At 44.4% G+C, this 115,343-nt stretch carries 103 protein-coding genes and 1 pseudogene (2 of these 104 only partly in view); 85 read left to right on the top strand and 19 right to left on the bottom strand.

The features are described 5' to 3' along the window. The 3 genes from GJB61_RS06855 to GJB61_RS06845 form a co-directional block, all read left to right on the top strand. A protein-coding gene (locus tag GJB61_RS06855) for a CheR family methyltransferase (protein ID WP_154117712.1) crosses the window boundary here: on the top strand, nucleotides 1-280 show its 3' portion. The gene continues 2,921 nt to the left of window position 1, outside the view; the window shows 280 of its 3,201 coding nt (coding positions 2,922-3,201); its start codon lies beyond the left edge, outside the window; its stop codon occupies nucleotides 278-280. Nucleotides 281-321: 41 nt separating this feature from the next. Then, complete coding sequence (locus GJB61_RS06850; protein WP_154117711.1) at nucleotides 322-1,221, top strand: hypothetical protein; 900 nt, start codon at nucleotides 322-324, stop codon at nucleotides 1,219-1,221. 113 nt (nucleotides 1,222-1,334) lie between these two features. Beyond that, nucleotides 1,335-2,642, top strand: coding sequence for an APC family permease (locus GJB61_RS06845; protein ID WP_154117710.1), 1,308 nt, complete (start codon nucleotides 1,335-1,337; stop codon nucleotides 2,640-2,642). A gap of 63 nt (nucleotides 2,643-2,705) precedes the next feature. Here the strand turns inward: GJB61_RS06845 and GJB61_RS06840 are convergent, their stop codons facing one another. Next, entirely contained in the window at nucleotides 2,706-3,674 is a 969-nt protein-coding gene (locus GJB61_RS06840; protein ID WP_154117709.1) for a helix-turn-helix domain-containing protein, read from the bottom strand. 85 nt (nucleotides 3,675-3,759) lie between these two features. On the opposite strand from GJB61_RS06840, the gene GJB61_RS06835 reads away from it, so the two are divergent. Next, a complete protein-coding gene (locus GJB61_RS06835) occupies nucleotides 3,760-4,158 on the top strand; it encodes a response regulator (protein ID WP_154117708.1) in 399 nt (132 codons plus the stop codon). Nucleotides 4,159-4,277: 119 nt separating this feature from the next. On the opposite strand, the gene GJB61_RS06830 is transcribed toward GJB61_RS06835, so the two are convergent. Then, nucleotides 4,278-7,442, bottom strand: coding sequence for a discoidin domain-containing protein (locus tag GJB61_RS06830; RefSeq protein ID WP_154117707.1), 3,165 nt, complete (start codon nucleotides 7,440-7,442; stop codon nucleotides 4,278-4,280). 396 nt (nucleotides 7,443-7,838) lie between these two features. Here GJB61_RS06830 and GJB61_RS06825 point away from each other — a divergent pair, with 396 nt between their 5' ends. Beyond that, nucleotides 7,839-8,507 carry a hypothetical protein gene (locus tag GJB61_RS06825; protein WP_154117706.1) on the top strand — a complete coding sequence of 223 codons (669 nt, stop codon included), beginning with the start codon at nucleotides 7,839-7,841 and terminating at the stop codon, nucleotides 8,505-8,507. Nucleotides 8,508-8,664: 157 nt separating this feature from the next. Here the strand turns inward: GJB61_RS06825 and GJB61_RS06820 are convergent, their stop codons facing one another. Continuing rightward, entirely contained in the window at nucleotides 8,665-8,898 is a 234-nt protein-coding gene (locus tag GJB61_RS06820; protein ID WP_154117705.1) for a ferredoxin, read from the bottom strand. Nucleotides 8,899-9,254: 356 nt separating this feature from the next. On the opposite strand from GJB61_RS06820, the gene GJB61_RS06815 reads away from it, so the two are divergent. The 15 genes from GJB61_RS06815 to GJB61_RS06745 all read left to right on the top strand — a co-directional run bounded on the left by GJB61_RS06815 (nucleotide 9,255) and on the right by GJB61_RS06745 (nucleotide 27,162). Further along, the gene (locus GJB61_RS06815) at nucleotides 9,255-10,301 is read left to right on the top strand and encodes an aromatic ring-hydroxylating oxygenase subunit alpha (RefSeq protein WP_154117704.1); all 1,047 of its coding nucleotides are present in this window, start codon (nucleotides 9,255-9,257) and stop codon (nucleotides 10,299-10,301) included. 276 nt (nucleotides 10,302-10,577) lie between these two features. Then, nucleotides 10,578-11,945 carry a NosD domain-containing protein gene (locus GJB61_RS06810; protein ID WP_229521513.1) on the top strand — a complete coding sequence of 456 codons (1,368 nt, stop codon included), beginning with the start codon at nucleotides 10,578-10,580 and terminating at the stop codon, nucleotides 11,943-11,945. Continuing rightward, complete coding sequence (locus tag GJB61_RS06805) at nucleotides 11,942-12,520, top strand: nitrous oxide reductase accessory protein NosL (RefSeq protein WP_154117703.1); 579 nt, start codon at nucleotides 11,942-11,944, stop codon at nucleotides 12,518-12,520. The genes GJB61_RS06810 and GJB61_RS06805 overlap by 4 nt, the downstream gene beginning before the upstream one ends. Before the next feature lie 24 nt (nucleotides 12,521-12,544). Further along, nucleotides 12,545-13,366 carry an ABC transporter permease gene (locus tag GJB61_RS06800; RefSeq protein WP_154117702.1) on the top strand — a complete coding sequence of 274 codons (822 nt, stop codon included), beginning with the start codon at nucleotides 12,545-12,547 and terminating at the stop codon, nucleotides 13,364-13,366. Next, nucleotides 13,359-14,078 carry an ABC transporter ATP-binding protein gene (locus GJB61_RS06795; protein ID WP_338115691.1) on the top strand — a complete coding sequence of 240 codons (720 nt, stop codon included), beginning with the start codon at nucleotides 13,359-13,361 and terminating at the stop codon, nucleotides 14,076-14,078. Before GJB61_RS06800 ends, GJB61_RS06795 begins: the two co-directional genes overlap by 8 nt. Beyond that, nucleotides 14,075-14,626 carry a TlpA family protein disulfide reductase gene (locus GJB61_RS06790; protein WP_154117700.1) on the top strand — a complete coding sequence of 184 codons (552 nt, stop codon included), beginning with the start codon at nucleotides 14,075-14,077 and terminating at the stop codon, nucleotides 14,624-14,626. Before GJB61_RS06795 ends, GJB61_RS06790 begins: the two co-directional genes overlap by 4 nt. Further along, nucleotides 14,627-15,151, top strand: a complete 525-nt coding sequence (locus GJB61_RS06785) for a dihydrofolate reductase family protein (protein WP_338115690.1) — start codon at nucleotides 14,627-14,629, stop codon at nucleotides 15,149-15,151. Next, nucleotides 15,148-16,152 carry a leucine-rich repeat domain-containing protein gene (locus tag GJB61_RS06780; RefSeq protein WP_154117699.1) on the top strand — a complete coding sequence of 335 codons (1,005 nt, stop codon included), beginning with the start codon at nucleotides 15,148-15,150 and terminating at the stop codon, nucleotides 16,150-16,152. Before GJB61_RS06785 ends, GJB61_RS06780 begins: the two co-directional genes overlap by 4 nt. Before the next feature lie 337 nt (nucleotides 16,153-16,489). After that, nucleotides 16,490-17,803, top strand: coding sequence for an extracellular solute-binding protein (locus GJB61_RS06775; protein WP_154117698.1), 1,314 nt, complete (start codon nucleotides 16,490-16,492; stop codon nucleotides 17,801-17,803). 71 nt (nucleotides 17,804-17,874) lie between these two features. Next, the gene (locus GJB61_RS06770; protein ID WP_154117697.1) at nucleotides 17,875-18,750 is read left to right on the top strand and encodes a carbohydrate ABC transporter permease; all 876 of its coding nucleotides are present in this window, start codon (nucleotides 17,875-17,877) and stop codon (nucleotides 18,748-18,750) included. Between the two features lie 20 nt (nucleotides 18,751-18,770). Beyond that, nucleotides 18,771-19,598 carry a carbohydrate ABC transporter permease gene (locus GJB61_RS06765; RefSeq protein ID WP_154117696.1) on the top strand — a complete coding sequence of 276 codons (828 nt, stop codon included), beginning with the start codon at nucleotides 18,771-18,773 and terminating at the stop codon, nucleotides 19,596-19,598. Nucleotides 19,599-19,655: 57 nt separating this feature from the next. Further along, nucleotides 19,656-21,428: a sensor histidine kinase gene (locus GJB61_RS06760; RefSeq protein ID WP_154117695.1), complete on the top strand. Its 1,773-nt coding sequence runs from the start codon at nucleotides 19,656-19,658 to the stop codon at nucleotides 21,426-21,428. Nucleotide 21,429: 1 nt separating this feature from the next. Continuing rightward, the gene (locus GJB61_RS06755) at nucleotides 21,430-22,995 is read left to right on the top strand and encodes a helix-turn-helix domain-containing protein (RefSeq protein WP_154117694.1); all 1,566 of its coding nucleotides are present in this window, start codon (nucleotides 21,430-21,432) and stop codon (nucleotides 22,993-22,995) included. Between the two features lie 12 nt (nucleotides 22,996-23,007). Continuing rightward, the gene (locus GJB61_RS06750) at nucleotides 23,008-25,512 is read left to right on the top strand and encodes a beta-mannosidase (RefSeq protein ID WP_154117693.1); all 2,505 of its coding nucleotides are present in this window, start codon (nucleotides 23,008-23,010) and stop codon (nucleotides 25,510-25,512) included. A 537-nt stretch (nucleotides 25,513-26,049) separates the two neighbouring features. Then, nucleotides 26,050-27,162, top strand: a complete 1,113-nt coding sequence (locus GJB61_RS06745) for a citrate synthase/methylcitrate synthase (protein ID WP_154117692.1) — start codon at nucleotides 26,050-26,052, stop codon at nucleotides 27,160-27,162. A 97-nt stretch (nucleotides 27,163-27,259) separates the two neighbouring features. Here GJB61_RS06745 and GJB61_RS06740 read toward each other — a convergent pair whose 3' ends face one another. Next, complete coding sequence (locus GJB61_RS06740; protein WP_154117691.1) at nucleotides 27,260-28,606, bottom strand: glycoside hydrolase family 30 protein; 1,347 nt, start codon at nucleotides 28,604-28,606, stop codon at nucleotides 27,260-27,262. A 133-nt stretch (nucleotides 28,607-28,739) separates the two neighbouring features. Here GJB61_RS06740 and GJB61_RS06735 point away from each other — a divergent pair, with 133 nt between their 5' ends. Beyond that, nucleotides 28,740-29,534, top strand: coding sequence for an AraC family transcriptional regulator (locus GJB61_RS06735; protein WP_154117690.1), 795 nt, complete (start codon nucleotides 28,740-28,742; stop codon nucleotides 29,532-29,534). A gap of 54 nt (nucleotides 29,535-29,588) precedes the next feature. Here GJB61_RS06735 and GJB61_RS06730 read toward each other — a convergent pair whose 3' ends face one another. From GJB61_RS06730 to GJB61_RS31120, 4 genes are all read right to left on the bottom strand, one after another. Continuing rightward, a complete protein-coding gene (locus tag GJB61_RS06730; RefSeq protein WP_229521512.1) occupies nucleotides 29,589-30,356 on the bottom strand; it encodes an SGNH/GDSL hydrolase family protein in 768 nt (255 codons plus the stop codon). Between the two features lie 109 nt (nucleotides 30,357-30,465). Then, nucleotides 30,466-31,503: a glycosyltransferase family 4 protein gene (locus tag GJB61_RS06725; RefSeq protein ID WP_154117689.1), complete on the bottom strand. Its 1,038-nt coding sequence runs from the start codon at nucleotides 31,501-31,503 to the stop codon at nucleotides 30,466-30,468. A gap of 155 nt (nucleotides 31,504-31,658) precedes the next feature. Then, nucleotides 31,659-32,444, bottom strand: a complete 786-nt coding sequence (locus GJB61_RS06720) for a sugar phosphate isomerase/epimerase family protein (RefSeq protein ID WP_154117688.1) — start codon at nucleotides 32,442-32,444, stop codon at nucleotides 31,659-31,661. After that, nucleotides 32,413-32,619 carry a response regulator gene (locus tag GJB61_RS31120; protein ID WP_195724257.1) on the bottom strand — a complete coding sequence of 69 codons (207 nt, stop codon included), beginning with the start codon at nucleotides 32,617-32,619 and terminating at the stop codon, nucleotides 32,413-32,415. Before GJB61_RS31120 ends, GJB61_RS06720 begins: the two co-directional genes overlap by 32 nt. Here GJB61_RS31120 and GJB61_RS32675 point away from each other — a divergent pair. After that, on the top strand, nucleotides 32,618-32,917 hold the full coding sequence (locus tag GJB61_RS32675; RefSeq protein ID WP_476703951.1) for a CcdC protein domain-containing protein: 300 nt from the start codon (nucleotides 32,618-32,620) through the stop codon (nucleotides 32,915-32,917). The genes GJB61_RS31120 and GJB61_RS32675 overlap by 2 nt on opposite strands. A 19-nt stretch (nucleotides 32,918-32,936) precedes the next feature. On the opposite strand, the gene GJB61_RS06710 is transcribed toward GJB61_RS32675, so the two are convergent. Next, the gene (locus GJB61_RS06710; protein ID WP_229521511.1) at nucleotides 32,937-34,145 is read right to left on the bottom strand and encodes a chromate transporter; all 1,209 of its coding nucleotides are present in this window, start codon (nucleotides 34,143-34,145) and stop codon (nucleotides 32,937-32,939) included. A gap of 249 nt (nucleotides 34,146-34,394) precedes the next feature. Between GJB61_RS06710 and GJB61_RS06705 the strand changes: the two genes are divergently transcribed. Beyond that, nucleotides 34,395-34,772, top strand: coding sequence for a YkvA family protein (locus tag GJB61_RS06705; protein WP_154117687.1), 378 nt, complete (start codon nucleotides 34,395-34,397; stop codon nucleotides 34,770-34,772). Between the two features lie 15 nt (nucleotides 34,773-34,787). Here the strand turns inward: GJB61_RS06705 and GJB61_RS06700 are convergent. Further along, nucleotides 34,788-35,119, bottom strand: a pseudogene (locus tag GJB61_RS06700) (winged helix-turn-helix transcriptional regulator). A 110-nt stretch (nucleotides 35,120-35,229) separates the two neighbouring features. Here GJB61_RS06700 and GJB61_RS06695 point away from each other — a divergent pair. From GJB61_RS06695 to GJB61_RS06635, 13 genes are all read left to right on the top strand, one after another. Further along, the gene (locus GJB61_RS06695) at nucleotides 35,230-35,904 is read left to right on the top strand and encodes an NAD(P)H-dependent oxidoreductase (RefSeq protein ID WP_154117685.1); all 675 of its coding nucleotides are present in this window, start codon (nucleotides 35,230-35,232) and stop codon (nucleotides 35,902-35,904) included. Between the two features lie 153 nt (nucleotides 35,905-36,057). Next, a complete protein-coding gene (locus GJB61_RS06690) occupies nucleotides 36,058-36,459 on the top strand; it encodes a CidA/LrgA family protein (protein WP_154117684.1) in 402 nt (133 codons plus the stop codon). Further along, nucleotides 36,459-37,145: an LrgB family protein gene (locus GJB61_RS06685; protein WP_154117683.1), complete on the top strand. Its 687-nt coding sequence runs from the start codon at nucleotides 36,459-36,461 to the stop codon at nucleotides 37,143-37,145. The genes GJB61_RS06690 and GJB61_RS06685 overlap by 1 nt, the downstream gene beginning before the upstream one ends. 86 nt (nucleotides 37,146-37,231) lie before the next feature. Next, complete coding sequence (locus GJB61_RS06680) at nucleotides 37,232-37,747, top strand: hypothetical protein (protein ID WP_154117682.1); 516 nt, start codon at nucleotides 37,232-37,234, stop codon at nucleotides 37,745-37,747. Between the two features lie 102 nt (nucleotides 37,748-37,849). Then, on the top strand, nucleotides 37,850-38,029 hold the full coding sequence (locus GJB61_RS06675; protein ID WP_154117681.1) for a hypothetical protein: 180 nt from the start codon (nucleotides 37,850-37,852) through the stop codon (nucleotides 38,027-38,029). Between the two features lie 157 nt (nucleotides 38,030-38,186). Further along, nucleotides 38,187-38,369 carry a hypothetical protein gene (locus GJB61_RS06670; protein ID WP_154117680.1) on the top strand — a complete coding sequence of 61 codons (183 nt, stop codon included), beginning with the start codon at nucleotides 38,187-38,189 and terminating at the stop codon, nucleotides 38,367-38,369. 92 nt (nucleotides 38,370-38,461) lie between these two features. After that, complete coding sequence (locus tag GJB61_RS06665; protein ID WP_154118152.1) at nucleotides 38,462-39,334, top strand: GNAT family N-acetyltransferase; 873 nt, start codon at nucleotides 38,462-38,464, stop codon at nucleotides 39,332-39,334. 149 nt (nucleotides 39,335-39,483) lie between these two features. Beyond that, complete coding sequence (locus GJB61_RS06660; protein WP_229521509.1) at nucleotides 39,484-40,053, top strand: putative ABC transporter permease; 570 nt, start codon at nucleotides 39,484-39,486, stop codon at nucleotides 40,051-40,053. Nucleotides 40,054-40,529: 476 nt separating this feature from the next. After that, nucleotides 40,530-41,003 (top strand): NUDIX domain-containing protein, encoded by a 474-nt coding sequence (locus GJB61_RS06655; RefSeq protein ID WP_154117679.1) that lies wholly within the window; start codon nucleotides 40,530-40,532, stop codon nucleotides 41,001-41,003. Continuing rightward, nucleotides 40,996-41,574, top strand: coding sequence for a histidine phosphatase family protein (locus GJB61_RS06650; protein WP_229521508.1), 579 nt, complete (start codon nucleotides 40,996-40,998; stop codon nucleotides 41,572-41,574). The genes GJB61_RS06655 and GJB61_RS06650 overlap by 8 nt, the downstream gene beginning before the upstream one ends. Further along, nucleotides 41,534-42,013, top strand: a complete 480-nt coding sequence (locus tag GJB61_RS06645; protein ID WP_154117678.1) for a hypothetical protein — start codon at nucleotides 41,534-41,536, stop codon at nucleotides 42,011-42,013. Before GJB61_RS06650 ends, GJB61_RS06645 begins: the two co-directional genes overlap by 41 nt. Before the next feature lie 14 nt (nucleotides 42,014-42,027). After that, nucleotides 42,028-42,444, top strand: coding sequence for a ribosomal maturation YjgA family protein (locus tag GJB61_RS06640; protein WP_154117677.1), 417 nt, complete (start codon nucleotides 42,028-42,030; stop codon nucleotides 42,442-42,444). 162 nt (nucleotides 42,445-42,606) lie between these two features. Then, entirely contained in the window at nucleotides 42,607-43,398 is a 792-nt protein-coding gene (locus GJB61_RS06635) for a lipid II flippase Amj family protein (RefSeq protein ID WP_154118149.1), read from the top strand. Between the two features lie 26 nt (nucleotides 43,399-43,424). Here GJB61_RS06635 and GJB61_RS06630 read toward each other — a convergent pair whose 3' ends face one another. Continuing rightward, nucleotides 43,425-44,237 (bottom strand): hypothetical protein, encoded by an 813-nt coding sequence (locus tag GJB61_RS06630; RefSeq protein WP_154117676.1) that lies wholly within the window; start codon nucleotides 44,235-44,237, stop codon nucleotides 43,425-43,427. A 260-nt stretch (nucleotides 44,238-44,497) separates the two neighbouring features. Between GJB61_RS06630 and GJB61_RS06625 the strand changes: the two genes are divergently transcribed. Genes GJB61_RS06625 through lepB form a run of 3 tightly spaced genes read left to right on the top strand, consistent with a single transcriptional unit; the run spans nucleotide 44,498 to nucleotide 46,354 of the window. Further along, a complete protein-coding gene (locus tag GJB61_RS06625) occupies nucleotides 44,498-45,355 on the top strand; it encodes an SDR family oxidoreductase (protein ID WP_154117675.1) in 858 nt (285 codons plus the stop codon). Nucleotides 45,356-45,407: 52 nt separating this feature from the next. After that, a complete protein-coding gene (locus GJB61_RS06620) occupies nucleotides 45,408-45,809 on the top strand; it encodes a DUF4265 domain-containing protein (RefSeq protein WP_154117674.1) in 402 nt (133 codons plus the stop codon). 47 nt (nucleotides 45,810-45,856) lie between these two features. Further along, a complete protein-coding gene (lepB, locus tag GJB61_RS06615; protein WP_154117673.1) occupies nucleotides 45,857-46,354 on the top strand; it encodes a signal peptidase I in 498 nt (165 codons plus the stop codon). A gap of 6 nt (nucleotides 46,355-46,360) precedes the next feature. Here lepB and GJB61_RS06610 read toward each other — a convergent pair whose 3' ends face one another. Further along, nucleotides 46,361-46,666, bottom strand: coding sequence for a Dabb family protein (locus GJB61_RS06610; protein WP_154117672.1), 306 nt, complete (start codon nucleotides 46,664-46,666; stop codon nucleotides 46,361-46,363). A gap of 173 nt (nucleotides 46,667-46,839) precedes the next feature. Between GJB61_RS06610 and GJB61_RS06605 the strand changes: the two genes are divergently transcribed. The 7 genes from GJB61_RS06605 to GJB61_RS06575 all read left to right on the top strand — a co-directional run bounded on the left by GJB61_RS06605 (nucleotide 46,840) and on the right by GJB61_RS06575 (nucleotide 56,651). Further along, nucleotides 46,840-47,211 (top strand): hypothetical protein, encoded by a 372-nt coding sequence (locus tag GJB61_RS06605; RefSeq protein ID WP_229521507.1) that lies wholly within the window; start codon nucleotides 46,840-46,842, stop codon nucleotides 47,209-47,211. A 156-nt stretch (nucleotides 47,212-47,367) separates the two neighbouring features. After that, on the top strand, nucleotides 47,368-48,402 hold the full coding sequence (locus tag GJB61_RS06600) for an HD-GYP domain-containing protein (protein ID WP_154117670.1): 1,035 nt from the start codon (nucleotides 47,368-47,370) through the stop codon (nucleotides 48,400-48,402). Between the two features lie 159 nt (nucleotides 48,403-48,561). Next, nucleotides 48,562-49,305 (top strand): GTP pyrophosphokinase, encoded by a 744-nt coding sequence (locus tag GJB61_RS06595; RefSeq protein WP_154117669.1) that lies wholly within the window; start codon nucleotides 48,562-48,564, stop codon nucleotides 49,303-49,305. Nucleotides 49,306-49,341: 36 nt separating this feature from the next. Next, nucleotides 49,342-50,973 carry a glycoside hydrolase family 9 protein gene (locus tag GJB61_RS06590; RefSeq protein ID WP_154117668.1) on the top strand — a complete coding sequence of 544 codons (1,632 nt, stop codon included), beginning with the start codon at nucleotides 49,342-49,344 and terminating at the stop codon, nucleotides 50,971-50,973. A gap of 279 nt (nucleotides 50,974-51,252) precedes the next feature. Then, nucleotides 51,253-54,888 (top strand): S-layer homology domain-containing protein, encoded by a 3,636-nt coding sequence (locus GJB61_RS06585; protein ID WP_154117667.1) that lies wholly within the window; start codon nucleotides 51,253-51,255, stop codon nucleotides 54,886-54,888. A gap of 432 nt (nucleotides 54,889-55,320) precedes the next feature. Next, complete coding sequence (locus GJB61_RS06580; RefSeq protein ID WP_154117666.1) at nucleotides 55,321-56,115, top strand: SDR family NAD(P)-dependent oxidoreductase; 795 nt, start codon at nucleotides 55,321-55,323, stop codon at nucleotides 56,113-56,115. Nucleotides 56,116-56,126: 11 nt separating this feature from the next. Further along, nucleotides 56,127-56,651, top strand: coding sequence for a YfiT family bacillithiol transferase (locus tag GJB61_RS06575; protein WP_154117665.1), 525 nt, complete (start codon nucleotides 56,127-56,129; stop codon nucleotides 56,649-56,651). 1 nt (nucleotide 56,652) lies between these two features. Here GJB61_RS06575 and GJB61_RS06570 read toward each other — a convergent pair whose 3' ends face one another. Together GJB61_RS06570 and GJB61_RS06565 are read right to left on the bottom strand one after the other, a co-directional pair. Continuing rightward, nucleotides 56,653-56,922: an excalibur calcium-binding domain-containing protein gene (locus GJB61_RS06570; RefSeq protein ID WP_154117664.1), complete on the bottom strand. Its 270-nt coding sequence runs from the start codon at nucleotides 56,920-56,922 to the stop codon at nucleotides 56,653-56,655. A 150-nt stretch (nucleotides 56,923-57,072) separates the two neighbouring features. Beyond that, nucleotides 57,073-57,927: an alpha/beta fold hydrolase gene (locus GJB61_RS06565; protein ID WP_154117663.1), complete on the bottom strand. Its 855-nt coding sequence runs from the start codon at nucleotides 57,925-57,927 to the stop codon at nucleotides 57,073-57,075. A 693-nt stretch (nucleotides 57,928-58,620) separates the two neighbouring features. Between GJB61_RS06565 and GJB61_RS06560 the strand changes: the two genes are divergently transcribed. Then, complete coding sequence (locus GJB61_RS06560; RefSeq protein WP_154117662.1) at nucleotides 58,621-60,210, top strand: sensor domain-containing diguanylate cyclase; 1,590 nt, start codon at nucleotides 58,621-58,623, stop codon at nucleotides 60,208-60,210. 124 nt (nucleotides 60,211-60,334) lie between these two features. Further along, nucleotides 60,335-61,057, top strand: a complete 723-nt coding sequence (locus GJB61_RS06555; RefSeq protein WP_154117661.1) for a cupin domain-containing protein — start codon at nucleotides 60,335-60,337, stop codon at nucleotides 61,055-61,057. Between the two features lie 58 nt (nucleotides 61,058-61,115). Here GJB61_RS06555 and GJB61_RS06550 read toward each other — a convergent pair whose 3' ends face one another. Then, nucleotides 61,116-62,111, bottom strand: a complete 996-nt coding sequence (locus GJB61_RS06550) for an acrylyl-CoA reductase family protein (RefSeq protein ID WP_154117660.1) — start codon at nucleotides 62,109-62,111, stop codon at nucleotides 61,116-61,118. A gap of 123 nt (nucleotides 62,112-62,234) precedes the next feature. Here GJB61_RS06550 and GJB61_RS06545 point away from each other — a divergent pair, with 123 nt between their 5' ends. From GJB61_RS06545 to GJB61_RS06525, 5 genes are all read left to right on the top strand, one after another. Further along, nucleotides 62,235-62,831: a TetR/AcrR family transcriptional regulator gene (locus tag GJB61_RS06545; RefSeq protein WP_154117659.1), complete on the top strand. Its 597-nt coding sequence runs from the start codon at nucleotides 62,235-62,237 to the stop codon at nucleotides 62,829-62,831. 1 nt (nucleotide 62,832) lies between these two features. Continuing rightward, entirely contained in the window at nucleotides 62,833-64,098 is a 1,266-nt protein-coding gene (locus GJB61_RS06540; protein ID WP_154117658.1) for an XAC2610-related protein, read from the top strand. A 73-nt stretch (nucleotides 64,099-64,171) separates the two neighbouring features. Next, nucleotides 64,172-64,801: a DUF6518 family protein gene (locus GJB61_RS06535; RefSeq protein WP_154117657.1), complete on the top strand. Its 630-nt coding sequence runs from the start codon at nucleotides 64,172-64,174 to the stop codon at nucleotides 64,799-64,801. 43 nt (nucleotides 64,802-64,844) lie between these two features. Beyond that, on the top strand, nucleotides 64,845-65,384 hold the full coding sequence (locus tag GJB61_RS06530) for a GNAT family N-acetyltransferase (protein ID WP_154117656.1): 540 nt from the start codon (nucleotides 64,845-64,847) through the stop codon (nucleotides 65,382-65,384). A gap of 344 nt (nucleotides 65,385-65,728) precedes the next feature. Then, a complete protein-coding gene (locus GJB61_RS06525) occupies nucleotides 65,729-68,227 on the top strand; it encodes a DEAD/DEAH box helicase family protein (protein ID WP_154117655.1) in 2,499 nt (832 codons plus the stop codon). On the opposite strand, the gene GJB61_RS06520 is transcribed toward GJB61_RS06525, so the two are convergent. Both GJB61_RS06520 and GJB61_RS06515 read right to left on the bottom strand, forming a co-directional pair. Then, the gene (locus tag GJB61_RS06520; protein ID WP_154117654.1) at nucleotides 68,222-69,292 is read right to left on the bottom strand and encodes a D-alanine--D-alanine ligase family protein; all 1,071 of its coding nucleotides are present in this window, start codon (nucleotides 69,290-69,292) and stop codon (nucleotides 68,222-68,224) included. The two genes, GJB61_RS06525 and GJB61_RS06520, sit on opposite strands and share 6 nt — an antisense overlap. 27 nt (nucleotides 69,293-69,319) lie before the next feature. Continuing rightward, a complete protein-coding gene (locus GJB61_RS06515; RefSeq protein ID WP_154117653.1) occupies nucleotides 69,320-70,300 on the bottom strand; it encodes a tyrosine-type recombinase/integrase in 981 nt (326 codons plus the stop codon). 142 nt (nucleotides 70,301-70,442) lie between these two features. Here GJB61_RS06515 and GJB61_RS06510 point away from each other — a divergent pair, with 142 nt between their 5' ends. From GJB61_RS06510 to GJB61_RS06495, 4 genes are all read left to right on the top strand, one after another. Further along, nucleotides 70,443-71,861, top strand: coding sequence for an NAD-dependent malic enzyme (locus GJB61_RS06510; protein ID WP_154117652.1), 1,419 nt, complete (start codon nucleotides 70,443-70,445; stop codon nucleotides 71,859-71,861). 174 nt (nucleotides 71,862-72,035) lie between these two features. Next, nucleotides 72,036-72,476: a hypothetical protein gene (locus tag GJB61_RS06505; RefSeq protein ID WP_154117651.1), complete on the top strand. Its 441-nt coding sequence runs from the start codon at nucleotides 72,036-72,038 to the stop codon at nucleotides 72,474-72,476. 22 nt (nucleotides 72,477-72,498) lie between these two features. Continuing rightward, nucleotides 72,499-73,071, top strand: a complete 573-nt coding sequence (locus GJB61_RS06500; RefSeq protein WP_154117650.1) for a histidine phosphatase family protein — start codon at nucleotides 72,499-72,501, stop codon at nucleotides 73,069-73,071. After that, nucleotides 73,072-73,515 (top strand): GNAT family N-acetyltransferase, encoded by a 444-nt coding sequence (locus tag GJB61_RS06495; RefSeq protein WP_154117649.1) that lies wholly within the window; start codon nucleotides 73,072-73,074, stop codon nucleotides 73,513-73,515. Between the two features lie 100 nt (nucleotides 73,516-73,615). On the opposite strand, the gene GJB61_RS06490 is transcribed toward GJB61_RS06495, so the two are convergent. After that, the gene (locus GJB61_RS06490; RefSeq protein WP_154117648.1) at nucleotides 73,616-74,443 is read right to left on the bottom strand and encodes an IclR family transcriptional regulator; all 828 of its coding nucleotides are present in this window, start codon (nucleotides 74,441-74,443) and stop codon (nucleotides 73,616-73,618) included. Between the two features lie 358 nt (nucleotides 74,444-74,801). On the opposite strand from GJB61_RS06490, the gene GJB61_RS06485 reads away from it, so the two are divergent. The 18 genes from GJB61_RS06485 (at nucleotide 74,802) to GJB61_RS06400 (ending at nucleotide 99,917) form a co-directional block, all read left to right on the top strand. Beyond that, nucleotides 74,802-76,133, top strand: coding sequence for an ABC transporter substrate-binding protein (locus tag GJB61_RS06485; RefSeq protein ID WP_154117647.1), 1,332 nt, complete (start codon nucleotides 74,802-74,804; stop codon nucleotides 76,131-76,133). A gap of 115 nt (nucleotides 76,134-76,248) precedes the next feature. Then, complete coding sequence (locus GJB61_RS06480; RefSeq protein WP_154117646.1) at nucleotides 76,249-77,133, top strand: carbohydrate ABC transporter permease; 885 nt, start codon at nucleotides 76,249-76,251, stop codon at nucleotides 77,131-77,133. Next, a complete protein-coding gene (locus tag GJB61_RS06475; RefSeq protein ID WP_154117645.1) occupies nucleotides 77,130-77,960 on the top strand; it encodes a carbohydrate ABC transporter permease in 831 nt (276 codons plus the stop codon). The genes GJB61_RS06480 and GJB61_RS06475 overlap by 4 nt, the downstream gene beginning before the upstream one ends. Before the next feature lie 20 nt (nucleotides 77,961-77,980). Then, on the top strand, nucleotides 77,981-78,646 hold the full coding sequence (locus tag GJB61_RS06470; RefSeq protein ID WP_154117644.1) for an RraA family protein: 666 nt from the start codon (nucleotides 77,981-77,983) through the stop codon (nucleotides 78,644-78,646). Next, on the top strand, nucleotides 78,646-79,659 hold the full coding sequence (locus tag GJB61_RS06465) for a zinc-dependent alcohol dehydrogenase (RefSeq protein ID WP_154117643.1): 1,014 nt from the start codon (nucleotides 78,646-78,648) through the stop codon (nucleotides 79,657-79,659). The genes GJB61_RS06470 and GJB61_RS06465 overlap by 1 nt, the downstream gene beginning before the upstream one ends. A gap of 41 nt (nucleotides 79,660-79,700) precedes the next feature. After that, entirely contained in the window at nucleotides 79,701-80,444 is a 744-nt protein-coding gene (locus tag GJB61_RS06460; protein ID WP_229521557.1) for a PIG-L deacetylase family protein, read from the top strand. A 2-nt stretch (nucleotides 80,445-80,446) separates the two neighbouring features. Next, on the top strand, nucleotides 80,447-81,607 hold the full coding sequence (locus GJB61_RS06455) for a mandelate racemase/muconate lactonizing enzyme family protein (RefSeq protein WP_154117641.1): 1,161 nt from the start codon (nucleotides 80,447-80,449) through the stop codon (nucleotides 81,605-81,607). Continuing rightward, complete coding sequence (locus GJB61_RS06450) at nucleotides 81,604-82,446, top strand: amidohydrolase family protein (RefSeq protein WP_154117640.1); 843 nt, start codon at nucleotides 81,604-81,606, stop codon at nucleotides 82,444-82,446. Before GJB61_RS06455 ends, GJB61_RS06450 begins: the two co-directional genes overlap by 4 nt. Nucleotides 82,447-82,464: 18 nt before the next feature. Beyond that, complete coding sequence (locus tag GJB61_RS06445; protein WP_154117639.1) at nucleotides 82,465-85,128, top strand: DUF4082 domain-containing protein; 2,664 nt, start codon at nucleotides 82,465-82,467, stop codon at nucleotides 85,126-85,128. Nucleotides 85,129-85,580: 452 nt separating this feature from the next. Next, nucleotides 85,581-87,134 (top strand): response regulator, encoded by a 1,554-nt coding sequence (locus GJB61_RS06440; RefSeq protein ID WP_338115689.1) that lies wholly within the window; start codon nucleotides 85,581-85,583, stop codon nucleotides 87,132-87,134. Between the two features lie 9 nt (nucleotides 87,135-87,143). Continuing rightward, nucleotides 87,144-88,925, top strand: a complete 1,782-nt coding sequence (locus GJB61_RS06435; protein ID WP_154117638.1) for a cache domain-containing sensor histidine kinase — start codon at nucleotides 87,144-87,146, stop codon at nucleotides 88,923-88,925. A gap of 174 nt (nucleotides 88,926-89,099) precedes the next feature. Next, entirely contained in the window at nucleotides 89,100-90,401 is a 1,302-nt protein-coding gene (locus GJB61_RS06430) for an ABC transporter substrate-binding protein (protein WP_154117637.1), read from the top strand. Between the two features lie 86 nt (nucleotides 90,402-90,487). Next, on the top strand, nucleotides 90,488-91,384 hold the full coding sequence (locus tag GJB61_RS06425; RefSeq protein WP_338115688.1) for a carbohydrate ABC transporter permease: 897 nt from the start codon (nucleotides 90,488-90,490) through the stop codon (nucleotides 91,382-91,384). Continuing rightward, nucleotides 91,377-92,201 (top strand): carbohydrate ABC transporter permease, encoded by an 825-nt coding sequence (locus GJB61_RS06420; RefSeq protein WP_154117636.1) that lies wholly within the window; start codon nucleotides 91,377-91,379, stop codon nucleotides 92,199-92,201. The genes GJB61_RS06425 and GJB61_RS06420 overlap by 8 nt, the downstream gene beginning before the upstream one ends. A 388-nt stretch (nucleotides 92,202-92,589) precedes the next feature. Beyond that, nucleotides 92,590-95,655, top strand: a complete 3,066-nt coding sequence (gene lacZ / locus GJB61_RS06415) for a beta-galactosidase, LacZ type (RefSeq protein ID WP_338115687.1) — start codon at nucleotides 92,590-92,592, stop codon at nucleotides 95,653-95,655. Between the two features lie 250 nt (nucleotides 95,656-95,905). Beyond that, a complete protein-coding gene (locus tag GJB61_RS06410) occupies nucleotides 95,906-97,483 on the top strand; it encodes a DUF342 domain-containing protein (RefSeq protein WP_154117634.1) in 1,578 nt (525 codons plus the stop codon). A 15-nt stretch (nucleotides 97,484-97,498) separates the two neighbouring features. Further along, nucleotides 97,499-99,361, top strand: coding sequence for a GAF domain-containing protein (locus tag GJB61_RS06405; protein WP_154117633.1), 1,863 nt, complete (start codon nucleotides 97,499-97,501; stop codon nucleotides 99,359-99,361). 64 nt (nucleotides 99,362-99,425) lie between these two features. Next, nucleotides 99,426-99,917 carry a DinB family protein gene (locus tag GJB61_RS06400; RefSeq protein ID WP_154117632.1) on the top strand — a complete coding sequence of 164 codons (492 nt, stop codon included), beginning with the start codon at nucleotides 99,426-99,428 and terminating at the stop codon, nucleotides 99,915-99,917. On the opposite strand, the gene GJB61_RS06395 is transcribed toward GJB61_RS06400, so the two are convergent. After that, nucleotides 99,912-101,591 (bottom strand): ABC transporter substrate-binding protein, encoded by a 1,680-nt coding sequence (locus GJB61_RS06395; protein WP_154117631.1) that lies wholly within the window; start codon nucleotides 101,589-101,591, stop codon nucleotides 99,912-99,914. The two genes, GJB61_RS06400 and GJB61_RS06395, sit on opposite strands and share 6 nt — an antisense overlap. 112 nt (nucleotides 101,592-101,703) lie before the next feature. Between GJB61_RS06395 and GJB61_RS06390 the strand changes: the two genes are divergently transcribed. The 10 genes from GJB61_RS06390 to GJB61_RS06345 all read left to right on the top strand — a co-directional run. Continuing rightward, nucleotides 101,704-103,197: a DUF4153 domain-containing protein gene (locus GJB61_RS06390; RefSeq protein WP_154117630.1), complete on the top strand. Its 1,494-nt coding sequence runs from the start codon at nucleotides 101,704-101,706 to the stop codon at nucleotides 103,195-103,197. A 21-nt stretch (nucleotides 103,198-103,218) separates the two neighbouring features. Further along, the gene (locus tag GJB61_RS06385) at nucleotides 103,219-104,130 is read left to right on the top strand and encodes a copper amine oxidase N-terminal domain-containing protein (protein ID WP_154117629.1); all 912 of its coding nucleotides are present in this window, start codon (nucleotides 103,219-103,221) and stop codon (nucleotides 104,128-104,130) included. Between the two features lie 217 nt (nucleotides 104,131-104,347). Then, nucleotides 104,348-105,046: a Crp/Fnr family transcriptional regulator gene (locus GJB61_RS06380; protein WP_195724254.1), complete on the top strand. Its 699-nt coding sequence runs from the start codon at nucleotides 104,348-104,350 to the stop codon at nucleotides 105,044-105,046. A 13-nt stretch (nucleotides 105,047-105,059) separates the two neighbouring features. Then, a complete protein-coding gene (locus GJB61_RS06375; protein WP_154117627.1) occupies nucleotides 105,060-105,488 on the top strand; it encodes a DMT family transporter in 429 nt (142 codons plus the stop codon). A gap of 60 nt (nucleotides 105,489-105,548) precedes the next feature. Next, entirely contained in the window at nucleotides 105,549-107,471 is a 1,923-nt protein-coding gene (locus tag GJB61_RS06370; protein ID WP_154117626.1) for a BglG family transcription antiterminator, read from the top strand. 133 nt (nucleotides 107,472-107,604) lie between these two features. Then, nucleotides 107,605-109,047 (top strand): fructose-specific PTS transporter subunit EIIC, encoded by a 1,443-nt coding sequence (locus GJB61_RS06365; RefSeq protein WP_154117625.1) that lies wholly within the window; start codon nucleotides 107,605-107,607, stop codon nucleotides 109,045-109,047. A gap of 38 nt (nucleotides 109,048-109,085) precedes the next feature. Beyond that, nucleotides 109,086-109,544 (top strand): fructose PTS transporter subunit IIA, encoded by a 459-nt coding sequence (locus GJB61_RS32345; RefSeq protein ID WP_154117624.1) that lies wholly within the window; start codon nucleotides 109,086-109,088, stop codon nucleotides 109,542-109,544. A gap of 232 nt (nucleotides 109,545-109,776) precedes the next feature. Further along, nucleotides 109,777-111,468: a methyl-accepting chemotaxis protein gene (locus GJB61_RS06355; RefSeq protein WP_195724253.1), complete on the top strand. Its 1,692-nt coding sequence runs from the start codon at nucleotides 109,777-109,779 to the stop codon at nucleotides 111,466-111,468. A 94-nt stretch (nucleotides 111,469-111,562) separates the two neighbouring features. Next, nucleotides 111,563-112,306, top strand: a complete 744-nt coding sequence (locus GJB61_RS06350) for an HAD family hydrolase (protein ID WP_154117622.1) — start codon at nucleotides 111,563-111,565, stop codon at nucleotides 112,304-112,306. Nucleotides 112,307-112,770: 464 nt separating this feature from the next. Next, nucleotides 112,771-115,343, top strand: the 5' portion of a protein-coding gene (locus tag GJB61_RS06345; RefSeq protein WP_154117621.1) for a galactose-binding domain-containing protein. It continues 1,309 nt past the right edge of the window; 2,573 of the gene's 3,882 nt are visible here — the first part of the coding sequence; its start codon is at nucleotides 112,771-112,773; its stop codon lies off the right edge, out of view.

Raw genomic sequence — 115,343 nt, 5'->3', positions numbered from 1 at the left:
CAGGAATGGTATTGAGGCCATGCCTACTGGTGGGGATTTGTTAATTAAGGTGAAGGTCGACGGTGATGAATCCGTAAACATTATTTTCAGCGACAATGGACTCGGTATTCCTGAGGACAAGCTAGTCAACTTAGGGGCTACCCTATATTCGACAAAAGAGGATAGCATGGGGTTAGGCTTAATGGTCAGCTACAAAATTATTGCGAGTCACCAGGGGACGATATCCGTTACAAGTGCATGGGGTAAGGGAACAATTGTTAAGATTATCTTGAATCTATAAAAGTCACTCTATTGCTGATAAATAAAAGGGGAATCTCATACATGAATGAGCAACTGAAGCAAACCTATGAACGCTTGAATTTGTCTGAGAACATCACGCGGGAGGAATTGGACAAGCGGTTCGATCTGCTTCTGAAACGGATGCGCTCTGTTTCCACTGAACGAGATAAGCAATCCTATGAGGAAGAATTTCAAGCCTATAAATTTATTCTCGCTTCCTTAGATCAACAGGAAATCCAGGCGGCGGAGAACCTCAGGTTGAAGAAATGGGGCCGATTTACCGGAATCGCACGTAAAGGAGAACACTTTTTCCGGTTGTACAAAATGCATACGATACTAGCCTTCATTGTGGTGATCGTCCTCATCGTTGCTGGAAGGGGTATTTATTCGCATGTGCAGGAACAGAAATATTTAGCTTCTTTGCCACCTATTGATGCGAAGATTATGTTCATGGGCAATTATATGTTACATGATTCAGAAGCCGAAAATACGGCACTGGAAGAGGCATTTATTGCGCTATATCCAAAGTGGAAGCGGGTGGAAACGCAGATAGTCTATCTACCCGTTACGGAAAATGGTTCATTAGATATGAACTATCAGCAAAAGGCTATTGTTCAGTTAGCCGCTGATCCGCCGGATATTCTGATTATGGATGAAGCCGCGTTTCAATGGATCGGACAGCAGGCAGGCCTGCGTAATCTGGATGTTGTTGTTGCCGCCGGAGGAATTTCTAGTGAGGATGTACGGCTGAAGAAGGCTAACAATCTAGAGAGTAATCTTCAAGAAGTTGTAGGATTAGATATTACAGATACGAAGTTCGCCTCCGGATTGCCACTGAATCCTTCGACCATGATTGCAAGCGTCCTAACGCTTGATGAGCAGAAAGCTAAGTCAATGATGGAGTTTATCGAACAAGTTATACAAGAGGCAGATGCTCGATAGTTCGTTCATCTTTGTAAACTATTTCACAATCATAAATTACATAATAGTGTAAGCTATAATTTATGTATTGTTGTGCTAATAGTTTTATACAGAGAAAGGGTCATTGAGAATCTATGGAAAAGAGTACACTCAAAAAATCTATCACCTTTATTGAAGCATTAGCTATCGTCGTGGGCATGATTATCGGGTCGGGGATTTTTCTGAAGCCAGGAATTGTGTTGAGCAATGCCGGCACGCCTACAATGGGCATTATTGCTTGGGTTGTTGGCGGGGTGATCACATTGGCTTCGGCTTTATCTGTAGCGGAGATAGCGGCTGCCATTCCGAAATCTGGCGGGTTATACACCTATCTTGGAGAATTGTACGGAAGTGTCTTCGGGTTTCTGCTGGGCTGGGTACAGGCTGTAATCGCTTATCCAGCCTCGGTCGCGGCGCTGGCTATCGCATTTGCCACGTATTCCAATTTCTTCATTCCCATGAATGGGTTGCAGCAGAAGCTGCTTGCTGTATTCATACTGGCTTTTATACTGACCATGAATGTGATCGCCACTAAATTCGGTGGGATTATCCAGACGGTAGCAACCGTTGGCAAGCTTATCCCGGTGGTGGGTATTGTCGCCTTCGGTTTAATCTCGGATATAGCGCCTGGTTTTAGCGGCATTCAGACTTCAGTGACTGGAGCAGGCTTTGGTGTAGCGATCCTTGGAACACTGTGGGCTTATGACGGCTGGATTGGTGTGACTAATATGGCGGGCGAAATGAAGGACCCATCCAAGACGCTGCCCAAAGTAATCTCCATCGGTGTTATCTTCGTTATTGTTGTTTATGTATTATTTAATATAGCCATATTCCAGGTATTGCCATACGAGGCGATTATAACCTCCACAACACCAGGTGCAGATGCGGCGGAAGCGCTGTTCGGCAGTGGTGGCGCGGCTTTTATAACAGCGGGTATCATCGTGTCCGTGTTGGGTGCGCTTAACGGCTATTTGATGACGGCAGCTAGAGTACCTCAGGCGATGGGGGAGAGAGGGCAGATTCCTTTTTCACGCACGCTGAAAAGTATTCATCCCAAGTTCCAGACACCTGCTAATGCGCTAATATTTCAAGGCTTGTTGGCGGTTATCTATATTTTCTCGGGTACTTTTAATACGTTGACTGATTTACTGGTCTTTGTACTGTGGATTTTCTTCACAATGGGTGTGTTCGGTGTGTTTATATTACGTCAAAAAAATCCTCCGCAAAAAGGAAGATATAAGGTTCCCTTCTACCCGATAACCCCCATAATAGGCGTTATTGGTGGAGGCTATATTATAGTGAGTACCATCATCAGCGATCCGATCCGTTCGCTAGTGGGTATCGGAATCACATTGATCGGGCTCCCGATATATTATTATATGGACCGCAAGAAATCAGCTTGATCCAGGTCGAAATGATTCGCGCTTTAATTAGCGGAGTGATCATTTCGACTTTTTTCTTGCGTTCTACTCGATATGGGCATCCTGTGCAGCCTTAAGTCTACCCGAACTAAAAAATCGCTGGGCATCAAGGGAAAGGCCGCTTATCTTCTCACCAGTACCATTTACGCTCATGTTGTTCTTCTGATCTAGATCGATAGGGTGCTTTCTAATTTCTTTAGGAGATACGCCATATTTTGTTTTGAAAATTTTGTGAAAATAGGAATACGTGCCGAAACCGCAGGTGCTAGCGATACTCTCCAAGCTTAAATCGGTATAGCGTATCCGCTCCAGGGCATTAGACAAGCGAATCTCCTGTGTGAAATGAATGATGGTATAGCCCGTTATTTCCTTAAAAAGATGTACGGCTCTGGAAACGCTAAGTCCGGCAAAGTTAGCTACATCTTCGACGGTTAATCGACTCAGCGCATTCTCGTTAATATAATATTGCATCCTCATGACCAGTTCATTAGAACGCTTTGGACTTTGGAGAGAAACACCCTCAACCAACAATCGATCAATAGACAAGCAGAGGGCGCAGAGCAAATGCTGGATCAAATCAGAGTTCGCTTGTTCAATCCGGTGCTGCTCGATGCATAATTGCTGCCACAACGCGAGCAATCCGGTATCCAGATGAATTCGCTGCTGCGTAGATCGGCGCTCTGCGTTCCACCATTCTTCGACCCAAGCTCCTTCGCACAGCAGATAATAATCTCCACTTTCGATCTTTCCTTCTTGTTCCTCAACCACTAAATGATACGGATCTCCTGGACGATAGATTAATAAGTCCCCAGTTTCAATAAGACTCATCTTTCCGTTCACCAACGCCCTGCAACTGCCCATTACTTGTAGACGAAAGAGGAAAAATGGCGGTGGCGTATAGGAAGTCTTGAAAGGCAAAGTATGAAAAGCATAAGCGCAGGCATGCAGCCGCAAATCCACAGTAATCACCACCCAGCCAAATAATAGAGATTTCCAATCAGATAAAAGATTCATTAATTATGAGTAATTAACTATACTATAACCAAATGCAAGATAATATTGCAAGCACATTATCTTGGTACAACAGGAGGAAATCACTATGAAGATATTACTCGTTGACGACAAACCTCATGTCCGGGATACCCTAAAACAAGCCTTGGAGCAGCAACCTTTTAAATATGAAGCTATTCTGGAAGCAACTTGTGATCAAGCAGCTATACAACTGATCGAGACACAGCAGCCAGATATTATCGTTACTGATGCCAGTCTGCTTCTATTATTCAAAGGGGCGATGCTTGACCGTCTGGAAGACCAATTTCTCCCCAGCAAAATTATTGTGACCAGCAGTCATGACTTTGTTCTGCACGCTTTCGGCAAGGGTGGAATCGATACTCTGCGAAAGCCTATTGATATGAATGAATTAAGGAGCGCTTTGCTGAACACTTCTTTTGGTAGCCATCAAGAAAATGTATATGCCGATCTCCAAGAAATTCAATAACATTCGGGGGCTGGGAAACGCTCTATGGCAGGTATCTGTAACGGTCAAAAAATAGGGCTAACCCTTGATAGTAAAAACTATCGAAGGTTAGCCCATTCCTTTGTCTGTTAGATAGTGTCCTAGTTATACAGGTTCACTTCGCGAATCGACCACCAGCTTGAAGCCGTCCCCGTCTGCACTACTTTGAAGTAGCGGGCATTTTGCGCGGCAAAGGTAGCGGTGATGATCGCTCCGCTTCCTGTTCCGCTGGTCACTGCGCTGCCCCAGTTCGTTCCATCGGTCGAAACGTATACTTCATAGCCGCGGGCGTAGTCACTATCGCTGCCGGTCGAATCCATCACAATCTTAGTAAAGCTTGTTGTTGCCAGCATATCCACGGTGAAGGATTGGCCTGGAACCATCGCGGCTCCCGTGCTCCAGCGTGTAGTCATACTGCCGTCCAGCAGATTCTGCGGAACATCCCCACTTGTGGGTGATGATGTTGCAGTCCAACCACTCCGGCTAAGCGCCGTTCCCGTTCCACCGGATGGGGTGGTGACGTTTGTGACATTGCTGGCTGCTGAGAGATTTCCAGCGGCATCCTTTGCTTTTACTGTGTAGCTATAAGCGGTCGCTGCTGTCAGCCCCGTGTCACTATAGGAGAGGGAAGCAGATGTGCCAACGAGGTTGCCACTCCGGTAAATCTCATATCCCGTAACGCCCACGTTGTCGGTCGAAGCGCTCCAGCTTAGATTGATTACGCTGCTTGAAGCTGCGCTTGCCACCAAGTTCGCTGGTGTGCTTGGAGCTTGGGTATCTCCCGCTACACTGCTGCCGTACACATTAACTTCGCGAACGGACCACCAGCTCGAAGCCGTCCCCGTCTGCACTACCTTAATATAACGGGCATTTTGCGCCGCAAAGGTAACAGTGATGATCGGTCCAGTTCCTGTTCCGCTCGCTACCACGCTGCCCCAATTCGTGCCGTCACTCGAAACGTACACTTCATAGCTGCGGGCGTAGTCGTTATCACTGCCGGTCGAATCCATCACGAGCTTGTTAATATTCTTTGATGTCTTCATATCCACGATAAAGGATTGGCCCGGAACCATTGCCGCACCTGTACTCCAGCGTGTAGCCATGCTGCCGTCGAGCAGATTCTGTGGTACATCGGCGCTTGTGGGTGTCGAGGTCGCCGTCCAGCCTGTCCGGTCCAGTGCGGTTCCCGTTCCGCCACCCGACAGGGTTGTGGCAGTAGCCGTATTGCTTGCTGCCGAAAGATTTCCAACTGCATCCTTCGCTTTGACCGTATAGCTGTATGCCGTCGCAGCAGTCAGCCCTGTGTCGTTGAATGTGGTTGTAGTTGAAGTGCCAATAAGGTTGCCGTTTCGATAAATCTCATAGGCGGTGACTCCAACATTGTCCGTTGAAGCGGTCCAGCTCAGATTGATTTGACTGCTCGATGCTGACGTTGCCGTTAGGTTCGCTGGTGTACTTGGCGCCGCCGTATCTCCAGCACCGCTTCCCGCGAATTCCGTTACGGTTTGTCTCATGGCTTCGGCGGGACTATTCGCGTAAACTCTGCCGCCAGTATTATTAATGATATGGGTTATTTCACTTCCAGCCGTACCGGACAACCAGATGGAGGTCGCATGGTGGATTTTTACACCTGGAACATTTGGCACCTCAATAGCGCTGTTCAGTTTTACAGCTGCATCCCTGAAGAATGAGTAAACGCCAAGGCCCCAAGCCTCATGACTTGTTACGGTGTTCGCCACTTTGTAAGAAGCAAAACCGTTAACCGTGCCGTTCTGAGTCATCCAGGCCGGTTGGTTTGGAACATCATAAGGTATTTCGGATTGATAGAAATATACCCGACCGCCATTGCCATTCCATAAGGTCTGATATTCGTTGTGATGTTCGTTAAACAGACCATACATTGTTACATCGTTTCCGTTGACCACGAGACCATTTTTCGAAACATTATTAGTCCAAGCGGCTCCTGCTCCATGGTCTGCGCGCCATATCCAGAAATGATCACCGATAACATTGTTGCTGTTAATCTTAATACTAACGTCATTCTTTCCGGGGGAAGCTCCGCCCGTTCTGAAGGTAAGATCGTGTAATGAGGTTGGGTTAGCGGAATGATTGGCAGAGCTGCCTGTAGGCCCGACTTCCAAGAGGGAAGCAGAATTGACCGGACCAGCATCGAAGGTAAGTCCTGCAATTTTTACTCCGTCTACATCGGCAACTGACATAGCTGCCTGCCCGTTATCCGGTATGATCGTAGGGATGCCAATACCAAGTACGACCGTGTTCGGATTCGTGATGCGCAGGGTATCATTCAGGTGAAAAATACCGGGAGTAAACAACAGATTCTTCCCTTGGCTCAGCGCCGCGTTCATAGTAGCGGCAGTGGCTGTTTCCGGGCGGGCAATGTAGAATTGATCAATCGAAATGGATTGACCTGGTGTAGACCCGTTAGCCCAGCTGGCACCTTGGGTATTTGTTTGCAGAGAGGGAACAAACACTTGATATTGTCCGGAGCCGTTAATGTAAAGGTACGGCTTTTCCCGAATGACTGGTGTTTTTTCTATGACGGTATATGGGGGGTCTGGAAATAGTCCTGTAGGCGCGTTATTATCACCGACGAAGACCATGTTCCAAACGCCGTTTGACCAGCTGCCCCATTGGCTGTTTCTGGCAAACCATTGCTGCTGCGACGCGGGAACTACTGCATTATCCACAATGGAATCAGCAAGGAAACCGCCGCTGGCCCAACCGGCATTCCAATTGGAATCGAAGTCGAATAAGTCCAGTTCACCCTTAATGTGCAGGCGTCTGAGCGGTGCTGCCTGTGATACAGCGATTTGCGTGGTTCCGCTTGACGGGGTTATGGTGAGATTCTCGATCGTACGCCAAAAGTTCCGGGTCGCGTTGCCGTTATCCCAATCCGCATTCACGTTTAATCCACCAGTAATGTTGACGTCCCCGGGATTTTGCCCCAGACCAGCCACATGAGTGTAGAAGCCAACATTGAAATTCACGTTATAGGAACCAGGTTTGAATAGAAAAGCCTTTCGCTGGCTGCCAAATTCATTTGATTCCTGAGTCGCAAACACCGAACTGGTGATGCCCTGAATATCGGTGGTCGACATGGTTGGATCAAATACATAGACATCGGGACCAAAAATGGTAGAATTCGCCTCGCTTATAGGTGCTGCGTTTGTAACACTGGGACTAACCGCAAACATGCTGACCACCATCACCAATATGGAAATGGTCGATACCACTCGTTTTAACATGTTCTTTCCTCCCTCATCTTCTTTGGACAGGACGGATTAGATTTTTTTCTTGAATTCGATTAAGAGAGCGCTTACTAAAATTCGGGGCCTCATCTCCTTTTTACTTTATCCAAAACTCGTAATCAGGAAGTTAATTCCATAGATGTAATATTATCATACCTGAAAATACCATAGTTTTGTCTATATTAAAAATAAAATATATTGAAATTTTTCGATAAAAGGGTGGTGAGGACAATAGGAAGGGATTACATAAGGAAGATAATGTGCGTCACGTCAATTGTGTCAAAAGAAAATAAAGTAATAGACTGACGATGCTTCATTACGAAAGGGCAGGATAATTGAACAATTTATGTAATAATAATAACAATTATTGAAAATCATTGGAGGTACATAAATATGAAAAGAATTGGTTGTTTTCATGCACATTACTCAAATATAGAACACGTTGAAAAAGCTTTGAGTATTTTTGATGTAGAATTAATTCATTTTGTAGATCCAGGTCTTGACCGTATTAAACAGGATGCTGATTTTACAAAAGAAATTGTTGAAAAGAAAGTTATTGAAACACTGGATTGGATAGCAAATTGCCATGTTGATGCTATTTTAATTACATGCACCTTTTTTACGGCACTATTAAATAATGAAGTTCATCATTATCCAATACCTATAATAAAAATTGACGAACCTTTGTTCGAAGAAATCTGTGAAATAAATCAGCCAATAATAGTTGCATTTACGAATCCGAACACGGTGAATGGAACGATGAATCAAATATTATCATATTCCAGGATGAAGGGTAAAGAGATTGATGCGGAGCCTTTCTTACTGGAGAATACCTTTGATCTGATTATGCAAGGGAAAAAGAGTGAGTACATACAATCTGTATCAAAGGGGTTGATAAGTATTATTGAGAATAACCCGAAGAAAAGTGTGGTAGCTGCCCAGCTTTCTATGGTACCTGCAGCACAGCTAATCGAAAACCTAAGAAATATTTCCATTGGGAACCACCTCAAGTCTCTATCCAGCTATATGGAGAAAGTATTATCCCTTGTACCAAAAAACTAATAAAGGATTGTTAAACTAACAGAGAACGATAGTTTAACGACAACAGCGGCAGTCTAAGACTTTATTTACCAAGTCTTGGTCTGCCGCTGCTTTTTTTAATGGATCATTCTAAAACTTATTTTTCAAAAGATGACGATCCTTCAATTTAATAACCGCATTAAGCAAAAGGGACCTCAGCAAGCAGTATACACTGGGTTGGACAGCTCTCAATAGCTTCCTGGAGTTCTTCTTGCAAGTCTTGCGAGATAATAGTGATCCCCTGATTCTTATCCCCTTCATAAATCACCTCAGCGATCCCGTCATCATCCAGATCGAAAATATCCGGGGCTACGGAATTACAGGAACCGCATGCAATACAGGCTTCCTTGTTTACACTGACATAAGTACTCATAGTTTCTTCTCTCCTCATATTCATATTGCCTACGACATTTTACCTTTCATTTGTATGTAGAACTTCTTCTAAAAAATCATATGCTTTCGAAGTAAGTTTAGAACGAAGTAGATGTAACGAAATTACATTTAGGAGGAATGAACCATGCCATTGTCATTCAGACGGATTTTTTTGTGTGAAATGTCATGATGCATAACATTACCATGTGTTTTTTAGGCATATGAACGAAAATAAATAGTGACTAATTGATTATTAAAGCGATATGATATTAAAATAAACACAATAAGTTATATAACGTAACATATATTAAAATAAACTGAATGAATTAATAGTGACTTATGAGAGGTGGAACGATCATGATAGAGGAAAAGAAAATACAACCGGTTGAACTCGAACTTCCCCGTGATTGCACGTTCTCACGAGAGGATTGGTTGGTATTAGCTCAATATTGGTACCCGGTTGCTATTGCGGAAGAAGTGCAGGATAAACCGCTTGCTGTGAAGCTTTTAGATATGAAGCTCGTAGTTTACCGCAGTGAGGGCAAGGTTGTTATTGCCCGTGATCTCTGCTTTCACCGGGGAGCACCATTAAGTAAGGGGTGGGTGGAAGATGGGGAGATTGTCTGCCCCTATCATGGCTTTCGCTATAACTGTGAAGGCAAGTGTACGGCCGTTCCGGCACATCCCAGCGCCAAAATCTCACCCAAGCTGAAATTGATTGTCTATCCAGCGATTGAACGGTATGGCTTGATTTGGACCAGCCTGGCATCTACACCAGAGCAGATTCCTGCCTTTCCGGGATGGGATGATCCGGATTATATCAATATACTTCCGCCAAGTTTCGATATCGCGGGTTCATCCGGACGCCAGATGGAAGGATTTCTGGATGTATCGCATTTTGCCTATGTACACACCAAAACCTTTGGCGACCGCAATAACACCGAAGTGCCCCAATATAAGGTGAGACGTGAGGGCGATGAGCTGGTGGCTGAATATTGGAGTACGGTCAGTAATTACGGGAAGGGCCAGGATAATCCGGCCCCTGAGGGGTTTCAGTGGCTTCGTGAATTCCGTGTGTTCCCTCCATTTGCGGCATCCCTGACGGTATACTTTCCCGATGAGGGCAGACTGAGAATTCTGAACTGTGCATCGCCCGTTTCTGCCCGCTACACCCGATTGTTCTGCCCTATTTCCAGAAATTTTGACAAGTCCGCTCCAGTTGAAGATACGATCAAGTTTAACCTGCAGGTATTCGAGGAAGACCGAGAGATGGTTGAAGCACAGACACCGGAAGATCTGCCCTTGGATTTACAGGCCGAAGCTCATATTCCAGCAGACCGCACGTCCATTGCTTACCGGCAGCTCCTTACTGAATTGGGTCTTGGCCAATCGTATACTTCCTAAGGAAACAAACTTACAATTGCATGAATCCACACCAACAAACCCGATGAAGAGGTTTTCATCGGGTTTGTTGGTGTTTTAGCGGGGAATGATAGGAATCAGATCAGAAATTATTTTGCAGAATGGTCAGGGATTGTTCATACATTGTCCATAATTAAGCTTGGTTTTGTGGGTATACATAGCCCCTTTGAGTCATGTATGGATATTCACCAAATAGTATGCTTAAATTAAAAAAATTAAAAATTAAAATATAAATTGATTAATAGTAAGGGGTGAAAGATGTTCAGTAAAGGTAATGGATCGCACCATATACATAAGGTTCGAGTTTGGTTCATGTTGATCCTGATGAATGTGGTTTGGATCGTTCCGCTAAATCCCGGTATTGTTATAGCAAGCTCGATATCACAGACTGAGGCGATCGCTCTGCAGCCTATTATTGACCAAGCCCAAACAGGAGATGTACTGGTATTGGCTCCAGGTACTTATCTCGGGCCAGTCGTGATTGATAAGCGGCTCACGATCCGGGGCGAGGGAGTCGTTACGTTATTAAATCATTCAGCAGATTCAGCCATTCAGATTAACTCGAATGGGGTAAAGTTGCAGGAGATGAACATTCAGCAAGATGGGGACGGAGAGTCGGCTGCAATTGTAGTGAGAGCCGATCAAGTAACTTTAGAAGATCTGGTTATTCATACCGGAGGGTACGGAATTATACTTCGAGGTGCAAATGGAGGTGTGATCCGCAATAATATAATTCGCTGGTTCATCCCCAAAGGGCAGGCCCCAGGTACTAGAGGCAATGGGATTGATCTGTATAATTCTCATGGCACAAAGATTATGGAGAATGAGATCACTTATTTGCGGGATGGAATCTATCTGGAAAATAGTCGAAATACAGTAGTAGACCAGAATAAGCTCTATTATCTGCGCTATGGAATCCACTGCATGTATATCGATGGTTCGTACGTGACCAACAATATAGGAGAGTATAACATCACTGGCGCAATGGTTATGGGAGTGACGAATGTAGTGGTATCCGGCAACTCCTTCCGTAAACAAAACCAGAATGTTCATTCCCAGGGAATTCTCTTGTATGACGTACACACGTCGTCTATTGTGAACAACACGGTGGAAGGGAATCGTGTAGGAATATACATGGAACAATCTTCCGATAATGATCTAAGAGACAATATTATCCTTAGAAATTTCATTGGTGTTCAATTTCTCGGTGCAGAAGGCAATCAATTTCAGAGTAACGGGTTCATCGCCAATGTCATTGAAGCGGAGGCAACAGACAGCAAGGACAATAAGATGAACGGGAACTTTTGGGATTCTTTTCAGGGGCTGGATGTAACGAATGTGGGGACAAGCGATATCCCTTATGCTATCAATCCTTTCTATCAGCAGTTGATTAGTAATAACTCCGCTTATCAGCTATTTTTTCAATCACCTGGAATGACCTTTTTGAGCGATATGTTTACAAATGGCAAGGAAGAATGGTCTACCGATCACGCACCGCTTATGAAGCTGACAACAGGGGCACCTGCGGAGACTGCCTCAAGTTATGGGATCGTAATGGTTGTGGGCTGGCTTCTGTTGTTTCTGTCTGCAGTAACAATAATCTATTTGGGGGTATTACGTATATGAAGAAGTGGAACATACTTGGATTAATGGTGCTTGGGATGTTGTTGTTGTCAGCCTGCGGGGAGAAGAAATATGCAGCTCTTCCTATCAATGAAGAAGTAGATATCTGTGTAATCTGCAATATGCAGGTTAAAGATGATGCATTTGCTACACAGCTTACCACAAAAGATGGAAAAAATTATAAGTTTGATGATATCGGCTGCATGAATAAATGGAAAGAACAAAATGGGTCAGAAGAGATTGGGATGGATTATGTCCGTGATTATAACGACAAAGAGTGGATTGAATTTAGCAAAGCAAGTTATGTCTACGATGAATCCCTCCGGACACCCATGGCCTATGGCATGATCAGCTTCAAGGATGCAGGATCTGCGGAAGCTTTTGTAAAAGAACAGGGTCTAGGTACTGTTTTGACCGCTGGAGAACTGGCCTCTCATGAATGGACACAAAATCAGAATATGATGAACATGGACATGATGAACGACGAAGAACACAAGGACGGGGAAATGTCTGATGATATGGAAAGCAAGGATGCAGATAAAGGGATGGATATGACACAGAATTCAAGCGATAAGTGACCATAAGAAGCTGGAGATGTGATTATGACAGATATGATGCAAGTGGCCCGAAGAGAGATTAAAATGGGGTTTCGCAATCCCTGGGCTTATTCTTTTCTGGCTCTGTTCTGCACGTTTAGTCTAAGCTTACTGGTCATCAATTCACAGAACATCGTACAGGGCTATTCGGCCATTACCGGCTCGATGCTAAGCCTTATACTGTACCTTCTACCGCTGATGACCTTGTTTCTGGGTTCTTTCTCTTTAACTTCAGAGAAGGAGGAGGGCAGCTGGCAGCTGTTATCTACTTACCCCATGGGGACAATGTCATTTATTCTTGGGAAATATGTAGGTTTATCTGCAGTGTTGCTCATTATTGTGGCGTTTGGTTACGGTCTAATGGGGTTTATCAGCGGGTTGATTGGAATCAATTTTGATGCCACAACCTATTTTCTTTTTCTAGTTTTTTCAGCTGGACTAGTACTTCTATTCTTGACCATCGCTCTATTCATTGGTTCATTGTCCCGAAATCGCTGGCAGGCGTTGACGATCTCTGTCTCCGTTTGGTTTTTCTTAGTCATTGGGTGGCCAACCTTTCTGATAGCTATTTTAGGTATTTTACCTTATTTATGGATCAAGCCTCTGCTCGTGGTCTTAACGATTATGAATCCCGCTGAGCTAGTAAGGTTGTTTGTCGTGATTAAGCTTGGAGGAGGTTCAGTACTTGGACCTGAATATTATCAGTGGGTGGAGTGGATTGGACGTCCCGCAGGCAGCTGGCTGTTTATAGGCGTATGTCTGAGCTGGATCATTGCCTCGATCCTTGCAGTATATTGGATCTGGGAAAGGGGGCGTTCCCGTGGGTGAGATTGTAGTGAATGTAGCCGGCGTATCCAAGGTCATTCGCAAGCAAACGTTGGTTGAAGACATAAGTTTCCAAATTCCTAAGGGAAGTGTTCTTGCCCTATGCGGCGGTAATGGAGCAGGTAAAAGCACTGTATTACGAATGATTGCGGGCATACTGCAGCCTACCTCCGGGACGGTTACGGTCAACAATCTTCGCTGGAGCAAGGAACGAAAGCTATTCTCGCAGCAAATCGGCTACATGCCAGATGATTATCAATTCAATCAGGGACTGTCGGCTGAAGAAACTTTGATGTTCTGGGCGGCTTTGCGTAAGGTTCCCAAACGGAAGACAAGGGTGGAAGAAGTCCTTGAGTTGGTCGGATTAGCGGAGAAAAGGAAAAGTCTGGTGAATACCTTCTCCAAAGGGATGCGCCAACGTATTTTATATGCTCAAGCATTATTAGCCAAACCGCCGTTGCTGATTATGGATGAGCCAACCAACGGTCTTGATCCGTTCTGGATGAATGAATTCGTCGAACGATTACAAAACATCAAACAGGAGGGGCATACGGTAATCTTTTCTACACACCAGTTGGAAATTGCGGATAAAGCAGCGGATCATATCGTATTTCTAAGCAACGGGCGAAATGTGGGGGAGGGCTCTACTGGGCAAATACGTGAACAGTTTGGTTCCCTCTATGCTGCGTTTAATCACAGTCTGGGTCTGAAATGAAGAGACAACGCTGGGTTGCGCTGCTGATTATTGCTGCACTAATTGCCGCAGGGGTCTGGACGATTATCCAATCCAGAAGCTCGGAGGAGAAGGAATCTGTAGGAGCTATACATGTGGGAGCTACTGCCCCTATATTTGAGTTAACCACGATTCAGGGGCAGAAGGTTCGACTGGCAGATTATAAAGGTCAGGTTGTCGTGATCAACTTCTGGGCATCTTGGTGCGGTCCTTGTGTTCAGGAGATGCCGCTAATTGATCGTATCCATCAAACTCAGGCGCCTGAGGTAACAACATTGTTTATCAATGTGGGTGAATCCAAAGGGACGGTTGTGGACTATTTGGAGAGCCAACACTTCTCTTTTCCTGTTAGTATAGATATTACGGGGAAGGTATCAGGTCTATATGGAATTACCGGACTCCCAGCTACGTTTATCATTGATGAGAGTGGAGTCATAAGAAGAGCTGTGCTCGGTGAAATAACAGATTATTCCCAATTGGAATCATGGGTAGAGAATGCAAAGAGTCCGCTAGAAGGGAGCAATTCTTAAGTGGAAACGAACAAAGTGGTGTTGTACATTGCTACGAGTCTAGACGGTTATATCGCTAAGCTGGACGGTTCTGTGGAATGGTTGAATGATGTTGAAGGGGATGGTGTGGATAACGGTTACGCTGCATTTTATGATACCGTTGGAACTGTTGTGATGGGAAGACTAACCTATGACGTTGTACTGGAGTTAGAAGAGGAATTTCCATATAAGGGTAAACCCTGTTATGTCTTGTCCCGCTCGCAGCATCTTGAGGCTCCGCATGTTATTTTTACAGACGAGGCAGTAGATACGCTAATTCCCAGATTGAAGGCTTCATCTGCAGGGGATGTCTGGTTGGTCGGTGGTGGCCAATTGGTTCAATTGTTCCTGGAGAAACGCTTGATCGATACCATCCATATCACTATTATTCCTAAAGTGCTTGGGGAGGGGATTGAACTTTTTCCTAAGGGGACTATTCCGAGCACGTTTAAATTGAAATATGTGCAGCAGATGGGTCAGATGGTCTCGCTAGGTTACGAGGTATGATGAGTTTTTATACGGACCCTAAGGGGGAAGTTTACGAGCGACTGATAGATTTTTTAATTGAACATACAGACAAATTTGTGCTTTCGGAATGGCATGAGCATTATGGAATTGTTAAACCTTACACTGAAATAATGGATAAGCTAAAGCCTTTTTTAGTAGAACAATGTACGATGGAGGAAATGCAGGCCAAGAGTGGTGCGAATTATTCCCAAGGTACATACTATATCTATCAATGCTGTACTGATGCGGGAATAGTATTGAAAGAAGCGGTGCATGGCTTATATGACTGGCGGCAGCCGCAGATGCCGGAAGATTTGTGCTTTTGGGATGCGGCAGGTGCCGATTATCTATACAGCGTGTCTCATGAGAAAATCATGGGCATTAAGATGAGTGAGGAAGAGGCGGAACAACTGGCAGACAGCATTCCAGGGCTGTTTATTCAGTTGGAAGCCCATCGTGATGTTGATTGTTTCATAAATGATGCGATCAAGCATCAAACAGACTCTCTGACTCTATCTTCTTATAGGCTTACAGAGATCCCGGACCGTATCCGCGAATTGAAACAGTTGAAGTACCTGGAAGTCTTTGAACAGGATATCACTAGGCTTCCGCTTGCATTATTTGAGCTGGATACATTAGAAACGCTTACGTTGATGACTGCGGATCTGGAGTGTATTCCACCCGAGATCGCTAAGCTTCAGCAGCTGAAACATCTAACTATCTATTGTGGAAGTTCGGATCGCCCGGTGCTGGGATGGGCTCCCAAGGTCAAGGAGGATTTAATGCTGGATCATCTCCCACCTGAGTTAGGACAGTTGAAGCAACTGGAAACGTTAAGCGTTAGTTATACGGGGATTACAGAGCTGCCTATTGAGCTGGAGCAGCTAACAGAGCTTCATCACTTGAATATCAACGGCAATCTGATTATGGACATTCCTAGATTTTTATCCCGTATGCCTAATCTGAAGTATGTCGATGGATCGGATCAGTTTAGGAGCTGATTGGGGAATTCGGTGCTTCTTAATAGACGGAAAAATCAAAATCAGCAAGTCTCCAATCATTCGGAGACTTGCTGATTTTTTGCTTGTTACTGCTTAGATTAACGAGAAGTTTTGAAATGATGCTGTAACCGTTGTGTTCTCGTTATGCGAGGTAACGGCTAATCCAATATGTAAGGTAATATAAGGAGTTCAACAGGACAAGCGACTCGGGTTATTCTCTGAGTATATGTGACACCCTATATTTGTCTACCCTGTCACTGTAATTTGACCCCTGATATATTGTAAGCGTTAACATTAAAATGATATTAGATATTAAAACTTTTAGGGGGGCATACAAATGAAGAAATTTACGAAGGCAGCCTTAGCCGCTGCTGTATCGGTATTCATGTTAGTGGGCTGCAGCAATCAAGAAGCAGCCAATAACGAAGGCAGCACTGGGGAAAAAGTGACCTTAACGGTTTGGCATAACTGGACAGGCCAGGATGCGAAGTCGGTGACGATGCGGAAACTGTTAGCGGATTTCCAAACGGCTCATCCGGAGGTCACGCTGGAAGATGAAGGACTTCCGACCGATGGATTGAAGACTAGGCTTAGAACCGTAGCAGCCGCTGATGAAATGCCGGATCTATTCGTGATGTGGCCTGATGCTATGACCAAGGAATTCCAAAAGGGAGATCTTCTCCAGCCGATTAACGAATTTCTGGACAGTAAGCCAGAGTGGAGAGACAACTTCATTCCAAATGCGCTGGATGGTTATACGATTGATGATAACATTTATTCTGTTCCAATGAATTTAGCACCAACTTCATTTATCTTCTATAATAAACTGCTGTTTGATCAATATAAGGTGGCTATTCCTAAGACTTGGGATGAGCTTATGACAGCGATTGATACCTTTAATAAGAATGATATCATTCCCATTGCCTTAGGGAATAAGACGAATTGGGTGGCTCAGTCCACTATTTTCAGTACTCTCGCAGATCGTGTAACCGGCTCGGATTGGTTCTTAAAGGCCGTGAATCAGGATGGCGCGAAGTTTACTGATCCTGAATTCGTCAAAGCACTAACGGTTCTGCAGGACTTAGGTAAAGCAAAGGCTTTTCAGGATGGGTTCAACGGTATTGATGAAACTCAAATGATGCAGCTCTACTTCCAAGGGAAGTCGGCCATGGTTATTGATGGGGGCTGGGCATTGGCGAACCTGGTAAGCAATGCACCTAAAGAAGTACTGGATAACACGCATATTACCATTATTCCTTCTATTACTGGAGGCAAGGGTGATGCAGGCTCTACCGCAGGTGTTGTGGGAACAGGACTGGGAATTAGCAAGAAATTAACAGGTGCCAAGAAGGACGCGGCGATGGAATTGTTATATGCTCTGTCCGGTCCAGATGGACAACAGGCCACGTTGGATAGCAGTACGTTGATAAGCTATAACCTGGAGCTAGACCCAAGTAAAGCAAATCCGCTATTCGTTGAGCTGCATGAATTGATGAAGAATGTAAAGATTAGCCCAGTATATGACGCTAAATTAAGCTCTGCTGCCGTTGAAGTCACCAATAATGGTCTGCAGGAATTGCTGATGGGTGGAAAACCGGAAGATATCGCTAAGAAAATACAGGATGCACAAGCTAAGGCGCTTGGTAAATAAGATACACATTAGCATTTACAGGCCCTCCCGTAAGGGAGGGTTCACCTTTCATATAAGGGAAGTGAAACTTGATGAATACTCTGCGAAGTCGTCGTTTTATAATAATGGGTTTACTTCCGGCCATGCTGATCTATGCATTATTTGTTTTTGTACCCGTGATTTGGTCGGCATATTATGGTTTCTTCAATTGGTCTGGGATCGGAGCTTCATCATTTATTGGATTAGACAATTATGTGGAAATTGTACATGACCCAATATTCTGGCGTGCGCTGAAGAACAATTTTATTTTTGTCGGAGCAGCCGTTCTGGGCCAGGTGCCACTCGCACTTATATTAGCCATTCTGTTGAGTAAAAATAATTTCCTGCAACGGTTCTTGCGCTCGGCAATCTTCTTGCCAATGGTACTGTCTACCGTCGTCATCGGGATGATTTGGCAATATATTTACCATCCACAGATCGGCATTCTCAATTTCTTCTTAGATACATTAGGTTTGGAAAGCTGGAAGCTGCAATGGTTATCTGATGGTAAAATCGCTATTTTCGCGCTTATTCCTCCATTGATCTGGAGCTTCGTAGGTTTGTATCTCATTATCTTCATGTCTGCACTACAGAATATTCCGGGAGAAATTCATGATGCCGCCCAGCTCGATGGGGCCACTGGATTAAGGAAATTAGCCTCGATTTCACTTCCTATGATTTGGGGCACGGTACAAGTAGCATTAGTTCTCTGTATTTCAGGCAGTCTGAAATCCTTTGACCTTGTCTATATCATGACTAAAGGTGGACCGGCACATGCTACAGAACTTTTAGCCACGTATATGTATAACTCAACGTTCACCTCTTACCGTTATGGCTTTGGTAGTGCAATCTCCACAACCATTGTGCTAATCAGTCTTATATTAATCGGGTCCAGCCAATGGATTACCAGCAGAAAGCCTAAACAGTAGATCAGAGAGGAGGGACTAGCATGAATATAATGAGAACGAAAAAAGGACTTTTTTGGACGTTATTGACGGGTTATGGTATTTTTACTCTGTACCCTTTCTTCTGGCTTGTTATCAGTGCGTTTAAGACCAATGAGGATTTCTATAGCCATCCCTTCGGGCTGCCGGAGATTTGGCACTTTGATAATTTCAGTCGCGCTTGGGAAAGCTCGAAGCTTGGAACCGCTTTTATGAACTCGATGATTGTCTCCGTAGGCTCATTGATGATCACTTTATTCATTGCAGCCTTGGCCTCATTTGTTCTGGCCCGGTTTCAGTTCCGCTTGAAGGGTTGGATCATGACCTTCTTCGTGGTCGGGATGCTGATTCCCATTCATAGCACCTTGGTTCCGCTCTTTATTCTGATGAAACAAATGTCCATGCTGAATACGTATTGGGCTTTAATATTTCCATATACGGCGTTTGCTCTGCCAACGGCGATCTTTGTACTCACGGCTTACCTGAGCACTATCCCTAAAGAGATTGAAGAAGCAGCTTTTATCGATGGCACAGGCTTATGGGGGCTGTTCAGAAGGATTATTCTGCCGATATCCACACCTGCCTTGTCTACGGTTACGATCTTAAGCTTTCTACATTCGTGGAATGACTTCTCCTTTGCCTTAGTTCTTATTAATAAAACAAAACTAAAAACACTCCCTCTGGGAATAGCTAACTTTGCCGACGGGTATCAGACGGATTATGGTCTCACACTGGCAGCGATGACGATCTCCGTCATTCCCACCATTCTGATCTATCTGATATTCCAGGATCAAGTAATGAAGGGGATGACGGCAGGAGCAGTTAAAGGCTAGACTTCTGCTCTAAAGGCAGCTACCTAGAGGCGTAGAAGATGGAGGAGCAAGCACTAAATGAGACAATGGATACAGAGCTCCTTGCGACGCAAGCTGTTTATCTTAATGCTGGTTTCGATCCTGATCCCGCTGTTATTTCTAGGTAGCTTTGCTTATGTCATTTCTTTACGCATTACTGAAGACAAAACAAAGCTTGTCGGGATGGACACCTTAAGGCAGATGGATGGGAATTTACGATTCATCATCCAGGACGTCGAGAATATTTCGCTCTTCCTCATTGGAGACCGTGATATCCAGGAGTGGCTGGGTTCGTTAGACGAGGTTAGCAGTAGTAGTAGCAATAGCAGCAGCAGTAGTGGGGATATCGTAGGGATGATCACTAATCTGGCCAGCTCCAAGCCCTACATTTCTGACATTACGATCTATCCGTCTAATGAGTCAGCAGAATTATCGACTACATCCTTGTATGATTCTGATTTATCCAGTCAACTGGATATGAGCGCCGTTAAAGAGAAGGAATGGACGGGTGTATATTCGGTCCGTGATTACGCAGGAGCAAAGAATATTATTACATTCATAAGGCCGCTGCGGAGTATTCACAATTATAATTCATTAGGCTGGCTGACCATTAGTTTGGATGAAGCGGTGATCTCAGAGTATTGGTCTCAGCCACAGCTGGGGGAGGGGCAAGGTCAAGTCGCCTTGGTCAATGATAAAGGTGAAGTTCTCTCCGCTACGAATAAAAGCTGGCTGTCCAAATCCTTTGATACCTTGTATCCAGGAGCGATCCAGGGATTAAGCCAAGCCAAGTCAGGCAGCAATACCTTTGGAGAAGGCGAAGCCAAACAAACAATTCTACACTATCGCCAGCCTGATTTAAACTGGATGTTGATCGGTACGATACCGTATGACATCTATAGCTCACAGAATCGTTACATCTGGCAGCTCACCCTTATTGCCGTAGCGCTCTCAGTAGGGCTTAGTACGGGGCTGATTTTGTTTGTCGTTCAGTGGGTGACCAACCCGCTCCGCGTGCTTACGAGGCTGTTAACCCGAATTGATCCGGAACGTCCGCTGCCTATTTTTCCGAGTGCTTCAACGGATGAGATTGGAATGCTGGGTAAAAGCTACAATATGCTGGGTAAGCAAATCGCTATCTTGAAGGAACAATTGATCAGGGACGGAGTTCGGAAGAAAGAGGCTGACATTCGGGCCCTGCAAGCGCAGATTAATCCGCATTTTCTGTATAATACGTTGTCCTCGATTCACTGGATTGCGCTCATGGACGATGAGAAGCGTATTGCCGATATGGTGCAGGCGTTGAGCGATTTTCTGCGTATAAGTCTGAATAAAGGAAAAGATTATTATCCCGTCCATCAGGAATTGGCACATATCCAGAATTATGCCCAGATCCAATCGATTCGCTTTCCTGATCAATTTGAGCTGGATTTCATCATCGATGCTGAATTGAATGATAAGGTCATGCTGAAGCTTCTGTTACAGCCATTGGTGGAGAATGCAATGCTGCATGGAATTCAGAAGAAGCAGGAGAAGGGAACGATCACGGTATATCTGGAGAAAAAAGAGGGGCTGATGTGCTTTCTCATTCTTGATGATGGGATTGGCATGACTGTAGAGCGGCTGGATCAAGTGAGAAGTAACCTCATAAGTACAGAGGATATACCCCTTGAGGGGCTGGGTGGGTATGGTTTAAGGAACGTGAATGAACGTCTGATTCTTCATTATGGTCCCGAGTCACAGTTGAATATCCAGAGTCGTGTAAACCAGGGAACTCGTATCTCTTTCTCGATTCCCATCCGGGAGGGATAATATGAGAATCATGATTGTTGATGACGAAGTCATTATTAGAACAGGATTGGCCAAGGTCATTAATTGGAACGACCTAGGCTTAGAGCTGCTCGAGCCTGCCGCCTCTGCGGAAGAAGCCTTGGAGAGAATTCCTCATGAGAAACCGCATATTCTGTTGACCGATATTCAAATGACGGGGAAAAGTGGTCTGCAGCTCGCAGAGGAAGCAAGTCTGATCCTGCCTGAGCTAGAGATCATTATTTTATCGGGGTATGATGATTTCGTCTATACTCAGCAAGCCATCCGGCAGAATATCAGTGATTACATTCTGAAGACCAGTCGACCGGAAGAGATTATGAATACCGTTCTAAAGGCGAAACAACGTGTGGAGGAAAGTTGGGTCAACCACAGCCAGAATGTCATCTCAAAGTCGGACGAGAAGGATCACATGTTCCAGCGCTATGTCATTGATGGAGAATCGATTCCACTGGATAAACCGAATCAGCTGCTGTTTCTAAGTCAGATACAAAAAGAGAATGGCAACACTAGTATGCAGGTTGTCATTATAGTGGCCGAAGGCTGGGATCAGGCCAGAGGTGCTAATGCTAACTCGTTGCTGGTGTATGCTGTTCAGAATATGCTGCATGAGCTATTAACCTGTGTCACCTTGATTCAGAAGAATCGAATTGTTGTTGTCACACCTACACAGCAATGGAGCGGTGATTTCCAGCCGGATCAATTCATCTGCCACAAAATAGAACGGTTGCTGAAATGTACCCTTTATGCAGCGGCAGGAGTAGCTGTCACAGACATGAAAGAGCTGCATGAATCCTACAGGTCTGCTGATTATGCAACAGGATATCAATCCTTCCTGCCGAAGAAGAGCTGGAGCTACGAGGAGATCAGGCAACGTACAGGTGGCAAGAGTATTTGTACGCGAGAAGAAGAGCAAAGATTAGCAGTCATCCTTCTGGATAATGACGTGGTTGCGCTGAAGAATTGGGTGCAGCAGTATATTCAAGAATTAATGGATGACCCGCAGCTGACGCTTCAATCGCTAGCAGCTGCGATACAATCGGTTACGATCGTATCGCAACGCTGGTTGGATCGATTGCTGAAAATCACGGGGCGTGAGAATATGCTGAAGGACTATTCCGTGCAGCTGCAAGCCAGTATGAACAATGTTTCTAAAGATGAGCTGTTTCAACAGCTGTATAATATCATGAGAATGTACCATACGGATATTGCGGAAGGTCAAGCTGCACATATCAACAAAGCCAGAGCTTTTATTGAGGTGCATCTGGAGCATGATGTCAGTCTGCAACGTGTCGCCAAGCATATTCATGTTCATCCCAATCATCTGAGTGATGTATTTAAGAAGGAGACCGGCATTACCTTTGGCGATTTCGTCACCCGGATCAAAATGCAGCGGGCGATGGAAGTCCTAGCGGGCTCTCCTGCCAAAATCAGTGAAGTTGCCGCCCAAGTGGGGTATAGCGATGTCAAATATTTCAGTAAAATCTTTAAAAAGCATACGGGCAAAACACCCAGCGAATTTCGTGGGTCAACACCGTGTGATTCCCTTTAGGAGATGAAGAGCATGCAAATATCCGCAGCGTGGAAGCTTCAACACTTTCCAGCAGGACAAATGAAACCCTATGAATTGGCTACTCCCGGATTCGACGATCGTTTCTGGATTACTGCCAAGGTTCCAGGGGATGTTCATAGCACTCTTATCGAGCGGAATATTATTGATCATCCTTATTTCGGCCATAACGATATCAAGAGCCGCTGGATTGAAGATGAGGAATGGTGGTACCGGGGACAATTCAATTATGAGATTACAGAGAAATCAGATGAGCGGCATGAGTTGATCTTTGAAGGTCTGGATACGTTTGCAACCGTATTCGTAAATGGACTTGATCTAGGGACAACTAACAATATGCTGATGGCCCATGTCTTTGATGTTACCCGAATTATACGCAACGGCTGGAACTGTATCGCCGTGAAATTCGATCCACTCCGTATGCATCATGAACAGAAGGAGCTGTTCCAGTGGTCCTCCTATACGAAGGAACGTCCGTGGATTCGTAAAGCCGCGATGAATTTCGGCTGGGATTGGGGTCCACGAATGGTCACTGTCGGGATTTGGGGAGCGGTACGTATGGAGCGGAAGTCTGTTGCCAAGCTAGAATCTGTATTCGCCAGAACAGCAGATGCCAGCACAGATGAAGCGACTGTATTAATTGATGTAGAGGTGAAAGCCTACGCTAAACATCTCCATATAGATTGTGAGATTATCCTTGTGGATCAGGCCGGACAACGGGTGGCGGAAGACAGAATCGCGGTGGAGGGGACAACTGCAAGTGTAGATATGCTGGTGAGTGCTCCTCAGCTATGGTGGACTCATGATCTGGGGCAACCATATTTGTACGAGCTGCAAGTCAATCTGTTCGCCGATGGACAGCAGGTGGACAGCAGCCGGCAAACTCTCGGTATCCGCACCCTTGAATTAGAACTGCAGGATGAGAATGATAATCCCAGCTTTGCTTTTCTGCTAAACGGGGTCAAAATATTCGCCAAGGGCGCTAACTGGATACCTGTAGATCATTTCATCGGTTCAGCGCCGGATGCCAGGTATTGTGAGTTGATTGATTTGGCCGTCGAAGGTCATATGAATATGCTGCGGGTCTGGGCAGGCGGAATCTATGAGAAGGATGTTTTTTACAACGAATGTGATCGGCGGGGTGTACTGGTCTGGCAGGATTTTGCTTTTGCCAATGCGTTATTTCCAGACTTCAACCGGGATTTCATGGACAATGTACGTAAAGAAGTCATTTATAATGTCAGGAGATTACGTAATCACGCTTCTTTGGCGCTCTGGTGTGGGAATAATGAGATTGATTGGTTGTATGATATGAAATCCTCCAGCGGGGATATTACGTCGCCATTTTATGGCAGAAGCATCTACCATGAATTGATTCCTGAGGTGCTTGCCGAGCTGGATGATAGTCGCGCCTACTGGCCATCTTCCCCTTATGGTGGAAATGATGATAATGATCCGAACGAAGGAGACCGGCATAATTGGCAAGTCTGGCATGGTTCCGTATACCCGCGGCAATTCGGAGATCGTCCAGTGCTGGATTATAGTATTGAAGGGGTTACTTTCAAAAATTTCAAGAAAGACTTCACCTTATTTAATAGTGAATTTGGCATGCATGCGTCAGCCAATCGGTATACCTTAGAGAAAAATATACCCGCAGGCCAGTTCTATTGGGGTAGTGTGGAGATGGCCTACCGGAATAAGGATACCAATCATCAGAAGGGTATTTTGTTGATGGAGGGATACACCGGAATTCCCCAGAATATTGAGGAGTATATGAACTTCTCTATGCTGACTCAAGCTGAAGGCTTAAAATACGGCGTGGAGCATTACCGGCGAAATAAGCAACGGACTAGCGGTACCTTAATCTGGCAGTTGAATGATAGCTGGCCGGGGACAAGCTGGTCGATGATCGACTACGAACTGTTGCCAAAGGCTTCTTACTATTACGCCAAAAAGTTCTATCATCCTTTATTGATATCTATTGCGCATGAGCCGGGTGAGCCGCTCCAGGTATGGGTCGTAAACGATACATTAGACTCTTATGCGGGAAAGGTGACCTTACAAGTTATTACCTACGAGGGTGAGGAAGTGTACGCTAAGACTTGGGAGGCTAACGTCTCTAGTAATGCGGCAGTATATCTAGGAAAAATGGACGAGGCAGAGGCACTTAATGGCAATTTAGCTGAAAATGTTGTGGTAAAGGTATCAGCCGACGGATTTGCTGCCCCTGACAACCTCTATTACCTGCGTGATCAGAAGGACTTGCTAATGAAGGCTGCAGAACTTGAGGTCGTATCAGATGAGGTATCACAGACCGTGACGATAACAGCAGTGGGGACCTTGGCGCGGATGGTCAAAATCGATTTGCCGCAAGGTCGAATTCGCTTTAGTGATAATTACTTTGACCTGCTGCCTAATGAAACATGCACTATCCAGATTAGTCATCCCGAAGGGATTCCTGTTTCTTTTGCCGGTTTGAGTGTGAGTGCATTGAAGTAGGTTTATAGATTGTTAAAATGTCTAACAAACAAGCAGGTTCCTGTATGTAACAGGGGCCTGCTTGTTTGCTGTTTCATGGTTTCAATTCGCTTCACTCATACGTTCCTGGAGCAGTGCATACATAGCGTGATTATTCGTAAGAACCCTCCGAACTGTAGCGGTTTGATTCACAAACGCAGATAAGAAAAGGATGATACTGGATATTATAGGGGGACTTACCCAATTACCTCAACAATTCTGGAAGCGGGGTTACAATTAATAGTTTGACCCTGCCTCTGTAAGTGATCAACGCTGACTTCTTATGAGAAAGTTGAATTCAATACATTGAACCAGAAATATAAACCTTGCTTATTGCTAAAGTGAGTTTTTTTGGTTTCTCTATTCATGTCGAAAAATGTTTATTTCGCACTCCATCCCATCAAATATTTCTATCGGTTCATAAAAAACAATAAACATACAATATAGACAATCAAGTATATACTTTTAAATAGAGGTTCATTCGTTATATATATAAATGATCAAAGGGGCAAAGGGACGATGGCAAAGGTTACTGGATTTGAAGGTATTGTGGCTGCAGAAACGGATATTAGCTTAGTAGATGGAGAAAATGGTCGTTTGGTCTATAGAGGTTATTTAGCAAAGGATCTTGCAATTGAACAGAGTTATGAGGAAGTAGCCTATTTACTCTGGAATGGGCAGTTGCCGGAACAGGATGAATTGGAGCAGTTGCATATGCGACTGGCTAACCTGAGGAACATACCGGAATACATATGCGAGATCATTGATTTGCTCCCCCTGTCGATCTCAATGATGGGAGTATTGCAGACTGCTGTTGCAGCGCTTGGAGATGCAGCAGGAGTTGCTTGGCCACCCACACTGCAACAAGCCGAGCGTTTGACCGCAGTCCTTCCGAGTATTGTTGCTTACAGATATCGAAAATTAAACGGATTACCTATAGTAGAACCGGATGCCCAATTAGGTCATGCCGCGAATTATTTGTATATGTTAACTGGCCAACTTCCTGAAGAATCCCATAGTAAAGCACTTAATGCATATTTAATTCTGGGTATGGAACACGGGATGAATGCTTCGACATTTGCGGGTCGAGTCATTCTGTCTACCCAATCAGATATGAACGCAGCGGTATGCGGAGCTATTGGAGCAATGAAGGGCCCGCTACACGGCGGAGCTCCCTACGAAGTGATCGCTATGCTTGAGGAAATAGGCTCGAAGGATCGAGCAGAGCCCTGGATGCGTAATGCACTGGAACATGGGGCCCGTTTGATGGGATTTGGGCACCGTATTTATAAAACCAATGATCCGCGTGCAGAGGCGCTCCGGATTGTCACCTTGCAAATGACAGGGGAAGATCCCTCGTTCGAACTGGCGATTCATGTAGAGAATACCGCCATTCGTTTATTGGAAGAATTCAAGCCCGGACGTCGTCTGTTTACGAATGTGGAGTTTTATGCAGCTGCAATACTGCGTGCTGTTCAGATATCTCCAGACTTGTTTACTCCTACGTTTACTTTAGGAAGAATCGTAGGCTGGACTGCCCATATTCTGGAGCAAGCCAGTGTTAATCGCATTTTCCGGCCTGAATCTGTGTACACTGGACCTATGCCTGCAGCTGACTTAAGCGTAATCTAGTAATTTTCCTTTATTAAAAAAGACAATCCAGTGTTGAAATACAACATTTGGACTGTCTTTTTTGTGTTATGAGGATTTGCTTCAAGCTACAATACCATTAGCTGAACAGCAAGGTCTGAATAGCGTGAGCAGGAATAGTAGTCTCTGCCACCTGTCCCTGACAATTCAGTGTGAATGGCATCAGGTTGTCAGTCCGATTCATCACGATGACGGCAATCGTTCCGTCAGTGTTGCGGAAAGCGGTTGTTTCCAGCTTATCGGTATATTTGGAGCTGCCGATCCGTTTGGCTCCTGGACGAATGTATTTACTGAAATGTCCGATATAATAAAATGAGCTCTCAAAGATGACCTCATCATTTTTGGTATCGCCGATGATTGGAGCATCGCAATAATTGCCTACATGGTTAGGACCGCCTTGTTCATCAAGCACGATATTCCAGTCCGTCCAGCTAGACATCCAGTTGTTCAGGTTGCCGATAATATCATGACCATAACGTTCACCTGTGTTCCAGGACCCGAGATGTACGCCCCCTTCTTGACAGCCTTCACTGAAGAATAGGTGCTTGTCGGGGAAGCGTTCATGTACGGCAGACAGCGCTTCAAAGTGATCACCGGAATACCAGTGAAAGCAAATACCCCAAATGTATTTGGAGGCTGCTGCATCCTCGAATGCCGTCTTCGCATGGGCGTATACCCGCTCTTTATTATGATCCCAGATCATGATCTTCACGTGGGCTAAGTTCGCTTCTTCCAGAGCAGGGCCCAAGTAATCACGGACAAAATCCTTCTCTTCTTCAGCGGTATAAATGCAGGAATCCCATATTTGAGCAGCTTTAGCTTCATTCTGCACACTCACTGCCCAGATATCAATACCAGCTTCTGCATAGGATTGAATATATTTAACGAACAACTTCGCCCAAGCTTCCCGATATTCCGGCTTAAGCTTACCACCGTTGTTCATTTCACCGTTTGTCTTCATCCAAGCCGGTGGACTCCATGGGGAAGAGAACAAACGGAAATTCTCACCTACTGCGGCCGCTGCCTGCTTGATCAGTGGAATAATCGATTCTTGATCCCGTGAGATATTAAACGAGCGTAGCTGTGGGTCTTCATCCTCAACATAAGAATAATTACCTAACGAGAAATCGCAGCTCTGGATATGTGAGCGGCATAGGGTATAGCCGATCCCGTGCTCAGGATGAAAATAAGCATCGATAATTTCTTTCTGTTTTGCTTCACTAAGCTTGGCTAGGGTTACGGCCGAGGCCTCAGTAAGTGCACCGCCGAAGCCTTCAATTTCTTGATATTCCAAATCATCATAAATATTGATGAGTTCCATTTCCTTCTCTGCAGAATCGGGGCTGAAAGTTAGCGATTCTAACTCTGTTAAGCGGTCTCCAGTATCTTTTGCTGTTTGAATTACGCGAATGTTTCCTTTATTCATAGCGGTTGATAGCCTCCTAAGCATATTCTTCTATTTTCTATTATAGAAGGAATTCCGTTGTTCTTTGAAGAAACAATATGGCTAACAACCTCAACAATCTGGTCATAACCTTAAAAGGAGAAGAGGATCTGTAATGGAAAGAAACAATGTTCATATTCATCTCAGTGCCTTTTCCCGCCATATTCAGCCTTTTCGGCAACCTTTTCGAAATGGTCTGGATACCTATATTATCCGACTTCAAGCGGAAGGCGAATCTGAAGCCCTGATTGAAGACCGCATGGTTACTATTCTGCCCGGAGATTTACTATTATTCCGTCCTGGCGAAATCTATGATCTGCGGATAGGGGAGAAGGAAAGTCCGTTGGGATTTAGCGCGGATTATTATGTTATGTGCACAGGTGAGTGGGTTGACCGCTGGTGGAACGAGCGGGACAGACCCAAGAAAGTGAGAATTGCGGATGATGGTAAGCTTCAGAGTATTTGGCAGCAGCTCATTCTGGAGAAAAGAAGGCTCGATGGCGGCAGCACCGACATTCTGGAACTTTTGTTCAAAGCATTATGTTTACTGCTGGATCGGGCTATTGAAGAAGCACCGGCAACTTCGTCCACATCGCTGCTCCTGGCACTCAAGATGAAGAGCTATATCGAGGAGCATGCCACAGCAGTCATCAGGCTGGAGGAGGTTGCCAAACATACAGGCATTAGTGTGACTAGGGCAGTCCATTTATTCAAAGCCCAGTTCGGGTACTCGATTATGCAATATGCAGGACAGATTCGGCTGGCAATGGCGCTGCGGTTAATGGACAACAGCAACTATACATTGGAGCGGATCGCGGAGGAAACAGGTTTCGGCAGCTATACTTATTTTCACCGCGTATTCAGGGAACGGTATGGAGTGGCGCCAGGGGTATACCGCAAGAGTAGATAAGGGTACAAAAAAAGCCCGCAGAACATATAGATGTGTCTGCAGACCTTGATAACATTATTGGCTTGGTGCAGCTTGTCCAGTGCTATCTAGGAGTAGATTGGGTTCGCTGTTTCTAATAAAATCAAGCACTTTGTCGAAGATAATCCGGTGTCCTTCTTTATTGGGATGGATTCCGTCCAAACAGATAAACTTGGTGTAATCCGGATGTTGGAGGAATGCACCCCTAACATCAATAATTTTTGTTTTGGTACTCTCTGCGACCTTGATAATGGTGGAGTTATATCTTTCCTGCCACCAATAGATTTTGGTCACACTCCCTAGGAACTTCAAGATATTCACTTCAGAAGCCGGATTATTCTGGCTAACCCATTTGAAATAACTATCGGCATCCAGAGGAGGGAGACTCATAAGGATCGGCATGATCTGCTGTTTTTTTAGAAAATCAATCATATCTAGCAGCATCTTCTCGAATGTGGAAAAATCTGTCTTGGGGCTATGCTCTGCATCAGGGTTGTCTACAATATCTGCCCAAATGAAATCACAATCATTTCCGCCGTATTCGATAAGAACCACATCGGGTTTCTCTTTTAGAACATCTCTTTTCAGATTGCTTAGGCCTTTCATCAGCGTGTTGCCGAATCGGGCTGTATTGCGCAGCGCACCCTTCAGTTTACCTTGGAGGAGAGAGACATAGTTGTCTTCCAAGATCACATATTTGCTTCTGGCTTCATCATACACAACACCTTTGGAAATGGAATCTCCACTTACCATATATTTGAACTCCAAGCTTACAGATTCCTGATCCGTTTCATTCATATTCATTACCTCACCTCCGGCATATTTATTATTGATAGTAACAGTTTAAACTATTCATTAACGAAATGCAGTGCAGAATGCACGGAAGTTTGTAAAAAAGCAAAGGATACAGTAATTAGCTTGTGGTAATAATGCTGATTAATCTCTGCTCCAGGATATTAACACTATTATTCCAGGTCCAATTTACAGCATCACGTTCTCCTTGCTCAGCCAATTTATTTTTTAGAGCGGTGTTCTTAATTAGGCGAATTACATCTTCGGCAAGCCTATTCTCATATCGGTAAGAAAGCAGGCAGTTCTTTTCATGCCGGGCATATTCCAAATTTCCTCCAGCATAAATAGAGACCAGTGTTGCACCACAGCTCATCGCTTCGAGTCCTGGTAAAGATCCGGTATCAAATATACTGGAGCTCACAAAAATATCTGCCCCATTGTAATGAAAGTTGAGCTCTTGATCATTCTGTGGCGTGAAGAAGCGGAATCTTCCGGTAGCTTTAATGGATTGCAAGGTCACTGAAGTGTAGAATTCCTCTGGTGGACATATGAAATTTATATTTACTTTGGGATATTGCGCTTTGACAAGCTCTAACTGCTGTATGAGATAGTCCTGATCCCGGTGATGCGAGAATCCCTCTTCAACCTTTCTTAAGATAGCAGTAATATTTAAGGGTTCCTGAAGGCTCTCCCGGATATGCAAGTTTTTAAAGGAGGCGCTAACCCCTACCGGAACAATGCTTCCGCTTATCCCGTGATTTAATCTGACCAGCTCCTGTTGCCAACGTGAAAGAACGATCAGATGTTTGGTTATATGATAGGAAGGGAAGGATATTTCATTGTTCGGCAAAAAAAGCGGTTCGTAACATAAGGAAAGTCTCACGTGAATTCCTTTTCCATTATTGCTGGCTGCCTGAGCTACAGGAACTGTTGTATAGAAGTTGGAAACAATGATATCTGCGAGAGGGAAATCCTGTTCGCGAAGTAGGGTATGTGGGGTGCGAAGCACACTTGAATGAACGTCATAAGAGATAACACCCTCCAGCGGCATTAGAATGATGACTTGATGGCCCTTTGCAGTAAGTCCATTGGTGAGTTCTACCAGCATTCGTTGTGCTCCACCGAGGCACAAGGTAAGAATGGGGAATGTTAACTTCAACTTATGATCGCATCCCTTCTAATAAGTAAGTGTCATATATTAATTAAGCATTTTGTTTACTATTTTATTCAAAGATCAATATAATGTGCTTTTTCAATCAGCATAAAAAACCCTGGCTATATGGATGATCTATCCATAAACCAGGGTCTGTATTTTTATATAGAACTGAGTCTTTGCAGTAAATGAACCGTCTCATTGATCTCATACCCAGCAATGTCCTCCAATGACACATCGATCATCGGTTTATGCTTCTGTAACTTGGTCAGGAAAGCTTGCGTATGGAAGAGTCCCCGGCCTGCCTTGCCATGGCGTATCTTGTTCTTTTCCGTATAAATATCTTTCAGGTGTGCGACGATGATCCGATCGCCAAACAGCTTCAAGGAGCTGTCAACGATTTCATCCTGTAACTGGATATTATCTCCAATATAATTAACGGGATCAAAGACTACACCAATCGAGGTAGAAGGAACCTCGTCCAGTATGCGACGCATTTTCTCCGGTGTGGAAAGCGTATGGCTGAAGACACCCTCAAGGCCTAGAAAGACGCCACATTTCTCCGCCTCTTCGGCCAATTCTTTCACGGTTTCTTTTAGTGCTTCCCAGCCTATCTCCTCGTAACGGTAGGGATCATATTCTTTAAAAGTGGTCAGTGCTCCCGTCTCAGTAGCAACCATGGGTGCGCCGAATTGGCGGGCATAACGAAGATGCTCCTTAAAACGATCAATTTCTATTCTCCGGGTCGCCGGATCGGGATGAATAGGGTTGATATAGCAGCCGAGCACACCAATTCGAATACCTGCTTTATCGAATTGCTCTCCAACATAGCTGGCTAGGCCAGGACTAAGCTTGCCGGGAGAAGTGTCAATGTCCTGTATCGCCTTGGACAGCGCCAGCTGCACAAAGCTGATATCATAACTCTGAAGTGCCGCTGTTAATTGCATGAGGGGCAAGCAGCCAACTGTATGTGCTAAAGTTCCGTATCTGATGGTTTACATCTCCTTTTGGATTTGATTCGTAAGTATTGATATTAATAATAATAACGCTTTCAAAAGCTGGCAAGGATAAGATCTCTTGTGTGGCTTCAATCCCAGACTTGTAAGGCATTTGGATATCCATGAGAATGACATCGGGACGGCCATGTCAACAGCATCATTCCCGTCGGAGGCTTTGCCTGCCAACACCATATCTCTTTGCAATCCTATCACATACCCAAGCCCTTGCCGAATCACCTTCTGATCGTCAGCTAGCAAAACTGCGGGACGGACGCTGGTATTATCGTCCAAACCCGTGGATTGGCAGCATCCTCACAGTTATATTCTTGGGGCGTATAATTTATCGTTTTTATGAGATTTACACAGTGGACAAAGTCGGCGGATTCCAATATATGGTCAACGACTGGGCGCCGGACTTCTGAGGGGGAGTGCTTTCCCAAATTACAGCAGCATTCCACCAGCGGCCCCTGCGAGAACGACCACCCAAGGGGGAAGCTTCCAGAATACAAGCAGGATAAACAGCAGGGCTGCCAGCGCGAAATCCGCAGGTTGCACAATGGCTGTAATCCAAAGGGGATCATATAGAGCGGCTAATAGCAGTCCTACGACAGCAGCGTTAACTCCGGTGAGTGCACCTTGAATTTTGGGGCTGTTTCTCAGGCTGTTCCAAAAGGGCAGAGTACCAGCTACAAGGAGAAAGGCTGGCAGGAAGATCGCAATAACAGCTATCGCAGCCCCTGATATTCCTCCAGCCATGGCTCCAAGATAACCAGCAAAAGTAAACAGAGGTCCCGGGACTGCTTGGGTTGCACCGTATCCTGCCAGGAAATCGGCCTTACTTACCCAACCCGTTGGGACGACTTCCCGTTCAAGTAGCGGCAGCACAACATGACCTCCACCAAATACTAGCGAGCCAGATCTGTAAAAGCTATCAAACAAGGCTATCCCTTCACTTTGTCCCCATTCTCTGAGAAGAGGAAGTGCCAGTAGGAGAGCCACATATATCAAGAGACAGCTGATGGCAAAGCTCCTGCTAACGGCAATAGGTAGCTGAGGGGCTTGCTCCACCTTTACGCTGCGGTAAAACCATACCCCGACCACTCCAGCCACAAGTATAAGCAAGAGCTGGCTATAAGCAGTTTGCCAAAGTAAAGAAAGGCCAGCGACGATTACCGCGATGGTGATCCGATTACGATCCGGCGTCAACTTCTGGCCCATGCCCAGGATGGCCTGGGATACTATGGCTACTGCAACGATTTTGAGTCCATGAATCCAGCCAGCGTTGCCGATATCGAAGCCTTTCAGCAAGAAGGCGAAAGCTACTAAAGCTATGACGGAGGGAAGTGTGAAGCCTATCCAGGCGACAATTCCGCCCCATATTCCCGCTCTGATCAACCCGATACCAATCCCGACCTGACTGCTTGCCGGACCCGGCAGGAATTGACAAAGGGCAACTAGGTCAGCGTAACTTCGTTCATCCATCCATTTTCGCCGCCGAATATATTCATTATGAAAATAACCTAGGTGCGCAATCGGTCCCCCAAATGAGCTTAATCCAAGCTTTGTAGATACACTCAGCACCTCTAGAAGGGCGGAGATTTTGCTTCTTTTCTTGTGCTGTTCCTCTTGCCGCTTCGCTTCCATCTCCATTGATTGCTCCCTTTTCCGAAAAAAAACTAAGTTCGCTTATATCTTAAGCTGTTGATTCCGCGCATTACAACCCTTTTACAGAAGTTTTACAAAAGGCGACATAAGTTAACAAAGCCTGCAACGGTTAAGAAACGCGCGTTAGAATAGGAGGTTTTGTTCACAAACTAGCGTCAAATCATGCTGGGCGTGTAATATAGAGTATAATGGTTTTCATCCATTTCATCTGAAATTATCTGGAGGCCTTCCCTAATGAAGCATAATGAGGACAAGAACACTGTAGAACTTGCAGTGGGGAATTTAGAATACAACACAGCAAATGAGGAGCTTGTCACAGCAAACTTCTGGACTAAAACGAAGAGATTTGCCGGAAAAATCCCCTTCACCAAAGATGCTATCGCCATGTATTATTGTGCGGTAGATGCCAAAACACCTTTATGGGCCAAAGGCATAGCCTTTGGTGCGCTAGCCTATTTTATTTCCCCTGTGGATGCAATTCCCGATGTACTGATCGGCTTAGGCTTTACAGATGACGCTGCGGTTATTGCCGCAGGTATTAGAGCGTTGTCAGGCCAGGTAACGGATCAACACAAAGAGAAGTCAGAAGCTTTCTTCAATGGAAAAAAATAACGGTACAGCGTTAGCCTATAGCGTGCTATCTGTTACATCCAAGCAGCTTTCTGCGGAAAGCTGCTTTGTTTTGTACACTTCGCCCCAGTCCCTCATAAGCTTAATGATCGGAATCAGCGAACCACCCCATCCTCTTCCAACTCCCGCAGCTGTAAAGTTAGCATACGCTGGGTAATGCTGGGGCATATGCGGCGGAATTCGTTAAATCGCTTCGTACCCTCCATTAGGTGAAACAAGATAACTCCCTTCCATTTGCCCCCGATAACATCTAAAGTAAATTCTACTGGGCAAGCTAGGCCATTTTCCTCTGTGGCATTCTCTCCAAATCCGCCTTTTCGATTGCGCATCACGCTTCCACTCCTATAGTATCAATTGGTATACAAGTTGTTCTAATATTAAGCTTGAGATCGACAAATTTGCTATGCGTCAAGAAACGCCAAGAAAGGGTGTACGAATCATGGAAAATTTATCTCCAATCCAGCAAGAAATATTATCTGCCTTCCATTTTAGACACGCTACTAAAGAATTTGACAGCCATAAAAAAATCAGCGATACCGACTTCCAATTTATTCTGGAAACCGGACGCCTGTCACCAAGCTCCTTCGGCTTTGAGCCTTGGCGATTTGTAATTGTGCAAAGTCCAGAGATTCGCGAGAAGCTGCGCCCGTACGCAAGGGGAGCCAACAAACAGCTTTCGAGCGCCAGTCATTTTATGCTTATTCTCGCCAGATTACCTAAAGACATGCTTGCTGCCTCCGAGTATATCAAAGGTATGATGGAGAATGTTCAGCAATTGCCTCCAGAGGCTGCAGAGGGAAAAGGAAAAGTCTATGACGCCTTTCTGAAGACGGGCTTCCGGCTGCAAGAGAATGAACGGGCCATGTTCGAGTGGGGCTGCCGCCAGACCTATCTAGCCCTCGGCAATATGATGACGGCCGCAGCTATGATCGGCATTGACTCTTGCCCGATGGAGGGCTTTGATAAGGCAGAGATTGAGCGAGTACTGGCTGAAGAAGGAATTATGGATGTCGAACATTTCGGGATCGCTTGTATGGTGGCTTTCGGGTATCGTCTGCATGAGCCGCTCAGCAAAACACGGCAAACGGCGGATCAAGTGGTTCAGTGGATATAAGCAATGAAAGTGGCTGGCTTCTTATTTATTGGAAGCTGGCTTTTTTCATACAACTCTCGAAAAATTATTGAAACTTTCATGAAAATTCTGTTACGCTAATAGAGTACAGCTTTTATTGGCTCTATTAATTTCATACTGAAGGGATTCTGGCTCATGAAAATCTTGGTCATCATTGTCCAAGTCGCGCTCTTGTATCTATTTTACATGGTTGGCGACTATCTGCAAAAGCTGCTGCATCTCCCGGTTCCGGGGAGTATTGTTGGCTTAATCCTGCTGTTTATTTTACTGATCTTTCGAATTGTGCCTGTAAAATGGATCGAAAATGGGTCTATCACTATTTTATCGTATCTCCCGTTATTTTTTATTCCGGCGACAGCCGGAATTGTGAACCATTTAGATATTTTTAATGGTAGAGGTTTAGTATTAATTCTTATCCTTATCGTAAGCACGATATTGACGATGGTAACAGCGGCGCATTCCAGTCAGTGGCTGGAAGGATGGAGCAGTAGTAGAAGCGTCCGCAGCAGTATAAAAGAGAAGGGGAAGGAATTATAATGTTTTTTACCGCAGTCGGAATTATTCTGCTTAATGTGACTATTTATTTGATCATGTCCGTGATCTACAGACGTTATCGTATCCCTGTACTGATGCCAGCACTTACTGCTACTGCCATCGTGGTCAGTCTGCTTCTCTATTTTCACATCTCTTATGACACATATATGATTGGCGGCCAATGGATCAATCGCTTACTTGGGCCTGCAGTAGTGTCGTTAGCTTATCCTTTATATAAACAACGCAATGTGCTGGTGGAGAACTTTCCTGCCATTGTGGGAGGTGCTGTCACGGGTCTGCTCGTTGGGATGTTTAGCGGTCTGCTGCTAGCGGCCGGATTGGGATTCTCGAAATTGTACGTACTCTCCGTATTGCCTAAATCGATCACAACCCCTGTAGCCATACAGATCTCCAGCAGCCTCGGCGGTGATTCTTCCTTAACATCTGTCTTTGTAATGATTGCCGGGTTTACAGGCGCTATTGGCGGACCCTATATCATTAAGCTGTTCAGAATTAAAAGTGAAGTGGGAATCGGGATTGGAATGGGTACGGCCTCCCATGCTCTCGGTACAGCGAAAGCGCTGGAATATGGAGAACGCTCCGTTTCCATGAGCTCAGTAGCGATGACGGTATGTGCCATCGTGGGTTCCATAATCGGGCCACTAGTGGCCTGGATCATGTACCAGTAGTGCAACAAAATAGATTGTCACAACCATAACATTTCATGTATTGTTAAAATATGGTATTCATCTTTTGACATGAGGAAGTGATGGTTATGAAGAAGCTGCTGTATTGGAGTATAGCTATCCTGGTCTTAACCGGGTTGATTGTCTATGGCTTTAGAAGCGCCCCAAAGGTGATTCGTCTGGATCGCCAAATCGAAGTCACTGCGTATAAATTACAGGATACAAGTTTTGCGAAGCCGGTGAAGATTGCCTTGAAGGGTGCTTTTGACGAAAAGTCGGAGTCGTATTTGGGTGAGATGAGGATTAATGGGATACAGTATACTAACTGCAGTTTGTCTCCGGAATTGGGATTCATGTACTGTGCACTAGAAGGCAGAAGGCTTCCATTTCCAGGGCAAGTCTATGCGAATAAAGACTTCAGTCAATGGAGTCTTGCGGTTCAGCAGTCGTATCAACCAAACGATACCAAAAATGATCTGTATAACAGTCTCAATCAAGGGAGTACTACTCACGACACCATCATCATTAGTATTCCGGCAAAGGGCTGGGAAGCTGCTGTTGAATTATACCAACGGCTGCAAAATGACTGGGTGGATAAACTTTAACATATGCGCAGATAGTATCTTGAGTCCATGTTTGTAATATACCCTAACGGGTAACTATAACTAAGGAACAAGAATTGTAAAGCGTATGAAGGAGGACTCCACATGGCAGATCATATTCAAGACGAAGCTCAAATCCGTAACAAGCAAAATAAAGATGGTGATTCATTAGCGGAGCAAAAGAAGATGGAAAATGGTGTAGATATTGAGCCAGAAGCAGACGCATGGATGGCCAAGCCTGCAGACACCGCACATCCAGACCCGCTTCCCAAGAATCAGAAATAAATAAATGAATGAAATATTAGGCTGTCCTTAGCGGGCAGTCTTTTTTTATGTTAAATAATGTATACTGGAAAGAGGTACAACCTTAACACGTCTTATTCCCCAAGATCATCGCAGAACTCTCAGGACTGACAGCAATTTATTGCGAGGAGGAAATGGAATGCGAAGTCGGAACGAGAACGGCCGGTATCGGCAAAAACGCGGAAGTGCCCTCATGGAAAATCTCGAAAAGAAATACGGCTCAGACTTTGGCGTGCGTAGTGAAATGAAGCTGGAGACGCTGAAAAGACAACAAGGCGATCACTTGTTGCCGCTGAATCTAAAGGAACAGCTTAAAGAATAGAAGCACGGGCAAATTCTTGTCCCGGTGTGAGGGGGATTATTTTGAACCAATCATTAACAGAGATTTTAATTCGTAATTTCCAAAATGAAGATATGCCTTTGTTAGGTGTATTGCATCAAACAGTAACTGCGAAAGAAAATACAATCTTTTGGTGGGTCGGAGACGAAGATAATTGGGGTAACGTTTATTGTGCGTTTGAAAATGGGAAAATGATCGCAAAGGGTCAGGTTAGTATAATTAACGTTGTCCCTTCAGGTCTTTTAAAAGAAAACAATCACTCCATATATGTTAATCTTAAAGCCATTCCCGAAAGAGAAAGTGACATTGATTTGCTCGATAAAGTCTATCAATATCTTTACTTAAGAGCAATTGAATTAAAAGAGACCCTACCTAAAGAATATGGAACAATACTTTGTGTGGGTAACGATTCGACAGAAACAGCAAACAATGAGTTTTTTATCCAAAAAGGGTATCATCATCTGGATAGTTTGTTTAGCATGAATCGAGACTTGAATGAACCCATTTCCGAGTTAAAGCTACGAGAAGGATTTCAATATTCATATTGGAAGATGGAGACATCTCCCGAGGAAAGGGATTACCTAGATATTGAAGCTGAAATTTGGCCTGACACTCCATTAGGGCTGAATAGATTGTCTGAATACAAAAAGCACTTATTATGGACATCCATGGTAATACGACAGGCAGACACCCTTCTTGGCGGATTGATGGCATGGCAAGAAGAAGATCATGGTGTAATAGAAGATGTTTTTGTTCGTGAACCATGGAGAAAGCTCGGCATTGCCAAGTATTTGCTTACAGAAGCTTTGAGATATCTAAAGTCAAATCAACTTCAATACGCTAACCTCATGGTATTGACTACTAATAAATCCGCCTTGTCGTTATACGAATCGGTTGGATTCTATACGGATAAAGAAGAGATAAGGTACTTTACAAAACTTAATTAGGTAACAATGAGAGGGGTTCGCCACCCCTCTTTACTATTTTCGCGAACAGCATCCGTTTCTGTTTCCCCGCATATCTCCTGTCAAACTAAGGCATAATATGTCCCGACATACCTGATGCCAATACTGACAACCGGGAGGCGGGACATATTTTGATTACACCAGAAATTTCACTGGATGGTTTCATGCCGTTTGCTGTTGCCAGCCAATACTTCTTTTATTTTATGATCTATTCTTTCTTGGGCTGGGTGCTGGAGGGAACCTATAACTTGTACAGCACTGGAGCCTTTCGTAAGGAAGGATTTCTAAAAGGGCCATTTAAACCGATGTACGGTTTTGCACCACTTCTGCTGCTCCTCGCAATGAATCTGGAAGTACCGCTTCCGCTATTTCTTTTGCTTACGTTAGTGATTCCTTCTACGGTTGAATATGTCAGCGGTTGGCTGCTGAAGACGCTGTTCCATAAGCAATGGTGGGATTACTCAAGCATGTCTCATCAGCTGCAGGGTCATATCTGTCTACGCTTTTCTATGTATTGGTGGTTACTCGCCACGGCCTGCCTGTATGTGATTCAACCACTCTTGGAGCTTTTATATCGTAGTGTTGAGACGATGTGGGGGTCAGTGCTGCCTGCGGTAGCTCTATTTGCGACAGCCGATCTGTTATGGACCTGCTGGACCCGTCGCCGGGGCGAGAAAGCACTGGAGCTTAGTGAAGGATGAGGATGAGGCTGATGAAAGCTTTCGTCTGAAAAGAGAAATAGCTAACACCTCCTAATGATTCGGTAATAAACGACTTCAATGCCTCATATTCTGAAAGTGGGGAACGAAGCAGCATCCTTGGGAGAGGAAATGCCGTCCGAAGAGCCATCCTTCAATTGGGAATGGAGGCGGACGCAGATGAGTACTGATCAGCTCATAGCATTGCTCGTTCTTGTCATTATGATTATACAGTTAGCTAACCCCAAGGGGAAATCCTAAGGGACGTGCCTGAATCTGCCTTCGAACTCAGAATTTCTTGAGTTCGAAGGCGTTTTTTTGTTGTATATTGTAAAGGATAGCGTTTTTTTGAAATCCATGACATGTATTCAGCCGGCAAAGAATATAGTGGGATTTTGAAGGAAAACTTGTAGCGTTCAATGGAATTCAAGTTGAATAAGCAGCATAATAATCAACAATAACAATAAAGGATGATGAACATGCCAATGTCTGCCTATTATCGGGATCTGCGAGAAAAAGTCGGCTCTGAGCTGTTAATGATTCCAGCGGTAGCTGCGATCATAAGAAACGCTGAGGAAGAAATTTTATTCATCCGTAAACCGGGTGAAACGCTTTGGGGTTTGCCCGCTGGAGCGATTGAACCGGGAGAGACCCCATCAAGAGCTGTACGGCGAGAAGTATATGAAGAAACGGGATTATTGGTTAATCCTGTGGGGATATTAGGTACTTTTGGCGGTGAGAAATATAAATATGAATACAGCAATGGGCATCAGGTGGAGTATTTGACGGTTGTTTTTGAGTGCTCCATTGTCAAAGGAACACTTAGAGGAGTGGATGAGGAGGTGGAGGAGCTTAAGTTTTTTAAGGAGAATGAACGCCCTAAGCTTGCCATTCCTTATCCACCGGAACTATTCATCAAAGATCCGGGTATGTTAAGGAGCATGTATGAGTGATATGAATACGTATATTTATATGGTCAGACATGCAGTTTCGCCTTTTGTGCTGGGGGATGAGCGGAATCGGGGACTCTCCGAGCAGGGAATAGCGGACGCTCTCCGGATCAAGGAGCTTTTGGCGAAGGAAAAAATTACCCATTTTGTCTCTAGCCCCTATAGAAGAGCAATCGATACGCTAAAATATCTAGCCGAAGCATCTCAGCAGGAGATTGTGATCTATGAGGAGCTGAGAGAACGAAATATCGGTAGTACGGAGATCGAGATGAACATGCAAGAGATCCTGCAAGGTATTCGGACATCCTTCACGGACAAGCATTTTAAAATGCTGGGTGGAGAAAGCACCTTGGAAGCGCAGGAGCGCGCCATTCCCATTGTGAATCAGCTACTTGAGCAGCACAAAGGCGATACAATTGCTATAGGCACTCACGGAAATATTATGACGCTTATTTTGAACTATTTTGATGAAGTCTATGATTATGAATTCTTTGAGCAAACCTCGAAACCGGATATTTATAAGCTGGAATTTCATGAAATGGAACTTGTTAATGTTGAGCGGCTGTGGAGCTGAGGAGGAACTGGAAATGCGGCTCTTCTTAAAATTAAACGCGATCAGCGCCTTATACGGACTATTGTTCTTCATCGAAATAGAGCTTGTAGCGAATATTTACCGCATTAGCAGGGTTACAGGTTGGGACATAAATAGGGTCGATAAAATAGTGTTTATTCTCAATATTGCAATTTTTATTTTATCTACAGTTTTGTTCGTTTATGTTACATATAATTATATGAATGGAATGAATCTAAGATACTTTTCCGCAATTATGTGGTTCCCATATTTAGCTCTGTATATTTATGTGCTGTCATCTTGTTTTCCTATTACCGATCCAGGAGAACAGCCAAGCCATGGATTGGGTATTATAGGTATGGGTGCGCTCATAATCTATCCATTCTATATCGTATTTATCAATATGTTCGGATTTACTGAGGGCAAGTCAAACTCTGGATAGAGGTTGAAACACGAATGAGACATTTGAGATCTATAGTTTATATCTGCATCTTTCTTATTGTGATTGTGTTAGGGATTGGTTCGAGAGCTTTCGCTGACCAGCTACCTTTGTTTGTGTCCAGAAACTTTGGAGACGCGTTATGGGGAAGCATGGTTTATTTCGGGTTTCGAGTACTGTTCACTGAGCAAAAGAAGCTGCACTCCCTCGTCCTAAGCTTGATATTCAGCTTTGCTATTGAATTTAGTCAGCTTTATCAAGAGGATTGGATAAATAACTTACGATCCACTTTCTTGGGAGGATTGATTCTGGGAAAAGGCTTCTTGTGGGTAGATCTTCTCAGGTATACGGTGGGTATTGGTGTGTCCTATATTCTGGATTTGTGTTTCTGGCGTTGGAATGTAAACCGGCAGATGGGGAAGAGGTATCCCTGATCTGCTGGTTTATTCTATATAATTTAGAGCATAAGCAGACGCCATGGCTAAGGTATCTGCTTATTTGTGTAGAAGAACATATAACTAATTATGGATTTTATGGGATATAAAATGTATATTTAACTGATCCTGCACAACAATTCATTGGAGATGATAGAATTGATGACGAATAGTTTAATAGTAGTGTGCCTGCTTACGATGATTATTCATACCGCTGAGACCTTATCTTATTCCGTTCGCTATGCCGGAGTGAAGCTGAATAAGATTGCGATCGCATTGTCTCTAACTGGCATTATCGTGTTGGTATCCAGAACCGCAAATATGATCCAAGCTCCACTTACAGCAAAATTCGTCGATTACGCTAAGGTAGATCAGGGCTTTCCGCTGCTCAACTATTTTAGGATTATTCTACTAGCTTCTTCTTTAGGTACCTTAATAGCGATTGCTCTTTTTCCTACCTTTGTGGGCTTATTCGAAAGAGTCATTTCTAAGTTGGAGGTAGAAGGCTCTATACCTAAACTGCTTACAAGCGTTACTATAAGCCAGCTGAAAAACACCAGGAAATACATACGCAAACCGAAAATGAGACTTTATAATATCAGATACTTGGGGATACCTAAACGATTCCTTGTCATGAATATATTTGTTACGGCATTCTACACGGTTGGTGTATTATCCTCACTATACGCAGCTCATTTAGTACCCCATTTGAGCACAACCGCATCTCAAGCCTCAGGGATGATTAACGGCATAGCAACGATATTGCTAACCATATTCATCGATCCACAGTTAGGCATCATCACCCATAAGGCTACCGAGAATGTGGCGTACCGTGATCAGCTGGGGAAAATTTACATGTTATTAATGGGCTCCCGATTTCTCGGCACACTTCTCGGTCAGCTAGTATTTGTTCCGGCAGCCCATTTAATTATTATGTTGGTGAAGCTTATCTAAAGTCCTTACGAAAATAATGCGAACTCCTACTTCGGCAGCTTGGATACTGCCGTACGGAGGGCAATGGCAATGGTCTGCTCCCAGCTATAAAGAGTCTGCTGCATCGTATGAATCTTGTTCATTTGCGAGTAAGATAACTTCAGCTCTGCAGCTGCCGTGATCGCATTTCCTTGCTTAACAGCTGCTTTATAACGAGCATCTGCTTCCGAACGGGATTTCTGAGCAGCGGAGAGATTCTTGTTCTCGGCTACAATCTGCTTCTTAATGGTTGCAACTGGTGCTAAAGCATCCTTGGCAGGTTTCGTCTTAGCGGCGTATTCCTTCCGGGCAGCGGCCAGTGCATCCACCTTTGCCTTCACCTCAGTCCGGGCAGTGGTTACAGCGGATTTCAGCTTATTGCGCTTCAGATCATACAGCGTCGCGGCCTTAGCGTCGCCTGCTTTCTTGGCGGCAGTATACTGCTTGCTAAGTGCTGAATACTGCTCCAGCAGTGGGGCATGCTTCTTGCGGACCGCCTCAGATTCGGTCTTCAAGCGGCTTAACAGAGCTTGATCAACGGTGAGAAGTTGCGCATTTACTGCTTTTAGGTTGTCGTTGTTCTCTTTGCGGAGCTTCTGGATCTTCAGGCTATCCGCCTTGATGATCCCCTGCAGAGTCGTATACTCGCCATGAATAGCATTAATGTCATCGAGTGCGTTATCCCAATCAGAGGCTGCATGAACTTGTGAGACATTAGTGGTGAGGAGTATGAACAAAATAACGATTTCTACAAACCCTCGCCAATAGCTCGCTTTGTGAATGGTCTTGGTACTTCCGTACTTCCGTACATAGTTAATCATTTGCCTCAGCTCCTATCTGAAATAAGTAATATACACACAAAAAAGCACCTCCAAGATAGGCATAAATGCCTGTCTTGCGAGGTGCTTCGCCCGCAAAAGCATGTGTAATTGCATTTACTATAGCTTGAAATTAATGGATAGTCAATCCTAAATAGAACATTAGTTTGCATTTTAAAAGGATGGAATGTTCTTATGAGCAGAAATCTAGTAGAATGCTAGTATCGTCTACTTTCAAATTAGGAGCAGAGGAAGTGACAAATATGGATTCACACCAATCTACTGAACAGGACCCTATTGTCCTGATTACCGGAGCATCCAGCGGGTTTGGTCTTCTGACTGCGGTTACACTGGCAGGAAAAGGTTTTATTGTTGTCGCCACTATGCGTGATTTAAGCCGTAAAGGTGAGCTGGAGCGGCAGGCCGCAGAGGCCGGAGTTCTTGATCGAATTCATCTGATGACCTTGGATGTGACCGTAGGTGATTCGATCGAGGCAGCAGTAGCTGCAATCCACGACACTTTTGGGAGAATCGACGTTTTGGTTAATAATGCGGGCTTTGCCGTTGGTGGTTTCGTGGAAGAAGTATCCATGGAGGATTGGCGCCAGCAGTTCGATACAAACTTCTTTGGGTTGGTGGCGGTGACCAAGGCGGTTATGCCTGAGATGCGCCAGCAGGGAAGTGGCATTATTATTAATGTGGGCAGTGTGAGTGGGTTATCAGGCTTTCCGGGTTTTGCACCTTATGCGGCTTCCAAATTTGCGGTTGAAGGCTTTAGCGAAAGCCTGCGTCACGAGCTGTCGCCTTTTGGGATAAAGGTAGTATTAGTTGAGCCTGGTTCATACCGCACACCCATTTGGGGCAAGGGAATCGACCATATTCGTACTAGCGAGGAATCTCCTTATAAGGCGCATCTGGCTGCAGTGCTGGAATATTCCCGAAAAACTGCCGAGGCTGCGCCAGATCCCCAGCAGGTAGCTGATCTGATTGGTCGAATTACTAGGTTGAGAGCGCCACGGCTACGTTATCCAATAGGTAAGGGTTCTCGTCTATTGATCCTAGGCAAAACATTATTGCCCTGGAAATGGTTGGAGCGTTTGATCGCCAAAGGACTTGCCTAAAGCTTGGAGTTGCCGGTTTGCTAAATTTTATGTGATGAATTGAGGTGTGCCGATGCCTGAACCTATAGGATTGCATATATGCTTCAACGAACTCGGTCGTGAGATTGAGGTTCTGGATGTTACATTGTTGGAAAAGGACACATATAGAGTGGAGGAAACTCCTATATTTAATCCAGGTGTGACCTTGGGTGATATTATCAGAGTTAAAGAAGAGCAGGGTATCTATTACTATGTCGAGACGGTAGAGAAATCAAATTTAGACAGATATGCCTGGCTGCTTAGCAAAGAGACGGTCAACTCTACAGAAATAGCGGTTTTTAAGCAGCGTATAGCGGAAATACAAGGCAAATGGGAGCAGATATTTGGCGGGTTTCTCGTCATACATATTCCGAAGGATGCAGCAATGGACGTGGATGGGGAGATGAACCGGATTATTGAGCACTTTGAGAACTGAAGTCATGAAGTTGGAAGCCATTTTATAGAAATGTGAGGTAAGCCCAAATGTTAAAATATGCAAAGCAGTGGGTCCCAAGTATTGTAATCGCGGTGGTCATTTCCCTGTTTGTTAGAACCTATGTCGCCGAAGCCATGAAAGTGCCTACAGGCTCCATGATTCCAACAATCCAGATTAACGACCGGTTAATTGTAGAAAAGATGTTATGGATGACTACGCTTGAACATGGAGATATAGTCGTATTTAATCCGCCAGTAGCCGGTGATGAGGATAAGAGATATGTGAAGAGACTGATTGGACTACCCGGCGACACCATAGAGATTAAAGACGGAAGCCTATACAGAAATGACCAAGTCATCGACGAGCCGTACCTTCAGGAAAAAATGAACTATACCTTCGGACCTATCACTGTACCGGCAGATCACTACTTTTTTCTTGGTGATAACCGGAACATCAGCTACGATGCTCATCTATGGGATACACCTTTTGTAGATAAGGATAAGCTGATTGGAAAAGTGGTCCTGGAATTCAGCAATCCCTTTTAGTGGCAATTATTTCTGGATAGGATAGTCAATAACAACGACATTCTCAATAATCCCCTCTAGCAGCTTTACAAAAGCCTGGTGCGCCGGATGGGGTCCGTATAAGCGCAGGGCTTCTTGATCTTCAAAGGTCACACGGAGCCCTAGCGTATACCCATGTATATTATCCGTTTCTTCTGTGGTGTTTACACCTGCGGTAAGCTCGACAATGCCTGGCACTTGGTCCTTAAGAGCCAAAAGAGTTTCTACCAGCAGACGCTCCTTCTGTGGTTGATAATTCGTATTAAATTTAAAAGCAACAATATGTTCGTACATTTGATAATCCCCCTCTGGTTTCCTCAATAATATAGTGTTCCTGCTACTACCTATTATGAAAGGACATTATTATGCTAAATGAATCTGCCCACTCAAGAATAAAAAATCCGTTGTCCATACAACAGATCATTTCGATGATTGTAATTCTCTCATTAGAAATACAACAATTAATTATGTTGAATAATGATCATAATCATAGTCATGAAATCGCTCATTTCTTTCTTGTCTTTTGGCTAACTGCCTGCTCTATGGTGCTGCTATTTATTATATATAGAGTACTCCAAGAAGCAACTGAAATAAAGTGGGGTACGGATAATCTATTGATCCATAAGAAGTGGATCGCAGCTAAAGATATAGATTCTATCCTGGTTGATGGTTATTTTATTCCAATGATCGGGATTAAGCCCAAGGGCAAAAGAATTGTTCCAGATTATCTCTGTTTCCGATTTGTTGAGGATAAGGACACGGCGATGGAGCAACTGAATATCTGGGCCGAAGCAAATGGAATCAGAATCATTTATAAAAAATTCGTGAAATGGATGTAGCGTATAATCCGCTTAGGGGGGCTAAAGTAGCGATTCATTTGAACTAGTCGGGTAAGTTAACGTGACTTTAACCATATTGTTACTTTGGCGGGTATTCACTATGATTAATAAACGCATAAGGAAAATATTCCTATACATATAAAGGGGTGCTAATTCTTGAAAGTTCATGTTACAGATCTCAAACACGGCGATTGCCTTACAACAGACACTTTCAATAGTGTTGGCCTGCATGTGCTCCCCAAGAAGACTGTTGTCCAAGCCGAAGAAATCACCATTCTAATCCGTCATAAAATTGAATATGTCGATATCGAGCCACGAAGTATGCCGCTAATGGATGAGAATACAAAGCTAAGTCAGGATTTAAAAGATACTTTTGACTATGCGATTGAGAACTATGAGTCCATTTTTCTAGAAGCACTGACTAAAGGCAGCTTCACACAGTCTATTGTTGATGATTCCTTGCAATCGATGCTTGTAAGTCTGGATGAGCACAAAGATGTTGTCTCTCTTTTGCTCTTGTTTGAGCGGGATGATATTGATACCTATAACCACTCCCTGCAGGTCGGGCTCTTATCTTATTACATCGCAACCTGGTTGGGTCACTCCAAGGAAGAACGGTTTGAGATTAGCAGAGCAGGTTACTTACATGATATCGGCAAAAGCCAGATCTCACCAGCCCTCTTAAATAAGTTGGGTTCTTTAACTGCTGATGAAGAGGAAGAAATGAAACGTCACACTAGTTACGGCTATGATATCATCCGTAAATCGATGAGTGACGAAACATCAGCATTGGTTGCACTACAGCATCATGAGTTCGAGGATGGCACTGGATATCCTAAGATGCTCCACAAAAGTGACATCCATCCCTACACTCAGATTGTAGCGGTCGCTAATGTATATATGGGCATGACAACGGCAAGAGCCAATCAACCTAAGCAAGGTCTTGTTGCTGTACTCCGTAAAGTACATGAACTGGGTTTTGGTAAGCTGAACGGAAATGCAGTTCAAGCACTTACTGCACACTTACTGCCTAACTTTGTGGGTAAGAATGTGCAGCTCAGCAATGGCGAGTTGGGGACAATTATTATGAATAATCCGTTGGATATGTTCAAACCACTGGTTAAGGTAGATGAGAAGTTCAGGGATTTGTCTAAGGAACGCAATTTATCTGTTGAAGAGGTATTTATTTAAGCATTTACCAGGATTCAAAGGAAAGGCTATCACCTATGGTCTATATAGATCATCGGTGATAGCCTTTTTATGATGCCGGATAGCGCATGAATTTGAATTCTGTCAGTAGATTGTCTATGCTTAATAGAGCTTAGGAGAGCAAAAGAGGAGACTGGACCCATGAGTACTGAAAGTAATCAAATCGAAAAATTCAAAAAAATGAAATATGATATTACCCGCTTTATGCTGATTTATAAATTCGCTTTGGATGAGATGGAGACTAAAATTGAAATATTGAAGCAGGAATTTCAGTCGCTGCATGACTACAGCCCCATTGAGCATACAAAATCACGGATTAAGTCTCTAGAGAGCATTATGAACAAAATGTTGCGTAAAAATCATGAATTCTCTTTGACTGCTGTCAAAGATAGTATAAAAGATATTGCGGGTCTGCGGATCACATGCTCCTTTATCTCAGATATATACCAAGTTAGTGAAATGCTCCAGAAACAGGACGATCTGAAGATTCTTGCAGTGAAGGATTACATCAAGAACCCGAAACCAAATGGCTATCAGAGTCTGCACTTGCTGGTGGAGGTGCCGGTCTTTATGTCAGATTGTCAGGAGTTGGTCTGTGTAGAAGTGCAGATTCGAACGATTGCCATGGACTTCTGGGCAAGTCTGGAGCATAAGATCTTTTATAAATATCAGCAGTCGGTACCCGAAAGTATGACACGTGAATTGAAGCATGCGGCGGATTCGGCTTATGCGCTTGATCTACAAATGGAGCGCCTACATCGTGAGATCAAAGAAATTAAGGACGCTCAGGATGAGGAGGATACAGACGATGAGCTCCGGCGGATTATAATTAACAATCAGCAGTTTACACTCCCGGCTAACTTTATTAAGCTATTAGCAGAGTAGACAGTTAAATTAAATTGATCCTTAAGGAGATTGCAGATGAGCGAGCATGAGTTCCGTAAGATTACTGTGAATCAAATGGGCTACCCGGTGAGTGGAGAGAAGATCGCTGTATTTACGAGTGCTGAGCATGATTTCCAGGTGATTGAGAAGAATAGTGGCACAGTGGTATTTACAGGTAAGACGGGGGTAGCCAAACTGGATAAGGCCAGTGGGGTCACTGTACATACCGGAGATTTCTCTGAGGTTAGAGCAGCCGGACACTACCGGATTGAACAAAATGATGGTGCGGTTTCGGCTTCCTTTGCCATCACAGATATGCCATATAATGAGCTGCAGAAGGGTTTATTAAAAGCTTTTTATTATTACCGTTGTGGTGTGGAATTGACTGAAGACTACGCCGGACCGTGGAAGCACAAGGCGTGCCACACTGCCGAAGGCATTGTTTACGGACAACCCGAGCTGAGACTGGATAGCAGTGGAGGCTGGCATGACGCAGGTGATTATGGAAAATATGCCGGTCCTGGAGCCAAAGCAGTTGCTGATCTATTACTAGCCTATGAGCTGTATCCATCCGCTTTTGCAAACGCTTTTACGCTTCCGGAAAGTGATGGAATTGTACCGGATATACTGCTGGAATGCAAGGTCGAGCTAGATTGGCTGTTTAAAATGCAGGATTCGGATACAGGTGGTATATATCATAAGCTGACAACGCTGAGTTTCCCGGGGCTGGATGTTATGCCCGAGGAGGATACTTCGGATCTGTATTTCTCACCGGTGTCTGCTGCGGCTACAGGAGACTTTGCCGGTGTAATGGCCCTGTCAGCGCGGATTTATGCACCATTGGACGCAGCTTACGCGGCTAAATGTCTGAAAGCTGCGCTTGCGGCCTGGGAGTGGCTCATGCAGCATCCAGCAGAGCCGGGCTTTACCAATCCGCCAGAAATCACTACTGGCGAATACGGTGATGAAGTAGACGACGATGAACACTATTGGGCCGCTGCCGAGTTATATCGGACTACGGGCGAAGAAAAGTATCATCAGGCGTTTCAGGAACTGGCCCTGCGCTCATTTCCGAAATTTAGTCTCGGCTGGGCGGATATGGGTGGTTATGGTACGCTTGCCTATCTGCTAAATGGCGAACAGCATGCAGACAGTGTTCTCTACTCCTCCCTGAAAGAAGGTCTTCTTACGGAGGCTGAACGTTTATCCCAAGTGAGCCTTGAAGACGGTTACCTTATCTCCTTGAAGGAGGAGGACTATATCTGGGGCAGCAATATGCTAGTGATGAATAATGCCATGCTGCTGCTGGCTGCTGAACATTGTAGTGGAGATTCCAGGTTTGCAGTTTGTGCACAGGATCACCTGCACTATTTAATGGGACGTAATGTGCTGGATATCAGCTATGTTACTGGGTTTGGAGATCATTCGGTGATGCACCCGCATCATCGCCCGTCGGTAGGTGATGCTGTGACTGATCCGGTGCCCGGACTAGTGTCAGGGGGTCCTGATCGTGGACTTCATGATGATTATGTGGTGGAGCATCTGCAGGGGAAGCCTGCCGCACAGTGCTTCGCCGATCACGAGCTAAGCTATTCTACAAATGAGGTTACAATCTACTGGAATTCACCAGCAGTGTTCGTTGTCGCTCGCTTTAATCAAATGTCGTAGAGTAGTTTATATTTCTCCTAGAAACGGCTGCGCTATCCATAAAAGGGTAGCCAGCCGTTTCTTTTTGTTAGTCCAAAATTTTTATTTTTAGAAATAATGCTAATAATATCCATTTGGCTAGCCGTTAGTATATGGACGTACTGCTAATCGTTAATAAGAGATTTATATAGCCTCGCTGATGTATCGGCGGAAAGGGGAAACTTATCTTTTCTTATATCACCTCCCACAGTGAGCAACACGTTGGATCTAGTCATTAGAAAATTGGAGGATGATTCATACATGAGAAAGACTATTCAAAAGGGTTTGAGTTTTTTGCTCATCACTGTATTATTGTTTTCAGCTGGTTTGAATATTGGAGTTCAGCCGGTGCATGCAATTCCGCCAGGACCGGGAGTAACGACGAATCCGACGACGGAGATTACGGAAACGACAGTCAAATTATATGGCACAGTAACAAATGCTACTTATCAGACTGGTAATCCTGGCTTCTTTTATTGGACTCATATCGATGGAGTTACTGAACACCCACTCAATGCAACGGGTATAGCAGCTCAATATGTTTATCCTAACTTCAGTACTGTGCTTTCTACACTTCAACCCAATACCCAGTATGATTATCAAGCTTGCGTCAGTATGGGGGCAGTGTTAGCTTGTGGCAATATTGGGAGTTTTACCACGCTACCGGGTCAGGTTATTCAACACATCATAGATTTAACAATACCGGATCAGATTAATGTACCTAATCTTACAGATAAGGCAGATCTGGTGCTGCCCGCAACGATGGAAGTGACCTTTGATGATAATACAAAAGGGAATTTTCCGGTAGAGTGGGACCTGAGCAATTATGATCAGGGTGGTAGTAATGGATGGACATTCAAAGAATCCGGAGGCTACAGAATCATTGAGGGCACATTAACATTGCCGAGTGACGGTTCTGTTGAATACGCTCCCAACACCTATCTAACGCCACGGGTGACGATATTCGTGGATTATCCAAATCTAACTAGCATTCCGGCTGTGCAGACTATAACGGCACCACTTGGAACAAGTCTGGCAGAAGTATTAGGGCTGTTGCCCAATGAACTAACGATGACATTCAGCAATGGCCAAGAAGCCTCACCTCCAGTTACCTGGGACGAGGGCACGCCAACTTTCACAGGTGAAGCAGGCACGTATACATTTATAGGTACACCAGGCTGCTTCCAACAAGATTTTGCCCGAAAAACGACAGATGATTTTTCAACTATGGGCGGGGGAGGAGATTGCGGTTACTATAATCCGAATGCTCTGACAGCCCAGGTAAAGGTAAAGATTAGCGCTTATGCTTGGCAGCTTGTCGGCCCAGCCGGATTCACCGCTGCAGCGCATGGACTTTCCTTTGCTTATGATGCCACAGGTACGCCTTTTGTGGCTTTTGCAGATGGTAACAACGGTGATCGATTATCGGTAATGAAATTTGATGGGACCTCATGGGTATATGCAGGCAGTCCGGGACTCTCGGATCATCCGGTCGCTACGGCTTCAATGGCGTTTCATTCCGACGAGGATGGGGCATTGTATATCGCCTATACCGAACAGGACAGCAACAATATTGTGGTCTCGACCCTGGACGGCAAAGGATGGAAGAATCTGAACCCGACCCAGGCTGCAGTGACTGCATCAGGTACTCTTTCACTCGGTTTTGCTTATGGTGTACCTATTGTTGCTTTCCCTGATGCTGCGCAGGCTGGTTCTGCTTCGGTTATTCGTTACACGAACGGAGTCTGGGAATATGCAGGTATAGCTGGATTCTCTGGCGGAGCCGTTCAGTCCATTACCCTATCAGAAAGTTATAATAGTCTTTACACAGTCAGCTATATTCAAGCAGGCGAGTTGAACACGGCTTACCTGACTTATCCAGATCAATGGGTCATCCAGACTCAGTCTGGAACGGCCATTGAGTTATTATCACAAGTAACGGATCATAATCGTCAAGCGTATGTAGCCTATCAGGATTTCACTGGAGTTCAGGTCAAAGCAATTGATTCTTATGAGGGCTGGAACTCTTATGGTCTGGGTGGAATCAGTGAAAGTCCGGTACAATTACTGGCACTGACATTTGACGGAAATAACGTACCATATATTGCTTTTACAGACACCACCAATGCCGGAAAAGTAACCGTTAAAAAGCTGAAGGACAACACTTGGCAGAAGGTTGGTGCAGCTGCATTTACAGCTGGGAGTGCTTCTGAATTAAAGATTCAGGTTATCAACTCTGTTCCACATGTTGCCATTGTTGATAATGCCCAAAATGGGAAATTGACTGTGCTGAATTTCCGTTCATTCGATCCTGTTTCTGTGCAGACAGCAAATGCAACGAATATAACAACGACATCAGCCGCAGTGGGGGGCACTGCCCTAGGTACGGTAACTGTACGTGGAATTGAATATGGGACACAAGCTGATCTGTCAGGAGAAACCTTCCGGTTGGAAGCATCTGCTGAAGGCAGTGAACCCTTTACGGTGAGTCTGACTGGATTGCAGCCAGGAACAACCTATTATGTACGTGCCTACGCGGTTACACCTGTAGGGATTGTATATGGAGACTTGATGCACTTCACCACATCCGTCGTTGTCATTCCAGATGTGGTAGTTACTAATCCGCCTACTCCGGCCAAAACAGTTAAAGTGATAGTCACAAATACTAGCAATGGGGGAACAGCCAACACTCCGGTTACCCAGCTTATCGGTTCAACGTTGACTACTGTCGGCAAGTTGTATACAACAAGTGGAATAGCGATTAATGTGGGTGAAATCACGATAAAACCAGATGGAAGCTTTTTATTGCCAAATGTACCAGCGGGTACGTATACACTGGCGTTGAATGTTATTGCGCCAAATGGGGAGCGTCTAGCCGGTCAATTGGCGACATTAACGGTAGATGCCAGCGGTAATGCTACAATCAGTGCAGAATTGATCGATCCTTATGGGATCATCACGGACTCGGTCACGGGCAAACCGGTAGATGGTGTTAATGTAACATTACATTGGTCAGATACGGTATTGAACCGTTCCAAGGGACGTACACCGGACCAACTAATTGTTTTGCCAGAATTGCCTGATTTCGCACCCAACAAAAACCATGATCCACAAACCAGCACGGATGGTGGTCGTTTCGGTTGGATGGTCTATCCCGAAGGCGATTATTACATTTTGGGTGAAAAAGCCGGATATGTAGCTTTTGATAGTCGAAAAGATACTGCCACAGCGCAATTTGGTACAGATAGTTATATCCGCGAGGGTAATATCCATGTCGGTCAGACGATCGTAGAATATAATTTCAAAATAACACCTGCAGGCGAATATAAAGCTTATATGAAAGGTTATCCAGATGGCAGTTTTCAACCGAAGAAAGGGGTTACCCGTGCTGAAATTGCGGCTATTCTGAGCCGGACGATGACTACCAGCCAGAAGGTTGCGGGCAACACAACATTTAAGGATATTTCATCCGGTTACTGGGCAGCAGCAGACATTAAGAACGCCGCACAGCAGGGATGGTTACAAGGCACCGGAAATCACTTGTTCCAGCCTGAACAAGAAGTTACCCGTGCAGAAATGGCACAATTACTGTTTAATGTGTATGCATGGACTCCTAGCAGTAATTCAGCAACAGTACAGACATTTAGCGATGTACAAGGTCACTGGGCTCAGGCGGCGATTACTGCAGCTGTGTCGCAAGAGTTGTTTACGGGTTACACAGATGGCACATTCCATCCCAATCAGCCGATTAGCCGCGCCGAAACTGTTACGCTGATCAACAAGCTGCTGAAACGACCAACGGCTGCTGATCAAGCAGTTGTGTGGAGCGATGTCCCTACTTCCTATTGGGCGTATGGCGATATTATGGCAGCATCGGTTAACCGGGTAATTAAGTAATTTAAAGCAGCTTATCACAAAACAAAATTTAGAGAGACCGGAGAAGTTGCCCGGTCTTTTTTTGTCTATTTATCATTTGCCTCTGAGGTTAATTAATCAGTTTGAATGTGGTTCTGAACTTGTTGATGTGCTTGCTCATGGAAAGATACGTTGCCGTTAACTCTGCAGCATTGGGATTATAATACCATCTTCACCTATTTTATAGATCTGCCCAACCTCAATCATAGACGAGCAAGCCATAACCAAGCCGCAAATTTAGCCTACAATAATTTTTTTCAAAGCATCACCTCATTCATAAGATTGTATAAATTACTGCTAAACGATTCAGCGCTCTCATTTTACCAAGGATTCCCTTAATGCTATATTATTACTTGAATGAGTTCGATTAATTGTTCTAGGAACAAATCACTTGATAAGGATGGTGTCAATACTATGGAATTACACATGGCAGGCAAAACCGCGCTAGTGACAGGCTCAACCAACGGAATAGGCAAAGCGATTGCGGAGTCATTAATACGCGAAGGTGTGACTGTGCTGATTAATGGTCGCGATGAAGATAAAGTAAATACAGTTGTGGATGAGCTGAAAAGCCGGTATGCCGGGGCTAAAGTTCTGCCCGCTGCTGCTGATTTAGGGAATGAACAGGGCTGTGCTGACATGATTAAGCAATATCCCGTGGTTGATATATTGATCAATAATATGGGCATTTTTCAGCCTGCGGAGTTTTTTGAGATCCCTGATGCAGAATGGTTTAGATTTTTCGAGGTGAATGTGATGAGTGGTATTCGTCTGACACGTCATTATCTGCAGAGTATGATTGAGCGGAATGAAGGCAGGGTTGTTTTTATTGGCAGCGAAGCAGCCGTAATGCCTTCCCAGGAAATGGCTCATTATAGTGCCACAAAGACTATGCTGCTATCCGTATCACGGAGTCTGGCCGAGCTTACAGGTGGAACTCGGGTGACGGTAAACACGGTGCTGCCTGGTTCCACGCTGACGGAGGGAGTTGAAACGATGCTGCAGACGTTGTATCCGGAAGGTAACCTGACTATCGAAGAAGCAGAGAAACGTTTCATGAAGGAAAACCGGCCAACTTCGATCATCGAAAGGCTTATCCGCCCAGAAGAAATTGCAGAATTTGTAACGTTCATCAGCAGTCCGTTATCCGCAGCGATCAATGGTGCAGCTTTACGAGCCGACGGCGGATTGGTGCGCAGTGTCTTTTAATGGAGAAACCTATGGAACAACAACGTTACCCCATCGGTCGATTCGCAGCTTCGGGACAGCTGACTGCTAAACAGCGTGAACATTGTATAGAGGAAATATCCACCATGGCCGAAATATTAAGAGAGAAAGTGTGTAACCTAACTCCAGAACAGTTGGATACCCCTTATCGGGTAGAGGGTTGGACTGTTCGGCAGGTTATCCATCATCTGGCTGATAATAATATGAACGCATATCTTCGTTTTAAAAGAGGGCTAACCGAAGAAGCGCCCATTATCCCCTCCTACCGGGAGGAGCTATGGGCTGAGTTAAGTGATTATAGTGAGGAGCCGATGGAGACTTCACTTATGCTGCTAGAGAGCCTGCAACGGCGTTTTGTATCATTGCTGCGTTCGCTTGAAGAAGATGACTATAAGAGAACCATTGTCAGCTTGGGTCTGGGTACGCTGAGCCTGGACACGGCACTTGAAAGATACGCATGGCATAATCGGCATCATATGGCCCACATCACCTCACTTATAAGTAGAAAGGGTTGGTGACTTATTGCTCGCAAGCGATCCCGTCTTTATCGCGGTCGCTTTTTTGGTTGGCTTCATAGAGCTCTTTAGAGGCGTAAGGTTTATTTTTGGTTTTACCGCCCGTGTTCTTGGTAGAGCTGGAAAGGGCAACGCCACCTTTGTAATCTTTATGCATCGCTGTACAGTTCTTGTAGGTTGTCGCCTTAGCAGCAGCTGTTTCCGTACCAACGGTACCTATGATCAGTGAGAGTAACAGGGCGGTTGTCAGACCGATATTCAAATATTTTCTCATTCCATTCATCTCCTTCTTATCTTTACCATAGTAACACTAATGGATAAAAAAGGAATGAGAATCCCAAAGGATTCCACATAACTGAAAGAGCAAGCGCCGAAGGTTTCTCAGCGCTTGCTCTTTTCTTTATAAATAGGCTGAAAACTTTGCTTAGTCTCTGCCAGCCATCACTATTTTTTCAGCGATCATTTTAGGCTGGGTATGAAAATTCGTCATATGATCTCCGGTGCCCTCGATGTAACGGAATTGTCCCAGATGACTGGATTGGGTCGGATGGAAGCCATAAGGCCCTTGGGGAAGAACCGTATCCTCAGTTAAATAAAGATAACTTTTCGGGATATCCAGACTGTAGAATTTTTTGAGGTCCAGCTTTTGAAACGATGGGCCTGCTGGTTCAGGCTTGACCTTTTTGTATAAGGCCTGAGCTTCCGCAAGACTAGCCGTGTTGACAAAGTTATTCCGGAAGAGGGAGAAGGGAAGCATAATCGTATCGTTTCCGGATGCTGCTCTTAGCTGTTCAAATGCCTGGAGCATTGGAGCAGGGAACTGATCCGCAACACTCTGACCATCCAGTGGTACGAAGGCATCCAAGAATACCAAACGTTTAATTCGGTTCGGAACTTGTTCCGCAACCTTTTGGATGACTGAGCCTCCAAAGCTATGGGCTAGCAGAACAATATCACCCAAGTTCTTTTGGTTGATGAAATCAACGACTGATTTGGTGATTTGCTCATGAGTGACATTAGTCTGCGTATCCCCACCGTGACCTGCATATTCCGGAGCATAAACAGTGTGTCCTAATTTACGCAGCTCTGTAGCTGTTTCATCCCAAAAGCTGGCATCCGCCCAAGCGCCGTGAACCAGAACGAAAGTTAAGGGCTTCTCACTCACTCCGTTGCTCTTTACGGCTGCAGCAGCGTAGGGTTGATTCCAGGGCTGGAGCACAAGCAATGAAAATATGGCGAGGGTCATGGTCATTACTATACTTTTTTGGATCCATTTCATACGGGTGAGCCTCCTGATTTAATGTGGGCAAAGTTTCTCTTAAGAATGATGCCCAAAAGCCGGAGGAATCATGTTATTTACTTAACGAATCTTACAGCCATTAATACCTATATAAGTTGAACTAAATAACATAAGAAAAGGCAAAAGTAACGGAGGGGAATTTTGGAACTGTAGGAGCGATAGCGACCGCCTTTGTCTCCGGATTTCATCCGCTAAGAGCGGAATAAATCAAGAAATCGGGAGACAACAGCGGCTGGAAGTCCAAATATTCACCGCAGTTACAATAAAAGCCAATTTATGAGAATCTTAAGTTCAACTTATATAGTAATTTATTGATTCCAATCACAATTCGCATAAACCGGTCTGTTCCGCCAGATATGTACTCTGTGGCGTTCAGGTTTACAGTTCGACTAGCAGCGTCAGCTTCTTTCGTTGAATCTCTGATGATACTATAAAATTCCAAAAAATACCATCCATGAAAGGCGGCGCTTGATAGAGAGGCTACTGATATAACTTCTGTATTCCAATCCATATAATCAATTAACTCGATTGAAATATGCGACATGGGATTACTCCTTTCTACCTCTTTATAGTTTATAATAAAAAAAGGTTTGCTTCATTTTTTGTCGAATTTTCTCACATATACAATAATTTTATGTAGTTATTGCTTCAGGGACATAAGGGGGGCGCTTAATGCCTATGCTGAAAAAGATGCGCACTGGACGAAAGAGAAAATTAGGTTTAACTGCGCTGCTAACAGGATTGGTGACTCTGGTAGTTGTGCTGACATCAACTATTCTTCTTGTGGCATCTTACCAATCCAAAAAGGAATCATTAATAGAAACTACATTACATTTAAATTACTCAAATGCCAGTAGAATGAGTCAGACTGTAGATTCTCTGTTTCGTTCGATGCAAGCCAGTCTGAAGTACAGTGCGAATGAATTTTCAGATGTTGAAGCTATGCAGGCGAATGAAATTGATGATAATCTTGAATTAATGCGCAATAGTAGCAACTATTTTAATTCGATCGCATTGATCAATGCAGATGGATTAATTCTCAACACTGCGCCAGAATCAGTAGGAATGGCAGGTCAGTATATCAGCTCCAAAAAAGGTAAGGAAGCACTGCAGAAGCAGCTTCCATATTTATCTAAAGCTGCTACGGTTCCAGGTACTGGAAGACTTATTTTATTCATGAGCGAACCTGTATTCAACCCTGAGGGACTTTATCTGGGCGTGGTTGGTGGTACCCTGTATCTGCATGAGAATAATGTTCTGAATATGATTATAGGCAACAGTGCCATTGATGATTCAGGTTCTTATTATTTTATTGTCGGATCTGACGGGCATTTACTATTTCATCCTGATAAAGCACGGATCGGTGAAGATATTAGCTCTAACCCAGTGGTGCAGAGGTTGCTGAGAGGCTACAGTGGACAGCAGCAGGTGTTTACCATAAAAGGAGTGCCAATGCTTGCAGGTTATGCCAGTGTTCCGACAAATGGTTGGGGAGTAGTCGTAGTCTCGCCCACCCATATTATCCAGGAACAGCTGCTAAGTCACCTCAAAAAGGTTCTTTGGTATACGGCAATCCCCTTTTTCTGTCTGTTCTTTGGTGTTATCATTCTAGCGCGCAGATTAGCCAGGCCTTTTGTATATCTTGCAGATCTGGTAAATAAGCTCGGGAAGGAAAAAGTCGAGCTTTCGGAAATAAAACCTCATTGGAACAGGGAGGCGGATCTGCTAAACAGAGCCGTCCTCCTCGCCTTGCGAGATGTACAGAGTGAGAAGGACCAACTGACCCAAGAGGCCATGACGGATATTCTAACCGGATTGATGAACCGTAGAAAGCTGGAACAAAAGATGAAAGAATGGATTGAGGAGAAAATCCCCTTTTCCCTTATCACTATGGATGTAGACAAATTCAAGTTCGTAAATGATACCTATGGTCATCTGGCCGGTGATGAGGTATTGAAGCAAGTGGCTGGTATTATTACAGCTTCCGTTCGTCCAGATGATATTTGCAGCCGCTATGGTGGTGAGGAATTTATTATTCTGCTATCCCGCACCAGAGCTGTAGATGCTTATATTGTTGCTGAAAGAATTCGCCAAACATTGGAAAAAAGCGATGTTCCGACGGCTATGCGAGTTACAGTCTCGCAAGGGATTGCCCATTTCCCTTCACATGCGAAATCCCGAGAAGAGCTATTGCACAGAGCAGACAGAGCTCTATATTCAGCTAAGCATCAGGGGCGAAACAAGACTATTATTGCCGATTAACTATTTTACAGTTCAACTACCCCGGGAAATATCTGCACCTGGGCATGGGCGAATGCATATCTTATCCTTAGGAACAACAAAAATTGTTACTACAGAAGGGTAGGAATGTAACGTGACTTCATACATGGATTATACTTCTCCTAATACGCAATTTACTTACGATGTGAACTGCAACACGACTTTTAAAAAGGATGATTGCAATTACATTAATACGTTGTCTATTAAGGAATTGAACACGCTGGAGAATACATCGCTGCTTGATATCTTTCTTAGCAGAAGCAACGTGGTCGAACCTCATTACCATCAAAATGCTGCTGAACTCGTCTATTGTATCTGCGGTGCTGCAGTGGTTTCCTTAATCAACCCGTTTACGAATGAGTTGCTACACTTCCCGATCTGTCCAGGTCAAGTGGCAAACGTGCCGCAAGGCTGGTGGCATTATGAGGTGGCAACTATGGATAACACGCATCTGCTGGCCATCTTCGATGCGCCTATCCCAGAGGTCATTCTTGGCTCGGATATCTTAAGCTTAACTCCGGCAAACGTACTGGCTCATACCTATTGTCTCAATGAGGCTAAGGTGAAGGATGCTTTGGCTCCAATTAAACCGGGAACGTTCATTGGCCCGCCTGTTGGCTGCTGTGAACCCAATAAAGTTCAAGCAGAACAGACTGCTAATATGCAGCCCAATGCATATCCAATGGGGATGTCCCCGCAAGCTTACGGCTACCAGCAACCGCACCCAGTTCAAGGGTATCATAATCAGGGCTATGCCCAGTATTATCGTCAGTACCCGTATGTGCAGCAGCAATATTCGCAATATCAGTACCCAAGCAATCAGGAATAAATTCTTATGATTACAAAAAAAACCTCTCTGGATCACTGATCCAGAGAGGTTTTACGTGTTAGGACAAGCGGACAAGTACCCGACCTCTTGTGTTGGATTTCAAAATATCTGCCAGCGCCTCGGGCAAATCATTCAAGGTTACTTCCCGGTCCACGAGGTTCTCAAGATGCTCAGGTTTCAGGTCGGCAGCCATCCGTTCCCATACCTGGAGCCGAGTATCCATTGGACATAGCACTGAGTCGATACCCAGCAGGTTTACACCCCGCAATATAAACGGAAGAACAGTAGTTGGCACCGAGGTTCCTGCAGTTAAACCGCTGGCGGCAACTGAGCCTTTATAAGCGATTTTGCTCAATATTGCCGCCAGCGGGCTACCACCGACAGAATCGACCGCTGCTTGCCATAGCTGCTTGTCCAAGGGTCTGCTTGAAGGGCCAATAACATCTTCGCGGGAGATTATTTCTTCTGCTCCCAAAGCTGTTAAATAGTCTGCGGCATCGGCTTTGCCTGTACTGGCTACTACGTGATAGCCTTTTTTGCTGAGTATGGCGATAGCCGTCCCGCCGACGCCGCCAGTAGCACCCGTTACCAAGACTTTACCTTTGTCTGGGCTTAATCCATTAGCTTCGAGTTCTTGAATGGACAATGCGGCCGTAAAGCCGGCAGTGCCATAGATCATGGCTTCTCTTAAGGTAAGTCCATCCGGAAGAGGAGTCACCCAATCAGCAGGAATACGTGCATATTCGCTGAAGCCTCCGAAGTGGGACACGCCAATGCCGTTTCCGGCTGCAATAACACTTTGTCCTTCATGGAAGCGATCGTCTGTTGAGGAGACCACGGTACCCGACAAATCCACTCCTGGAATAAAGGGATAATCTCTTAAGATTTTGCCGTCCGGAATACTGGCTAAACCGTCTTTATAATTCACACTGGAATAGGCAACTTTAATGACAACCTCACCTGCGGGCAGATCTTCTAAAGTAACCTGCTTAACAGTAACGGAAAAAGAAGACTCCGTCTTATCAACAACTAGCGCTTGAAATGCTTCTGGCATGAGTGTAATCTCCTTTTAACGAATTAGTATGTAACTCCTTTATATATTATTTATTCTGACTGGTCAACTTTTTTATGTCTGTGATATAATGTGCAGTAATTATGATAAACAGTGGAGGCTACTATGGTCCGTTATAAGAAATCTGAGGAAAAGCGCAAGCAAATTCTCTTCGCTGCCTTTCAAGCCTTGTCTGAATTGGGGTATGATTCTGTGACACTGCAGGTGATCGCGGATCATGCTAAGGTGAGTAAAGGGGTTGTACATTATTATTTTGAGAGTAAGGAAGCGGTCTTGGTTGAACTTCTGGAATGGCTGACTGCCAAAATATTCGAGAAGGAATTCGCAGCAGTACAAGAGCAGACCACGGCTACAGGAAAGCTACAAGCCTATATCAATTCTGCTTTTGTCTCCCCAGAGAAGAACCGTTCTTTTTACCGTGTCTACCTCGACTTTCTGGCGAAGGCCAGCCGCAATTCCGTCTACCGTGAGATTAACCAGCGCTTCTATGATAATTGTACGAGCATTAGTGCGGAGGTCCTGCTGTTGGGACAGCAGGAAGGGATTTTCTCGCAAAACCTGGCTGCTGAGCAAACAGCCCCCATCATCCGCGCGATCATCGATGGCTGCCTGATCCAGTGGCTCATGACGGACAAGGATGAACTTCATGCCGGGTTCAAGGAGTCCTGTTTTGTGACAATTATGAAGGTATTGGGCGTGTGAGATGAGAACTGTTAAAGTATTCTATGTTTTGTTGTCGGTAGTTATCGGAGTTGCCTGTTTCTATGGTTTGCTGTTTATTGCATTCAGTGTAGGAGATGGTCTTCTCACGCAGAAAGATCCGGCAGGTGTCTGTTTGGTATTATTAGCGATGTTGTTTGGTGTTGGAGGTTATTTGGCTCTGGGAGTTAAGATTGATAGAAGACTGGTTCCATTAGCGTTGGCACTCATGATAGCCGCTATATTTTTTACTTTGCCTATTATTCAGACTCTAGATGACTTGAAAGATAACCATAAGAAAAGCTATGCCTCCAAACATCAGGACGATTACATAGTTCAACTGAACAGTATCCTTCAGAAAGACGATTTACCTATGGAATTAGATTCCAAGAGCAGTAACTTTGATACTCTGTACAAGGGTAACAGCATATGGTTGAATTTCGAAAAAGCCAATGAGGAGCCAGTAACTGAAGCTGACGTGAATATGCTCCTGACTCTTTTGCCTGAAGTGGATAGAGACGTCCGCATTCGTATTTCATTTGGCGTCTATAACTCTGATTATGCTGGCCGGGAGTCAAGTATGGGATTTATGCTGGATCAGGATAAAGTACCGGAGAACTGCACCATAAGTGACGGGTATGAGTACCTTTGCGCAAAATATGCAGCGAATTTCGTTCCAGTGCCATCTAAAGCGGTATATAGCACAAGCAGCCGTATCAACGACTCTCTTCCAGAGTTTACTTTTACAGTCTATGGGGTGAAAAAAGAGCCGTTGAGCAGCGCGAACCAGATTGTAATCACGAATAAAGAGGCGAGTGGTGAGATTATTCAGGAACTACCGTTTAATGAGACGTCAACTAGTGATACCGAAACATTTGGATTTATAATGGAAGATATGAATTTTGACGGATATCTGGATATTCGTATCCAGGCAGATACACCAGCTGCTCCCAACATTCCGTATGATTGCTGGTTGTGGGATGCCAACAATTCCAAGTTTATCCGCAATTCTTATTTGGAAGAGATACAGTCACCTGAGTTCGATACGCAGAAACAAATCATCACCTCAATCGGCAGATCCAGCGCCTCAGAACACTTCTGGGAAGAATACAAGTATATCGATGGGATTCCGACGCTGATGAAGAGAACAGAAGAAGAGATTAATCAACCGCAAAAAATAATTCATACTGTGGTCTGGGAACTTGTAAATGGAGAATTAGAAATTACAGAAGATTACAAGGAAGCCTATGTGGACCCAGAAGGACTGTAACACGTGTCGAACGAGGCCAGACTACAATCGTTCAGAGCGATTGTTCAAGTGAAGCTTTAGAAGGAGGGGGAAAATGATTCATTCGGTAGCTCAGCGACAGACCATGAAGCTTTGGAAAAGCATATTTTTTTCAGTAGTTATCGGGATAGTGGTAGGAATACTTACAGTTTTGGGACAAGGGATACTTCCGGGCAACTGGAATTCTCTAGCAAACTCGGGAACAGTGTGGCTGATCCCAACCTTTTTCATAGGGGCTCTTGGCTCTAGAAAATTAACTGCTGCAATTAATGGTATCCTTTCACTGTTTGGAATGGTAGCAGGATATTATGCCTATGCCATGCTCATACAGGACGTTAGTCATTCACTCTATTACATATTGCTGTGGACGGGTGCAGCTGTTGTTGGGGGTATTATTTTTGGCATTGCAGGCCATCTGTGGAGACAAGGGAGAAGCTGGTGGCGTCATTGTGGAAGTGCGCTGCTTGGCGGTGTTTTTATTACCGAAGGCTTGAATTTATTCATACACATCGATGATTATCGTCATATGCTGGCTGTTGGGGTTGTTGAGATCATCGTTGGTTTGGGTCTGGTGCTGGTGCTGGAGCGAACGAATAGAGCACGTGGTTATGCGTTGCTGCTGCTACTTCCGGTCATTATATTGGGGTTGATTGGGTATCAGGTTCTGCGTAGCTTTGCTGGGTAAGTTAGCGAAGCTTCAAATAGCTATGGGGAGGAAAAGAGAAATAATGGAACTATGCTATGAAGAATTTAAAGACGACATTGAACCTCTTGTAGAATTTTTAACATCAGATACTTGGGATTTTCTTGGGGAATCGAATCCAAGTCCAGAAAAAATAAGAGAGAATTATAAAAACCAAGTGTATACAGGAAATAATAATAAAACATTTTGGGTTATTTCAGACCAAAGGATAAAAGTGGGAATGGTAAGGATCTATGATTTACAAGATAGCACACCGCTGCTTGATATAAGGATTTTGAGTAAGTATAAAGGTATGGGAGTTGGGACAATGACTATCAATTGGCTCATTGATTATATATTTAATAATTTTACGGATAAGGAAAGGATAGAGGGGAATACCAGGCAGGATAATTATGCTATGAGATGTGTATTTCATAAGTGTGGCTTTGTTAAAGAAGCACATTATCGAAAATCATGGAAAGACAAAAATGGCAATCTATATGATGCAATTGGTTATGGCTTACTTAAAGCAGATTGGCAGAAGGGGAAAACTACCCCAGTAGATTGGAATGACTTTAAATATTAAGCCAACTTGTTTCCAAGTTAATAATAATTAGAAAACTTTTAATAAAATCGATGCTAAAATGGTCGCGTTGAGCGGAGAGACAGGTGCACTGAAAAGGGCACCTGTCTTATTTTGTATATATTTGCAGAAAATCAGTGAAAATCGTTGTATTTACAGGAGGATTCTGGAATTGGAGGGCGAATATATAAATTAAAAATATAAAAAGATCATGTTTGATTGTGCGGAGAATGTAGTTTGAGCTTGCAAATGCCTCCCGTGAAGGTGAATTTGTAGACAAATTAGGTTTGCTCCAAATCAACTCTTTTATGACCTAATAACTACGAATTATTTGGAGGTCTTATGAAATGTACTTTTCCAATCAACAACAAATTATTGATAGGATTATTAATGGTATAGAAGAAAATAAGAAGCTTTTCATGATATCAGGTCCATCAGGTTCGGGAAAAAGTTATATTACCGAGCAGATACAGAAAGTATGGAGTAATGGAAGGGATAATAATTCTCTGGTGCTGGCAGGTGAGGATTATTTAGCAGATGCTGAACTGCATCCCTTTAACAAATGTTTTTCGGGAAATGAACAGCTCAAAAAAAACTTTTGGGTTAATAAATCAAAAAAAACATTGTCTAAACTACCAGCAGATGTTCCTTGGATCGGGAGTTTTCTAGAATCTTTTGTATTTGATTTGCTGCACATGGGAGAGTCCCAAATTGAATCTTATAACAGTAGCTTAACTAAAGAACAATTAGACATGGTCTTTAAGTTGCGATACATACTGTTTAAAGGGAATTTTTTAATTTGCATAGATAATTTGCACTGGTGGGATAAATCTTCTTTAGATTTATTGTTTGAGCTACTCGAAGGTAGGAAAAGCAACATGGGATTCCTCTCAAATGTTGTTTTTATAATTAACATAACAACAAATCAAACTACAGTCGACGAAAAAAGAGTTGAGAGAATTAAAAAGAATTTCAACTTTTCAAATTATAATGCTGAAGTTATATCGAAAGAAGAGTATGGGAATGTACTGACTTATCTTGGTTTGACAAAACAATTGGACAATAAATTAGTAGAACTTCTTTATAGTGCAACAAACGGTCATTTGCTTGTAACTCAGGATATCATAAAGTACATTAACGATAATGAATTTACTGATCAAGACGAATATTCAAGTTTCTTAAAAAATACCAGTTTGAGTATTTTAATTGAAGAACGCTTAAAGAACTACGGAGCAAAAGGAGAAATCGTTACCGAAGTATTGAAGTACGCATCTATAATCGGACGATCCTTTACTTTTTTAGAATTGGAAAGTTTAACGAAAAAAAGTAAATTTGAAATTAAAGATATTATTGGAAAAGCAAATGATCTATCACTCGTGGAAACAGGGGATGAACGTGCCCAGTTCATACATGAAATTGTAAGAGAACTTTTTTACAGTAAGCTTTGTGATAATAAATCCTTTTATTATAATGCAGCTGCAGAAGCTCTTAAAATTGTTGCTCCTGCAAAATATCTAACGAGAGCTAATTTTCTATTGCAGGCTGGATTGATAAAGGAAGGCTCCGTTCTATATATAATAGAATATCTGAGAAAGTTAAGATTGAAGGAAATAGTAGATATTGAATACACACGATCACTAATGCTATATGCAAAGGAGTTACCCGATGATAGATATATTAATATCATGAAAATTAGTTACAATTTGTATCACTCGCAAGAATATGAGAAATGCATTGCAGAGCTAGATACTATTGAAAATATGTATCCTCAGCTTTTACTGGCAGAAAGAGATTATTTGATGTCTATCTGTCTTAGTAAACAAATCGAAAGTAGATCCAGGCATAAAGCTGTTAATTGTCTAGAGCTTTACTCTAATTTTGATCAGTTAGAACAGGAGGGAGAAATATGGTCCAGAATAATGTCTGCTTTAATGGTAGCTTATGTACATATTGATGATTCAATTAATGCAGAAAAGACAAATAAGGCTTTATTTATGTATTTGGGGAATCGTGCAGCTTATGATGTTGAAGCACAAGATAAAATCAATATCTTGAGACGTAAGTCTGCGGCAGTGTGCTCAACCACCACAGCATTACGATTCACTAAACGAAGTGTAGAATATTTCGAACCTCAAGAAGGTTCAAATATTCCATTAAGTCCATTTGAGTACTATATGGCTTTGAACAATTTTGCTGCGAATGCAATTGTTTGTGGACAATTTATTATTGCTTTTGAATCTATGATAAAGGTTTTCAATTTAGTGAAATTCTTTTCAGAAATGGAGTTTCCAAGAAAAGAAATTATTATGAATAATTACATAATAAGTGGTTTCTTATCTGGTTGTCTCACAGTTGAGCAAGGGATTCAAGCATATAATCAAGTGTTCGAACAGATAAATTTTAAACATTCTGATCATGTATTGTTAAGAATGAATCAAGCCTCTTTATATGCATCTAATTATGATGTCCATACTGCAAGAGCTATTCTATATTCCCTCGTGGAAGAACTAGAGAATAAAGAAAATGTTGAAATTTACTACCAGTATTGTGTGGAGTCAAATCTCATGGTTGTGGAGTATCTTTGTAAAAATAAAGACAAGGCTCTTGAATTATGGAACAAGCTAACAGTCTTGCAGCCAATTATTGGTGATAAAGTATTCTATGTGAAAAGAAATAATATGATAAAAAAGATTTTTGATCAAGAAATTGTATCAGACGGAAAAATGTGGCTTAACATGCTTTTAGAAGTTTCCCCACACTCAAATACACTTGATAATATAGATTTGTGGGAGTTTTATGGGAAAGGATACTTATTTTCAGATACGCAGTTTTGGTCAGAATCATGAAACAGACTTAGTAATCTTGGATAACGTAATACCTACCAACGTTCCTAACATTTGCTCATATGAGTAACCAAGTATTTGGAAGGATTTATGGAAGGAGCTATGTTTTACAATATGGGGACTGGTAGCTAAATCTGTTACAAAAATGTTCCCATTTTTGTTAATGCGATAATCAACTCTGCCAAAACCCCTGATTCCTAATGTTGTAGCTATTTTTTTTGTTGTGTCTGTCATAATTTTAGTAATATCAGTTCTAAAACTTTCGAAATCATAAAATTTATAATTATCCGTCCCTCTAAGAACATAAGTTAGGATCTCATTTTCAAAAAAAATTTTATTATTTATTGATATTCCTAACGGTGGAAGTGTAATTGGTTCAGAAGCATACAAAAAAGGACACTCTACTTCGAATCCTTCAATAAACTGTTGTATTATAATCTCTTGTTTATAATGATGGCTCATCTGTTCGATTAAATGTTCACTTTCAGAAGAAAAATTAATAACATTATTTTCATCAAGGCCGATACTAGCAGATTCATGATTTAATTTAATGATAACTTTGTGATTCTCAGGCGGCTTCTTATCATTTAACCAGCCAAATTGTGTATCATATAACCAACTTTCAGGTACAGAGAAGCCATGATGTGTCAAGATATTTCCCGAATGAAGTTTGTTTCTGCATAGGCTAACCACGTAAGGATTAGAATTTACATATGGAATATTATTTATATCGCAGAAAGATGGAATTAACGACTTCCTTCCAATATTCGCTCCTTTCTGAGCCATATTTACCACAATATTGTATTTGTTTTTATCCAAAATACTTGTAGTGAGTACGTCTTTTATAAAGTGAAGTTCATCATAGTAGACTTTAGGATTAAATCCTATTAACTGAAAACCTTTTGTTAGTTCTTCTACTTCTAATTCACTTAAAAATTCAGAGGTTAGAGAAAATTCGGAATAATCTTGAAAATCAGTTGTAATTCCATCTACATTGGCTACTAAGATAAGGTTAGTTTGTTCATAATTTTGATTAGTAATCTTTAAAAAATAATCAATTTCATTCATTTCATAAGACCTCCAAATAATTCGTAGTTATTTGGAGGTCACAATCCGGTTGCGGGGGTTAAATTGGGAGAGGACGTCCCGTTTTCTTTTTATGGATACTTCGGTGTAGATTTCGGTGGTGCTGACGCTGGAATGGCCCAATATTTCTTGAACGGCTCGGAGATCGGCTCCGTTCTCCAGCAGCTGTGTTGCGAAAGAATGGCGCAGATAGTGAGGAGTGGACTTTTCGTTAATATTGGCTAATTTCCGATACTTGGTGAAAATATCTTCCACGCCAAAGATCGATAAAGATTGGCCGTACTTATTCAGAAACAAAGTATCCATTTTGGGCTGAAACAGTTCCCTAACCTCCATCCATTCATGAAGTTTATCAATCAACTCACTGCTGGATAAATATAACAACCTCTCTTTGCGCCCCTTCCCAAATATAACAACAACTCTGTTCTTCAGATCAATATCCTCCAGATGTATTTGTGCAAGCTCTCCTATTCTTATGCCAGTGGAGAATAATAAATCAATGATGGCGTCATTTCTAATGGATAAGCGAGTTCGAAAGGGTGTGGTCAGTTGTTCCCGATCCAATTTTGGAGAATGTAGCAAACGTTCTATTTCTTCTACGGCTAGGGTTTTAGGGATTCTTTTGGCTGTTCGAAATTTCTTGCCGAAATTATTGAGTGGGGATTGCTCGATCCAGTTTTTTTGCACCAAGAAGACAAAAAAAGCCTTAATCGATATGTATTTTCTTTTGATGGTGGAATCTTTGAGTGGAGTGGAAGTGTTAAAGCTATGAAAGTAGTGATGAAGGCTGTCACTAGTTATCGTTTCAATGTGATTTTCGGATAACCAGGTGTGTAGCCTGTTTAAGTCGGAAAGATAAGCTTTAATAGACTTGGATGATAGGTTTTTCTCAATAATTAGAAAAGAAACGTATTTCTCTAGATACTGATGTAATTCTGAAACGGGAAAGGCCAATGAAATTCCTCCTGGATGTATATGATTATTTTTCATAGTTTTTCAAAGTATATCAGAGTCTAGCGGTAGAACGGAGTATAATCAGTTTTGAGTTTAAGGATGGATTCACTACTATTTTGTTAACTCGGTAAAATGTAGTATATTTTAAATAAAATATAAGAAAGAGGAGGCTCATCGAATGTCGATAGCTACAACAATGATAATACGGCTGGAGATTCGAAAATCGGAGGCGTCTTTTGGCGATGTGGCTTCCGGAATTGCCGCTGCGGGCGGGGATATTGTTGCTATTGACGTTATACGTGCAGGTAAGGATGTGACTACCCGGGATATTACTGTGAATGTGCAGGATGCGGGGAATGAAGAGGTTGTAAACATATTATCTAATATGTCGGGGATAAAAGTGATTAATGTGTCGGACTCGACTTTTTTGGCCCATATCGGTGGCAAAATAGAAATTACGCCCAAGATGCGCATCAAGAACCGGGAGGATCTGTCACAGGTATACACACCTGGTGTGGCTCGTGTAAGCATGGCGATTGCCCATGACCCCAGTAAAGCGTATTCTTTGACGATGAAAAGGAATACGGTAGCCGTTGTTACCGATGGGACCGCGGTGCTCGGGTTAGGAGACATTGGACCGGAAGCGGCGATGCCGGTGATGGAAGGCAAGGCGATGCTTTTTAAACAACTGGCGGGTATTGACGCGTTCCCCCTGTGCCTAAATACAAAAAATGCGGATGAAATCGTGAATATTGTGAAAGCGATTTCTCCGGGATTTGGCGGGATCAATCTGGAGGATATCAGCTCTCCGCGCTGTTTTGATATTGAACAGCGGCTTGTGGCTGAACTGGATATTCCGGTGTTTCATGATGATCAGCATGGGACGGCGGTTGTAGCGTTGGCCGGTCTATTGAATGCGTTGAAAGTGGTAGGGAAAACCATCGGAAACGTCAGAATTGTTGTTGTCGGCATCGGTGCGGCAGGAGTCTCAATCTGTAATCTATTGCTGGCTGCAGGCGCCCAGAATATAAGTGCAGTTGACCGCGAGGGCATTCTCAGCCGAGAAATTCACTATGATAATGCGGAATGGCAGAAGCTGGCCGCTCTGACGAATCCCACAGGAATTGTGGGCGGACTTCAGGAAGCGATGCTTGGGGCAGATGTATTCATCGGTGTGTCTGGTGGAGGCATACTGAGCGTTGATCATTTAAAAAGCATGGCCCCGGACAATATTGTCTTCGCCATGGCTAATCCATCTCCCGAGATTGAGCCGGATTTGGCGGAGCCGCATGTACGAGTTCTGGCGACCGGAAGAAGTGATTATCCGAATCAGATCAACAATGTGTTGTGCTTTCCCGGAATTTTCCGCGGCGCTCTGGATTGCCGAGCCAGAACGGTGAATCTCGAAATGAAGCTGGCGGCGGCGCGGGCTATTGCTTCGGTCGTCCTTGAGGATGAATTGAACGAACAGTATATTATCCCTAGTATTTTTAATGAAAAAGTAGTCGAGCATGTCCGTCTGGCAGTCATCGAGGCAGCAATAGCTACGGATATGGCTCGCCGGATTCCTCCGGATATTGCGGATAGAGAGAAATAAGTTACTTGTATATAAATTAGGCTCCTTATTAATCCGTACAGTGTAGAGAAAAGACCATTTCATACAAATGGTCTTTTTTGCTAGCGATAGAATTGAATATATTCAATTTGAGAAGATTTACTGTATCTTTTTTATGTAAAAATATACAATTAAGGAATGGAAGGGGACTAAACCATGTTTAAGAGGCTGCGCAACTTACTACTGTCTGGAATGATGCTGGTGCTCCTTGTAGCTTGCAATACAGAAACGGTCCATCACGACTATACTTTTACTGGCGAGGGTAACAAGTGGTCTGCTGAATATGTGCAACAGGCATCGGAGAAGTTTAGTAGCAAGAAGGGGAAGACAACTGATTATGAAACTTGGAAGAACGTTACTTTTCAGCTCCGGTACAAGGGGAAGCAAACAGATTTAGGAGAGATGAAACACTTTAAATACACTTATAAAGGGATTGCAGGAGGTGGTGGAGGAACTATGGAGGGTGCTGTTAGTGCGGAGACTTTAAAGTCAGTGAGCTCTGGAAGCGGCGCTTTTGAATGGGAAGATTCTGTAATTAAGGTCGAAGTGGAATGGGACGGACAGAAGGAGCAGTTTGAGCTGATGATTCGTAAATAATGTTGCTAACGAAAGGAGCCTTATGAAGATCGGGTTGGTCAGACACTTTAAAGTAGTGGATCATGCGGAGCGGAAGTGGATGTTCGGCAAGCAGTTTAATAAGTGGGTCGAACAATACAACGAATCGGATATTCAGCCGATAGCGTATAACGGACAGGAGCATGTATGGGATTTATGCTGGAGCAGTGATCTGTCCAGGGCTGCTCATACTGCTCAATTGATATATTCAGGTGATATTACTTATACGGATCAGTTAAGAGAGATCGATGTTGCTGCGGTTCCGCTGGCAGGAGTCAAACTGCATTACTTCCTTTGGTTATTGCTTGGGCGAATGGCCTGGCATTTCGACCATCATTCACAGCCCGAAGGCAGGACTTCAACGATACGACGCGCTAAGGAACTTCTGGATCTTTTGGAATCCAATGATGCTTCATTAAATGTCTTAATAGTAAGCCATGGAGTCTTTATGCATGTAATTGTTCAAGAGTTGAGACGTAGAGGCTATAAAGGCGCTAGTATGATTAATCCGCGCAATGGAGAACTTTATATACATGTGAAAGCAACTCACAAAGAACCAGAAAGTAGGAATAAATAAATGGTCATCATTAAAGAAATCGAAACGGAATCTCTTATTGCATTAAGCGGGTTATATCAGGAGCTGATTAACAAACCCACTGATTATAACAAGCTGGAGGAAGTCTTTAAGCTAATTAAGGCGGATAGCCGTTACATAGTGTTGGGTGCATTTGTGGATGGAGAATTGCTAGGGACGTTGATGGGGATTGTCTGCCAAGATCTTGTAGGCGATTGTAAGCCGTTTATGGTCATAGAGAATGTAGTGGTTTCTCCGACTGCCCGACGCCTAGGAATTGGTAAAAAACTCATGATAGCTATCGAAGAAATCGCGCAGGAACGAGACTGTTACTATATCATCCTGGTGTCTGGGGCGCAGCGGAAGGAAGCGCATGTGTTCTATGAGTCATTAGGCTACAGAGATGAGAAGGTTGAGGGCTACAGGAAACATCTGACTTCACATTAACTTTTCATTTTCTATTTCGGATTGCAGGTTATTTCAAAATATAGGAAATAAAAAACGGAGTCTGCGTAAGCGCAGCTCCGTTTTTCTATGCAAAAGATTATTAATTTATCGGAAACTCATCCTTAGTGTACCCAAGACACTTTGATATTTGGATTGCGGTCTCTTTGACATGGTTACCAACTACTGAAATGTCTTGAATGGAGAGCTCTGTCCGCAGAGCGGTTATGCTGATCGCTGCGACTAATATATTCTGATCGTTATAAATAGGAGCAGCTATACAACGAACACCGATTTCTCCTTCTTCATCCTCAATAGCGTAACCTTGCTTACGGATAGATTCCATAGCCGTTTTGAATTCGCTCCAACTAGTGATTGTGTTTTCTGTCTTTTGAGGTAAGCCTTTTTCCTTAATGATCTCTTCAATTACAGCAAGGGGGGAGTAAGCTGCAATCGCTTTCCCAACACCGGATAGATGTAGCAGTTGCCTTTGACCGATATAAGTGGAGAATTTCACAAACGATTGACTTTCCAGTTTATCAATAAAAAGTGCTTCACCATGGTCCAATGTAGCCATATGAACAGTAAATCCTGTACGCTCCATAAGACTTTGCATAAAGGGTTTCGCAAATTCTCGAATATCCATTTTGTTTAAGATTGAAGAGCTAATGGTTAGAAATTTCGTGCCTAGCTTATATTTCCCATCCTCTGTTTTATTGATGTAATCATGACCTTCCAAGGTATTGAGGATAAAGAAGGCACTGGTTTTGGGAATATCAACTAATTTGCAGATATCGCTAACGCCTAGGGGGTTTCTTTGTTCTGCCAAGATTTCAATAATAGAGAGCGCTTTATCAAGTGCGGGCACATTATATTTCTTGCTTGGTTTTTCTTCTATTAGCGTGATCGACTCGCCTTTTGTTTCTTTCATATTTAACAACCCTTTACATTGGATTTTAGAGGACTTTAATTCAAGGTCAACCCTGTAGGTTGTAGATATTTATTAAACGTTGTTTATATATTAAATCATATCATGGATAGAGGGAGAGAATCAAATGTTCAGGAGTAACATTTTTTTACAATTGCACTTAATATATATGCTGAAAGGAATTTCGGGAATGGGTTCACAGAGTTCACTGAAAATAACGATGTTAGATAAGTTGACAATTGATTGACAACTCAAATCTAATCTATTATATTTTTAACATACAAAACGTCGTTTAAGATTTTGGGGGGGTGAACTTGCAACATTATTCAAGACAAAACCATTACAGGGAGGATTCCATTCAATGAAAATGAAAAGCTTGGTTTCGATGGTTATTATGCCAATGGTCATTACTTGTTTACTTGCAGCATGTGGTAGTAAAGAAAATGCGAACACGTCCACAACCGCTGCCAGTTCGGCTCCAAGCAGTGCGGCTAGCGCTGCACCGACTACCGAAACTCCTGTACTTAAGGGCGAGGTTAACGTATTAATTGGAGAATCTTTACTTGGTGGCATTCATGAAGAACTGGTTACACAATTTGAGAGTGAATATCCAGATATCAAGATTAAGGTAGAAGCTCTTCCAGATGGGGGGATATTCGATGCTTTACGCACGAAGATTTCCACCGCGGAAATGCCGGATTTGTATGAGATTAATATTGGTCATGTAACGACTGGATTAGCAGATGAATCAGGGTACTTATATGATTTGAAGGATATGGAAGCTATGGGCAATTATCTCGATTCCGTGAAAGGTGCCTCCATTTATAATGGCAAAATTGTTGATTTCTCCTTGGGCTCTGGTGTGTTGGGTCTAGATTATGACAAAAAAGCGTTAGCTGAATTAGGGTACACTGAGCCTTTTAAAACATGGGATGAAATGATTGAGGCCGGAATGAAGTTGAAGGAACAAGGTAAAGATCTGTTAGTTTATAGTTCGAAGTGGGAAACCGCGATTTCGAATATCTTCCATTGGACGTTCGGACACAAAGCCATAGTAGATCCAGAATTTAAAGAAGCTTATCTTTCAAATTCGATTGATTGGACCAAAGAGGGCTATCGTGATGTATTGGTGGAAGGCTTTGAAAGATTCAAAGAGTTAAATCAATTTGTACGTGTCGGAAGCTTTACGAATGAGGTAGAAGTAGCTCGCCAATCCTTTACTAATGGTGAAAGTTTAACATTAATCGGCGGTTCATGGGAAGCAGGCTCGATTCATAAGCTGAATCCAGATTTAGATTTAGGTTTTATGAATTTACCTTATGCAGATGAGAATGAGAATCCAGTTATTTTCGTACCGGAGGATGGTTTAGCCATCAATGCCAAGTCGGAAAATCTCGAAGCTACCAAATTTTTCGCTAACTGGTTGTTCAGTAAAGAAACATATGCCAAGATTCAAAAAGCAAAAGGCAGTATGTCTGCTCTAAAAGGAGTGGGTGATTTGGATCCGGCCTACGTGGATGTGCCGAATTGGTTGGCTACTGATAATGTGATCTCTTTCGGGAATACAGGACCTGTTCCAGGTCCAACATGGATTGCTTTAGGGAACGCAGCTCAGAAGTATACCTTTGATGATAAATTGGATGAAAGTATTGACCAATTTATTAAAGAGTATGACAAAACAAAAACCAAATAAAGTCGATATCTTCAGCTCTTTGCAAACCTAAAAGATAAAACTGGGTCCGTGTGATCCAGTTTTAGGGCTTGCTTCCATTGATAACCTACACCCATTAATCATAGGGAGGTCCTCCATGCAGAAACAAATATTGTGGACAGGGATATTCTTTATGCTCCCGATTTCAATGATTTTATTTATTTTTTTGTTTTTACCCATTCTGCAGTCGCTGTACTACAGCCTCACCAATTGGACGGGCGTAGGGGATTACAGCTTTATCGGCTTTGCTAATTATCAATCGATCTTTACGGATAGCATATTTATGGATACTTTAAAGCGAACGCTGTTCATTGGATTAACTACTGCTTTATTTACAAATTTAGCAGGACTTTTTATTGCTGTATTGCTGGATCAATCTTTATTTACCAAAAATATATTACGTGTGCTCTTTTACCTGCCTAATGTTATTCCTTTCGTTGTTGCTGCCTTTGTTTGGAGATATATGCTGGATGCAAATGACGGACTTCTGAATAGAACACTTTCGATGCTGCTTTCAAAAAATATCCATATTCCCTGGGTAGATTCACCTTCCTATGTGATTTGGTCCATCATCGTGATTTCAGTTTGGCAAATGATGGGTCCTGTCATCATCGTGTATATTGCAGCATTACAGGGAGTGCCGGAGCATTTAAAGGAGGCTGCCTTAATTGAAGGTGCTTCACCTGTCAAAAGCTTTTTTAGTGTAACTTTACCGATGATTGCACCGGGGATTACTGTGAGTGTGCTTATTGGATTATCCAATGGGATACGTATTTTTGATCTTCCTTTTGCTCTGACTGGGGGAGGACCTGCTAACTCTAGTGAGACCCTATCCATCCGGATCTACCGCTATGCTTTTCAGTCCTCGGACTTAGGATATGCGATGTCGGCATCCTTTATATTGACACTGCTAGTCATACTTATTACCTTCTTCTTTGTAGCGATGTCGAGAAGATATGAGGTGGGAGCTGAGGGAGCATGATCATTAGGGGGAAAAAATATGCGGTAGAAATATTTACGATAATTTTTGCAGCAATAGTGTCGATTCCTTTGTATCTGGTGGCTATTAATTCTTTGAAGTCTCATGAGGAAATTGTGCGGAAACCGCTGGCCTTGCCTCATTTCACCGTTGGATTCAGTAATATCACGCGCGCATTTGAGAAGATGGATATCGTGAAGTCGTATTCGACGACCTTAAGCATTGTTGTGCTTGTCATAGCTTGTGGTGTGCTTTTGTCCATGTTAGCAGCCTACGCCGTTTCGAGAATTAACCAACGACCGTTTAAAGTCATGTATTGGGTGTTTTTGTCGGGTATTCTTGTTCCCATTCAATCCGCCATGATCCCGTTAATCTTCATCCTGAAAACCTTCCACTTAAATAACACCTTATTAGGCATAGCCTTGGTTTATACAGCGATTGTGTCTCCATTTGCCATTTTTGTGTTCAGTGGCTTTATGCGCACGATACCCAGAGAGTTGGAGGAAGCTGCATTTATGGATGGGAGTTCTTTAGTGAACACCTTTTTCAAGATTATTCTCCCATTAATCAAACCAGTCACAGCTACAGTTATTATTTTGCAATTTATGTATGTTTGGAATGATATGTTATTACCGCTTGTGTTGTTGAACTCTCAAGATTATCCGACCGTAAGTATCGCTTTATACAAGTTTTTTGGAGCTAGAGGCGCTGCAGATTTGAGCTTATTGTTCGGTGGGATCAGCTTGGCTTTACTTCCGGTAATCATTCTATTCTTGAGTCTTCAACGTTATTTTGTCAAAGGTCTTGTGGCTGGGGCGGTAAAAGGTTGAAAAAACAGGAGGCGCTTACCATGGAAACGATGGAGGATGTACAATTATTTGACATGATGCAGCAGCAATTATATTCGGCAGTGATATGTGACAGTTTGGATGAACTGGGCTACCGAAATCAGGCGATGCATGCCAATATTCGTCCGTTGGAACATAACTATATCATTGCAGGCCGGGCTAAGACGATTCTTTCTGTAGATGTATTTTATATTAGTGATAATCCGTACGTGAAAGAAATAGAAGTGATAGACAGCATTAAACCTGGGGAAATTGTGATCGCTGCGACGAATCAATCCACGCAAAACGGAATGTGGGGGGAGTTATTATCGACGGCTTCCAAGATGCGTGGGGCGCGAGGAGCAATCATTGATGGATACATCAGGGATACGAAAAAAATTATTGAACTTGGATTTCCTGTCTATTCGACAGGATATAAACCGGTAGATTCCAAAGGACGAGGCTTAGTCATTGATTATGATTGTCCGGTCGATGCAGGGGGTGTCAGGGTTCATCCAGGAGATGTTATTTTTGCGGATTATGATGGTGTCGTTGTGATTCCTAATGCTGTGTTATATCAAGTAATGGAATTAGCTCTGGCAAAAGTAACGGGAGAAAATCATTCGCGTGAAGAGTTGCTTACAGGGAAGCTGCTGCGTGAGGTTTACGATAAATATGGTGTTCTGTAATGAAAGCCTATGTGTGGAAGGAAACCGGCAGGATTGAAAAGGAAATCCATTGGTCTACACCTGAGTATGGAAGTCATGAGGTGCTCATTGCTATAAAATCTGAAGGGATATGCACAACGGATATCCATATGGTGTCAGGAAAGCTTGATTTTGCTAAACCCCCATGGGTACTAGGGCATGAAATGTCAGGTGTGATCGTGAAGATTGGGGACGACGTCAAGGGCTGGAAGATCGGGGATCGGGTCGTTATTGACCCGGTTGTCAGCTGTGGGAGCTGCAAATATTGTTTAACCGGTAAAAAGTATTTATGTCCTGACGGAGGCGAATTGGGGACAAATTACGGTAGTGGTGGCTATGGTGAATTTGTGGTAGCGAAACCAAGTAATCTGTATCGTTTGCCTGCTGAGATGAGTTTTGCAGAAGGGGCGATGATGGAGCCATTGAACTGCACATTAGGCGCGATTGATCGAGTTCGGAATATGGTCGGCAGTCATGTGGCTGTATTTGGAGCAGGACCTGCGGGTCTGTTATTTATTCAGTTAGCCAGAGCCTATGGTGCTATAAAGGTGACGTTGCTAGATATTAAAGATGAGCCGTTAGCCTTAGGGTTGAGGCTGGGTGCGGATGAAGTGGTGAACATTACCAAGGTGTCACTTCAAGATTATTTTGCCGAACAAGAAATTGAGGTTGTAGTTGAAGCTTCTGGAAGTGAGGCTGCGATTGGCCATTGCTTCGAATTTGTGGCTAGTAGTGGAACTGTAGTTCTGTACGGGCTAAACGGTCTCCACACCCCTACTATTACTTCGGACATGATCGTTGGCAAAGATTTATCAATAGTTACTTGTACATCAGCCCCCTTGCTGTGGTACAAAGGAATTCGGTTGGTGCAAGCAGGTAAGGTGAATGTGAAGGATATTATCACTCAGCAGGTCCCATTTGATGAAGCAGAAGCGTTACTTGAAGAGATTATGGATGGCAAAAGTTCTGCGACCAAAACCGTTCTCAGCTATTAGCTTATGCTGAATTTACGATGAAATGGAGGCTATATTTGCCAATGCAAATTCTTGCAATAGGTGCTCATCCGGATGATATCGAGCTGCAGTGTGCTGGAACGCTTGCGATGTATGTCAAGCAAGGTCATCAGGTATTTATGGCGGTGGTTACTAATGGAAACATGGGGAATTATGATGTGGCACCAGAAGAACTAGCCCGAATTAGAGAAGCTGAATTCAACCAATCCTGCACTGTTCTTGGAGCGACTCCAATCTGGATGAACTACCCTGATGAGCTGTTAGAAAACACCGTACAGAATAGACTGGTGTTTGTGGATATGCTGCGCAGCATTAATCCGGATCTCGTGATTACACACGGAGCAAATGATTATCATCCTGACCATCGTTATACGCATCAATTAGTCTGGGATGCACTGCCGTTAGCAGGGATCGCAAATATTAAGACGAAGCACCCTGCAACCAATCGCCAGGTTACGCTATATATGATGGATAATTTGGGTGGGATTGACTTCCATCCCACAGAATTTGTAGATATTACAGAGACCCTCGAGCTAAAGAAAGCAGCGTTGTCCAAGCATGCGAGTCAAACCCGTATTTTCCATGATCTATTGGATATAGATCTGCTGGATGTGATAGAAACGGTCGGGAAATTCCGTGGATATCAAGCCGGGTGCAAATATGCTGAAGGATTTACCAAAGTTGAGGCCTGGTATCGGGGCTTGTCGAAAAGGCTGCTTCCAGAGAGTGATCAGGAATCGCGCTTCAATTATAAAACGGAGGGCTGACTATGAAGATTACAGATATTGAATTATCTATTCTAGAAAGTCCTTATCACTACGGCATGAGTTCAGAAGCTACAGACTCGCGAGGTCCCCAATATGCGCTTATCGTGAAGGTGCATACAGACGAAGGGATTACAGGCATTGCGGATTGCGACTCTCATCCCCATATTATGAAGGCTTTTATCGATGCCCCCAGTTATATACATGCTTTTGCCGAAGGTCTGAAGTATGCAGTCATTGGTGAGAACCCCTTTGAATACGACAAAATTTGGACGAAAATGTATCAATCCTCATTTTACCAAGGACGCAGAGGTGCTGCTATTCATGCGATGAGTGCCATTGATATTGCCATTTGGGATATTATCGGCAAAGCCACAGGGCAATCTGTGAGTGTGATGCTTGGGGGAAGAAATCATGAGAAAATACTAGCTTATGCCAGTACATTATTCCGTAATACTCCGCAAGAAATGAAAGAGGCTGTGCAAAAATACCGTGGACTTGGGTATAAGGCGGTCAAATTTGGGTGGGGTATCGTCACGGAAAATCCACTGCAAATCGTTTCACTAGTTGAAGCTGCTCGTCTGGAAGCGGGCCCTGATATGGATATTATGGTTGACGGAATGTGGACCTCAGATGTAAAGCTTGCGATTCAACTGGTGAAGGAGCTGGAGCATTATAAGGTGTTTTTTGTGGAGGAGCCTTTAAAGTCAGATAATTTAGCAGGCTATAAAAAGCTGGCAAATGCCGTCAACGCCAGAATTGCTTGTGGTGAGCAGCTTGCAGGATTGTATGAATATAAGCAACTGCTTGAAGAAGGAGATGTGGATATCATTCAGCCGGATATTTCACGAGCAGGGGGTTTGACTGAGGTCAGAAAGCTGGTCACGATGGTGGAACAGTCTGGGAAGCTATTAATTCCTCATGCTTGGACCTCTGACATTCTTACGGCTGCTTCTTTACATCTGAATTCTTATCAGAAGAACCCCGTATTTCAAGAGTTTTGTACCAATGATACTCCGCTGAGTCGCGAACTTGTCACTAACCCCTTGCAGCTAGATTCTGAGGGTTATGTGCATGTTCCATCAACACCAGGCTTAGGCGTGGAACTCAATGAAGAAGTTATTCGAAGATACGCGATAGATACTTTGGTGGTGAATACATTATGATTGTTGATTGTCATACGCATTTGTTTGGCCCTGGTCATGTAGGTGGAAGCTTCTTATCGGATGCTAAACGAGCTTGGGGTAATGATTACGAATTAATGATAACCCCGGAAGATCATTGGAACGCTTATGAAGAAGTCGATGGCGCAATTGTGCTGGCTTTTAATTGTCCTGCAACAGGAGTGATTGTACCTAATGATTATGTAGCTGAATATGTAGGAAAACATCCTAGCCGATTATTTGGCTTCGCAAGTGTGAATCCGCATGATAGCGACGCTCCGCAGCAGTTGGAATATGCGGTGAAGGAGCTTGGCCTGGTTGGTTTGAAGCTAGCTCCCATCTATCAGAATTTCTATCCAGATCGCGAGCAATATTTTCCAATTTACGCCAAGGCACAGGAGCTTAAGGTCCCCATTCTGTGGCATCAGGGGACTTCGTTTGTATCCGCTGGGTTTCTTGACGCATCCCGCCCGGCAATGCTGGATCCCATCGCCAGAGCTTTCCCGGATTTGAAGATGGTTATTGCTCATCTCGGTCATCCATGGCACGGCGAATGTGTCTCGGTCATTCGTAAGAATCCGAATGTATATGCGGATATGTCAGCGCTTGGAGCACGACCTTGGCAGTTTTATAATGCCATGATGAATGTTACGGAGTATCGTGTCGCGGACAAAGTGTTATTTGGCAGCGACTATCCGTTCTTCAGCACTCAGCAGACGATCGACACTTTTCGTAATATCAATGCCCTTGTGGAAGGAACTCATCTGCCACGTATTCCTGAGTCGGATATCGAAGCTATTATTCACCGCAACACCCCAGAAATATTGGGACTCGTGAAATAGAAGGATGGAGGAGAGTTTATGAAGACCAAAGGAAATGGTTATAAATCTTTCAATGTTGTACTTATTGCAATCTTCTTATTATCGATTTGGGTGATTTCCATACCAAAAACCGTTTATGCGCTGGACACAAGTGTATTAAGCTATGGAGCGGTTGGGAATGGGACTACCAATGACCGGGCTGCCATTCAATCCGCTATTGATGCTGTATCTGCTGCAGGGGGAGGGACTGTAAATCTTCCTGGAGGTTATACCTTCCTCACTGGTGATCTCACGCTCAAAGACAATGTAACTCTAAACATTAATACAAACGCTATTTTGAAACAAAGCCAGGTTATTGCTGATTATGCTCATCCGCAGACATTTGGCAGGTTAAAGACAGGGGCTATCCCATTTAACGCTTGGGCAGATTACAATTATCCACTTATTTATGCAGGGACCGGAACTCATGATATTGCGATTACCGGTTCTGGTACAATTCAAATGACTAACACGGGGAATGATGATACAAGCATTATCATTCATGCCATTGGATTCTTTGATGTAAGTGAGTTTTCCATATCCAATATTACCATTGATAATGCATCGATGTATAACATCACTGTAAGACAGTCTGATCACGGTGACATTAGTGGCGTCACCACATCCAATCCGGCATCTATGAATAGTGATGGAGTAAGCTTGGCAAACTCTCAGTATATTCACGTGCACGATAATAGCCTGACAACAGCTGATGATGGCATTTATGTATGGGCATCGTACAATGATCCTCGAGGAGGAACATGGTGGTCTACAGCCAATCCTGAGCCTTCTCATGATATTGAAGTTGACCACAATTATGTCAACGATACAGGTGTTCAAGATAGTAACGGGTTTGTCTTCATTAACTGGACGGGGGTTGCACCGGATCAATCGAAGGTCGAGATCTCGAAGGTGAATGTACATGATAACACCTTTATTGCAACACGTCCGATCGGTGCGCTGACTTATGATGTATACACACCAGGTACGAGTACACCGTTGAAATCCATTACTTTTAAAAATAACATACTAATAGCAGTGCCCAGCACAGGCGCAAAGGTTCATTCAAGCTTCAGCGATCTACCAATGACCGATTTTTCAGGAGATGCTGATTTTGCCGGGATTACTAGCTCTACCACATTAGTAAATACAAATTTTGATTCCGCAGGATCTTCAAGCACGACTTATAAAGGTACAAGTTTCTGGTCTACTGAAGGTGACTCAGGTGCAGATAATGCAGCGGTTAGTCAGCCTGGAGGCTACTGGGGTTACATCAAATCCTTTAACCTTGGAAATTCCGCGATCTATCAAGGCGTACATTTGACTCCGGGAACGTATACGTTTTCTGCATCTGTTCAGAGTAGTGGGGCTAGCATTCGTATGTTTGCTATTCAGGCTTCCAGTGGTACCGTTGTACAAAGTTCGTCGTTCACTAACACAAGCTGGGCTAGCAAATCCATTACATTTACAGTAACTACCACAGGAACCTACAGAGTGGGCATTGATAGTACGGGTAGCGGGACTAGTTCAAGTTCCTTTGGGAGGATTGACTCGGCCGCTTTGACTGCTGGAGGAACCCCAACCCCAACGCCAACCCCAACACCGACATCGACGCCAACGCCAAGCGATGGCCCCACATCCATATTAACGAGTGAGACACCGCTCGGATATGATAATGATGCCCCATACGAACTAGGAACTAAATTCTATGCAATTGTGGATGGGACTGTTTCAAAGGTTAGAATATACACCCCTTCAAGTGAGGGTGGAAGCCATAATGTGCGGATCTGGAATGTTTCGACGGGCACAGTTGTAGCAGGTCCGTATAGCTGGACGGTTACATCAGGCACTGCAGGGTGGAAGGAATATATACTTCCGACTTCACTGAGCATTACAGCAAACACAGATTATATCGTTTCCGTATCCAACAGTACAGATCAATGGTATCCTGCCACAGTAGGAGGCTATTCCACTCCTATCAATAATGGCTACCTGCGCACGTATTCAGGAAGTGGAACTTACTCAACTACACTTGGGATCATGCCAATTACCCAATTTGGGAATGCAAATTACTTTAGAGATATTGTCTTCACCGCTTCGGGGGGGAGTACACCAACACCAACACCAACACCAACACCGACACCGACACCGACACCGACACCGACACCAACACCAACACCGACACCAAGTAGTACCTCGACGACTATCTTTACTACCCAAACACCCGCTGGGTTTAGTAGTGATACACAGTATGAATTAGGAACAAAGTTCTATTCTACGGTGAATGGAACCCTATCTAAAGTTAGGATATATACCAATGCTGCAGAAGGTGGAAGTCACAATGTGCGGATCTGGAATGTTTCGACGGGCACAGTTGTAGCAGGTCCGTATAGCTGGACAGTTACATCAGGCACTGCAGGTTGGAAAGAGTATACACTCCCGACTTCACTTAGTATTACAGCTAATACAGATTATATTGTCTCTGTGTCGAACAGTACTGATAATTTGTATGCAGCCACTTCTAGCGGATTTAGTAGTCCCATTAATAACGGATACCTGCATACCTACACAGGAAGTGGTCTTTATTCGACAACACTTGGGGCTATGCCTACCAATCAATATGGAAATACCAATTACTTTAGAGATATTGTTTTCACTCCTTAATTGAATTAACAAACAGCGGTAGAATGGTCTCATAGTAGACCCTATGGATATCACCGAAAGCGCAGTCGATTAGGCTGCGTTTTTGCGCATAGAGCCACTTCCAACGGCTGTAACAGACGACAGCAGATTGAAATAGAGGGGAATTCTCCCCCTAATTATACTGTAATCAGGATATTTTAGAGATTAGAGGGAGGAATTCCCTTTATCTTAAAAATACGGATAAGGACCTGAGGCGGAGCGTCGGGTTTTTCTTAAAAGATAAGAATTTATATGTTTAACCTTATAGATGATCCTTATATTTCTCGAAGAAACGGCTACCTTCCATAAAGGACAGGAAGCCGTTTCTTCTTATGTCAGGTAATAAGCATTTGACCTTCCAGACGAAAGCGCACTATAATCCCAACATGGGTTGAACGTGTGTAAAGCTTAATTAAAGAAGGCGGGGGTTAACTGTGAACCAACTGTGCAAGGTGCTAATTGTGGATGATGAAATATTGGTTCGGCAGGGGATCAAATACTTGCTGGACTGGGAGCGGGAAGGCTTTCAAATTGTCGGGGAAGCCTCGAACGGGCAGGAGGCACTCGACTTTCTGAAGATAGAGAAGCCACATATTGTGATCACCGATATCGTGATGCCGGTGATGAATGGTGAGGAATTGACACGGCTCGTGAAGCGGGATCATCCTGAGATGGAGGTCATTGTGCTTAGCAGCTTCAGTGAATTTGACTATGTACGCTCTACTTTTCAGAACGGAGTGGCTGACTATATTTTGAAACCGAAGCTGGAGGCAGAAGCGTTGCTTCAGGTATTAAGAAAGACAAGAGGCCGAATTCCCGGTCTTGAATCAATGGAAGCACCGCAGGATCATAACCTTTCGGTAGATTCAATACTCAGCAGGCTTGTAGCCGGTTACGAAATTCAGGTGGATGCGGACTTTGTTAGGCTACAGTTTCCGCATGAACTATTCAGCTTTCTCGGCTGTGAGGTTAACCGTTCAGTGCTTAAGGATAGGCATTACGTGAACCAGTTTAGAGAAAGTATAGAAACGATGCTTAAGGAGAATGTTCCAGGTCTCGTACAGCATACGATCTCAGGAGAGCAGGAGGGAATTGTATTTCTGCTTAACCTAGAGGAGAAAAGGTGGCTTGAAACCGTTCAGGCGGTTAAATCATTCTCGCAGTCTGTTGTCGAGAGCCAGCCGGAGCTGCGCTTTACACTTAGCCAGGCATTCCGGCAGTTTAGCGAGGCGGCAGGGGTGTATCAGGAGAGCCATGTGAAACTCCAACAATATCGTTTCTTTTTCCCTTATGAGGTATTACTAATCCACAGCGAGCTTCCGGCACAGGAGGCCGAGCCTGAAAAATTTAATCTGACCCAGTTCACGGAGCAGCTCAAGCGTCTGCAACTGGAGGAAGCGTTCACGGAGCTGAGACAGTATGTGACTTCATTATCTCACCATTATGAAAGTGATATCTTTCAGTTCAAATCTTTTTTAGGCAATATTATCTTTAATGTTACCAATCAGTTCAGCCATATTAAGGACCTAGAAGAGCAGAAATATGCACTGTTTCGGGCAATCGATGAAGCTAAATTTGCGGATGAAGCGATAGGGATTTTGGGAGTTTTTTTGGACCAGGTTCAGGATCAGACCTCTTCCTTGACTCAATCTCCGGGTAGTATTGTCAACATGAAGAAGCTGCTGGATTACATCGATGAGCATTATACTGAGCCGCTTAGCCTAACCGAGCTGGCCCGTCATTTCCACTTTAATCCTTCTTATCTGTCGAGTCTGTTTACTGCGCACAACAAAGAAGGCTTCAAAGAGCATCTGAATACAATCAGAACGGATAAAGCAGCTGAGCTGCTGCGTGCGGGTGAGGCGCCAATCTCGGAGATCAGTAGTATGGTCGGCTACGGGGATCACAGCTATTTTTGCAAAGTGTTTAAGAAATATACAGGATTATCACCAAGCGGCTATAGAAGGCAATATTACAGTCAGGAGTAGGAGATGCGCATGAGAGGATTCTGGGAACGCTACAAGTTTCATAGCCTGTTTATCAAAATATTTATCGTTATGGTCTTCAGCATTGTTGCTGTGGCCATTGCCGCTTCGTGGACTACGGTCCGTATGTCGGAGCGGCTGTTCATGGAAACCTTCAGCATTACAAACTCTAAGGTCATCAACCAAATTAAAGCAAACTTCGAATCTTTTCATTACTCGATTGTGACGGCAACCAATAATACAGGTCTCAGTGGCACGATTAAGAGTTTCTTGACCGAGGAGGATTCCAATTCCCTGCGGGTGCTGAGAACCTATTACAACATGACTACGCAGATGAAAAAGATTCAGTCCAATGTGGATGCCTATCAGGTCGGTATCAAGATTATGGGGAAAAATGGACGCAGCTTTTCCACCAATACGAACAACCTGCTGATGACTGACAATGAGCTGAGAAATCATAAGCTGACGTTAAATACACTGGCTGAACCCAAAAGACTGATGTATCAGTTCTACCAGGAGAGCAGCACGGTGTCCTCCAAGCAAGAGGCAGAAATTGTAGCAAGCAAGGCACTAATGGAACGGACAACAGGAGATATTTATGGGACGCTGTATATAACGATTCAGGAAAAGAACTTCCATACTTTTTATGCGAGCTTTGTAAGTACGGGCAACGATGTAGCTATACTCAATAAAGAAGGGCAGATTGTTTCCAGCAATCGTGCAGAACTGCTTGGACAGCAAGCAGATGATCTACTGGGTTATGCGCAGAAAATTGAGAGCAAAGGACTGGATTATGTAAACGTAGATTTCAAAGGTAAAGACATGATTGTGCTGGCAGATTATCTGTCTTCTTATGATTTCTATATTGTGAACCTGATCGACAAAAAGACAGCTTTAGGCCAGATGGTGGATAGCAAAATGGTTGCTTTGATCTGTTCGGCAATCGTGCTGGTAGCGCTGGTTGTTGTATTTTTAATTTCCAGAAGGCTGACCCGCTCGTTGACCCTGCTCACCCGGCAAATGTCGAAAATCACGGAACGCAATTTCCACAATTATATTACAGTTACCGGGAGTTTCGAGTTCCAGGAGCTTGGTCATGCCTATAACTATATGCTAGATGAGTTAAACGATTACGTGGACAAGCTTGTACACACGCAAAAAGAACAGCGCAATGCTGAACTTGCTGCATTACAGCACCAGATAAATCCACATTTCCTGTATAATACGTTGGCTTCGGTTAACTTTCTGGTTCAGCAAGGCAGCAAGGAGAAGGCGGTGCAGACGATTCATGCTCTGATCTCGATGTTGCAAAATGCCCTGAGCAACGTTAGTGAGACGATCACTGTGATGCAGGAGTTGGAGAATCTGAAGTCGTATGTGTTTATTAACCATGTGCGTTATGGAGAGCGGATCAGAGTGAATTTCTTTATCTCGCCAGATTGCACGGAGTTTTATGTACCTAAGCTGATTATTCAGCCGTTTATTGAGAATGCTTTTTTCCATGCCTTTAATCGGAAAACTGAGGGCTATATCCATGTGCTGATCTCCCAGGATGCCGGTTCGCTAATTTGCGAGGTTGTGGATAACGGCGATGGAATGGATAACGGTCACACAGAGCTGCCCGGGGCGGAGAGCAAACGTCAGCTGTTCACTGGCATTGGGATGAAGAATGTACATGATAGAATTATACTTTTATATGGAGAGGAATATGGAGTTACGGTAGTGAGCAATATAAATGAAGGGACCGCAATAAAAATTCGCTTGCCGTTAATATTGGTTTCAAGCCAAAATTAATACCAATTTCTAAATAAAGAACAAATGTTATAAAGTTAGCGCTTACAATGTGGCGATATAATGACTAATCCGTATAAAGTAATTTCTAACGATCTCTATGGAGGCGATGATAAGATATTCATGTAAATAGAAAACGCTTTCAACAACACAAAACGGTTAAAGGGGAGCAAGCAAATGAAAAAGAGCTTTGTGTTATTACTGATTTGCATGATCATGCTAACAGCCTGCGGTTCAAATTCGAACACCAAAAACAATGCGGAAGCAGGAACCACGGGGGCTGAGAAGGCCAAGGAAATCACGATTTGGGCATGGGACCCAGCCTTTAATATTGCTGCACTTGAAGTGGCGAAGGCGAAATATGCGGCTGCTAATCCCGATGTGAAGATTAATATCGTCGAGTATGCCCAGAGTGATATTATTCAAAAGCTGAATACCGGCCTCAACTCAGGCACTACAAAAGGTTTGCCGAACGTCGTGCTGATCGAGGATTATCGGGCGCAGGGTTTCCTACAGTCCTATAAAGACTCTTTCTATGATCTCAGCAGCTCCATTAAGGGTGCAGATTTTGCGGATTACAAGAGCGGACCGACAAGCCTTGACGGCAAGCAATATGGAGTTCCTTTCGATTCTGGTGTAACTGGTTTGTATGTCAGAACGGACTATCTGGAGCAAGCCGGCTACAAGCTGGCCGATCTGCAGGACATTGATTGGAAAGAATACATCGAAATTGGTAAAAAGATAAAAGAGAAAACGGGTAAAGCCCTGATTACACTAGACCCTAATGACCTCGGCCTGATCCGCACGATGATTCAATCTGCAGGCTCATGGTATTTGTCAGAAGACGGCCAGACTCCTGATATCGCAAGTAATGTAGCGCTGAAGGAAGCCTTCGAGATCTATAAAGAGATGATGGAAGCCGATGTAGCTAACGTTCATGCGGACTGGAGCCAATTCGTCGCCGCGCTGAATAGCGGAGATGTTGCATCTGTGCCAACCGGCAACTGGATATCTCCTTCGATTACTGCTGAAGCTTCTCAATCCGGTAAATGGGGAATCGCTCCATACCCGACTCTGCCGGGCAATGATAAATCGGTTCATGCGTCCAATCTCGGCGGTAGTTCATGGTACGTCATGAATGTGGATGGCAAAGAGACAGCTGCTGACTTTATGGCAACAACCTTCGGCTCCGATTCAGAAATGTATCAAACGCTGCTAACAGATATCGGAGTCATCGGTACATTTAAAGCAGCTGCTAGCGGCGAAGCTTACAGTCAGGCCAGCGAGTTCTTCGGCGGACAAAAGATTGTTTCCGACTTTGCAGCCTGGACTGAGCAAATTCCAAGTGTAAACTATGGTGTGCACACATACGCTATAGAGGACATTCTGATTGTGGAAATGCAAAATTATCTAAACGGCAAGGATATTGATAAGGTGCTTGGTGATGCACAAGCACAGGCTGAATCGCAGATAAAATAATTACCAGCAAACCTTGGGCGTAACCAGCTGCTCCTAGCGGTGCGTCCAAGGTTTATTCATACCTATATTTAAGGAGGTGGGCCGATGTGAGAAATGCCAATTCTAACCTTAACATCCGCCGCAAAGGCGTATTAACCGGATGGACATTCGTCCTGTTATCCGTCGTAATGATCTTTATCTTTTATTTCTATCCGATGGTGCAGGCTTTAATCATGTCCTTTCAGACCGGTACAGGAAGTAATCTTGAATTTACTGGTTTCAGTAACTATACCCGCTTGTTCGATGATTCAATGTTCATCACAGCCGTCAAGAATACGTTCATTTATTTATTGATTCAAGTACCAGTAATGATTATTCTGGCCCTCTTCATATCGGTGCTGCTGAATGACAGCAAGCTGAAATTCAAGGGGTTTTTTCGGACAGCGATCTTCTTGCCTTGCGTGACCTCGCTTGTTGCTTATTCTATCGTATTTAAGTATTTGTTCGCGGGTGATGGCCTTGTGAACTCAATGTTATTAAATCTGCATTTGATCGATACACCAATAGGCTGGATAACTGATCCTTTCTGGGCCAAAATCACAATCATTATCGCGATTACGTGGCGCTGGACAGGGTACAATATGATTTTTTATCTGTCCGCTCTGCAAAATATTGACCATTCTATATACGAGGCAGCCAGAATTGATGGGGCTTCGGCAACACGGCAGTTCTTTGGTATTACCGTGCCGCTGTTGAAGCCGATCATCCTGTTTACCTCCATTACCTCAACGATCGGTACGCTGCAGTTGTTTGATGAGGTTATGAACATTACGAAGGGTGGACCGGGAAATGCTACGCTTACGATCTCGCAATACATCTACAATCTGTCCTTTAAATATTCAGCTGACTTCGGGTATGCGGCTACGGTTTCCTATTCGATCGTTATCATGATCATCTTGCTTTCGTTCCTCCAGTTCAAAGTGGCAGGTGATAAAAATGGCTAAGAGCAAACGTTTCTTTACCTATCTATTCTTAAGTATCATAGCTATTGTCTCCATCTTCCCCTTCTTGTGGATGGTGATCAGCTCCACCAATAAGTCTGTAGATGTAACTCGCGGACGCTTACTACCCGGTTCCCATCTGCTGGCGAATTTCCAGAAGCTGGTGGAAACGACAGATCTTCAGCTTTCCCTTTTCAATTCAGCCAAAATTTCGCTTACGACAACAGTGCTCGCCCTTCTTATAGCGTCACTGGCAGGCTACGGCTTTGAGGTATTCCGCAGCCGTACAAAGGATATCGTATTCAATATTTTGCTGTTATCCATGATGATTCCGTTTGCGGCGATGATGGTACCGCTCTATCGGATGTTCGCAAGTATCTCCAATGTAGCTCCAGGGATAGGCATTGATACAATGGCCTCGGTGATTCTGCCTACGGTGACAACCGCGTTCCTGATCTTCTTCTTTCGGCAGAGCACGAAAATGTTTCCGAAGGAGCTGCTTGAAGCGGGACGGATAGATGGCCTTAGTGAACTGGGCATCTTCTTCCGAATCTATCTGCCAACGATGAAGACAACCTATGCGGCGGGAGCCATCATTACGTTTATGTCCAGCTGGAACAGCTATCTGTGGCCGTTGATTGTGTTGCAAACGCCACAGACGAAAACTATGCCGCTGCTGATCTCGACGCTCGGCTCGGGTTATGCGCCGGATTATGGGATGATCCTGATTGCGATTGTAATCGGCACGATCCCGACAGCATTGGTGTTCTTCCTGATGCAGAAGCAATTTGTGGCTGGGATGACTGGTTCGGTAAAATAAGCGGGGTCGTTGTTAGATTGCTGTAAGGGCTGCTTAGCTACTAGAAATTACTAATTCGAAATAATTGACAAAAAGAATTACTGCTATGGAACCGTAGTCAAAGAAATTCACTGCTAGGAAAGTTTGGACTTACGATCGCTGTTATCTTCGGATTTCCTGATTGAACCGCTTTTGCGGTCGAAATCCGAAGATAAAGGCGAACGCTACGCTTCTACAGTTTCAAATTTCCTCTTCGTTCCTTTTTGACTTTATGCCAAGCTATAATTCTTTTGAGGTTATATATATTTCTCTTAGATTTCTAGCAAGCTTCGCTTCGCTAATGTACAGCAACCTAAAGACGAAAAGGCTTATTTCACTTATTAGTATTAGACAAAAGGAGGGAATTCAAGTGACAGAGATCGTGCCCAGCCTGGACTGGCTGGAGGATGTCAATGTATTTGCGGTGAACCGACTGAAAGCACACTCGGACCATAAATATTATGAGACTGTACAAGAGGCTGAAAAGGGCGGGCCCATGGCGCTGCGCCATAGTTTGAATGGGAGCTGGAAGTTCAGCTATGCGGTGAATCCGGCCAGCCGGGCTGCCGAGTTCTATCAGGAGACTTTTTCCACAGAGGGCTGGGGACATATTGCTGTACCCGGTCATATTCAACTGCAAGGCTTCGGCCAGCTGCAATATGCCAATACGATGTATCCGTGGGATGGTCATGAGACACTCCGACCGCCACATATTTCGAAAGATCATAATCCGGTAGGCAGCTATGTAAAGTCATTTGTGGTGCCTGCTCAACTGAAGGACAAACCCTTATATATTTCTTTTCAAGGCGTAGAGTCGGCTTTTTACATATGGCTGAATGGTGAATTTGTAGGCTATAGCGAAGACAGCTTCACTCCAGCGGAATTTGATTTGTCTCCTTTTGTACGGCAGGAGGGAGAGAATAGGCTTGCGGTTGAGGTGTATCAACGCAGTACGGGCGGCTGGCTGGAGGATCAGGATTTCTGGCGTTTCTCGGGGATTTTTCGCGAGGTCTATCTGTATACGGTTCCGCAGATCCATGTGAGAGATTTGTTTCTGCGCACGGAGCTTGATTCATCCTACAGGGATGGAGTGCTAAAGATCCGTTTGGATCTGGCTGGGCAAGTCGCCGCCGGAAGCGTTAAGCTGAATCTATTGAACCCGGCAGGTCAGTCTGCTGGTGTTGTGGAAGCCAAGTGGATAGGGGAACCCTTAGCACTATCTATAGAGGTTAGTGCTGCTGAGCTATGGAGCGCGGAAATTCCTAATTTATATACACTTTTTATTCATGTATTTAATGAGGCGGGAGAGTTAATCGAAGCTATTCCGCAACGGGTGGGCTTCCGTACTTTTGAAATGCTGAATAAGATCATGAGTATTAATGGCAAGCGGATCGTATTTAAAGGGGTGAACCGACACGAGTTCAACTGCCGAAGAGGGCGGGCGGTCACCATGGAAGATATGCTTTGGGATATTAAGACTCTGAAGCAGAACAATATTAATGCTGTGAGAACCTCACATTACCCGAACCAGTCGGAATGGTATGGACTGTGTGATGAGTACGGGATCTACGTCATCGATGAGATGAATCTGGAAACGCATGGTTCCTGGCAAAAGCTTGGCGCCATTGAGCCCTCTTGGGTAATCCCCGGCGATCGGCCGGAGTGGCTGGACATTGTGATGGATCGGGCGGTGTCGATGGTGGAGCGGGACAAGAACCATCCTTCGATCATCATCTGGTCCTGCGGCAACGAATCTTTTGGTGGAGAGGTAATTTATAAGGTATCGCAATACTTTAAGCAGATCGACCCGGGCCGGCTTGTCCATTATGAAGGGGTCTTTAATGATCGCAGATATAATGACACTAGTGATATGGAAAGCCGCATGTATGCCAAGGTGGAGAGTATTGAAGAGTATTTGCAGAATGATCCACAGAAGCCTTTTATCAGCTGTGAGTATATGCATGCCATGGGCAATTCGCTGGGCGGAATGCATAAATACAGTGAGCTGGAAGAGAAGTATCCCCTATATCAAGGTGGATTCATCTGGGATTACATTGATCAGGCAATGATGGCAAAAGACCGCTACGGCCAGGAATATCTAGCCTTTGGTGGTGATTTCGGCGATCGTCCCACGGACTATAGCTTCTGTACCGATGGGATCGTATACGCGGACCGCAAGCTGTCGCCCAAGATGCAGGAGGTGAAGTTCCTTTATCAGGATATTAAGCTTATGCCGGATCAAACCGGTGTGACGCTGCGAAATGAAGGTTTATTTCAGGGAACAGATCACTATGATCTGCACTATAGCCTGCATAATGAGCGCGGTGAACTGGACAGCGGCATACTAGAGATACAGGTGGCAGCACAAAGTGAGCAATTCGTAGCCCTTAATCTGGGCGGGTTGACTGCAGCGGGCGAGTATTGGATCAACACGTCTTTGCGGCTTAAAGAGCGCACACTGTGGGCAGATGCTGGACATGAGATTGCTTTTGGTCAAAAGATATTTACGGTTGAAGCTGGTATTGCTGGCGGAATCGATCGAGCAACGACTGCTTCTGCCAACTTGGGTACCCAAGTGTTGCGGGTTGTGCATGGAGATGTAAATATCGGTGTAAAAGGCCGTGATTTCAGTATCCTGTTCTCCAAAGGGGCAGGCAGTCTTGTTTCTCTGAGCTACTCTGGCAAAGAGCTGATTGCTTATCCACCTGCACCGTTATTCTGGAGAGCTACTACCGATAATGATAAAGGAACCGCACTGGGCTTTCATGCGGGGGCTTGGTATGCAGCCAGTCTGCTGCCGAGATGTATAAATATTGAGGTGCTGGAAGAGGCGGGTCAAGCAACGGTAACGTTCGATTATCGCTTGAACATCAGCCCGGATGCGAAGGTGACTGTGGCCTATACCGTTCTTTCGGACGGCAGCATAGTTGTTAAATCCCGGTATGAGGGAACAGCAGGACTGCCCGAGCTTCCGATCTTTGCCTTATCCTTCAAAATCCCGGCAGATTACAACCAGCTGAATTGGCTTGCTCTTGGGCCGGAAGAGAATTATAACGACCGCTCTCACGGAGCAAGACTTGGGGAATTCAGTAACACTGCTGCCGACAGCTTGTCCGGCTATGTCGTACCACAGGAATCCGGCAATCGTACGGGTGTCCGTCGGGTCAGCATTACCAATGAGGATGGAGCGGGGATTGTCATCAGTGCTCTGGCTGCGAAGCCGCTGCAATGCCGCATCTCTCCTTATACAGCTTTTGAACTGGAAAATGCCTATCATCATTACGAATTGCCGCCTGTTCATTATACGGTGGTTACCGTAGCTAGAGAACAGATGGGTGTCGGCGGGGATGATAGCTGGGGGGCTCCGGTGCATCCTGAATATCGTGTGTCGTCTGATGGGATTATCGAATATGAATTTGTAATCTCGCGGGCTTGACTTGAAATGCATGCTTAGTTAGATAAGGCTGAATATCTAATAAACCGTAGCTCCAGATACTCTGGAGTCTATGGTTTTTTTATGTTGGAGCAACTGCCTAGATAAATCGGATTTTTTACACAACCTGTATACTTATAAAAGGTTGTCTTGACATTTCACTAAAAAATTAAGTGTACACTTAAGTAGTCTAGTGGTTGATCAAGCATAACCACAAGCTGTAAAACTTCTCACAACTACGGAGGAGATATAGATGGAGATATATAGAAACGACTATTTTATACTTCTTACCAAAGAAACCAGGGTATATATTCATTCATTTGCTGGCGGTTATCTCATAAAGGATTTTCAAAGCATATTAAACCAGTTTCCCCGTGTCAGTATTCGCAGCTTTGCTTCTTTGAGCAAGGCTCTAGAAGCTCCCCTCCATGAGCCGATTGAATTTGGTTATCTGAAGCCCAAGATAGAAATCATAATATCCAAGGATGAGATGGTTGCTCAAGCCAGGCTCCATATTACAGATCAGGAACTACAGGAAACAAGCCATTCCCTCCATTCCCAAATCATTGAGGCCATGCAGCAGCAAGGAATTAACGAAGGATATTTGGCAGATGCACTGCAGGGCCCCTGGCTGCTTAATGAGCCATTTGCGGTTGCAGAAGGACGAAGTCCAGTGAACGGTGAGGACGCGCGGGTTCGTTATTATGATATGTCAACAGTTCGCCCGCAGATTACGGAAGAGGATACAGCAGATTTTTTTGATATGAATTTTGTGGATGAAGTGAAAGTAGGGGACTGGATGGGAGAGTACCTCCCACCGACGGAGGGTACTTCCGGATACACGGTCCGGGGCAATCTGCTCCTGGCTCAGAAAGGCAAAGACAAGCAGCTTCATTATGACCCTCGCACCATTGCCGAGCAGCAGGAGAATGGACGCACTGTGCTTAGGGCCTTGATTCATGGCGAAGCAGACTGGAGAAATGGCAGAATCGCTGTCCTTAACTGCTTGCGAATTCATGGCGATGTTGGGCTGGAAACGGGAAATATTAAGTATGAGGGTAGCGTCAAAATTTCCGGGACTGTTCACGACCGTTATTCCGTAACTGCCACAGAAGATATTTATATTTGGGGCGAAGCAGGAATCGGAGCGGTTGAGCAGATTATTTCCGAGCAGGGCAATATTTATATTCGGGGCGGTATTTTCGGCAAAGGACAGACTGAAGTGCAGGCGCGTAAGGATGTATATGTCAAAAGCGCTAATGATTGTCGCATACAGGCAGGTAATGATCTATACATACAGGATTATTCCATAGGATGTACCTTGACGGCACGAAAGGTACTACTCAATAAAAAACATGGCAAAATTATTGGAGGCACAGTCAAAGCGGAATTGAAGGTAACCTCCTCCACTACAGGCAATGAAATGGAGCGGCCGACCACTATTCGGGTATGGGGTTTCAACCGAAACCAGGTCAAAAAAGATCTTGAGGCTCTGCTGTTACTCTATAAGGATACATTGGATGAAATACATAAGGTAGATTGTGAGATCGATTTGTACGGCCTCTATATAAACAAGCTGGATGCTGAGGATTTGCTGAATTACAGCCTTCAATTTCAGAAGCGTAATGAGCTTGGTATCCGCCTGCAGAATCTGGAAGAAAGGCGGAATACGATTATGAATGTACTGAAAATCCGCGGTGAAGGAGAAGTGGGGATTTTCAGCAAAGCCTATCCCAAAACTATACTGCAGTTCAAGGAAGTTGAGAAAAGGATTGAGCATACTACAGCCGGTTTTTTCTTTGTAAATGATAACCGATTGCACATTGAATAGAGGAGTGGTTGGACTGTGAATGACGATCCGGTTTTTTACCGTTTTGAAAGCCTGATTCTGGCTATCGATTTTTTTACGCAGCGCTTCAGCCAGGAGCAATTGGCGGAATTCTCCTTTGAATTCGTCAATGAAATTTTAACGCTTAACGAGTCGGCCTTATTTATCCGCAAAGACAAGAAGTTTATACTTAGCAAAAAGCGGTTGTACACCTATGACGAGTATGAGGTAGATGATACAGAGCAGCTCAACCATTTGGTGACTCATCACGGCAATTGCCTCTGGTCTGATTTTGCTTTCTATCTGGAGCAGCAGGTGATTGAGGATTTCCAGATCGGTCTGTTAATTCCGCTGATGATCGATTCCCAATTGTATGGATTTATTATTTCTAGCGGCAAAATCATCGGGGAAATTCTTCATGATGACAAGATTATCGCCAGTACGCTGATGCGGCTGATCAATAATTCTATGGAGAATAGCAAGCATTTTATAGATTTGCAGCAAAGCAATGCTCTGCTGGATCAGAAAATATTCAATCTGTTCACCATTAATCAAAGCTCCAAGGCGCTTTTGTCTGAGCTGAACCTAACCAAGCTGCATGCTCTGGCTACTGACGTATTCAGTGAACTTTCTATGAGTCAGGTCACCTCATTTGGTTTATATGATTCCCAGATTGGTAAAATCAAAATAGTAGGTTACCGCAATGTCACTTCTTTCACTTCCCTTTACATCGAGCTGGAGCTGAGGGAAACTCAATATGATGGACCCGTTGTTCTGCATATCCAGCAGGATGCTGCTCTGATCAACAAGTATTTTGTGGATGGGGGACAGTTCCACCGTCTTGAGGCGCAATACATTGTCCTGATTGTCGGCAATCGCCAGATCATGGGGCTTGTCACGCTTGGAGCTTCTGTCCAGGGCAAACCCTACGATGCTTCACTCTTCGAGGTGATTGAGTCTCTGGCTACCTCTACTTACATAGCAGTGAATAACAGTATGTTGTTTGAGGAATTGGATTGGCAGAAGAAAAACGCCCAGAATAAGCTGGATATGCTCATCAATCTTAACAAACTCACTAAAAATATTAAGCATTGCACTACATTGGAGGATTTATGCTACCTTACGCTCAAAACAATGAAATTTGCCTTCGGTATCCGCAAGGCATTTATTTGTTTCCGTAAGAGAGGCAGACTGGAGATTGTCGATAGCATAGGCATGGGTGACAATCTGCGGAGTATGGATTTGCCTGCAAAGCTGGTGGAAGCTTGCCGAGAAGGTGAGACCCAGTACGGCTTCACCGCGGACAGCTTAGCTCTTTTGTGTGGAGAACCGCTTCCCGAGGATTGGGGGGACAGTAATGGTTTTGTAATCAGTCCGCTGTCTTTCAGCAACCAGAGGCATGGGGATCAGGTGGTTAGTGTCGAACCGGACGGGGTTCTGATTGTCTTGGAGACAGAAGCTCTGTTAAAGGAAGAAGAAATTCTGCTGATTGATTCCATTGCAGCAAATATCTCTCCGGTGGCGCATCATATTCATGAAGCTGCTGCGTTGAGACAGGCGTACATAGAAGATCCCCAGCAACTTTTCCTGTCCGCGCTGCAAGTTAAAATTGATGAGCATCACAAGGATCAGTTGGACTTCTATGCGTACTGGTGCAAATTTACAAAACATCCCTTTCAGCCGCTGAGGGTTCCCGAGGAATTGGAGAATGCAGAAGTGTTCTATTTGGACGGATATTTATTCGTACTAAGCTATTCCCCTGTAACCCTCTCATCCCTGAATCCTATTGACAATAGGTATGATGTATCCCAATTGCTTAATGAGTTCAACGGATTCATGCAGACCAGAGTGGATTCGGAGATTTTGTCTTCTTTGCAATGATCTGGAGTATACTTTTATTAGCACAGAACAAGCACAGGAAAATATCACTTAATGGAGGAATGACATGCAGACTCTGTTTCGCTATAACTGGATGGTTCGCGAGGAATGGTATAAGTGGTGTGAGAACTTGCCTGAAGCAGAGCTATTAAAGCCCCGTACAGGCGGAGCCGGCGGGATTCTGAAGACGCTGTTCCATATTGCCGATGTGGAGTGGAGCTGGATCATGTCTATTCAGGGGAAGCCTGATTTTCAGGAGGACTTTGAGCAGTACCGCAATCTGCAAAAGGTACGTGATCTGGATGCAACCTTCCGGCCTGAGGTAGAGCAATTTGTAAGGGCCTGGAATGAAGGATTGGAGCGGAAGATATTTGAGGACCGCCGTCCGGATGGATCGATGGTTACCGATGCTTGGGGTGAAGTGATGCGGCATGTGATTGCCCATGAAATACATCATGTGGGGCAATTGTCCATTTGGGCCAGAGAAGTTGGAAAGACGCCGGTCTCGGCAAATCTAATCGGCAAGGGGCTTATGGATAGTCTGCCTGGTAGATTATAAAAGCGGCGGAAACCACACATGGCGCAGGTCAACCCAGCCTTGACTGTTGAAGGTTACGCCGCGGACGGAGGGCAGATAGGCAGTTTGGGTAGGCTTTTCATACAAAATATGCAGGTGATGTTCACTCGTCAGACGGCACTCAATCTGTTTGAAGCCTGCGGCTCTAGCCTGTGGGTCAGGCTCGCGTGCGATCCGCTTTAGCCTGCTTTCGATATCCATCCGGGTATGGGGCTCGATATGCTGGGCTAAAGTCAGGTAAAGGTCGAACAGCCGAAGCTGCTCATCTTGATCGCGGAATAGGGAAAAGACGATAAAGTCGGATTCCAGCCGGATTGAGCCTTTGAATTCCTCTGGGGAGACGGTGACGATCTTGCAGGCATAACCATGCCTTGCCAGGGCTGCAGCAATGTAATCTGCATCTCCAGCGTACTGTGGGATCGTGGCAATCTGCAGGGAAAATGGCTGTTCAGCGACTTTTTCAAATTCTATGATGCTTATGGATTCTTCTTGTAAACAGGATATAATCTTCGCCCGCAGGAAGGGATCGCTCAGCGGCCCCTTCTTTTTGGTGTTGCAGGTCACAAATTTGCGGATGGAGGACGCGGAATGAATCCGGCTCCAGGAGGAAGGGTCAGCTGAGGAGGGATTCTGGATGACATGAAAGGCTGCACCGTTGTCTGCTGAAGCCGCTTCAATATCCCACGGAACATAGATGACTTCTACACGATCCAAGTGAGCCCGTCCCTGAAAATAATACGGAAACACCTCCAACACGCAAGTGTCCTCATTCATCTCGACCACCTTAAACGGTCCTGTACCCAATGGTCTGCGGCCAAAGCTGAGTTCACTCATTCCTTCCAGTTCACGCGGCACAATTGCAGCCCGGCTAGTACATAAGAAGGGGAGAAAAAGCTCATTCGGCTGTTTAAGCTGAATCCGAACCACAGAGTGGCCCAGCGCTGACACCTCTTGAATTTCCTTGGAAATAAAACTATACAAAGTCCGTTGTGACGTTAGAATCAGCCGCTGAAATGAATAGACAACATCCTCAGCCACAAGCACTTTCCCGTGATGGAACAGGACCTCCTTGCGCAGAAAAAAAGTCCAAACCGTGCGGCTCTCATCCACCTCCCAGGCATGTGCAAGACCTGGTATAATCTTGTCCTCTTCGCCTCTCCGCGCTACCAGCCCGTCAAATACGTGACTGGCAATAAAGGATTCCGCCAGCAGATTCATATACAGAGGATCAAAGCTGTGCAGTTGCTGAGTAATTGGCAACCGGAGCGTATCAATCTGCTTATCGCTGCGCATCTCGGAATGGTGTCCAAAATAGGTCAGCAGCCAGCCCTGCAGCGTATCCTGCAACGCAGAAGAACGGGCATGTGTCTTAATGCCTTCAATGGCATGTTGAATATCTTGACGGCTAATGGCCTGCATCATGGATTGCAGGGCAATCTCCTCAGAGGGAACAAGGAACTCCATCATAGAGCGGTGTCCGCGTCCGCGTCTTGGAGTCCAGGTGATCCAAGCTTGCTCGACCATTTTATTGATAATATGCAGTACATTGCGGTGTGTGCAGTTCAAGACCAAAGCCAGCTCATCCAGAGTGACAGAGATTTCTGCTGCTTGTCCATAGTGGGAGTGAAGCTTCAAAAATTGGCTGTGCAGCTTCATAGGGATAGCCCCTCTCCTAAAATAGGAAATATCTCAAAATTTCTTTCTCTTTATTTTCTTATTTTATCATTTAGAATAAGGAATAGAAAGTAATAAAATGGAGGTATTTACCATGACCGATGAAGCTAGATCTAGGCCGGTATCCGCCTTAATTGCTGCATTTCTATTGGCTATTATTCATCAGTACTTGTTCTATGGGAAAATGGCGGGCGTATCTTATCCCATCTTTGTGAGTCTGTTCTACGTCTTTATGCTGTATTATGCCAAGGATAAGATACGCAAGCCTACAGGATTCAGCTATACTTTACTAGGAGTGATCGCTCTACTTTCCTTGACGAATGCCTTATTTCATAACTGGTTTTTCTTCGGGCTGAATTTGTTGGTGATCCCAGTGCTGATCATACTACATATGACTTACCTGCTTAGTGACAAGCGGCCTTCCTGGAGTCGGATCGGAATTATTGGCAATGCCCTGGAGCATTTTTTTCCGCAGACTCTAAGGCATTGGAACACCGTATTAACGATTATCAAAAGAACCAGCGGGCGCAAACTGCAGGATGAACGCAAACAGGTGCTGATAAAAGTGCTGATTGGATTGGCTATATCTTTTCCGCTGCTGCTGATTGTGATTTCACTGCTCTCATCGGCAGATGGGGTATTCAAGCATATACTGGATGAATTTCCTACCTTACTGGACCGAATTTCGTTTGGTGAAGGAGTTGTGCGGGTACTCTGGGTTGTTATGCTGGGACTGGGCTTCTTCGGCTTAGTATGGGGATTTGTAGATTCGAAGATTTATAACTGGACCTTGCCGCAGCCTAACGAGAGCGAGCTTGAACTGGAGCCGATAACCTTTAAAGTCGATCCGGTGATCATAACGACTATACTCGTCGCTATTAATACGGTTTATGTGCTGTTCGTATTTGTACAATTTTCTTATTTGTTCGGTGCATGGGAGGGTGTGCTGCCTGCCGACAGTTCCTATGCGGATTATGCCCGGAGTGGTTTCTTCGAGTTAATTATGGTAACGGCGATTAATTTTGTGATTCTGATGGTGGCACTACTTTTCAGCGGAAAGAGCAATCAGTTGTTGCACAGAATCATCAATGTCCTGCTGTATGTGCTGGCCGGCTGTTCCACAGTGATGTTATATTCTGCCTACACGCGGCTGACGCTTTATGAACAAGCCTATGGATACACGTATATTCGTTTCCTGGTTCATTCCTTTATGATCTTTCTGGCGTTGCTGCTGTGTCTCGCCGCAATACGGATAAGCAAGAAGGAGTTCCCACTGGCTAAATGCTATATTATGCTCGGCTTGCTTTCCTATGTTGTTATGAACTATATAGGAATGGACGTTATTATCGCGAATAATAATATCGACCGATATGAAGTAAGCAGTAATATAGATGCCGCATATTTGTCTAGGCTGTCGTCTGAAGCAATTCCTACCTTAATCAGCTTTAGTCGTAATGCGGAGGGGATATTGGACCCCTATCTGCAAGAGAAACTTGGGGATATGAGGCAAATGGAACGGAGCTGGCCGTCCTTTAATGTGTCAGAGTATCGGGCGCAGCGGGCGTTGGAGAATTATTTTAGAAAGTGAAGATATTGAGGGGATGACACAATGATCCGGAAGGCAGGACTGCAGTTCTTGATATTCATGCTTTTTTCCTTATGCGGAATCGGTTCGGCGGTTGCAGCTTCAAATCTTAAGATTATGGTAAATAATTCGAGTGTCGAGTATGGAGTATTGCTGGTTTCTGGCAGAACAATGGTGCCGATTAAGGTTTTTCAAAGTTTTAATAATACGGTTATTCAGTGGGATGCTGTAGCAAAGAAAGCGACAATAACAAGAGATGCTACGATTATTGAGCTTATTGCCGGTAAATGGATGGTGTCGGTTAACTCCAAGCTTGTACCGCTGGACGCTCCCGTAAAGATTGTGGAAGGCAGAGTCACTGTACCGCTAAGATTCATTGCTGAGGCGCTAGGTGCCAGCGTGAAAGTAGATGCTATAACAAAAACAGTCTGGATTCAGGAAAGCGCCAGTGCAGCTATTGTAAAAAACTTTAACAGCGGTGACCTGGTAATTTCGAGAAAAGCTGCCATGCAAATGCCGGTCGATGAAAGCGAACCCTATCAACTGACCGCTGATGATGAGGCTTTGTCTGTAACTTATTATTTTCCTAAAGGAAAGTCGGATCGCTATTTCGTTGTATATGGGGATTTAGTAACGTACTACGAAATCTACCATAATATTAAAAAAGTGATGTGGGCAGCAGATCTGGACAGCTCCAAGGAAGCGGTCAACAAAGATATTACGTTTCTGTTCGGACACCCCGTTCAAAAAGAATATGGAGTAAAACCCGTTCTATCTGATGGGTATGCGTATTTCTATGATAGTATATGGGGAAGTCAGGTTCTTTATGGAATGGTCTATACAGATGGAACCTCCGCAGAATCAGGTCAACTGAATGACTGGCCCGACACACGTTACTATTTCATTGTCGCTATCCCAGGGGAGACCAAACTCTAGGATGTACAAACCAGCTAGCTGACCAAGTTCAATAATAGTAACAGTAATTCTAACTCGAACCAAATGTTTACCAGTCCCTTTGCAGTGGATTGATAACATTTGGTTTTTATTATGTAACCCGCATAAGTGCGAAGTTATCATTTAAGGACATATGTCCTTTTTCTGCTGGGCATTCTAATCTACACTGAAGCAAGTAAACATAAGGAGGATGCAGAGAATGCAGACGATTTATGACCGTGAAGCAATCCGCGTCCTGGCGGTGGAGCACGGTCTGGACGGAATATTTAGCCCGAGGGTTACCCAGAAGATGGAGCTGCGGTGTTATGAGGATGGGGAAGCTATCTGCTCCGTTGGCGATCATATTGATGGTCTATTTGTGCTGGTCGAAGGGAAGCTTAAGATCCAGACGTTGTTGCCCAATGGAAAATCAATGCTGGTGAGGTTTGCCAAACCGATGGCGCTTATTGGAGATGTAGAATTATTACACCAGTATCCCGTCAAAAATCAGGTCAACTCCGTAGGTCACAGCCTGCTGTTGGTGGCGGGAAGAAAGTTGCTGCTGCGAGAGCTGGAGGAAAATGCAGCTTTGCTCCGCTTTCTGGTCGGGGAGCTAAGTCATAAGTTGTATACACTAGGGCAGACGTCAGCCCTCAACCTGCTGTATCCGGTGGAGAATCGCTTTGCCAGCTATTTGCTGTCTTTATTTGCCGACAACAGCGGCGCCCAACGTGTGGAGGAGATCCGTACCTCAAGCCTGATCGAGACAGCAGAATTGCTTGGAACGAGCTATCGGCATCTGAATCGAATTGTGCGGCGCTTCATTGATGAGGGGATGATTGCCCGTAAGCGTGGCCGCTTGAGCGTACTTGATGAAGCCAAGCTGTCAGAGCTGGCAAACGGGAATTTGTACGAATAGACAGGGGGATATCATGGCAGGCATCTTTTATTCTCTGCTCGCAGGGATCGTGATTGCAATTCAAGGGGCAATGAATACACGGCTAGGTGAAAAGGTAGGTTTTTGGCTAACCAATTCCTTTGTTCACGGCTCGGGATTTATTGTATCCTTTATTATTTATCTCTTTATTCGGGATGGTCATCTGGGTCAGTTTCAGTCGGTCAATAAAGGTTATCTGTTTGGCGGTGCTTTGGGCGTGCTCATAGTATTCTCGGTTATGCAGGGGATGGGACGACTCGGAACGGCGTATTCGGTTGCTTTTATACTGGTAGCCCAATTGATCTTTGCTTTGATCATCGATAGTATGGGGCTGTTTGGTGTGACGAAGACACCATTACAATGGAACAAGCTCGCTGGTATTGGCGTGATGATTGGTGGAATTCTGATTTTCAAAGGAAAATGAGGATCTTCTAGGTTATGTTATAATCTACTATAAATAGTACGATTAAGGATAGGTGAATCCATGAATGAGCGGCAGCGCAAAGTTCTCTTGCGGTGCATCAAGCCGGAGGTCGGTCCCGTAACCGCAGCAGTTATCGCCGGAGAACTGAAGGTGTCGGAGAAGACCATTCGGAATGATCTCAAAATTATCGATGAATGGCTGTCAACAAACAGTTTCGGAGAGATTGTCAGAAAACCGAATCAAGGCATCTTCGCCATAATCAGTGAAAGCCAGCGGCAAGATATTGAAGCGGCGCTGAACGACCCCTCAACAGGTTTGTCAGAGGCTACTAGCCGCTGGCTTGCGAATCTCAAGCTGCTGCTGTTGGATTCCTGCAAGGTCACGGTTGATAAGCTTAGTGACCGTTCATATACGAATAAGAACATCATTTATGAAGACTTGGAAACGCTTCAGAAACACTTGGGGAGTTATGGATTAAAGCTGGAAAGCTCCCGTAAGGACGGCTATCAAATTAAAGGCGAGGAAGAACGGATACGGGAGTTTTTCCTCAACTCTATTATAGAGCTTCAAGCCCGTTGGATTCCGGGGACCATTCTGGAAGAGCTCTTTTTGGATTCTGATGCCCAGAAAGCCCGCCATATCGTTCGGGTGGCAGAGAGAAGTTTAGGTGTGGAGTTCTCAGGCGAAGCTTTACATTATTTAAACTATACGATTCTGTTGACAATATCACGCGTCAAGCTGAACCATGTCTTAACTGTAACTAAGGCCGTTCCGGTTCCTGCACATGATGCTGTTGCGCTGGAGTTAGCCGCCGAGATTGAGCAATTATTCGCGCTTCGACTTCCAGAGACGGAGAAGAATTATTTGGCCTGGATGGTTGGCGGGGCTAAGCGTCATGTTAATTTCTCGAATTTTGGCGCGACGAATCCCTCGGAGCAAGCACAGCATATGGGAGCTCATCTCATCAGTCTCGTCTCACTTCGGACAGGACTTCCCTTCAGCAGAGATTCCGAACTGGAGAAAGGTTTGGTCTTCCACTTTGAAGCATCCTTAAGCCGATTGGCCGGGGGGGTCTCTTATCCCAATCCGCTGCTGAAGGAAATCAAACGGAGCTACTATTATATTTTTGATATAGTGGCTGAGGTAGTGCATAAGGATGAGCTTCTGGTATCATATCTGTTCACCGATGATGAGATATCCTATGCGGCTCTGCATTTCCAAGCGGCCTTTGAAAGGATTTCCCGGCATGATGGGGCAGGAAATCGCATTCTGATCGTATGTTCTATGGGCGTTGGCATCAGCATGCTTCTAAAGACGAAAATCTGTCGTAAGTTCACTTCCTTGACCGTTGTCGATGTCATCAGTGAAGAGAATTTGCGGAGGGCTGACAAGGATAGCCTGAAAGATATTGATTTTGTAATCAGTGTGATTCCGTTAAAAGGGGCTCCGCTCCCGGTGATCGTCGTTTCCCCCTTATTCATGGAGGAGGATGAAGAGCGTGTGGAAAGCTTTATCGATCGACATATGCACCGCCGTTCCTATCCGTTGATAGCTAGTTTACTCCACCCGGGTCGTCTCCTGTTAGATCTTGTGATCGACCATCCATTTGAAGCCATGATGGACCTTGCTGGACTATTGGAACAGGAGGGAACCGTGAAGTCCGATTATGCTGAGACCGTTATCATTCGTGAGATGCGATCGCCGACCACGGTGGGTGGCGGACTGCTACTGCCGCATGGAGAGACTTCCCTTATCCTTTGTTCTTCTGCAGCCTTCGCTCGTCTGAAGGCCCCGATCTTCTGGGGACAGAGCGAGATCGAGTGGGTTTTGCTGCTGGCTTACATTCCGGCCTCCAGAGAGGAACACCAGGAATTGTTTCACGAGATTACCGATTTTATCGAAGACAAGGAGCTGCTTGAGAGTCTGCGAACAGCAACCCCTGAGAAGACTATGACACTTTTGGCAGGTGAGAAACGGGGGTAGTCTCCGCTTTTTTACCGGTATATGCGGAAGTAATCCTGCCGCTTCTTCATTCTTTTGCAGCTATGATAGGTATACAACCTGATAAGGGTTCTGTTATTTCAGGGGAGATGCCAGCAATCAAGGAGGAGAAGTAATGAAGCTATTAGGAATAACTGCATGTCCAACGGGCATTGCCCATACGTATATCGCTGCGGAGAAGCTATCCAGAGCTGCGAAAGAGCTCGATGTGGAGATCAAGGTGGAGACACAGGGGTCTGTAGGCACAGAAAATGTATTAACCGATAAAGATATTGCGGAAGCGGACGGTATTATTATTGCCGCTGACAAAGGGGTAGATCTATCCCGGTTCGCAGGCAAGGCAATCTATGAATGTGGAACGAAGGATGCTGTCAAAGATCCGAAAAGGCTGATCCAACTATTTTTGGATGGAACAGTGGTTGCGCCGCAAGCCTCCAAGAAGCTGAAATCTGTTGAGGAAGCGAAGCAGGAAATCCGAGGCAAGCAAAATCTGATCTACCGTCATTTGATGAGTGGTGTATCCTACATGATTCCGTTCGTTGTCGTTGGTGGATTGCTGATCGCACTGGCACTAGCGATTGGCGGCGAGCCGACTCCCACTGGGCTAGCAATTCCGGAGAACTCTTTCTGGATGCATATCAGTGATATTGGAGGAGCAGCTTTTACCTTTATGGTGCCGATTCTGGCCGGGTTTATCGCCTATAGCATTGCTGACCGTCCCGGTATTGCACCTGGTATGATCGCCGGATTTATTGCCGCGAATGGCAGCTTTTACGATAGTTCTGCAGGCGCTGGCTTTATCGGCGGTATCGTAGCCGGGTTTCTGGCCGGATATTTAGCACTTTGGATTAAGAGATGGAAAGTACCCAAAATGGTCCAGCCGATTATGCCGATCTTGGTGATCCCGATTATCTCCACCTTACTTACAGGCGCAGTATTTATATTTGTCGTAGGTAAACCGATTGCTTCTCTGATGAATGGTCTGACCGAGTTCTTAAATGGGATGCAGGGAAGCAGCTCCATACTGCTCGCACTGATCCTCGGGGCCATGATTTCCTTTGATATGGGCGGACCGGTGAATAAGGTCGCATTTCTGTTCGGAACCTCGATGATTGGCGCGGGGAATGTTGCGGTCATGGGAGCAATCGCTGCAGCAATCTGTACGCCTCCTCTAGGTATGGGATTAGCTACGCTGCTGCGTAAAAATCTGTACAACAAGGAAGAAAAGGAAGCGGGGAAAGCTGCGTTAGCAATGGGTTTATGCGGCATAACCGAAGGCGCAATTCCATTTGCAGCCGGTGACCCGCTGCGGGTGATTCCAAGCTTGATGGTAGGTGCGATGTCGGGAGCAGTCATCGCTATGCTGGGTGGAGTTGGGGACAGCGTGCCGCATGGTGGTCCAATAGTAGCGTTACTTGGAGCGATTGATAATGTTCTGATGTTCATCATCGCCATAGTAGTGGGTACCTTTGTTACGGCATTCTGTGTCAATTTCCTGAAGGATTTGAAGCAACGCAAGGACAATGTGAGCAATCAAAAACAAGCAGCAAGAGAATAACTACAAATAGAGAACAGAAGAGATAGGAGTAAAGAATTATGCTGATTACAGATTTACTTAAACCGGAAAGTATACAATTAACGCTGGAGTCCACTGGAAAACGGGAAATTGTTAGCGAACTGGCTGGACTGCTTCAGCAAACTGGGGCTTTGAGTGATCAAGCTGTCTTTGAAGCATCTGTATTAAGCCGTGAAAAGGAATCTTCTACAGGTATTGGCTTCGGGATCGCAATACCGCACGGCAAATCGGAAGGCGTAGCCAGACCGGCCATCGCACTTGGCATTAGCCGGACTGGCGTGGATTGGGACAGTATCGATGATGAGGATGTAACTATTGTATTCATGCTGGCGATCCCCCAGCATCAGCCGGGTAATGAACATCTGAAGATATTGCAGCAACTCTCCCGCAAGCTGGTGGATGACGATTTCCGCGCCGCGTTGGCGGAAGCTGCCAGTAAAGAAGAAATATACGCATTGATGGCTCAGATTGCGATCTGAGGGGATTTGCGAATAGCATTGGAATAACAAAGAGATTGCCTTAGGTCATTTTAAATGACTTGTGGCAATCTCTTTTTATATCAGAATAGTACTTTCAGCTTACTCTCAGTTCGATTTCAGGTTCATTTAAGCCTGGAGTTGTAGGATGAAAGTATCAGAGAGGCTACAGGATATACATACTGATTTACAAGTTTCACGGTGCATATTACATACAGATATGGAGGAAATAACTATGTTTAAAGGAATTCGGGCGAGAATATTATTAGGTTTCACCGCTGTTATCATTGTCTTCTTGGTTGCTATTGCGGGTAATACCTTGTTTCAGGGAAAAGTTTCCATGCTGACAGATCAGGCTAATCGAAACTGGAATAAACTATCGCTGGTTCAAGGATTGACGGATAAGATCCGTAACGCGGATGAATTGGGTGCCCGTTATATCATGGGCAACACGGATGCTGGAAGCACATATCTCGCTCAGTACGAGGCCATCCTGCCGACCATTAGCGAATCGATAACTGCACTTAAGAGCGAGGGGTTAAGTGAAGCGGAGCTCAAAGGAGTCACCGACCTGGAAGGGAAATGGAATGATTACCTGACTGTACTCAAAGAGGCCTTCGCCTTAGCGAAGGCTGGGAATTTTCCGGAAGCTCAGAAATCCTTCACCAACTTATCTCTTAACTCAATGATTGAATCTCAAGTAGTCTTCCAAAAAATGCTGACAGAAGAGATCCAAAAGGAGCAGACCCAAGCGGACGAGCATCGTAACAATGCAATGATTGTCAGCTTTGGAGTGACGGGCTTATCGGTTGTATTGGCATTGATTATTGCCCTCCTGCTATCGGCGCGGATTCTTAAACCGCTTCGTGATGTAAACCATCAATTAAAAGAAATTGCTGATGGTGACGCTGATCTTACGCGCAAGCTAAACGTCCGTTCGAAGGACGAAATCGGTGAATTAGCAACGAATTATAATAAAATGACAGATAATCTGAGAGCAATGATTGAACAGGTTAACCAATCAGCTAAGGGTCTAGCAGTTTCCTCTGCCAAGCTTACTGCGGATAGTGGTTCGACCGCTGAGGCTACGGAACGGATAGCAGATATTATGGGTGAAGTTGCTTCTGGAACGGGCCAACAGATGAATGATTTACAGACCAATATGACGACAATTTATGAAATGTCGATAGGGATCGGCCAGATTGCTACCAGCGTACAGGATATTTCTGAGGCTTCACTGCGCTCCGCAGAATTTGCAATTGCCGGTGATGAATCGCTTCAGGCTGCTGGCCAGCAGATGGCCTCGATCAATCACTCCATTCAAACATTGTCCGGACAAGTATTAGGTTTCGTGAAGCGTTCCCAGGAAATCAGCAGCCTTGTTGGTGTAATTAAGGGAATTGCTTCCGAGACGAACATGCTGGCACTGAATGCAACGATTGAGGCGGCACGGGCAGGTGAGCATGGCAGAGGGTTTGCCGTAGTTGCGGATCAGGTCCGCAAGCTGGCGGAGCAATCCGCTGAATCGGCCAATCTGATTGCTGACATGGCGAAGGGGATACAGACAGATGCTGATGTAGCCATGAAGGTTATGAAGAGCAGCATCATCGAAGTAGAGGGGGGCACAGAAATTATCCAGGAGGCCGGACGTTCCTTTGGAGAGATTCGTTTATCTATAGACTCATTGGCTGGACAAGTTCAGGAGGTCTCAGGAGCAGTAGAAGAGATTACCGCTGCCACGGATGAGATTGTAGAATCGATCCGCACCGTTACGCTAATCTCTGAAACCACTGCCGCGAGCACCCAGAATGTATCGGCGGCTTCACAAGAGCAAATGGCCTCGGTAGAGCAAATTGCTTCCTCGGCGAGTGAGTTGAGTACAATGGCTCAAGGGCTGCAGGGATTAGTAGCCAGATTTAATGTGTAACCTTGAACGCAGGACTAAGGTTACAGACCGAGAATAAGTAAGAGGGAGAAGGATCTGCAGCACTTCCTCCTACAGCCTGCGGTTCTAATGTCCAATGAAAGTAGTGATACATTTGAAGGAGCTAGTCAATAGCAAGAAAGCAGTGTTTTTCGATGTGGATGATACATTATACAGCCAGTTTGCTTTAACTAAGGCTGCGCTGGATGCCGTACTAAAGCTGTCGGATACATTTCCTTACGAGCAAGCTTATTTTCGGATCGGTCAGCATAGTGAACGGTTATCTTTAGCGGGTAATCTTTTGCAAGCCTCACCCCACAGCGAACAGTCCAGAGGAATGAGAGAACAGCGCTTTATAGATGCGCTTGCAGAGTTTGGTATAAGCATAAGTGAGGTACAGGGAGCGGAAATTCAGCGGCACTATATCCAGCTGCAGGGACAGATGAAGCTGTTTGAGGGTGCGGAGGAGTTACTGGAAAAGTTGCTTGCGAAGGATTATGTAGTCGGTATTATTACGAATGGTAATGAAGAGCACCAGTGGAAGAAGATTCGGACCCTCGGTCTGGAACGTTACATACCCGAAGATCGGATTTTTATTTCCGCAGCGGTGGGATATACGAAGCCCGACCCTCGAATATTCCAGTTCGCTAATGAGCGAACCGAAACAGCCCCGCAGAACTGCCTCTATATAGGTGATTCCTGGCAGAAGGACATTGCCGGCGCTCGCGCGGCAGGGTGGAGTGCGATCTGGTTTAATCCATTGGTTGCCGCATCTGAGTCTAGTTACGAGCCATATGGAGTTGTAAGTAGTTTTGCGGAGTTAAAGCAGCTATTGATGTGATAATCTAAAGATTCATAGACTTAGGGCGGAGACATATTTCCGCCCTATTTAATGTTGGGATTTGTGGATCGTAAGATAGCACATAAAGAGGATAGAAATTGTCATCGACTAAGACCTAACTATATCTTATATTATTACCATTATTAGTTAGTTTATAGTCAGCCCTCGAGGTTCGGTCACAGTAACTTGCGATTAAGGTTGGTAGTTTTGCCTGTTTACGCAAGAGGTTGAGCGTTCTTTTTGCTGCGAAAGTTAAGATTACCTTGACGCTATTATAAACTCACAACTAGTAATAGAGAGTATTGTTGTAGCAAGTATTGGGTCCTATACTTCTGAATCGGGAGGCGAATATTATAAGGAGAATACTATACGGGGAATATTTATGAAAGCGCATACGAAATGAGAGATTAGCAGAATGCTCTTAAGGCAGCACAGCTCCACAAAATCCTGGGAGGTGGTTGTTAATGATGGCAGCACATAAAGCTTCTACCAGAAGGTTAGTCCTGATGTATTTCTTAATTGTTGTTTTGTTTATAGGACAATTGGCGTTGTTTCCATCCGTTAGCTCAGCAGCAAGCAATTTGGCTCAAGGGAAGGTCATAACCTCAAGCTCGGTTGGAGATGTATATGTAGCGGGTAATGCCAATGACAGTAATCAAGGGACATACTGGGAGAGCGCAAGCAATGCTTTTCCACAATGGTTAAAAGTAGACTTAAGTAGCAACAGCAGTGTGAATCAGGTTGTGCTTAAACTGCCTGCGGCTTGGGAAGCAAGAACGGAGACGCTTTCCGTGCAAGGCAGCACGAATGACTCTGCTTACAGCGACTTGGTCGCCGCCGCCAGTTATAACTTCAATCCGTCCAGCAGCTCCAATACGGTGACAATCAATTTTACGGCAGCAAATGTACGCTATGTCAAATTGAATTTTACGGCAAATACAGCTTGGCCCGCAGCGCAGGTCTCGGAATTTGAAGTTTATGGCACAACATCCGTCCCTACAGGGACCTATGAAGCGGAGGCTGCTGCGTTATCCGGTGGCGCCAAAACCAATACAGACCATACTGGCTACACGGGAAGCGGTTTTGTAGATGGCTACCTGACTCAGGGAGCAACTACAGGCTTTAGCGTTTCTGTCTCCTCTGCCGGTAACTATGATGCGCTGCTTAAATATGCGAATGCATCCGGTGGAGCCAAGACGCTCAGCATCTATGTGAACGGAACGAAGATTAAACAAACTACCCTTGCCAATCTGGCGAATTGGGATACTTGGTCAACCAAAGTTGAAACACTGGCTTTAACAGCTGGTGTTAATACCATCACCTATAAGTATGATTCGACAGATACAGGCAATGTGAATCTGGACAATCTGAGTCTGACTCCGGCGGCAACACCAACGGCAACAGCTTCACCAACACCGACAGCAACACCTACTCCAACCATAGCTCCAACAGCTACTCCAACAGCAACAGTTTCTCCTACACCAACACCAACGCCCACACCAACAGTGACACCCTCTGCCTCACCGACAGCAACGCCTACAACAGGACCGGGCGCAAACCTGGCGCTGAGTAAGTCTATCAATGGCTCATCATCCGTCTTTACCTTCGTGCCAGCCAATGCGAATGATGGCGATGTTACGACTTATTGGGAGGGTGCAGGCGGAAGCTATCCGAATACCCTGACTGTAAGCCTTGGGGCAAATGCCAACATTACGTCTGTTGTATTGAAGCTGAACCCAGCCTCTGCTTGGGCCACCCGCACTCAGACCGTTGAGGTGCTTGGACACAATCAGACGACTGCCGCGTTCTCCAGTCTTGTTCCGGCGACCGTCTATACCTTCAATCCAGCAACTGGAAATACCGTGACTATTCCGGTTACAGCAACAGCCAGCGAAGTTCAACTGAAATTCACTACCAATTCCGGCTCAAGCGCGGGTCAGGTTGCAGAATTCCAGGTTATCGGCACACCCGCTGCCAATCCGGATTTAACCGTAACAGCCATGTCCTGGAGTCCTGCTGCTCCAGTGGAGACAGATGCCATTACGTTAACTGCTGCTGTCAAAAATAGTGGCACCGCAGCTTCGGGTGCTACGAATATTAACTTTTACTTGGGGACTACACTTGCAGGAACAGCTCCGGTCGCTGCTCTGGCAGCCGGTGCTTCGACCATTGTATCCCTTAACCTCGGTGCCAAGGATGCGGCCACCTATGCATTAAGTGCAAAGGTTGATGAGAACAATACGGTCATTGAATTGAATGATGCTAATAATAGCTTCACTAATCCAACTTCACTAACGGTAGCTCCCGTATCCAGTTCCGATCTGATTGCTTCCTCCGTTAGCTGGACTCCAGGCAATCCTGCCGGTGGCAACGCAGTCAGCTTCTCGGTAGCTATCAAGAATCAAGGCACCGCAGCTTCCGCCAGCGGTACGCATAACATTACGCTTACGGTCACTGACACTACCAGCAATGCAGTAGTCAAAACCATGACCAGCGCATACACGGGTGTAATTGCCAGTGGCGTAACAACAGCACCAATCAGCCTTGGCAGTTGGACAGCGGTCAATGGTAAATACACTGTGAAGAGTGAAATTGCAGTGGATACCAATGAGCTTGCCGTAAAGCGGGCCAATAATATTCAGACCCAATCCCTTTACATCGGCCGTGGGGCTAACATGCCTTACGACATGTATGAAGCCGAGGATGGAGTTGTGGGCGGCGGAGCAGTTAAGCTTGCGGCCAACCGCACGATCGGTGATCTTGCCGGTGAAGCCTCGGGCAGAAGAGCGGTGACGCTGAATACAACAGGCAGTTATGTTGAATTCACGACTAAAGCCAGCACCAATACGCTCGTAACCCGCTTCTCTATTCCGGATGCAGCCGGTGGAGATGGCACTAATGCTACACTCAATATTTATGTGAATGGTGTCTTCACCAAGGCGATTAGCCTTACCTCCAAGTTTGCTTGGCTATACGGCTCGGAGACAGCACCTGGCAATTCGCCAACGGCTGGCTCTCCACGCCACATTTATGACGA

Origin of the sequence: Paenibacillus monticola, assembly GCF_009664975.1 — a bacterium.
GTDB classification, from domain to species: domain Bacteria; phylum Bacillota; class Bacilli; order Paenibacillales; family Paenibacillaceae; genus Paenibacillus_AQ; species Paenibacillus_AQ monticola.
The sequence above is the reverse complement of the archived record's forward strand: the minus strand, read 5'-3'. Positions and strand labels throughout refer to the sequence as shown.

What these genes read in the sequence shown, in the direction of transcription:
- GJB61_RS06445 (WP_154117639.1), top strand. Translation starts at nt 82,465, where the DNA reads ATGAAGACCAAAGGAAATGGTTATAAATCTTTCAATGTTGTACTTATT.
- GJB61_RS06830 (WP_154117707.1), bottom strand. Translation starts at nt 7,442, where the DNA reads ATGTTAAAACGAGTGGTATCGACCATTTCCATATTGGTGATGGTGGTC.
- GJB61_RS06610 (WP_154117672.1), bottom strand. Translation starts at nt 46,666, where the DNA reads ATGTACGAACATATTGTTGCTTTTAAATTTAATACGAATTATCAACCA.
- GJB61_RS06540 (WP_154117658.1), top strand. Translation starts at nt 62,833, where the DNA reads ATGAGAACTGTTAAAGTATTCTATGTTTTGTTGTCGGTAGTTATCGGA.
- GJB61_RS06560 (WP_154117662.1), top strand. Translation starts at nt 58,621, where the DNA reads ATGCCTATGCTGAAAAAGATGCGCACTGGACGAAAGAGAAAATTAGGT.
- GJB61_RS32345 (WP_154117624.1), top strand. Translation starts at nt 109,086, where the DNA reads ATGCTGATTACAGATTTACTTAAACCGGAAAGTATACAATTAACGCTG.
- GJB61_RS06630 (WP_154117676.1), bottom strand. Translation starts at nt 44,237, where the DNA reads ATGATTAACTATGTACGGAAGTACGGAAGTACCAAGACCATTCACAAA.
- GJB61_RS06650 (WP_229521508.1), top strand. Translation starts at nt 40,996, where the DNA reads ATGAGTGATATGAATACGTATATTTATATGGTCAGACATGCAGTTTCG.
- GJB61_RS06395 (WP_154117631.1), bottom strand. Translation starts at nt 101,591, where the DNA reads ATGAAGCTGCACAGCCAATTTTTGAAGCTTCACTCCCACTATGGACAA.
- GJB61_RS06595 (WP_154117669.1), top strand. Translation starts at nt 48,562, where the DNA reads ATGAGTACTGAAAGTAATCAAATCGAAAAATTCAAAAAAATGAAATAT.
- GJB61_RS06740 (WP_154117691.1), bottom strand. Translation starts at nt 28,606, where the DNA reads ATGAATAAAGGAAACATTCGCGTAATTCAAACAGCAAAAGATACTGGA.
- GJB61_RS06850 (WP_154117711.1), top strand. Translation starts at nt 322, where the DNA reads ATGAATGAGCAACTGAAGCAAACCTATGAACGCTTGAATTTGTCTGAG.
- GJB61_RS06635 (WP_154118149.1), top strand. Translation starts at nt 42,607, where the DNA reads ATGACGAATAGTTTAATAGTAGTGTGCCTGCTTACGATGATTATTCAT.
- GJB61_RS06580 (WP_154117666.1), top strand. Translation starts at nt 55,321, where the DNA reads ATGGAATTACACATGGCAGGCAAAACCGCGCTAGTGACAGGCTCAACC.
- GJB61_RS06495 (WP_154117649.1), top strand. Translation starts at nt 73,072, where the DNA reads ATGGTCATCATTAAAGAAATCGAAACGGAATCTCTTATTGCATTAAGC.
- GJB61_RS06815 (WP_154117704.1), top strand. Translation starts at nt 9,255, where the DNA reads ATGATAGAGGAAAAGAAAATACAACCGGTTGAACTCGAACTTCCCCGT.
- GJB61_RS06450 (WP_154117640.1), top strand. Translation starts at nt 81,604, where the DNA reads ATGATTGTTGATTGTCATACGCATTTGTTTGGCCCTGGTCATGTAGGT.
- lepB (WP_154117673.1), top strand. Translation starts at nt 45,857, where the DNA reads ATGTTAAAATATGCAAAGCAGTGGGTCCCAAGTATTGTAATCGCGGTG.
- GJB61_RS06755 (WP_154117694.1), top strand. Translation starts at nt 21,430, where the DNA reads ATGAGAATCATGATTGTTGATGACGAAGTCATTATTAGAACAGGATTG.
- GJB61_RS06535 (WP_154117657.1), top strand. Translation starts at nt 64,172, where the DNA reads ATGATTCATTCGGTAGCTCAGCGACAGACCATGAAGCTTTGGAAAAGC.
- GJB61_RS06695 (WP_154117685.1), top strand. Translation starts at nt 35,230, where the DNA reads ATGGAAAATTTATCTCCAATCCAGCAAGAAATATTATCTGCCTTCCAT.
- GJB61_RS06520 (WP_154117654.1), bottom strand. Translation starts at nt 69,292, where the DNA reads ATGAATGAAATTGATTATTTTTTAAAGATTACTAATCAAAATTATGAA.
- GJB61_RS06365 (WP_154117625.1), top strand. Translation starts at nt 107,605, where the DNA reads ATGAAGCTATTAGGAATAACTGCATGTCCAACGGGCATTGCCCATACG.
- GJB61_RS06640 (WP_154117677.1), top strand. Translation starts at nt 42,028, where the DNA reads ATGAGACATTTGAGATCTATAGTTTATATCTGCATCTTTCTTATTGTG.
- GJB61_RS06545 (WP_154117659.1), top strand. Translation starts at nt 62,235, where the DNA reads ATGGTCCGTTATAAGAAATCTGAGGAAAAGCGCAAGCAAATTCTCTTC.
- GJB61_RS06500 (WP_154117650.1), top strand. Translation starts at nt 72,499, where the DNA reads ATGAAGATCGGGTTGGTCAGACACTTTAAAGTAGTGGATCATGCGGAG.
- GJB61_RS06420 (WP_154117636.1), top strand. Translation starts at nt 91,377, where the DNA reads ATGGCTAAGAGCAAACGTTTCTTTACCTATCTATTCTTAAGTATCATA.
- GJB61_RS06570 (WP_154117664.1), bottom strand. Translation starts at nt 56,922, where the DNA reads ATGAGAAAATATTTGAATATCGGTCTGACAACCGCCCTGTTACTCTCA.
- GJB61_RS06590 (WP_154117668.1), top strand. Translation starts at nt 49,342, where the DNA reads ATGAGCGAGCATGAGTTCCGTAAGATTACTGTGAATCAAATGGGCTAC.
- GJB61_RS06620 (WP_154117674.1), top strand. Translation starts at nt 45,408, where the DNA reads ATGCCTGAACCTATAGGATTGCATATATGCTTCAACGAACTCGGTCGT.
- GJB61_RS06780 (WP_154117699.1), top strand. Translation starts at nt 15,148, where the DNA reads ATGATGAGTTTTTATACGGACCCTAAGGGGGAAGTTTACGAGCGACTG.
- GJB61_RS06465 (WP_154117643.1), top strand. Translation starts at nt 78,646, where the DNA reads ATGAAAGCCTATGTGTGGAAGGAAACCGGCAGGATTGAAAAGGAAATC.
- GJB61_RS06770 (WP_154117697.1), top strand. Translation starts at nt 17,875, where the DNA reads ATGAATACTCTGCGAAGTCGTCGTTTTATAATAATGGGTTTACTTCCG.
- GJB61_RS06675 (WP_154117681.1), top strand. Translation starts at nt 37,850, where the DNA reads ATGGCAGATCATATTCAAGACGAAGCTCAAATCCGTAACAAGCAAAAT.
- GJB61_RS06470 (WP_154117644.1), top strand. Translation starts at nt 77,981, where the DNA reads ATGGAAACGATGGAGGATGTACAATTATTTGACATGATGCAGCAGCAA.
- GJB61_RS06375 (WP_154117627.1), top strand. Translation starts at nt 105,060, where the DNA reads ATGGCAGGCATCTTTTATTCTCTGCTCGCAGGGATCGTGATTGCAATT.
- GJB61_RS32675 (WP_476703951.1), top strand. Translation starts at nt 32,618, where the DNA reads ATGAGAATGACATCGGGACGGCCATGTCAACAGCATCATTCCCGTCGG.
- GJB61_RS06485 (WP_154117647.1), top strand. Translation starts at nt 74,802, where the DNA reads ATGAAAATGAAAAGCTTGGTTTCGATGGTTATTATGCCAATGGTCATT.
- GJB61_RS06350 (WP_154117622.1), top strand. Translation starts at nt 111,563, where the DNA reads ATGAAAGTAGTGATACATTTGAAGGAGCTAGTCAATAGCAAGAAAGCA.
- GJB61_RS06805 (WP_154117703.1), top strand. Translation starts at nt 11,942, where the DNA reads ATGAAGAAGTGGAACATACTTGGATTAATGGTGCTTGGGATGTTGTTG.
- GJB61_RS06680 (WP_154117682.1), top strand. Translation starts at nt 37,232, where the DNA reads ATGAAGAAGCTGCTGTATTGGAGTATAGCTATCCTGGTCTTAACCGGG.
- GJB61_RS06390 (WP_154117630.1), top strand. Translation starts at nt 101,704, where the DNA reads ATGACCGATGAAGCTAGATCTAGGCCGGTATCCGCCTTAATTGCTGCA.
- GJB61_RS06455 (WP_154117641.1), top strand. Translation starts at nt 80,447, where the DNA reads ATGAAGATTACAGATATTGAATTATCTATTCTAGAAAGTCCTTATCAC.
- GJB61_RS06435 (WP_154117638.1), top strand. Translation starts at nt 87,144, where the DNA reads ATGAGAGGATTCTGGGAACGCTACAAGTTTCATAGCCTGTTTATCAAA.
- GJB61_RS06550 (WP_154117660.1), bottom strand. Translation starts at nt 62,111, where the DNA reads ATGCCAGAAGCATTTCAAGCGCTAGTTGTTGATAAGACGGAGTCTTCT.
- GJB61_RS06370 (WP_154117626.1), top strand. Translation starts at nt 105,549, where the DNA reads ATGAATGAGCGGCAGCGCAAAGTTCTCTTGCGGTGCATCAAGCCGGAG.
- GJB61_RS06380 (WP_195724254.1), top strand. Translation starts at nt 104,348, where the DNA reads ATGCAGACGATTTATGACCGTGAAGCAATCCGCGTCCTGGCGGTGGAG.
- GJB61_RS06655 (WP_154117679.1), top strand. Translation starts at nt 40,530, where the DNA reads ATGCCAATGTCTGCCTATTATCGGGATCTGCGAGAAAAAGTCGGCTCT.
- GJB61_RS06605 (WP_229521507.1), top strand. Translation starts at nt 46,840, where the DNA reads ATGTTGAATAATGATCATAATCATAGTCATGAAATCGCTCATTTCTTT.
- GJB61_RS06840 (WP_154117709.1), bottom strand. Translation starts at nt 3,674, where the DNA reads ATGAATCTTTTATCTGATTGGAAATCTCTATTATTTGGCTGGGTGGTG.
- GJB61_RS06835 (WP_154117708.1), top strand. Translation starts at nt 3,760, where the DNA reads ATGAAGATATTACTCGTTGACGACAAACCTCATGTCCGGGATACCCTA.
- GJB61_RS06800 (WP_154117702.1), top strand. Translation starts at nt 12,545, where the DNA reads ATGACAGATATGATGCAAGTGGCCCGAAGAGAGATTAAAATGGGGTTT.
- GJB61_RS06400 (WP_154117632.1), top strand. Translation starts at nt 99,426, where the DNA reads ATGCAGACTCTGTTTCGCTATAACTGGATGGTTCGCGAGGAATGGTAT.
- GJB61_RS06515 (WP_154117653.1), bottom strand. Translation starts at nt 70,300, where the DNA reads ATGAAAAATAATCATATACATCCAGGAGGAATTTCATTGGCCTTTCCC.
- GJB61_RS06525 (WP_154117655.1), top strand. Translation starts at nt 65,729, where the DNA reads ATGTACTTTTCCAATCAACAACAAATTATTGATAGGATTATTAATGGT.
- GJB61_RS06510 (WP_154117652.1), top strand. Translation starts at nt 70,443, where the DNA reads ATGTCGATAGCTACAACAATGATAATACGGCTGGAGATTCGAAAATCG.
- GJB61_RS06575 (WP_154117665.1), top strand. Translation starts at nt 56,127, where the DNA reads ATGGAACAACAACGTTACCCCATCGGTCGATTCGCAGCTTCGGGACAG.
- GJB61_RS06720 (WP_154117688.1), bottom strand. Translation starts at nt 32,444, where the DNA reads ATGCAATTAACAGCGGCACTTCAGAGTTATGATATCAGCTTTGTGCAG.
- GJB61_RS06480 (WP_154117646.1), top strand. Translation starts at nt 76,249, where the DNA reads ATGCAGAAACAAATATTGTGGACAGGGATATTCTTTATGCTCCCGATT.
- GJB61_RS06430 (WP_154117637.1), top strand. Translation starts at nt 89,100, where the DNA reads ATGAAAAAGAGCTTTGTGTTATTACTGATTTGCATGATCATGCTAACA.
- GJB61_RS06810 (WP_229521513.1), top strand. Translation starts at nt 10,578, where the DNA reads ATGTTCAGTAAAGGTAATGGATCGCACCATATACATAAGGTTCGAGTT.
- GJB61_RS06460 (WP_229521557.1), top strand. Translation starts at nt 79,701, where the DNA reads ATGCAAATTCTTGCAATAGGTGCTCATCCGGATGATATCGAGCTGCAG.
- GJB61_RS31120 (WP_195724257.1), bottom strand. Translation starts at nt 32,619, where the DNA reads ATGGATATCCAAATGCCTTACAAGTCTGGGATTGAAGCCACACAAGAG.
- GJB61_RS06735 (WP_154117690.1), top strand. Translation starts at nt 28,740, where the DNA reads ATGGAAAGAAACAATGTTCATATTCATCTCAGTGCCTTTTCCCGCCAT.
- GJB61_RS06585 (WP_154117667.1), top strand. Translation starts at nt 51,253, where the DNA reads ATGAGAAAGACTATTCAAAAGGGTTTGAGTTTTTTGCTCATCACTGTA.
- GJB61_RS06385 (WP_154117629.1), top strand. Translation starts at nt 103,219, where the DNA reads ATGATCCGGAAGGCAGGACTGCAGTTCTTGATATTCATGCTTTTTTCC.
- GJB61_RS06690 (WP_154117684.1), top strand. Translation starts at nt 36,058, where the DNA reads ATGAAAATCTTGGTCATCATTGTCCAAGTCGCGCTCTTGTATCTATTT.
- GJB61_RS06790 (WP_154117700.1), top strand. Translation starts at nt 14,075, where the DNA reads ATGAAGAGACAACGCTGGGTTGCGCTGCTGATTATTGCTGCACTAATT.
- GJB61_RS06670 (WP_154117680.1), top strand. Translation starts at nt 38,187, where the DNA reads ATGCGAAGTCGGAACGAGAACGGCCGGTATCGGCAAAAACGCGGAAGT.
- GJB61_RS06760 (WP_154117695.1), top strand. Translation starts at nt 19,656, where the DNA reads ATGAGACAATGGATACAGAGCTCCTTGCGACGCAAGCTGTTTATCTTA.
- GJB61_RS06565 (WP_154117663.1), bottom strand. Translation starts at nt 57,927, where the DNA reads ATGAAATGGATCCAAAAAAGTATAGTAATGACCATGACCCTCGCCATA.
- GJB61_RS06845 (WP_154117710.1), top strand. Translation starts at nt 1,335, where the DNA reads ATGGAAAAGAGTACACTCAAAAAATCTATCACCTTTATTGAAGCATTA.
- GJB61_RS06355 (WP_195724253.1), top strand. Translation starts at nt 109,777, where the DNA reads ATGTTTAAAGGAATTCGGGCGAGAATATTATTAGGTTTCACCGCTGTT.
- GJB61_RS06825 (WP_154117706.1), top strand. Translation starts at nt 7,839, where the DNA reads ATGAAAAGAATTGGTTGTTTTCATGCACATTACTCAAATATAGAACAC.
- GJB61_RS06530 (WP_154117656.1), top strand. Translation starts at nt 64,845, where the DNA reads ATGGAACTATGCTATGAAGAATTTAAAGACGACATTGAACCTCTTGTA.
- GJB61_RS06710 (WP_229521511.1), bottom strand. Translation starts at nt 34,145, where the DNA reads ATGGAGATGGAAGCGAAGCGGCAAGAGGAACAGCACAAGAAAAGAAGC.
- GJB61_RS06705 (WP_154117687.1), top strand. Translation starts at nt 34,395, where the DNA reads ATGAAGCATAATGAGGACAAGAACACTGTAGAACTTGCAGTGGGGAAT.
- GJB61_RS06665 (WP_154118152.1), top strand. Translation starts at nt 38,462, where the DNA reads ATGCCTTTGTTAGGTGTATTGCATCAAACAGTAACTGCGAAAGAAAAT.
- GJB61_RS06475 (WP_154117645.1), top strand. Translation starts at nt 77,130, where the DNA reads ATGATCATTAGGGGGAAAAAATATGCGGTAGAAATATTTACGATAATT.
- GJB61_RS06775 (WP_154117698.1), top strand. Translation starts at nt 16,490, where the DNA reads ATGAAGAAATTTACGAAGGCAGCCTTAGCCGCTGCTGTATCGGTATTC.
- GJB61_RS06625 (WP_154117675.1), top strand. Translation starts at nt 44,498, where the DNA reads ATGGATTCACACCAATCTACTGAACAGGACCCTATTGTCCTGATTACC.
- GJB61_RS06645 (WP_154117678.1), top strand. Translation starts at nt 41,534, where the DNA reads ATGAAATGGAACTTGTTAATGTTGAGCGGCTGTGGAGCTGAGGAGGAA.
- GJB61_RS06820 (WP_154117705.1), bottom strand. Translation starts at nt 8,898, where the DNA reads ATGAGTACTTATGTCAGTGTAAACAAGGAAGCCTGTATTGCATGCGGT.
- GJB61_RS06685 (WP_154117683.1), top strand. Translation starts at nt 36,459, where the DNA reads ATGTTTTTTACCGCAGTCGGAATTATTCTGCTTAATGTGACTATTTAT.
- GJB61_RS06490 (WP_154117648.1), bottom strand. Translation starts at nt 74,443, where the DNA reads ATGAAAGAAACAAAAGGCGAGTCGATCACGCTAATAGAAGAAAAACCA.
- GJB61_RS06730 (WP_229521512.1), bottom strand. Translation starts at nt 30,356, where the DNA reads ATGAATATGAATGAAACGGATCAGGAATCTGTAAGCTTGGAGTTCAAA.
- GJB61_RS06410 (WP_154117634.1), top strand. Translation starts at nt 95,906, where the DNA reads ATGGAGATATATAGAAACGACTATTTTATACTTCTTACCAAAGAAACC.
- GJB61_RS06745 (WP_154117692.1), top strand. Translation starts at nt 26,050, where the DNA reads ATGGCAAAGGTTACTGGATTTGAAGGTATTGTGGCTGCAGAAACGGAT.
- GJB61_RS06750 (WP_154117693.1), top strand. Translation starts at nt 23,008, where the DNA reads ATGCAAATATCCGCAGCGTGGAAGCTTCAACACTTTCCAGCAGGACAA.
- GJB61_RS06555 (WP_154117661.1), top strand. Translation starts at nt 60,335, where the DNA reads ATGGATTATACTTCTCCTAATACGCAATTTACTTACGATGTGAACTGC.
- GJB61_RS06765 (WP_154117696.1), top strand. Translation starts at nt 18,771, where the DNA reads ATGAATATAATGAGAACGAAAAAAGGACTTTTTTGGACGTTATTGACG.
- GJB61_RS06505 (WP_154117651.1), top strand. Translation starts at nt 72,036, where the DNA reads ATGTTTAAGAGGCTGCGCAACTTACTACTGTCTGGAATGATGCTGGTG.